Source organism: Bacillus sp. JHAA, assembly GCF_036961585.1.
In the GTDB taxonomy this organism is placed as follows: domain Bacteria; phylum Bacillota; class Bacilli; order Bacillales; family Bacillaceae; genus Bacillus; species Bacillus velezensis.
In genome coordinates, this window is record NZ_JBAMDE010000003.1 from 461,372 (window position 1) to 576,714 (window position 115,343).

Here is a 115,343-nt window from a genome sequence, read left to right on the forward strand (position 1 = left end):
TCTGAATTTTGCGCCCGCCGTGTTTAATGTATTTCTGGAAACGGTAAAGCGGCATACGGCATTTACAGAAGACGGCCCTGTGAAATATGTGATGGTGGCCGGAGAGGCGTTTCCGAAAGATTTAGTTAAAAAGTCAGTTTCCATCTTCAAACATGCGAGAATTGAAAACATATACGGCCCGACGGAAACATCCATTTATGCCGCTTACTACAGCTGCGGCCAAAAGGAAATCACAAGCAGGAATACGCCGATCGGGAAACCGATTCACAATACGCGGCTTTATATCGTTGATGAAAAGCTCAGCCCCGTCCCTGACGGTGTGGCCGGGGAGCTTTGCGTGGCCGGCGCCGGTCTGGCCAGAGGCTATTACAATCAGCCTGAGCTGACGGCGGCATCATTTATTGATAATCCGTTTAGTGAAGGAGAAAAACTTTACAAGACAGGTGATTTGGCCAGATGGCTGCCTGACGGAAATATAGAATATGCCGGCCGGATTGACAGTCAGGTGAAAATTCGCGGCTTCCGCATCGAATTGGGAGCGATTGAAACGAAATTGAGCGAACATCCGGACATTCTTGATCAGGCGGTTGTGGTTCAGGAAAAGAACGGACATAAAAAGCTGATTGCTTATTATACGGCCCGCTCCGGTCATACGGCAGACGAAAAAGCGCTCCGCAACCATCTTTTATCGAGTCTGCCGGATTATATGGCGCCTGCCCATTTTATCCGCCTGGATGCACTGCCGTTAACACCGAGCGGAAAAGTGAACCGCAAAGACCTAAAACAGCGCAAGGTAATCGTTCACCGGTCTGAAAAGACGGGCAGACTGCCGTTATCAGAAGCGGAAGCGAAAGTGACCGCAATATGGGAAGACCTGCTGAATACGGCGGGCATCAAAATCGAAGACGGCTTTTTCGATGTGGGAGGCGACTCGCTTCTGGCTGTTGCGGCGGCAGAACGCATTAAACAGGAGCTGGAATGCGATTTTACCGTCACGGATTTATTCGAACACTCTACCATTCAGGCGATCAGCCGATTTATTGTTGAAACAAAACAGGCGGCTGAATCAGTGGCGCCCGGCCAAGATGAGAGAGAAAGAGAACAAACACCGCAAAACGGGGTGCCGTCTTACTTTGATGACAGTGTGGCAATAGTGGGGATTTCCTGCCAGTTCCCCGGCGCGAAAAATCATCATGAGTTTTGGAAGCAGTTAAGAGAAGGAAAGGAAAGCGTCCGGTTCTACTCGGAAGAAGAACTTCGGGAAGCCGGCGTGCCTGAAGATTTGATCGAAAATCCCGACTATGTGCCGGCATTATCGACGATAGAAGGAAAAGATCTCTTTGACCCTGAGTTCTTTCACATTTCTCCGAAAGACGCAGAATTTATGGATCCTCAGCTTCGGCTTCTGCTGCTTCATTCTTGGAAAGCCGTCGAGGACGCGGGATATGTATCGAAAGAGATTCCGAAGACAAGCGTTTATATGTCGGCAAGCAATAATTCGTATCGGTCGCTTTTGCCGGAAAAAACGACAGAAAGCCATGAATCTCCCGACGGCTATGTGTCATGGGTGTTAGCGCAGAGCGGCACGATTCCGACGATGGTTTCCCATAAGCTCGGATTAAAAGGACCAAGCTATTTCGTTCATTCCAATTGCTCATCATCATTAGTCGGTCTTTATTCAGCCTACAAAAGCATAACGAGCGGAGAATCGGAATACGCGCTCGTCGGCGGAGCAACTCTGCATGCAGCGACCGGCATCGGCTATGTGCACCAAAACGGATTGAATTTTTCAAGCGACGGGCATGTCAAAGCATTTGACGCTTCAGCCGACGGTATGGCGGGCGGAGAAGGAGCTGCCGTCATTCTGCTGAAAAAGGCGTCACAAGCCGTTCAGGACGGAGATCACATATACGCCATGCTCAGAGGCATCGGTCTGAACAATGACGGAGCGGATAAAGTCGGTTTTTACGCACCGAGTGTAAAAGGTCAGACTGACGTCATCCAGCATGTTTTAGACAGCACGAATATTCACCCGGAGACGATTTCCTATATCGAAGCGCACGGCACTGGAACGACATTGGGTGATCCGATTGAAATGTCCGCGTTGCAGCAAGTGTATAAACGTTACACGGACCGGGAGCAGTATTGCGGGATCGGCTCCGTAAAAACGAATATCGGACATTTGGATACAGCAGCAGGTCTGGCCGGGTGCATCAAAGTCGCCATGAGTTTATATCATCGGGAGCTGGCGCCTACCATTAATTACACGTCACCGAATCCGAATATCAAATTCAGCGGTTCGCCGTTTTATGTGGCGGATAAGAGAAAACCGCTGCCGGAGAGAGAGACGCCGCACCGCGCAGCGTTAAGCTCATTCGGACTCGGAGGAACAAACGCACACGCCATTTTTGAACAGTATGAAAACAAAACGATCAGCGGATCAAATGACGGACAGCCGCCTTATATCGTTCCGCTGTCAGCGAGAAATAAGCAGCGTCTTACTGCCTATGCATCTTGTTTATCCGGCTTTCTGGATGAAGCCGAAAACGATGTTTCCTTGCATGATCTGGCATTTACGTATCAGACCGGACGTGAAGCGATGGAAGAGAGAGCCGTTTTTATCAGTCATGATCGTCACGATTTGAAGCGTCAGCTGCAGGATTTCATCAACGGCAATGACCAAAACATCTTACGGGGCGAAAAAGTGAGAAGCAGAGAAGTGTCAGCTCAGGAGATGGAAGAGCTTGCAGCATGTCAGACACGGGATGAAAAGCTGAAAGCACTCGCGGCGCTCTGGGTTGAAGGAGCGCGTGTCGATTGGGGCTTATTGTATCCGGATTCCGCGCCGCAAAGAATCAGTGCGCCGACCTACCCGTTCGCAGAAGAGCGCTTCTGGCCGGAAGAAACGGTGAAGCAAACGGATACCAAACTTTTGCATCCGCTGGTACATCAGAATACATCCGTCTTGCAGGAGCAGCGGTTCAGTTCGGAATTCACGGGAAAAGAGTATTTTATTGCCGAGCATATCATTAAAGGAATGGCGATCGTGCCGGCTGCCGTTACCCTTGAGATGGCACGGGCCGCGGCGGAGAAAAGCATCGGCGGGGCAACAGAGGAATCTCTGGGCCTGCGCTTAAAGAATATTGTATGGGTCCGTCCGGTGATAGCCGATCAGGAGGCTGTCCGTGTCCATATCGGACTTTATGAAGAAGAGGACGGACAGATTCAATACAGAATGTACGGGGGTAACGATTCTATCGGTGAAGAAGCTCCTCTTTATAATCAGGGCATCGCTGAAATCATCCGGAAGGAACCGGAGGAAGCGGCGGATATTGAGCAGCTGAAGCGCCGATGCACGCAGGGAACAATCGAATCTCAAGCGTTTTACAAAGGAATGATTGGTGCTGATTACGGGCCGGGTTACAAAGGGGTGCAGCTTGTATACAAAGGCGAAGACCGGCTGCTTGCTAAATTGAAGCTTCCTGAATCCGTCTCTCATACAAAAGCTGATTATATCCTTCATCCGAGTATGATGGACGGTGCGCTTCAGGCCGCCGAATATTTGCAAAACGTGACGAGAGCGCTGCTTGCAGAAAGCGGGGAACCATTCAAAGCCGCATTGCCGTTTGCTTTAGAGGAGCTGGACGTTCTGAATCCGTGCGCTGATGATATGTGGGTGCACGTCACATTCAGTGCGAACAATAAAGCCGGCGATCCTATCCAAAAAGCCGATATTGATTTATATGACAATAACGGCGGGCTTTGTGTGCGGATGAGAGGTTTCTCAACACGGATCATGGAAGAAAACGCGGGTGCCGGCGTTTCGGTCAGCCGTACGGACACATTGCTCGCTGAACCGATCTGGAAAGAGCAGCCGGAACCGGCGGACCACGAGCCAACGTATGAAGAGCATATTATTTTCCTTTGTGAGTACGATGAAGCCGTAAAACAGGCCGTGGAAGCAAAGCTTGAACATGCAAGCGTCATTATCTTGGACGATCGTCCCGCATCTATTGCAGAGCGGTATCATTCTTATGCGGGCCAGCTGTTTGACCATATCAAAACCATAATGAAAAGCAAGCCGAAGGGCCGCGTTCTTTTTCAGGCTGTTACGCAGTCAGCAGGCTTACAGCAGGTGTTCTCAGGCATTACCGGCCTCTTCAAAACCGCATGCCTTGAACATTCCAAGCTGATCTGTCAAATGATCGAAGCCGAGGAGAAAGAAAGTGCTGAAGGCATAGCGGAAAAAGCGTCCGAAAACCGTATGCATGCCGAAAGCGTCCATGTGAAATATGAAAACGGCAAGCGCTTTGCCGCTGATTGGGAAGAGATGGATATTTCTCAAGCGGAGCCGGATATTCCGTGGAAAGACGAAGGCGTTTATCTCATTACAGGAGGTGCGGGAGGTTTAGGTCTGATCTTTGCAAAAGAGATCGCAAACTGTACAAAAGATGCCGTCATCATACTAACCGGCCGGTCCGCTCTCAGAGAAAAGCAGAAAGACATGCTGGAAACAGTACGTGCTGCCGGCGCTTCTGTTTTCTACGAGCAGACCGATGTCACGGACGAAGCAGAAGTATACCGATTGATCCGCAATATCCGCAAACGGCATGGCAGGCTGGACGGGATTGTTCACAGTGCCGGCATTATAAAAGACAACTACATGGTGAAGAAGACGGCAGAGGAATTCCAACACGTTCTCGCTCCGAAAGTGAAGGGTCTTGTGTATCTTGATGAAGCGTCACAACATGAGAAATTAGATGTCTTTATTGTCTTTTCATCCTTATCAGGTGTGCTTGGAAGCGTCGGCCAGGCTGATTATGCGTCTGCAAATGTCTTTATGGAGATGTATGCCGAGTACCGCCGTTCTTTACAAGCCGCAGGACAAAGATACGGAAAGACGCTTTCTGTCAGCTGGCCGTTATGGAAAGAAGGCGGAATGCAGGCAGGAAAGCAGACGGAAGATATGCTGATGCAGGAGGCGGGAATCGCACCGCTCGGCACAGATGCCGGCATCAAGGCTTTATATCAAGGCTTGATGAGCGGGACAGCCCGGATGACGGTTCTTGAAGGAGATGTGAAACACATGAAAGCAAAACTGTTCCGCAAAGAGAATGATCATCCGGAAGCAGAGACCGGCGTACGTCATGACATTGATGCTGACAGCCTGCTTGAAAAAGTGAAGCATCTGTTAAAACAGCAGACGGCCTCACTGTTAAAAGTAAACATTGACAAAATTGATCCTCATGAAGAAATGACAAAATACGGGCTGGATTCCATCTCGATGACTGAGTTTACGAACCAGTTAAACAAAACGTACCGGCTTACGTTAACGCCGACGATTTTCTTTGATCATCCGACAATCCATGAATTTGCCGTTCATTTAATCAGTGAATACGAAGAGGAATTTGCCGGACGGTTTGCGGTAAATACAAAAACGGTTCAATCGGCAAGACCGGTAAAAGAGACTCAAATCACGCGCCCGGCCGTTAAGCGACGACGCACTCTGCCTGAGACACTTCCGCAGACAGTGCAGCGGGGCCAAGGGCCGGAACCGATCGCAATCGTAGGCATCAGCGGGATTTTCCCGATGGCAGAAGACATTGAAGCTTTCTGGCAGAACCTGAAAGAAGGCAAAGACTGCATGACCGAGATTCCGAAAGACCGCTGGGACTGGCGGGACTATTACGGGGATCCCGCAAAAGAAGCCAATAAAACAAACGTCAACCAAGGCGGGTTTATTGACGGAATTGCTGAATTTGATCCGTTATTTTTCGGGATTTCACCCCGGGAAGCGGAGCAAATGGACCCTCAGCAGCGCCTCTTGCTGACGTACGCGTGGAAAGCGATCGAAGATGCCGGGTATGCGTCAAAGAGTCTCTCAGGCACAAAAACAGGTGTGTTTATCGGGACCGGAAATACCGGCTACGGTTCTCTTTTAGCCAATACCGATGCGGCGATTGAAGGGTCATCCGCGGCGAATACAAGTCCGTCTGTCGGACCGAATCGTGTCAGCTATACGCTCAATCTGCACGGGCCGAGCGAACCGATTGATACCGCCTGCTCAAGCTCGCTCGTTGCCATACACCATGCCGTTTCTTCAATTGAAGAAGGAACGTGCGACATGGCTTTGGCGGGAGGAATCAATACGATTGTTCTTCCGGATGTGTATATCAGTTTTGACAAAGCGGGCGCGCTGAGTAAAGAAGGAAGATGCAAAACGTTCTCTGATCGGGCTGACGGTTTTGCCCATGGTGAAGGAGCCGGTCTCTTTTTCCTCAAAAAGCTGAAAGCCGCTGAGGCGGATGGGGACCATATTTACGGCGTTATTAAAGGAAGCGCGGTGAATCACGGCGGCCGCGCGGCATCTTTAACAACGCCTAACCCGAAACAACAGGCGGAAGTCATTAAAGCCGCATACAAAAAAGCGGGCATTGATCCGAAAACAGTCTCTTATATCGAAGCGCACGGCACCGGAACAGAACTGGGAGATCCTGTTGAAATTAACGGCCTGAAACAAGCGTTCAGCTCGTTTGCAGACGGAAAAGAGAAAGCGGCCGGCTATTGCGGTTTAGGGTCGGTTAAAACGAATATCGGCCATTTATCCCTTGCCGCAGGAGCAGCGGGCATTATTAAAATTTTGCTGCAGATGAAGCATCGGACATTAGTAAAAAGTCTCCACTGTGAGACGGTAAATCCGTACATTCAGCTTGAAGACAGCCCGTTTTATCTGGTGCGGGAGACGATGGAATGGAAGACGCGGACGGACGAACGCGGAAACGAACAGCCTCGCCGCGCGGGCATCAGCTCATTCGGCATCGGAGGCGTAAATGCCCACGTCGTCATCGAAGAATACATCCCAGAAGACAGAGAGGAAGCAGATGATTTTCATATCGACCCATGTCTTTTCGTTCTGTCCGCCAAAAATGAAAAACGCCTGAAAGAGCAGGCAAAACAGCTGAAACGTGCGCTTACTGAAAAACGGTACGATCAATCCTCCCTCGTTTCTATGGCATATACCCTCCAAATCGGAAGGGACGCCATGGAAGAACGTCTGGCGGTTATTGCCGGATCTGCAGAAGAACTGCAGGAAAAACTGTCACAGTTTATCACTGGAGATAAGCATGCTGATTTGTACAGAGGAAGAATAGACAAAGGCACGCTGCAAATGCTGACGGAAGATGAAGAAATTCAAGAAGCCGTTGAAAAATGGATGGCACGCGGCAAATACGCGAAGCTGCTTGAATTATGGGTCAAAGGGCTGAACGTCGATTGGGCGAAGCTGTATGGAGACCGGCCGCCTAAACGCATGAGCCTGCCGTCGTATCCTTTTGCAAAAGACCGCTATTGGGCGGCAAAAAGCACCGGAAAACACGAAAAAACAAGCACTGTATCTGCCGGAAAACAAGACGCGCTTCATCCGCTTCTGCACAGAAATACTTCAAACCTTGCAGAACAGCGGTTCAGTTCAATCTATACAGGAAAAGAATTTTACCTTGCGGACCATGTTGTAAAAGGCGTGCCGATTTTACCGGGAGTGGCACATCTTGAAATGGCGCGCGCAGCAATGGAACAGGCATCTGAAGTTCCGGCCGGACAAGGAAGCGTCAAGCTTAAGAATACGGTTTGGGTGCGGCCGATCACCATTGAAGACGAGCCGGTTCATGTCAACATCCGTCTCATTCCTGAAACGGCAAATGACGTTCAATTCGACATTTACAGCGGCCGGGAAACAGATCAGCCGTCCGTTTACAGCCAAGGGGCAGTATCAGTCCGCCCTGACGCCGAGGCACCGGTCATTGATCTCCAAAAGCTGAGATCACAATCCGCCGAGACACCGTTTTCTGCAGATGAAGTGTACGATATGTACCGCAAAATCGGTTTTGATTACGGCCCGGCTTTCCGGGGTGTCAAAGCGATTTATACAGGTGATGATTTCGTATTGGGCAGACTGTCACTTGATGCGGCTTGTGCGGACACGGTACAGGAGTATGTCATGCATCCGGGCTTAATGGACTCTGCATTGCAGGCATCAAGCATATTAACCGGAACAAATGATGAAAAACTGATGCTTCCGTTTGCGGTTCAGGAGCTTGAAGTATTCAGCGCATGCGCTGCCGAGATGTGGGTTTACGCCAGACTTTCTGAAGACCACAAAGCCGGCCAGATTGAAAAACGCGATCTTGATATTTGTGATGAAAACGGCAAGGTGTGCGTAAGGCTGAAAGGTTTGTCATTCAGAATGGCTGAAAAAGAACCTGAGAAAAAAGAAAAAGCTCCGGGAACGCTCATGCTTGAGCCGGTATGGACCCGAAGCGATGAAACTGCTACTCAAACGGAACCGGTTTTTGCCCGGCATATCGTGTTGCTTTGTGACACAGACGCCGGATTGAAACAAGCCGTTGAAGCCGCGGGAGCTGAATGTATTGAAATGACCTCCCGGCACGGGAAAGCGGCGGCGCGCTTCCGTGATTATACAGGACGGATATTGGAGACGCTGCAAAAACTGCTGAAGGAAGAGACGGATGGAGACGTCCTCATCCAGACGGTTCTCTCTAAAACAGATAAGCATCAGCTGCTCTCAGGCATTTCAGCTTTGTTAAAAACAGCCGGCCTGGAACATAAAAAACTGAAAACCCAGCTGATTGAAATAGAACCGGCGGAAAACGGCAGAATCACAGACATCATCAGAGAAAATAAAACACGGGCTGATGACAGCCATATCAAATATGAAAACGGCATCCGGTACAGCGCAGATGTCAAAGAAACGGCCGTGTCCGGCGGCAAAATACGCATTCCGTGGAACGACGGAGGCATTTATCTCATTACCGGAGGAGCCGGGGGCTTAGGCTTTATTTTCGCGAAAGAAATCGCCCGCAAAGTCAAAGAGCCGACACTGGTTTTGACAGGCCGTTCCGCATTAAGCGAGAATCAGCGGATGCAGCTGCAATCGCTTGAATCACTCGGAGCAAAAGCGGAATACAAGCAGGCTGACGTAACAAACGCTCAAACTGCGGCAGACCTGGTCAAAACAATTGAGACGGAATATGGCGGCCTTCACGGCATCATTCATAGCGCGGGTGTGATGAAAGATCAATATATCGCAAAGAAAACAACCGAAGAGTTTTACAGTGTATTGGCTCCTAAAACGGACGGATTTGTCAACCTTGATGAAGCAACCGAGCATTTAGCGCTGGACTTTTTCATCGTTTTCTCATCCATTTCCGGCGTCACCGGGAATGCGGGACAGGCGGATTATGCGGCGGCAAACGCATTTATGGACAGCTATGCGGCATACCGCAACGCACTGGTTACCGCAATGTACCGCCACGGTCACACATTGTCGGTCAATTGGCCGCTTTGGAAAAACGGCGGAATGCAAGTCAATGAAGAAATGGCGAAGCTCACCGAAAAAAGAACCGGCGTAACGCCGATGCGCACTGAGACCGGAATAGAAGCTCTTTACAAAGCATGGAGCATGGGGAAAACAAGCGTGCTCGTCATGGAAGGAAACGGCGCCGTAATGCGGGAAAAGCTGCTTCAAAAGACTCCTGCAGCAGCTTTTGCACCGGTTAAGAAAACAGATGAAACGCCTGCGCCGAAAGACCTGACGGCAAAACTTCAGGAATTGCTGGCAAAAGAGGTTTCCGGGCTTCTGAAAATAAACATTGAAGAAATCGATATCGAATTGGAGTTCAATCAATACGGATTTGATTCCATTACGCTGACGGAATTCGCCAACAAGCTGAATGACACTTATCAGCTTGATCTGACACCGACCGTATTTTTTGAATATGCGACGATTCAAGCCTTGGCGCATCATTTAGCAGAAGACTATCAAACACAATTTGCCGGCAGCACACAGCCGAAAGAAGAAAAACAAAGCAGCGTAACTGATGATGGCGGCATCAGACTGGCAGGGAACAAACGATTTGCAAAAACTGCCGTACAGCCTGTTCAGACTGCGGCTGAACATAAACCGGAACCGATCGCTATTGTCGGCATGAGCGGAGTGTTTCCGAAGGCCGCAAATATTGATGAGTATTGGCGCAACTTAGAAGAAGGAAAAGACTGTATAACAGAGGTGCCGGCGAATCGCTGGGACTGGCGTGAGTATTACGGTGACCCGCTTAATGAAGCCAACAAAACAAATGTAAAGTGGGGCGGATTTATTGACGGAGTTGCGGATTTTGATCCGCTGTTCTTCGGAATTTCACCGCTGGAAGCCGAACAGATGGATCCCCAGCAGCGCTTGTTAATGATGTATGCGTGGAAGGCGATAGAAGATGCGGGATATTCCGCTAAAAGCCTTTCCGGCACGAAAACAGGCCTGTATATCGGCACGGGGAATACCGGATACGGCTCACTGTTTTCCGACCTGGATATCGGCGGTGCGTCAGCCGCGAATATGAGTCCGTCAGCGGGGCCGAACCGCGTCAGCTATATGCTTAATCTGCACGGGCCGAGTGAACCGATCGACACGGCTTGTTCCAGCTCGCTGGTCGCGATTCATCACGCCGTATGCGCCATTGAAAACGGGAACTGCGATATGGCGATCGCCGGCGGCGTGAATACCGTCGTCACACCGCAAGGCCACATCGCTTATGACAAAGCCGGCGCTCTGAGCAAAGAAGGGAAATGTAAAACATTCTCCGACAGGGCGGACGGATTTGCCGTCAGTGAAGGTGCCGGAATTCTGTTTTTGAAAAAGCTGTCAGAAGCGGAAAAAGCGGGCGATCATATCTACGGCGTCATTAAAGGCAGCGCGGTCAATCACGGCGGACGTGCGAACTCCTTGACGACGCCGAATCCGAAAGCCCAGGCGGAAGTCGTCAGAACGGCTTATGACAAAGCAGGCATTGATCCGAGAACCGTCACTTATATAGAAGCGCACGGAACCGGAACGGAGCTTGGCGATCCGGTCGAAATCAACGGCCTGAAATCCGCCTTTCAAAAGCTGTACGAAAAAACAGGCGATCCCGCCGTTTACGCGAGTCACTGCGGTCTGGGATCGGCTAAAACCAATATCGGCCACCTGTCACTGGCAGCAGGTGTCGCGGGTGTGATCAAAGTGCTGATGCAGATGAAGCATAAAACACTTGCAAAAAGCCTCCACAGCGAGGTCATCAACCCGTATATCAAGCTGAAAGACAGTCCGTTTTACATCGTACAGGAAAAAAGAGAATGGACGGCATTGAAAGACGAAAACGGCAATCTTCTGCCGCGCCGTGCGGGAATCAGTTCTTTCGGCATCGGCGGCGTAAACGCCCATGTCGTCATTGAAGAATATATCCCGAAGGAAGAAAGAAAAACAGCTGTTTTCACACACCCTCAAATCTTTGTGCTGTCGGCCAAAGAAGAAGAACGTCTGCAGGAACAGGCGCAGCAGCTGGCGCAAGCTTCTTTTACGGATGCGGATCTTGCCGATGTTGCTTACACGCTTCAGCAGGGGCGTGATGCCATGGAAGAAAGAGCGGCCATTATCGCTTCCTCGGCTGAAGAACTGCGGGACAAGCTAAAGAGCTGTGCGAAAGGACGTTATGATATAGCGGGCATTTATAAAGGAAAAGCGGGTAAAACCTCCCTGAAATCCATTCTGGCAGGCGCAAACGGGGAAGCGGATATCGAAGAGCTGATAAGCCGCCGAGAGAATGACAAGCTTGCGGAATTATGGGTGCAGGGCGCGGATATCAAATGGGACGGCCTATATTCTGATATCAAGCCTCAACGGATGAGTCTTCCTGCTTACCCGTTTGCGAAAGAGCGGTACTGGATCACGGACAATCGGCCGAAAGCAGAGAAACCGCAAGCTGTGCCGACGTCGCAGGTGCTGCACCCGCTGCTTCACGAAAATGTATCAGATTTAACAGAGCAGCGGTACCGATCCGAATTTACGGGACAAGAGACGATTTTCACCGATCATCTTATTAAAGGCAAGCCGGTTATGCCGGGCGTTGCCTACTTGGAAATGGCTAGGGCGGCGGTTGCTCAGGCAGTCAAAGGGCAAAAGGAACGTCCTTCTGTCACCCGCCTGAAAAACATCGTTTGGGTTCGGCCGATCGAAGCGGGAAACCGCCCGATTGAAGCGGAAATCAGCCTGAACCCGAGGGAAAACGGTGAAATCGTGTATGACGTTTACACGGATTCACAAACAGAAGCAAGCGGCAGGCAGATACACTGTCAGGGGGCTGCCGGCATTCTCAGCGCCGGGGAGGCTCCGCACCGTGATATAGGCGCACTGAAAGCTCAATTCGGCCTCAGTATACTGACTTCTGAACAGTGTTACGGCTTATTCAGCAAAATCGGCATTGACTACGGTCCCGGACAACAAGGAATTCAGCAGATTCATATCGGAAGCAATCAAGCGTTAGCTGAGCTCCGGCTGCCTTCCTTCCTCGAAGAAACGGCAGATCAATACGTTCTTCACCCGTGTATGCTTGATTCAGCTTTGCAAGCGACAATCGGACTGAAGCTGCACGCAGATGATAACCAGCTGTCACTGCCGTTCGCCCTTGAAGAACTGGACATTTTCAGCCCGTGCACGACAAGCATGTGGGCGTATGTCAGCTCCCGGGGAACGGATGAAAAAATACAGCGTATGGACATTGACTTATGTGATGAGACAGGCCGGGTCTGTGTCAGAATTAAAGGGATTTCTTCCAGAATGATGGAAGGCCCGGCGCCGGAAACATCATTAAATGGAGCAAACCTTCTGGCTCCGGTGTGGGATCTCGCGGAATTCCGTGATCAAAGCCCGGCATATAAGACGGAAGAGGTTGTCTTTATCGCGGGGGATGAGGAAAGCGCGGCTTTTCAATTGCATCATCCTTCTGCGAAACGGCTTCATATCAACCAGGAGGATGAAATAGAGGCTGTTGCGGCTGAACTGAAAGCAACAGGGTCTTTCGGGCATATCGTATGGATCGCTCCTTTTCACAGCGCTGATGACATGGTAAAAGCTCAGGATGCGGGCGTCATTCAGATGTACAGAGTGATTAAGGCCATGCTTGCTTTAGGATATGGAGGCAAGCGAATCAGCTTGACTGCAGTCACAATAAAAACACAGTCCGTACAGCCGGCGGACATTATTGATCCGGCTCATGCAGGCATTCACGGTTTGGTCGGCTCGCTCGCAAAAGAGTATCCGAACTGGCAAACAAGGCTGATTGATGCCGGATGTCCGGAAGATGTTTCAAAGGCGGAGCTGTTCTCAGCGCCGTTTGATGAGCAAGGCAATACATGGGCGTACCGGAACAATCACTGGTACAAACAGCGCCTTATTCCTGTACAGCAGCCGGTGTCAAGCCGGCCCGCCTACCAAAAAGGCGGCGTTTATGTCGTCATCGGCGGCGCGGGGGGCATCGGCGAGGCATGGAGCGAATATGCCGTGAAAACGTATCAGGCGCGAGTCGTTTGGATCGGCAGACGAAAACATAACAGCGCCATCCAGGAAAAAATCGACAGACTCAGCCAATTCGGCCCGGCTCCGATTTATATTGAAGCTGACGCGGCAAATCCGAATGAGCTCACACGGGCGTATGAAACGATCAAACGCACGCACCCGCAAATTAACGGAATCATCCATTCCGCAATTGTTTTAGAGGATCAGAGCCTGGCAAATATGCCGGAAAGCCGTTTGAAAAGCGTGCTCGCTGCGAAAGTCAATGTCAGCGTGAATATGGCCCGCGTGTTCCGAAATGAGCCGCTGGACTTTGCTTTGTTCTTCTCATCTGTTCAATCATTTGCACGAGCGGCCGGACAAAGCAATTATGCTGCCGGATGCAGTTTCAAAGATGCCTTTGCCGCTCATTTGGCTCAAGTTCGGCCGTATTCGGCGGCAGTGATGAATTGGAGCTACTGGGGCAGTGTCGGAATCGTATCATCTGCCGACTATCAAGAACGGATGAAACAGGCGGGAGTCGGATCAATTGAAGCGCCGGAAGCAATGGCGGCGCTTGAACGATTGCTCGGCGGCCCGTTGAATCAGTTCGTCATGATGAAACAGGCGGAAGAGCCGGAGGAAAAACCGGAAGAAATGATAGAAGTATACCCTGAACATCACGGCTCGGCGATGCAAAAACTGCGAAGCTATCAGCCTAAAGTAACAAGACATGTACAACAATTGAGTTAAGGAGGGGACGGCTTTGCAAAACACTGAAGATCTTCTTTACAAACTATTGGCAGGCCAGCTGAAATCTGTCGGATTTTTTACGGAAAACGAAACGCAGCCTGTCATGCAGGGGTTTTACGGCAGGTGGCTGGAAGAAAGCATCTCCATCTTGGTGCAAAAAGGCTTTTTGAAACAGTCAGGCAGTACGTATGTGTTAACGGGTCCGATAGAGCGTGCGGACGTTCTGTGGCAAGAATGGGATGAAAAGAAAGCTCCTTTACTCAAGGACAGCAGCAAACAGGCGATGATCACCTTAGTGGAGACCGCTCTCAGAGCTTTGCCGGATATTTTATCCGGCAGAGTTTCTGCCACTGATGTCCTGTTTCCTGATTCCTCAATGGAATTGGTGGAAGGAATCTATAAAAACAATGAAACGGCAGACTACTTTAATGAGGTGCTCGCTGACACATTGACGGCTTTCATTGAAGAACGCCTGAAAGAAGACCCGAACGCGGAAATCCGGATATTAGAGATCGGAGCGGGGACGGGCGGGACGAGCGCGGCCGTTTTCAAAAGATTAAAAGAGTACAAACATCATGTGAAAGAATATTGCTACACCGATCTGTCAAAGGCCTTTTTCATGCATGCTGAAAAAGAATACGGTCCCGACAATCCGTATTTGACTTATAAGCGGTTTAATGTGGAAGAGCCCCCGGCTTTGCAGGGTATAGAGGCGGGCGCATATGACGCGGTAATTGCGGCAAATGTGCTTCACGCGACAAAAAATATTCGGCGGACACTTCGCAATGCCAAAGCGGTGCTTAAGAAGAATGGGATTTTGCTATTAAATGAGATCAGCAGCCATTCGGTTTATTCTCATCTGACATTCGGCCTTTTGGAAGGCTGGTGGCTGTATGAAGACGCCAAACTGCGCATTCCCGGATGCCCGGGGCTGTATCCTGAAGCGTGGCAGTCTGCGCTGGAAAGCGAGGGATATCGGTACGTTACATTTATGGCGGAATCGTCACATCACCTCGGCCAGCAGATCGTGGCGGCAGAAAGCGACGGTGTCATCAGGCAAAAGCAGCCGGACGCGCAGGCGGTTGAAGAAACTGCGGCTTCCAAAGAGCCGGCTGATTTCACAGAACCGTCTTTCTCAGTCACAGACCGGACTGTGCAATTCATAAAAGAAACGTTAGCCAAGTCCATAAAGCTTGCTCCCGAGCGCATTCAGCCGGAAACCAGCTTTGAAAAATACGGCATCGACTCCATTTTGCAGGTGAATTTTATCCGCGAACTGGAAACATTGACGGGCGAGCTGCCGAAAACGATCTTATTTGAACACACGAATACGAAAGAACTTGCCGGGTATTTGCTGGAAACTTACCCGGATAAGCTGCAACAGGCATTCGGAGCCGAACAAGCGCCTCCTGAAACAAAGCATCCGGAACCTGCAATGAATGAACCGGTGCCGCTTGTCACGGAAACGCGGCGATTTATCAATGAACAAAAAGAGCCAAAAGCGCCAAAGCCGGAAACAGAAACCGTCACCGTTAATCGTTCTGATCGTGACGACATTGCCATTATCGGCATCAGCGGCCGCTATCCCGAGTCTGAAACCCTCGATGAGCTGTGGGAGCATTTAAAAGCCGGAGACAGCTGTATTACGGAAGCTCCGGAAAACAGATGGAAATCCGGTCTTCTGAAAACAATGGCAAAAGAAACACGAAAAGAAGAACGCAAAACACGGTACGGCGGATTTCTGCAGCATATTGACGATTTTGACCATCACTTGTTTGACATCCGGGAAGACCATGTGATGGAGATGACGCCTGAGCTCCGTCTAAGCTTAGAAACCGTATGGGAAACATTTGAAAATGGCGGTTACTCGTTAGAAAGAGTAAACGAATGGCAGGAATCAGACAGCGGCATCGGTGTATTTATGGGCAGTATGTACAATCAATATTTCTGGAATATCCCGTCATTGGAAAAAGCTGCGCTCAGCTCTAACGGAGGGGATTGGCATATCGCCAACCGCATTTCCCACTTTTTCAATTTAACGGGCCCGAGCATGGGCGTTACGACCGCATGCTCCAGCTCACTGAGCGCCATTCATCTCGCCTGTGAAAGTCTGAAGCTTAACAGCTGTTCCATGGCGATTGCCGGAGGGGTCAATCTCACGCTTGAACCGTCTAAATATGATGCGCTCGAACGGGCGAATTTGCTTGAACAGGGAAGTGAAAGCAAAAGCTTCGGAACCGGCACGGGCCTGATGCCGGGAGAAGGAGTCGGGGCGGTGCTCTTGAAGCCGCTCTCCAAAGCGCTTGCCGACAAAGACCATATTTACGGGGTCATTAAAAGCAGCGCGTTGTGCCATAGCGGCGGAAGGCAGATGTACACGGCTCCGGATCCGAAACAGCAGACGAAGCTCATGGCGGCTTCCATCGAAAAGGCCGGAATCAATCCGGAAACAATCAGTTATGTTGAATCAGCGGCAAACGGCTCTGTATTGGGAGACCCGATTGAGGTCATTGCCCTGACAAATGCGTTCGCGCAATATACTGATAAAAAACGTTTTTGCGCGCTTGGATCCGTCAAGTCAAATCTCGGTCATTTAGAGGCGGCTTCCGGCATGTCCCAGCTCGCGAAAGTGCTGCTGCAAATGGAGCGGGAAACATTAGTCCCGACGATTAATGCAAAACCGCAAAATCCGAATATCAACCTTGAACAAACGGCTTTTCACCTGCAGGAAAAAACCGAGTATTGGGAGCGTATGAGGGATGCCGAAACGGGGGACATCATCCCGCGGAGAAGCATGATTAATTCCTTCGGGGCAGGCGGAGCATATGCAAATCTCATCGTAGAAGAATATATCAGCCCGAATTCCGATCAGGCCCGTCACGGCGATGAGGAATATATTTTCCCTGTGTCAGCGAAAACAAAATGGAGTTTTGAAGCCTATCTTGACAGACTGGCGGCCTTTTTAGAAAAGACGCCATCTCTTCATCCGGCCGCCATCGCATCCGCGCTGCAAAAAAGAACGCATCATTCGGAGTATCGGGCGGCATTTACGGCTGCTTCCGTTCAGGAACTGCTGGAAAAGCTGGCCGCTTACCGCATGGATCAGCGGAATCTCAATTTCTCTGAATCTGATATTGGCCGGCGTGCGCGGCAATGGGAAAAAGGAGAGAATATCGCGTTTGATCAGTTGCAGCAAGAGCACGCCGTTCATCTGCCGGCCTACGCTTTTGACCACGGGACTTCTTTTCAATTCGGTGAATCAGAAAACGCTGCCGGCGTTCAGGCGGTATACAGTGATGACGACCCATACGTGAAAGGGCATCAATTCAGCGGAGAAACGGTACTCGTCGGCGCTACATATAACAGTCTGGCAGTCGATCATTTTTGTGATCTTTTTCCTGAAGCGGAAGGAGGACAAATTAAAAAACTGAATTACGTCAGCCCCATTACCGTAAAAAAAGGATATCGCATCGAGCTGAAAACAGAATCGAAACAAAACGGGGATGGATTTGAACTGAGCATAATGCACCGCAGCCGCACGTCTCCTGATTGGAGCATAGCGGCGTATGCCGAGTGCAGCCCCTATCCGTTTCAAAAGCAGCACGCGGATCTGGCGGCCATTCAGCAATCTTACCGGGAAGTGGGCCGGATAGATGAGTTATACGGAGACGGAACGGGAACCGTCGTGTGGGGAGAAGAATTTAAAACGATCACCCGCCTGTACAAAGGCTCTGATGCCGTTTTAGCGAAAGTGAACCTGAACAATAGCGACTCACAACAAGCGCATCATTATGCCGTAAATCCGTTAATCGCCAACAGTGCTTACTTGGCCTCACTTTCTTTATTGGATCAAACGGAGGCGGAAAGCTATCTGCCGTTCGGCATTAATTCCGTCACCTTCAGCAGCCCTGAAGATCTTACCGATTGCTGGCTGCACATCAAGCTGACCAAACAAACGGGGGAAATGATTCTGATTAACGCAGATGTCATCAGCAGCCGATCGGAAGTGGTGATGCGTTTTGAAGGCTATGCCCTGAAACGGTTCCGCCCGAAAACCGAACAGATGAATCAGCCGGCCCGAACGGCTGTTAAGAATACGGGGGCACCGATTTCTGCCGGCAGTCTGACAGATGATATCCGCAGCTACGTCCTTGGCAAGCTCGCCAAGATGATGGGTGAACCCGGGCCATCTCTTCGTTCTGACGCGAATATCATGGAATTGGGACTTGATTCAGCGAGCCTGATCGGGCTGACAAAAGAGATCGGCCAAGAGGCGGACATCGATGTGAATCCAACATTGTTTTTCGAGTATCCGACCGCGGAGGAGCTGACCCGCCACTTCGCGTCAGCATATGAGAGCAAGTTTTCTCAATTTCTTGCCGATCATAAGCATTCAGAAGAGGCCAGGGTCACGGAAACAGAAGAGCGCACTTTACCGAAGAAACAGCATACGCCTTGTGATAACGCCGATATCAAGCAAGGAATCGCGATTATCGGTATGTCAGCTCAGTTTCCGCAATCCCCGGATATCCAGTCTTTTTGGGAGCACATCGTAAACGGGGATCACTGTATTACCGAAATTCCGGCGGACCGCTGGGACTGGCGCCGTTACGCCGATGATGAGAATGACACGAGTCTCAGATGGGGCGGTTTTATTGACGGTGTCGGCGAATTTGACCCGCTCTTTTTCGGAATTTCCCCTAAAGAGGCATCACAAATGGGGCCGGAGCAATTTCTGCTTTTGATGCATACATGGAAGGCAATGGAGGATGCGGGCCTGACAAATAAGGCGTTATCAAGCAGACCGACAGGCGTTTTCGTTGCCGCGGGCAACAGCGATCCGAACAATGGAACAGCCATCCCGTCCATCATTCCGAACAGAATATCATATGCCTTGAATTTACAAGGACCGAGTGAATATTACGAGGCTGCCTGCACGTCAACGCTGGTGGCATTGCACAGGGCGGTTCAATCAATCCGTCATAACGAATGTGAGCAGGCTGTCGTGGGCGCCGCCAATATTCTGCAGTCGCCGAAGGGTTTTATCGGTTTTGATTCAATGGGGTATTTAAGCAAAAACGGCCGGGCGAAATCGTTCCAAAAAGATGCCGATGGCTTTGTCAGAAGCGAAGGGGCGGGCGTTATCATCATCAAACCGCTTGAGGCGGCAATTGAAGACGGCGATCATATTCACATGGTCATTAAAGGAACAGGATTGTCTCACGGCGGTAAAGGCATGTCGCTTCACGCACCGAATCCGGCGGGAATGAAGGCCGCGATGAAAAAAGCGTACGAAGACACCGATGTTGATCCGCAAACCGTCACTTATATTGAAGCGCACGGCATTGCCTCCGAAATGGCAGATGCGCTGGAGTTTAATGCAATCAAAGCGGGTTACGGCGAGTCTGCAAATCAAGAGGAAAGCGCGCCTTGTTATATCAGCACCGTGAAACCTTGCATCGGGCACGGCGAACTCGCTTCCGGACTGGCCGCCCTTATAAAAGTGGCGATGGCCATGAAGCATCATACCATCCCGGGCATTCCCGGATTTACAGCTGCAAATGAGCAAATGGCCATTCAGAAAAGCCGCTTCCGTTTCACCGAAGACAATCAGGAATGGACACAGCTCACCGACCATACGGGCAGACCGATCCCGCGCCGGGCCGCAATTAACAGCTATGGCTTCGGCGGCATGAATGCGCATGTCGTCTTGGAACAGTACAGCCCGAGCCATAAAGACAAAGAATCTGTGCATGAACCGCAGCTTATCGTGCTTTCTGCTAAGAGCGAAGGGCGTCTTAAGGCGGCCGCAAGTCAGCTGGCTGATTTTGTGCAAACTGGAGATACTCCGTCATTGCGGGATATTGCTTATACGCTTCAGACCGGCCGTGAGGCGATGAACTGCCGCCTGGCACTCGTTGCCCGCAATCAAGATGAATTGCTGGAAAAACTGAAAGAGTACAGAGCATTTTCCGAAGAAAGCAATGGAATGAAAAGCTTCTTTACAGGCAGTCAGCAGACTGGATCAGGAGATATCGGCATTTTACTGGAAGGGACTCTCGGTACAGTCGTCACGGAGACGCTGTTGGCTGAAAACAATCTCGAAAAACTTGCATTTTGCTGGGTGAAAGGTGCGGATATACCGTGGGACAGACTCCACCAAGGCAAATCTGTTCAAAGAGTGCCGCTTCCGACATATCCTTTTGAAAACCATAAGTATTGGAAAGGCGGTCAGCCAGAAGACATCAGCCTTGCACCGGTTTCACAGGACCCTCAGCTCTGCCGCGAGAGCGCAGCTGACATTGTGGCTGACATTCTGGGGATGAAGGCAGCGGAAATTGATCAAAATAAGCCGCTGACTGAATACGGCTTCGATTCAATCTCCTCTATTCAGCTGTTGAAAAAATTTGAGGACGGAGACAGCCGCATCAGTCTGGAGGCTCTTCAGAAATGCAGCACTCTTCAGGAGATCGGCATGCTGTTAAAAACGGACCAACCACAGGAGACGGGCCGGAATTTTCCCGAACTCGTCAAGCTGAATGAAAGAGAAAAAGGCCGTCCTGTTTTTTGGTTTCACGGCGGAACAGGAGGCGTGGAAGCATACCAGCCATTCGCCAAAAAGAGTCAGCGACCTTTTTACGGCATCCAGGCAAGAGGTTTGACAGGGAAAGAGCCGCTGCAAGGAATCGAAGAGACGGCCGCTTCTTATAAGAGAATCATCCAAGCGGTACAGCCGAAAGGCCCTTATGATCTCGGCGGATATTCCTTGGGCGGAATGCTTGCATATGAAACCGCGCGCCTCTTGCAGGAGGAAGGTCATACGGTAAAAAGCGCCGTCATGATCGACACTCCGTACAGTGAAAAATGGAAAGAAAGAAAACCATCTGTTAAGTCAGTCATGCTGCAAACGATCAATACGATGCTTACAGCATATCTTAAGCCTGAAAACCTTGAAGAGGCATTAATCAGCAGAGAAGACATTACCGCCCAGGCTGAGGAAGAAGAAGTATTGAAAGAATTGATCGGCCTTGCCAAAAAGCGCGGTCTGCCAAAATCCGAAGAAGCGATCCGGATGCAGCTGGAGCAAATGATGAAGACGCAGCTCGCTTACGGAATGGAAGAGTATGACATGAAGCCGCTGCCTCATCCGGAAGCGCTGCAATGCTATTACTTCCGTAATAAAAGCGGTTTGTTCCTCGGAGATCTTGAACGTTATCTGACGGCAGAGGAAGAACAAATTCCGTTAGACCATGATGCGTATTGGAAAGAATGGGAACACCAGATGAAACAGTTTCACCTGCTGGACGTTCACTCTTCCAATCATGTCACAATGCTGTCGGAACCGAAGCCGCAAAACGCCATTAAGGCATTCTGCGAAAAACTGTACGCAAACAAAGGAACGATAAGCGCAAATTTCCTTAAATCTTTCAGAAAAAAGCTGGACGAAACAAATGAGTTGGTAAAACGGTAATAGAGAACGGCCGGAGCAATCCGGCCGCTTTTTTTATCTATATAGAACTAAATTTACTATGTACTAAATTTTCATTGTTGTATTGATTTCTGTTTATAAGACATTAAAAAAACCCCCGATAAACAGGGGGCGCTATTAAAATCTGACAGGCAATGTTTCAAGCCCTCTCAAAAACACATTTTTTCTCCATGTTACATCCTCGGCCGCGCCTTTCAGCTCTATATTCGGAAACCGTTTTAAAAGCGCAGTAAAGGCAATGGATGCTTCCATCCGGGCGAGCGGAGCCCCGAGACAAAAATGAATGCCGAATCCAAAAGAGATATGACGGTTCGGTGTTCTCGCTGTATTTAATGTATCAGGATCATCAAAATATTCCGGGTCCCGATTGGCTGAACCGATGCCGATAAATATCATATCGCCTTTTTTAATAGAAACATCTTTAAAAGTGAAATCTTCAATCGCCCATCGATTTGCCATCATGATGACGGGAGAGGTATAACGCAAAAGCTCTTCGACCGCCGTCTGGATATTTTCCGGCTGCCGCTTTATCTTCTCCATCTGGTCTTTATGCAGAAGAAGCGCCAGGGTGCCGGAGCCGAGAAGGTTAACCGTTGTTTCAAGCCCGGCAACGACTAACAAAAACAGCATGGAATACAGCTCTGATTCACTCAGCTTTTGGCCGTCCTCTTCAGCGTAAATAAGCTTGCTCGTCAAGTCTTCACCCGGATGTTTTCTTTTTTCTTCGATCAGTGTTTTCATATATTGTTTAAATTCTTTGAGAGCCTGGTTGGTCGCATCTTGTCCGCTTTCTGACGTGTCGACCATTGCGTTTGTCCACACTTGAAATTTGGCGCGGTCCTCTTTCGGAATTCCGAGCAGCTCGGAAATGACGATAAACGGAAGCGGTGCGGCGAAATCTCTCATGATATCAGGGTCTGCTTTTGTTTCCATTTCATCCAGCAGCTCTTCTGTGATCTGCTCTATCCCGGTGCGAAGCTGCTCAATCATCCGGGGAGTAAACCCCTGATGCACCAAAGATCGAAGTCGTGAATGATCCGGGGGGTCTTTTGCCAGCATATGCTCTGAGACAAAATCGATATCTTCACTGACATTCAGCTTCGCGATCAGCTCCTTCGGCATGACTCGTTTTACATCTCTCGTAATTCTGCCGTCTTTCAAAAACGCCATACAATCATCATAACGCGTGATGAGCCAAGCCGGAAAGGTGCCTCCAAAACGCTGCAGTTCGAATTTATGTATGGGGTCCTGCTCTCTGAATCTGCTTAAAACCGCAAAAGGGTTTTCGTGAAACTCGGGTGAGTGTGGGTGAAACATTGTTTTTTCCATCTGGATTTCCCCGCCTTCATGTTTTTGAAACGACATAACAAACAGCCGGTGCCTGCCGACCGGACGGCATTCCTCCTTTTATCTGCCGAAGACACTGATCACAACGGCTCATAAGTATGTCTAAAATATATAAGGAAACAGTAGCCGGTTCAATAGACAAATCGTAAAGCCGCCATTTTCGTTGATTATCAACAAAACAGCAAACTTTTTTTGCCATTTCATCATGTGTGTTAAATCCGGCTAATATACATATTTACGCTTCATATCAACTTCTAAGGAGGATGTGAATGAATGCGTTTATGAAATGGGCGGCAAGTCTGCTTTTGGTGATCTCTCTTCAGTTCGGCTTTACGGGCGCCGGCATCCATTCGGACAGTGCTGCTCGTGCCGCATCCCGATACGATCAGGTGCTGTATTTCCCGCTGTCAAAATATCCGGAGACGGGAAATCATATAAAAGACGCCATTTCGGCAGGTCATTCTGAGATTTGTACAATTGATCGGGGCGGAGCGGAAAATAGAAGGAAAGAATCATTGAAAGGAATTCCGACAAAGCCCGGGTTTGACCGTGATGAATGGCCCATGGCAGTCTGCACAGAAGGCGGGGCGGGGGCTGATATCAGATATGTAACCCCGTCGGATAACCGCGGGGCCGGTTCATGGGTTGGAAATCAAATGAGCGGATATTCCGACGGCACGAGAGTATTATTTATCGTTCAGTAGCTTCTCCGGTTCGCCGGAGTTTTTTTATGCTCTGAAAAAGCGGCACGCCGGCTGGACATATGAAATGGCAAAGAGTAAACTTATTATTTGGAATCAGCATGAGAAAGGATTGGATCACATTGACAGTGACTACATACCGAAATATTGCACTTTTACTTCTTTGTTTAACAGCGGGAATTGTGGATGTGATCGGTTATTTAAGCCTGGGACATATCTTTACCGCCAATATGACGGGGAACATCGTTCTGTTCGGCCTGGCGGTCGGCAACTCATGGCACCTTGCCGTACTCAAATCGTTAACCTCGTTAATCGGATTTATTGCGGGCGTTATTGCCGCGGCCCTGCTTGTAGGCAATAAAAAGAAATCATTCTGGCCCCCTGCGGTAACTGCCGCTTTAGCTATTGAAGGAGCTGTTTTGCTGCTGTTTGCTTTGTTCTCCTGCTTTTTTGCAGATGCCATTTCTGTTTATGTGCTGATTATGCTGCTCAGCTTCGCAATGGGAATGCAGACGACAGCCGCGAGAAAACTTGGTGTAGCGGGGATTTCCACGACCGTATTAACGGGAACGCTCGCTAATTTTTTTGAAGATCTCACCGCAAGGTTTTACAAAGCGGACAAGCGGAAGCAGTTTACGAGAGATGCTGTATTGCGCGCGCTTGCCTTGGTGCTGTATTGCTTTGGGGCGGTTATAGGCGCTTTTGCCGAACCGGATTATAAGTTTGCCGTGATCTGGCTCCCGATTATCATTATTTTAGGCATTATGCTTTGCGCATTCACGATGTTCCACGGATATTCAGAAGAAAAAAACCAATAAAAAAACGCCGCTGATTCAGGGCGTTTTTTCTTTTTATTGCTCTTTCCGGGTCCCGATTGTATAAACGGCCCGATCTGTATGTACCTTTAATCCGTCTTGCTCCTTTTGGATGGTGATGTCACCGAGCAGAGGGATTTCATACGCATCTTGGGGAAGCGGGACATTTCCTTCCTCCGTATAGGTTGTGCCGTGCCCTTTTAAGACGAGTTCTTCGTCCGCTACATAGTCATCGGGATGGTTTGTCCGGCGGACGAGAACATCATCAAGGTGAAGCATGATCTGGTCCATATCAGAAATCTCGTTTCGGCTGTCTGTCAGCTCTCCTTTTCTGATATCAAGCGTTTGTCCGATCTGTTTTTGCAGCCATTCAGACAATTCTGTGTTTGTAAGTGCCATTGTGATTCCTCCTTTTATCTACACCATACTTATTCCCTATTTTTTTAGAAATACACTGCCTTGCATTGATCTTTTTTTCTGACAGCCGATTTGTGAAGCGTTCCGAGTTTCTTCATTATAAATGTTTCATCTGTTCACCTGAAAAACGGAGTCATCTGCAGGTGCAGACGACTCCGTTCTCATGATAAAAAGGTTACTCTTTCGGCACGGCGTTTTCAGCGTTTACTGCGCCCGCTCCGTAAATGTTCGGATCTTCATTTGTCCATTTATCCGGACTTTGTTTGATCAGTGTTTTCACTTCGTCAGGCGAAAGCTGCGGGTTCTGCTGAAGGATTAAGGCGGCAATGCCCGCACAGATCGGAGTGGCCATGGACGTGCCCGACAGACTGAAATACAAGGAGCCTACACGGTTTGATTTCTGTAATTTATCAAGGTATGAACGCGGAGAACGGAGAGATACGATATCGACCCCGGGCGCAAGAATGTCAGGCTTCTCTTTTCCGTACACCGTCGGGCCGCGGCTTGAGAAAGAAGCGACCGTATCGTCCTCATTGCCGGCCGTATCATTGTCATCATAGGCGCCTACCGTGATGACCTTCTCGCTGACACCGGGGCTTGAAATCGTTTGAGCTTCCGGACCGGAGTTGCCCGCGGCGACGCAGACGACGATTCCTTCATTCCATGCCTCTTCAACGGCCTTGACGAGCGGGTCGTCCGTTTCTTTATCATATCTGAGCGCATCTCCGCCCAGTGACATGCTGATGATTCTGATCGGATTCTTTGTGTGTTCTTTATTATATTGTATGCACCATTCCACACCTTCAATGATATCAGCCAAGGTTCCTGATCCTGATTTGTTTAATACCTTGACTCCGATCAGATCGGCTTCCGGCGCCGGCCCCTGATATTTACCGGAAGATGAAGCGCCGCTGCTTGCGATATCACCGGCGCAATGGGTGCCGTGTCCGTTGTCATCATACGGTTCTGTCTTTTGGTTGACAAAGTCCGCAAATCCGATAACTCTGCCTTCTAAATCGGGATGCTGATAGATTCCGGTATCAATAACGGCGACGGTTACGCCTTTTCCTGTTAATACGGTGCCGTTACGGGTCACTTCTTTTGCATGAGACGATTCAGCTGCCGTATCAAGGAGCGCTTTTACTTCACGGTTTAAATAGATTTTACGGATATCCCGGCATTGCGAAAGAAGCATGTGAAGGGCGGACGGAGTGACTTCGGCGCTGCAGCAATTGATTGTTTGAAACTGCTTTTTTATGGTGCAGCGTTTTTCTTTTGATAAGACCTGTCCTGTGCTGTGAAAACCGGATTCATGGCAGCCCTCTTCAAATTCAATGATGACTGACATTTTCTTTCTGTTTTTCACCTTTTTTTCGAAAAACTTGTGCAAAAAGCAAGGTGTCCATTTGAAAGGTTTATATAACTGTAATACGTTTTCTCTGAGCGGCCAGTCCAGCTTATGAGCATTTGACCGCACCATTTGTACCATTGAGTAACCAAACATATATACTTTTCCTCCCATTCTGGCGATTCTCTCTATACCATATGAACAGGCCGTATGTTCGGTCAGTTTGTTTGTCCTTCAGGAGCGCTGGTTACTTGCGGCTTTTTCAGGAGAAGAAATCGAGTTGAAACAGAATGTTTGTTCGTTTATAATGAAGCCGGCGGAAGGAGGTATATACATGAACATAATATTGAGACATTCCTTGGAAAAACAGCTTCCGATTGATATTATATATATGAAAAAAGACGGTTCCATTTCAAAACGGACCATTATGATAAAAAAAGGGGATGAGCGGGCTGTAACGGCATTTTGCTGTACAAAAAGGCAGATGAGAACTTTTTTGACGGGCTCCATTCTGTCCTGCGCATTTGCTTCGGGAGGCGGATATTCATTTTTAAAAGCGTATTCTTGATGCCGTCCGTTTCCGGCCGTGAATCTCCCGCCCCTGAAAATTCGGGCGTTCCTCCCTTTTTTTTTGCCCTCTCTCAACCTTTTTTCACTGATGCCCGGCATTTGAGCGCTTGAACCGTGACAATCCATTGATTTTTCGAAACCGGGAAGTTTTTCACTGATGATAATGTTAATAGAATGTTAAGATAAGACCTATTGACAAAAATCCATATAATGAACATGTCATTTTTCAGAAAGGAGCAAAGAAGGAGAGCTGATGAAAAGAATTTTACTTAATGTCATCATTATCGTAGCAATGGTCTTACTAATAAGATGTGCTCATTATGCGTCAGACCCTGATCCCTCGAATTCTTCTGATACATACACAGATTTTAAAGATTTGGCTGAACATGAAGACCCCGATGATTATCATATATCGTACAATAAGCGAAAGGGGAGCCCCGTATTGATCATGTCGCCGCACGGAGGGAGAATTGAGGGCGGGGTGAGCGAGATCGTCCGCTCTTTCAGAGATGATTACTCAACCTATCTGTTTGAGGGATTAAAAACGCATGATAACCAGACTCTTCATATTACGAGCACCAGGTTCGATGAGCCTTCAGCAGTCGAAAGCATTAAGCAGCACCATTATGTTATCGCAGTTCACGGTTATAAAGGCGACGAGAAAAATACTCTTGTCGGAGGAAGCGACCGGAAGCGGGCGAAAAAATTGGTGAGAGCTCTCGAACGAAACGGATTTTCTGCAGAATTGGCAACCACAAAAACCGGTCTGGCCGGGGTTGACACCGAAAATATCAATAACCAGGCGCAAACCGGGCTGAGCATACAGCTTGAGATCAGCAGAGAACAGCGGGAAGCGTTTTTTGATAATTTTGATTACCGCGAAAGGGAATTCACAAAAACGGAGGAATTTTACCGGTTTGTCCGTACGATAAAAAGAGTGATCAATCAAGAGTATTCGTAAGCTTAAAAAAAGACAAACGAGTGAAAGATGAGTAAACTGAAAAAAAGGAGGTTTGTCCCTTGGCAAAACATCACTTTTATTTAAAAGCAAATTGGCCCGGAAATCGCAATGACGTCGGCGATATTAAAAGCGGCCGGCTGGAAACGGCTGTGTCCATTCCTAAGGAAATGGACGGACCCGGAGAAGGCACAAATCCTGATGAAATGCTGCTTGGAGCGGCCGCTACCTGTTATATTATAACGCTTGCGGCGATGATGGAAAGAAGCGGCCTGGATAAAGAAGATCTGCATATGGAATCTGAAGGAATTGTAGACGTCACGAACGGTGTGTTCACGTACCAGAAAATCATTCACCGTCCGTTTATATTATTAAAGCCGGATGCAGCCGAAACGGACTTTACGCTCGCCAGGAAGTTAGCGCATAAAGCAGAGTCCTCATGTATGATTTCACGAGCGGTTCAAGGAAACGTGGAGATGGAGCTTGAGGTTGAAGTAAAAGCTGCCCGCGCTTGACGAGTTCAAACGGTCAGCTCCGGGCCGTTTGATTTTTTTTAGCTTTTTGAGACTTGGAACGGTTCAGCAGGATGACGCCCGTGATGACCAAAACAAGCCCGATCATCATTTTGACTGTCATGGCCTCCTTAAAAACAAAAAAGCCGACAATTGCCGTTAAAGCGGTGCCGACACCTGACCATGTCGCGTATGCGGCGGATAAATCAAGGCTTTTCAATGAGAAGCTCAAAAACATAAAAGAGGCTCCGATTCCGGCAATGACGCCGAGAGCGGGCCACAGGTGCGTAAAACCGTCCGACAGCTTCAGCATCGTGCTCCCGAACACTTCTGATACAATGGCTAATGCCAAGCAAAGTAATCCTTTCATCAGCATGCCTCTCCTTTCTACCAATTCATCAAAATGACACCGGCCAATAAGAAAAAGAGTCCGATGACGGCCTGCTTGTCCAGTTTTTCATGAAACCATTTCGCTCCGATAATGGATGCGAGCACCGTTCCGGCTCCGCTCCATGTTGCATAGGATAAGCTGAGCGGAATGAGATTCAGTGTCAGTGAAAGCATATAAAAGGCCAATGAATAGCCTGCCACTACAAGCGCGCTCGGCAAAAACCGCGTAAATCCGCGGGAGACCTTCAGCATGGCCGCGCCGATTGACTCTGATAAAATAGCAATTGTGAGGAAGATATAACCCAGAATCATATCAAATCCCCCTCTCATCATAATCCTTATGCCTTTTGTTTAAGGCAGTAAAATAAAATAATATCCGAACTTTGCCCGCCAAGTCAAGACATTAGGCCTATACAAAAAGGCCCCCGGGGAGGAGCCTTTTTGATTCGTCAATAGTAATACGGATAACCTCCGTACGGATAGCCGTAGCCGTAACCTCCGTACAAATACGGATTGAACAAAGCGCTTCCGACAAGCCCCCCGACAAGCCCTCCGACAAACGGTCCGCCGTAAAAACCAAACGGCCGTCCGAACCCGCCAAACCAAGGGCGGCCAAACCAAGGCCGGCCAAAACCAAAACCCGGCCGTCCGAAGCCGAATCCGAATCCGGGACGCCCGAATCCGAATCCCGGCCGTCCGAACCCAAATCCGGGCCGTCCAAACTGTCTCATATCACTATCTGCTTCGTATGTGTATTCTTCATTCATAATTTAGGTACCTCCAAGAATAAATTTGAGATGATAACAGAGTATTCAGCCCACCAATTTTTGATTGGGCGTTTATCAAAAAAATAAAGGAGTGAGCTTTTGTGGGCCTGTATCAGTCCGATTGGTCAAAAAAACCTCCGCACACACACGCATACCGGGCGGTTACGGATGTAGTGCAGGGGCATTACCATTTGATTGAAGGCTTTTCGCAGCCGGAGAACGGCAGCAATACAGATAAGCATACACATTTCTATACGGGCATCACCTCGTTTGAAAACGGCCATTTTCATAGGTATTACGGCATTTCCGGCCCTGCCATCCCGAGGGTTGACGGAACACATTACCATGAGCTTTCAGAGACCACCTTTGCCGCCTACAATGAGCCGATTCAGATCCAGCACGGCGGCGTCGTTTACGATCCGCGGGAGGAAGGACGGAAAACGCACCGCCATACGCTCAAAGGAAAAACGAGAGAGGTTGTCGGAAACGAGCCGATCGGGTGGTAGCGGACGTTTAGCGCTCAGGAAAAAGGGCAAAATGGATAGGTGCCTGAAGAAATGAATGCTATAATTAGGGGGAGATTTATAAAAGAGAGTGATACATATTGAAAAATAAAAAACAGCCTGTCGTCATACTCGTCGGACCGACGGCAGTCGGAAAAACAAAACTAAGCATCGGACTCGCGAAAATGCTGAATGCGGAAATCATCAGCGGAGATTCCATGCAGGTATATAAAGGGATGGACATCGGAACGGCCAAAGTCACCGAAGAAGAGACAGAAGGCGTGCCGCATCACCTGATTGATATTTTGGAGCCGTCCGACACTTTTTCAACGGCGGATTATCAGAAAATGGTAAGGGGAAAAATCACCGAGATTGCCGATAGAGGAAAGCTGCCGATGATTGTCGGAGGGACGGGTCTGTACATTCAGTCCGTGCTGTATGACTATACGTTCACGGAAAACTCCGGCGACCCTGTATTCCGGGAGCGCATGGAGAAACTGGCGGCTGAAGAAGGGGCGGAAGCGCTTCATGCCAAGCTTGCGGCAGCCGACCCGGAAGCGGCGGCAGCCATTCATCAAAACAATACGCGAAGAGTCATCCGCGCGCTCGAAATCTTGCATGTATCGGGAAAAACAATGTCAGAGCATCTTAAAACCCAAAAACGGGAGCTGCTTTACAATGCTGTTCTTATCGGTCTTACAATGGACAGAGAAGTGCTGTACGCCCGGATTAACGAGCGCGTTGACCTGATGCTGGAAACCGGCCTTCTTGACGAAGTAAAGCGGCTGTATGATATGAATATACGGGACAGCCAATCGATTCAGGCGATCGGCTATAAAGAGCTGTATGAATATCTTGATGGAAAAGTGCCGCTCCCTCAGGCTGTGGAACAATTAAAACAAAATTCTAGGCGATATGCGAAACGCCAGCTGACCTGGTTTCGCAATAAAATGCCCGTTTCATGGACAGATATGACCCCGCCTGTTGATATTGAGCAGAAAAAAAAGGAAATTTTCAAGTGCATAGCAGGAAAACTGGAAATTTAATCGAAACAGTATTGTATTGAGAACCAAGGAGGACGAAACATGAAACCGATTAATATTCAAGATCAGTTTTTGAATCAAATCCGAAAAGACAATACGTTCGTCACGGTGTTTTTACTCAACGGCTTCCAGCTTCGCGGCCAGGTAAAAGGCTTTGACAACTTTACCGTTTTGCTCGAAACGGAGGGGAAGCAGCAGCTTATTTATAAACATGCCATCTCCACGTTCGCCCCGCAAAAAAACGTCCAGCTTGAGCTTGAATAGACTTTTTGAAAAAAGACCATGAACAATGGTCTTTTTCTATGCGCATCTGTATATTGCAGGCTGTATATCGGAAACATAAAAGGGGGTTCGGAAAATCGTGTTCGAAAGTGAAAATGAACTGAGAAGAATCAGAATTACGCTCGTTTGGATCGCTGTTTTTTTGCTGTTTGGAGCTTGCAGCAATCATGAGACGGTGGTGACGGATGATGACGGCGGTTCAACGGATACCGAACCGCAGACAGAAGGCATGGTGCAGCTGGAACATAATCGTTTCGGCATCGTTGAGGACGGTTACTTAAAAATATACCGCTATGATGAAAAAACGAATAGAATCGAACTGAAAAAAGAAACGGCGCTGGATGAGCTTGAATAAATTTCACAAGCGTTCGAATTTACAAAGCGGGCCGCACAAGCTACACTAAGTACTGACATTGATCATGCAGAGGGTGAGACGATTGAAACACAAGGTGATAATCAACCATTGGGAAGAAACTTGTGAAGATGATTCCTGCTATGAATATGGAACCAGCATCATCGTTGACGGCAAAGAACTGATCAGAGAGGCTTCCATCACAAGCGCTCTGAAAGCCGTACTGAAAGAAATCGGTGCTGATGTGGAGATTGAAGAAACCGTTGAAAGCGAAAAAAAATGTGATTCTTACAAAAAATAAGAATAAAAGTCTAGACTACTAAGCAGTTTTTTTTCATGTTATGATAGACATCGGCTTACACATGACACCTTGAGTAGGATGAGAGATGATTCTCGTTCTGCTCTCTTTTTTGGGCGTTAATCGGGCCAGAGCCAAAGTCCGCTCTTTCAAAAATATGAATTTTTTATAAATCGTTCTCAATATGTTGTGTTTTTCTGAGAGGTTAGTATACTATATATAGTGTTAAGAGATTCATTATTTTTGATAGGTCGTGATAAGGATGGTTCAAATCATATTTGATTCAAAGACAGGGAATGTTCAGCGTTTTGTGAATAAAACAGACTTTCAGCTGATCCGCAAGGTGGACGAAACGGACCACGTGGACACTCCGTTTGTTTTGGTCACCTACACGACAAACTTCGGTCAGGTACCGGCATCAACACAATCATTTCTCGAAAAATACGCCCATCTCTTATTAGGAGTCGCTGCGAGCGGCAACAAAGTATGGGGCGATAACTTTGCAAAAAGCGCCGATACCATTTCAAGACAATATCAGGTGCCGATCTTGCACAAATTTGAACTCAGCGGCACATCTAAAGACGTTGAATTGTTTACTCAGGAGGTAGAAAGAGTTGTCACAAAATCAAGTGCCAAAATGGATCCAGTTAAATAACGAAATCATGATCCAACAGGATGGAAAATTCCAGTTTGATAAAGATAAAGAGGCTGTACATAGCTATTTTGTTGACTATATCAATCAAAACACAGTTTACTTTCACGATTTAAAAGAGAAGCTGGATTATTTGATTGAAAACCAATACTACGAAGAGGAATTCTTAAGCCTTTACTCTTTTGAAGACATTAAAGAAGTGTTTAAGACAGCTTACGCAAAGAAGTTTCGTTTTCCTTCCTTCATGAGTGCGTTTAAATTTTATAATGACTATGCTTTGAAAACGAATGACAAGAAAAGAATCCTCGAGCGTTATGAGGACCGAATCTCAATCGTCGCGCTGTTCTTCGCAAACGGCGACACTGAGAAAGCAAAAGAATATGTAAACCTGATGATCAACCAGGAATATCAGCCGAGTACACCGACATTTTTGAATGCCGGCAGAAAACGCCGCGGAGAACTGGTGAGCTGCTTCTTGCTCGAAGTCAATGATTCCTTAAACGATATTTCACGGGCGATCGATATTTCCATGCAGCTGTCTAAATTAGGCGGCGGGGTTTCTCTTAATCTGTCCAAGCTTCGCGCGAAAGGCGAAGCGATTAAAGATGTTGAAAACGCCACAAAAGGTGTTGTAGGCGTCATGAAGCTTCTTGATAATGCGTTCCGTTACGCTGACCAAATGGGCCAAAGACAAGGCTCAGGTGCGGCGTATTTAAATATTTTCCACCGCGATATCAATGATTTTCTTGATACGAAAAAGATTTCTGCGGATGAAGATGTGCGCGTCAAAACGCTTTCTATCGGTGTCGTCATTCCGGATAAGTTCGTTGAGCTTGCACGTGAGGATAAAGCGGCTTATGTATTCTATCCGCATACGATTTATAAAGAATACGGCCAGCATATGGACGAAATGGACATGACGGCGATGTATGAGGAGCTTGTTGACAACCCGCGTGTCAAAAAAGAAAAAGTGAATGCGCGCAAATTGCTTGAAAAGCTTGCCGTTCTCCGTTCTGAGTCAGGTTATCCGTACATTATGTTCCAGGACAACGTAAACAAAGAGCACGCGAATAACCACGTATCAAAAGTGAAATTCTCGAACCTTTGCTCTGAAGTGCTTCAGGCGTCACAGGTTTCGGCTTACACAGATTATGATGAAGAAGACGAAATCGGCTTGGACATTTCCTGCAACCTTGGTTCATTAAATATTTTGAATGTCATGAAACATAAATCGATTGAGCGCACGGTGAAACTCGCGACGGATTCCCTGACTCATGTATCTGAGACGACGGACATCCGCAACGCGCCGGCAGTCAGACGCGCGAACAAAGCGATGAAGTCCATCGGTTTAGGCGCCATGAACCTTCACGGCTACCTGGCCCAAAACGGCATCGCGTATGAAAGCCCGGAAGCAAGAGATTTCGCGAATACGTTCTTTATGATGGTGAACTTTTATTCCATTCAGCGTTCAGCTGAGCTTGCGAAAGAAAAAGGCGAAACGTTTGAGCATTATGAAGGCTCCACTTATGCAACGGGAGAATATTTCAATAAATACATCGAAAAAGAGTTCTCACCGGCATATGAAAAAATCGCTGCGCTCTTTGAAGGCATGCACATTCCGACAATCGAAGACTGGAAAGAGCTGAAGGCGTTTGTCGCCGAAAACGGCATGTACCACAGCTACAGACTGTGCATCGCGCCGACAGGTTCCATTTCCTACGTCCAATCCAGCACGGCGTCCGTTATGCCGATCATGGAACGGATCGAAGAAAGAACATACGGAAATTCAAAAACGTATTACCCGATGCCGGGGTTAGCGTCTAATAACTGGTTCTTCTACAAAGAAGCTTATGATATGGACATGTTCAAAGTGGTGGATATGATCGCGACAATCCAGCAGCATATCGATCAGGGAATCAGCTTTACCCTGTTTTTGAAAGATACGATGACAACTCGTGATCTGAACCGTATTGATCTGTATGCCCACCATAGAGGCATCAAAACCATTTACTATGCAAGAACGAAAGATACCGGGCAGGACAGCTGTCTTTCTTGTGTCGTTTGATTAAAGGAGAGTTTACAGTGACAAAAATTTATGACGCAGCAAACTGGTCAAAGCATGAAGATGATTTCACCCAAATGTTTTACAACCAAAACGTAAAGCAGTTTTGGCTTCCGGAAGAGATCGCATTAAACGGCGATCTCCTCACTTGGAAGTATTTGGGTAAAAATGAGCAGGATACGTACATGAAGGTGCTCGCCGGCCTGACACTGCTTGATACAGAGCAGGGGAACACGGGCATGCCGATTGTGGCCGAGCACGTCGAAGGCCATCAGCGAAAAGCGGTTCTTAATTTCATGGCGATGATGGAAAACGCGGTGCACGCAAAATCATATTCAAATATTTTTATGACGCTTGCTCCGACTGAAACGATCAACGAAGTATTTGAATGGGTAAAGCAGAATAAATATTTGCAGAAAAAAGCGCAAATGATTGTCGGGCTTTACAAAGCCATTCAAAAAGATGATGAAATTTCACTGTTCAAAGCGATGGTTGCTTCCGTCTATCTGGAAAGCTTCCTTTTCTACAGCGGTTTCTATTATCCGTTATATTTCTATGGACAAGGAAAACTGATGCAAAGCGGTGAGATCATTAACCTGATCCTTCGTGACGAAGCGATTCACGGCGTGTATGTCGGTCTCCTTGCTCAGGAAATTTATAATAAACAGACAGAAGAGAAAAAAGCAGAGCTTCGTGAATTTGCGATTGACCTTCTGAATCAGTTATATGAAAATGAGCTTGAATATACAGAGGACTTGTACGATCAAGTCGGACTCTCACACGATGTAAAGAAATTCATCCGCTATAACGCCAATAAAGCTTTGATGAACTTAGGGTTCGATCCTTACTTTGAAGAAGAGGATATTAATCCGATCGTATTAAACGGATTAAACACCAAAACAAAATCACATGATTTCTTCTCCATGAAAGGGAACGGCTACAAAAAGGCGACGGTAGAACCGATTAAGGACGAAGATTTTTATTTTGGCCAAGATGAAGAGCAGATATAATATCTGCTCTTTTGGCTTGAATGGAGAGGTAAGACAGGAGGAACGGTCATGAATAAAATGGATGAAATCATCTTGGCTGCACCGCGGAGTGACGTCTTTCAAAACGAAATGCTGACATTTCAGGGAGTCAACAGCGAAGATGAACGTATCGTAAACATTATGGCTCAAATTGAGGCGCATTTTTTTGAAATCAGAAGAGGCGACGCGGAAGAGGACCCGCGATTTAAACAGCCGATTCCGTATGTCGTCATCCGCCGCGATGATGAGGTGTTTGTGTATGAACGGCTCGCGGGCGGAGGGGAATCGCGCCTCCATAATAAGCTTTCTCTCGGCTTCGGCGGACACATGAACCCTATGGAAGGGGCGGCTTCATTTTCGGAAGTGCTGAAACAGAATACCGACCGGGAGCTGGCGGAAGAACTGTACATTCGCGAGGAGGACAAACAAAACATTGTCACACTCGGCCTGATCAATGATGATGAAAACGATGTAGGGAAGGTGCATATCGGCATCCTTTCTGCGCTCCAGTTAGCGTCTGCGGCACAAGTCGAAGTGAAAGAAAAAGATCAAATCGCCGGCCGCTGGATGAAACTGAGCGAACTGAAAGAGGAAAATGTGTATCAGCGTCTTGAAGCTTGGTCTCAGTTTGTCGCCGATATACTTCAATAACAAAAAACCCCCGTTCGTCCAAAAAAAGGGAGAGCGGGGTTTTTTCATTTAGTCTTGCACAATGAAGGCATCAAATCCGGCTTTTTCGGCCCGCGCTGCCAACGCTTCAGCGTAATCTCTGGAAGAGAATGCGCCGATCTGCACTTTAAATAAGCCGCCTTTTGGAAGCACAATCGCGTCAAAACCTTTAGACTCCGCATCGGAGGCAAGCGCATCAGCATTTGCTTTCACTTTGAATGCACCGATTTGCACTTTATATAAGTCAGCTTTTTTTTTAGACCGAAAGCTTGCTCCAAGCCCTTGGCATGTCCTCTTGCAAGGCTTTCAATAAAACTGGCTGTTTTCAGTTTGTTTGCATCAGCTGACGTATCAACAAAACCATTCTCCGTCAAAATCGCCGGCATACTTGTCTCCCGCAGCACATGGAAGTTGGCTGTTTTTTTTCCTCGGTCATTAAAACCTGATGCTTGAATCACTTGCGTGTGGACGGCTGATTGGTAAGTCGAGGTCGGCGCTCCGACACCGGGGTAAATATAGCTTTCGAATCCGGTTCCGCCTCCTGAGTTAATATGAATGGATAAAAAATAATCTGCGCCCCAGCTGTTGGCGGCATCCGTTCTTTCCGTCAGGCTGACCGTCTTATCGCTTGTCCTGCTCATCGTGACAGAAACTCCTTCATACTCATTCGTCAGAATCGTGCGCAAAGCCAGCGCGATCTCCAGCGTGACCGCTTTTTCCTGAAGTCCGTTTCCGGTTGCACCTGAATCAGTTCCGCCATGACCGGGGTCTATAAAAATTTTAACCATTCTCCATCACCTCATTACAGCATATGATGATATTCAAATAGTGCTTGTACGGCTGTCATTCATAAAAAAAATGAGAAATATACCCAACATTTCCCGGAAAATAAAAATAAATGGTTTGTCCTCCCGTTTCTGCTGAATACAATAAGAAATGAAAAATATTTCTCGGGAAAGCGCAGGATTCAACATCATTCCCGAAGAGAACGGAAAAAGTGACAGATAAAGAGGAAAACGGGTCTCATGATGATAGGCGGATGTCACGGAACCGCTTCATCATGAGTAAGATAAAGAGAGAACAGAGAGGTGAGCATGTTGGAGCGCGCTGTAACCTATAAAAATAACGGACAAATTAACATCATTCTTAATGGCCAAAAGCAAGTGCTGACAAATGCGGAAGCTGAGGCGGAATATCAGGCCGCCCTGCAAAAAAATGAAGCCAAGCACAGCATTCTGAAAGAAATTGAAAAAGAAATGAACACATTAGTGGGTATGGAAGAAATGAAACGCAACATTAAAGAAATTTACGCGTGGATATTCGTCAACCAAAAACGGGCCGAACAAGGGCTTAAAGTCGGAAAACAAGCTCTTCATATGATGTTCAAAGGAAACCCCGGCACCGGGAAAACCACCGTCGCGAGACTGATCGGCAAGCTTTTCTTCGAAATGAACGTGCTTTCCAAAGGACATCTGATCGAAGCGGAACGTGCTGATCTGGTCGGTGAATACATCGGACACACAGCGCAAAAAACGAGAGATCTGATTAAAAAATCGCTCGGGGGCATTTTATTCATTGATGAAGCATACTCACTTGCAAGGGGCGGAGAAAAGGATTTCGGTAAAGAGGCGATTGATACGCTTGTCAAGCATATGGAAGACAAACAGCATGAATTTATTCTGATCCTGGCAGGGTACTCGAGAGAAATGACACATTTCCTGTCATTAAATCCCGGCCTGCAATCGCGTTTCCCTATCAGCATCGATTTTCCGGATTACTCTGTCACTCAGCTGATGGACATCGCAAAGCGCATGATAGCAGAGCGGGAGTATCAATTAAGCCAGGAAGCCGAGTGGAAGTTAAAAGATTACTTAATGACAGTGAAAAGCACGACAAGCCCCATTAAATTCAGCAACGGGCGCTTTGTCAGAAACGTGATTGAAAAATCAATCCGCGCTCAGGCCATGAGACTTTTAATGGGAGACCAATACTTAAAAAACGATTTAATGACGATCAAGAGCCAGGATTTACTTATAAAAGATGAGGCGGCAGCTCACGAATAGACCTCTCAGCCGGTCTGAGGGGTCTCTTTTTTATTTCTCTCTTTAAAACCCGCCGGATGTGTGGTATACGGCCTGCGGGTTTGGTATGATAGTACTACTGCCCAATACGACACAGAAAGGAACATCCATTTGAACGAACAGGAAGGAAAAAAAGAAACGGTCATTTTGGTCGGCTGCCAGCTTCCGCACATGACAGATGAGCACTTTGAACATTCCATGGAAGAGCTTGCTTCATTGACAAAAACGGCTGACGGAACGGTGCTGACCCGGATTACGCAAAAACGGAACAGAGCGGATGCCGCTACATATATAGGCAAGGGGAAAGTAGACGAGCTGAAGGCGCTGTGTGAAGAGCTTGAAGCGGATCTGGTCATTTTTAATGATGAACTGTCACCGAGCCAGCTTAAATCACTCGCCACTGCAATTGAAGCGAAGATCATCGACCGCACGCAGCTTATTTTGGATATTTTCGCAAAAAGGGCGAAGACGAGAGAAGGAAAGCTTCAGATCGAATTGGCCCAGCTTCAATACGCGCTGCCCCGTCTGAGCGGACAAGGAATCAATCTCTCAAGACAAGGCGGCGGAATCGGGACGAGAGGGCCCGGTGAGACAAAGCTTGAAACAGACCGGCGCCACATTAGAAACCGCATACACGAAATTAACGTGCAGCTGTCAACGGTTATCCGCCACAGAAGCCGTTATCGGGAGAGACGTAAAAAGAACGGCGTGCTTCAGGCTGCGCTCGTCGGGTATACCAATGCCGGAAAATCAACATGGTTCAATCAATTAACGAGCTCAGACAGCTATGAAGAAGATCTGCTGTTTGCAACACTTGATCCGATGACGAGAAAGATGGCGCTCCCAAGCGGCTACAGTGTCCTTTTGTCTGATACGGTCGGCTTCATTCAGGATCTGCCGACGACGCTGATTGCCGCTTTCCGCTCAACGCTTGAGGAAGTGAAGGAAGCAGACTTGATCATTCATGTCATTGATTCATCCAATGAAGATTATGCCGGGCATGAACAGACGGTCCTCGGTCTGTTAAAAGAGCTTGAGGCAGATGATATTCCGGTGCTGACCGCTTATAACAAACGTGATGAGACACTTCCTGACTTCATCCCGACAGCGGGAGAAGGCCACATCATGATCAGCGCCAGAATCGCCGGGGATGAAGCAAAACTAAAAGCGGAAATCGAAGCTTATTTGCGCCGGGAGCTGATGACGCCGTATGAAGTTCATGTGCCTGCCGCCGAAGGCAAATTGATGTCACGCATCAAATCAGAGACCATGATCGACAGCCTTTATTTTAATGAAGAAAATGAACGCTACGAAGTCTCAGGTTATGTACAGGAAGAACAAAGCATACTCGGAGAACTGAAGAAATTCATGTAAGGAAGGTATACACAACATGTTTGACACACTGACCCACGGCGCTCTTTTACAAAAAACCGCCGAAGAAACAGAAGCGGAAATCTCCGCCGTTCATAAAAGAATAGAAGAAATCAGTGAACGGAATGAATGGAGAGTCCTGCAAAGCTACAGAAAACATAAAGTAAGCGATACGCATTTTACGCCTTCAACCGGATACGGTTATGATGATATCGGACGAGATACACTGGAGAAGATCTATGCTGATGTGTTCGGAGGAGAGGCGGGACTCGTGCGGCCGCAAATCATTTCCGGAACGCATGCGATTTCAATCGCGCTCTTCGGTGTGCTGAGACCCGGGGACGAATTGCTTTATATCACAGGCAAGCCTTACGATACACTCGAGGAAATCGTCGGAGTAAGAGGCGGGGAGTATTCAGGCTCGCTTAAGGAATTTCAAATCGGATACAATGCAGTCGATTTAACATCAGAAGGCAGAGTGGACTTTGAAGCGGTCCGGGCTGCAATCCAGCCGAATACAAAAGTGATCGGCATCCAGCGTTCAAAAGGATATGCGAATCGTCCGTCTTTCAGAATAAATGAAATTGAAGAGATGATTCGTTTCGTAAAGGAAATCAAAGAAGATGTCATTGTTTTTGTGGACAATTGCTACGGAGAATTTGCAGAAGAGCGGGAACCCTGCCATGTCGGAGCGGATCTTATGGCCGGTTCCCTGATTAAAAACCCGGGCGGCGGCCTTGCTAAAACGGGCGGCTATCTTGTAGGGAAAGCCAAGTGGATTGAGGCCTGCTCTTACCGGATGACCTCCCCGGGAATCGGAAGTGAAGCCGGCGCTTCGCTTTATTCACTGCAGGAAATGTATCAAGGTTTCTTTCTCGCTCCGCATGTAGTGGCGCAAAGCTTGAAGGGAGCGGTATTTACCGCCCGTTTTCTTGAAAAGCTCGGCTTTACGTCAAACCCTGCATGGAATGCGCCGAGAACGGATCTGATTCAATCAGTTGAGTTTCAGGACCCTGATAAGATGATCGCTTTTTGCCAGGCGATACAATATGCTTCACCGATTAATGCGCATGTGACGCCTTATCCGAGCTATATGCCGGGATATGAAGACGATGTCATTATGGCAGCGGGCACTTTCGTACAGGGGGCAAGCATTGAATTATCAGCAGATGGACCTATCAGACCGCCTTATGTCGCGTATGTCCAAGGAGGATTAACCTACGCGCACGTGAAAAATGCGATTTGCAGCGCCGTAAATGCTTTAATGGAAAAAGAGCTGATTTAGGCCGTTTGCAATTTTCAAAGAATTTGATGTTAAGATTCCTTACATTGTGTTGACACAAAATATAACATCACCTATAATGAGACTAAGATAAGAAAAGGAGGAAATTGAGATGAGTGATAACATTCGCCGCTCAATGCCTTTATTTCCAATTGGGATTGTCATGCAGTTAACAGAACTTTCTGCCCGGCAAATTCGATATTATGAGGAAAATGGATTGATATTTCCAGCGAGAAGCGAAGGAAATAGACGATTATTTTCATTCCATGATGTAGATAAACTGTTAGAAATCAAAAATCTGATTGAACAAGGCGTCAATATGGCGGGGATCAAACAAATTCTGGATAAGGCATCTGCCGAACCGGAAGAAAAATCCGAAAAAACCGCCAAACCGATGAAGCACAATCTGTCTGATGACGAACTCAGAAAGCTTCTGAAAAACGAACTGATGCAGGCAGGCCGTTTCCAGCGGGGAAATACTTTCCGCCAAGGTGACATGTCCCGATTCTTTCATTAATCCGTTAGCAACTGTTTTGCTATATACATTTACCTTTTAGAGGAGGAGTTTTACGAAATGGCAAAGTACACAAGAGAAGACATCGTAAAATTAGTAAATGAGGAAAACGTAAAGTATATCCGCCTTCAATTCACAGACATTCTCGGAACGATTAAAAACGTGGAAATTCCTGTGAGCCAGCTTGAAAAAGCACTTGATAATAAATGCATGTTCGACGGTTCTTCCATCGAAGGTTTCGTCCGTATCGAAGAGTCTGATATGTACTTATATCCTGATCTGAACACATTTGTAATCTTCCCATGGACGGCTGAAAAAGGTAAAGTAGCACGCTTCATCTGTGACATTTACAATCCGGACGGCACGCCGTTCGAAGGTGACCCGCGTAACAACCTCAAACGGATTCTGAAAGAAATGAAAGAACTCGGTTTCAGCGATTTCAATCTTGGACCTGAGCCTGAATTCTTCCTGTTTAAATTAGATGAAAAAGGCGAACCGACGCTTGAATTGAACGATAAAGGCGGATACTTCGACCTGGCTCCGACTGACTTGGGAGAAAACTGCCGCCGCGATATCGTGCTTGAGCTTGAAGAAATGGGCTTTGAAATCGAAGCATCTCACCATGAAGTTGCTCCGGGCCAGCACGAAATCGATTTTAAATATGCCGGTGCCATCCGTTCTTGTGACGACATCCAAACTTTCAAATTGGTTGTCAAAACGATCGCCCGCAAACACGGTCTGCATGCGACATTCATGCCAAAACCGTTGTTCGGCGTAAACGGTTCCGGTATGCACTGCAATCTATCACTCTTTAAAGATAGCGTTAACGCATTCTTTGATAAAGACGCTGATCTTCAGCTGAGTGAAACAGCAAAACATTTCATTGCCGGTATCGTAAAACACGCGACAAGTTTTACGGCTGTCACAAACCCGACAGTGAACTCTTACAAACGCCTTGTTCCGGGCTATGAAGCACCTTGCTACGTGGCATGGAGCGCGCAAAACAGAAGCCCGCTGATCCGTATCCCGGCTTCCCGCGGCATCAGCACGCGTGTTGAAGTCCGCAGCGTAGACCCGGCGGCAAACCCGTACCTGGCGTTAAGCGTATTGCTTGCAGCAGGCCTTGACGGAATCAAAAACAAACTTGAAGCACCGGCTCCGATTGACCGCAACATCTACGTCATGAGCAAAGAAGAGCGCATGGAAAACGGCATCGTAGATCTTCCGGCGACACTGGCGGAAGCTCTCGATGAATTCAAATCAAACGAAGTCATGGTTGCGGCGCTCGGCGAGCACCTGTTCGAACACTTCATCGAAGCAAAAGAAATCGAATGGGATATGTTCCGCACACAGGTTCATCCGTGGGAGCGCGAACAATATATGTCTCAGTATTAATCTCTCAATCCCTTGGCACTATTGGTGTCAGGGGATTTTTTGATTTGTTAACAAATTTAATAATTTAATATAGATCATACACCACCCACAAAACACCCACAAAAAATCAATAAAAATTACTCCATAATTGTGGAGATATAATCCTCATTCATATGCTACACGTAAAAAAAGGTATGTCATCGCTATTGATAAACTCCATATTGTATTCTCGTTTTTTATTTGTTTTGATGATCCATTCGTTTTTCTTTTCCAGATACAGCCAATTGAACCTCTTTTTTGTGGAAAAACCACGCTTAGACTTTTCTTTAAATTTTTGAAGGAATCGGTTGATGCTGGTATCAGCCTGTTTCCTTCAATCAGAGATTCTTTCATATTAAATGAACTGAAGGTTAAGCAGATGGAAAGGCCAAAATTCCCCCTGCCTGACGGTGTTTTCAAAGTCACCAACCCATTAACCAGAGGCACAGCCGTAAAACAAATACAGACAGCGTTGGCGGCTCTTTATTTCTACCCGGATAAGGGGACAAAGAATAACGGTGTTGATGGCGTGTATGGTCCCAAAACAGCAAATGCAGTCAAGCGGTTCCAGTCAGTAAATGGTCTGACTGTTGACGGCATTTATGGGCCTAAGACAAAAGCGAAAATTGAAGAGAAATTGAAGGATAACAGGAGTTAGTAGTATCCTTTATTATCATATTGTGTCAAATTTATGAAGTTTAATTCGAATGGGAGGATTTGTTAAATGAAGGCGGGTATTATTACAGTGACTTAATTTTAAAAGGGGGAAATGTGAAATGAAAAAGTCGTTAGTATCAATGTTTTTTGTTCTGATTTTGATGTTTACTGCTATGGGAAGTGCATCGGCCTATGAATTTAAAGGTGTACTGCCTCTTAATGACAAGGTAAGTGGATCTTTTGCTGATGCCGCTGCTGCTAAAGAAGGACATGAGTGGCAATTCCATCCGGGAGCAGCTACAAAAGTAAAGTTTTATTTGTCTAAAGATAGTACAACAACTCCGTTAAAAGTTAGTATTTACAAAGAAGATATAAATACTGGAAAAGTAACTCTTGTAAATTCTTATGATTCCTCAGAATTATCGAAGTATACTATTGCAGTCAGTAAAAGCTATACTTATAGCATGAGGGTTGCCGGATATAGCACTGCAAAAACTGGCGGATCATACACATTAGAAAGTTCTGTAATTCAGTGAAAAAAAGGGAGCGATGGCTCCCTTTTAAAGTTACTATAAGTTTTTTGAGTCTTTATTAATTCCATCTCCAGTTAATTGCTCCGTCAGGGTAAACAGCAGGAACAATGATTCCTCGTTTGCTGCTGTTCTCGTCAATGATGTACCAATTTTCATCTTCTAACCATTCTTTATCGTAGCGAGTTTCATCAAGTTGTCCTTCTTCATCTATAAGATCATTAAATAGATCCCTGAAAACTTCAATTTCTTTTTCAGGTTTTAGAATTCCATACATCCACATTCCCTCACCGGAAACATCATGAATTTCTCCTAATTTCGTACCTTTAAAATATAAAATCATCTATTTTGACTCCTTTTGATGCAATTTAAAATACTCTTTTGGTATTTCGCCTCTTATTGCTTATCATTCTTAATTAGACGTTCAATTTGTTTCGGAAATAAAATAGCTACTCCTTTTACTTCTCCTGATTGAATGGCCTTTCGCAAAGCCGGCAGATTCAATTCAATAGAATTATCACCGTAATTAGTTATTACATTTTTATTCATTGTGAAATTGGTGTACGGACTATTGGACTTTTGAGCTTCTCTATATCCTCCTAAAATATGTTCTGTTACTGTGACTTGTCTGCCTTTATATATACCTTCTTTATTTATTGGCACAAGATTTCCGGTTTCCGGATCAATATGTGATTTTCCTAAGCCGTTAGCTGCTTTGGTAGAATATAAATCTTTATCCCATGATAGAGGTTTGAAGATTTGCCGGCTCCTGTGCTTGCTTTCAATACTTTTCCCGTTCCAATTGCTCCTACAGGTCCAAGAGCAGCTAGAGCGCTATTAAAACTGTTCTCACGTCTCTCCTCAGAAATCTTATTTCCAAACATATCCCGGCCAGTTATAGCCTCACTAAAACCATTTGCAGATGCAAGTCCATAAAGTCCTTTGCTGGAGTTTTGAAGGGCAGGGAATGTCTTAGGTGTTTTATAGATATCAAGCGCTTTGTCTGCCCTATAAATGGCTTTGCTCGTTGAGTAGAAAGCCTTTCCGCCTTTGGCTAATTTTCCGGCCCACCCGACAATCGGAATATACCCTGCAGCAGCCATTCCCCCGGCTGCGACCCGTTGCCCGGCAGTAAGTTTTTCACCTGTAACGGGGTCAACTCCATCAGCCGCCCTTTTATAATCATAATATCCGGTAACTTCACCTGTAAAATCACAAACAACATCCCATGTTTTTTCGTACCAAGGCCTGTTCGCAAGCTCTTCCTGTTCCTTTACAATTCTTCTTTCATCAGCCTGTTGCTTTTTGAACGAAAGATATTCGGACGACTGTTTATGTAATCCTGCTTGCATCTGGTGGATTTCACTTTCCCGGTACGCCTTGGGCATTATAGTTGAGCGGGGTGGCGTTTTTGCCTTTCCCTGTCGCATCTTGTAATGCCTGAAAATCTGCCATAATGAACGCCTCATTAGCTTCTAACAGCCCATATTTATTTGAAAGATTGTTATCCAGCTCACCAATTTTTGGGTTGTATCAGAATTATCTAATTTTTGATCCGCGTTATCGGTTGAAAAGAGATCGAGCGGCAGTATATCTGCGATTTCATCAAGGATACCTTTCATTTCGTTGCGCTGCTCTTGCATAATCGCTTTTGATTTATCAAGTGCGTTTGTCAATTCATGTTCAAGGAAAGATTCTTCCACATAAGAGTCTGAAAGGTCGGCATCTTCAATCATAGCTTCTATGTTTGTGAGAAACGCAATTTTCATATCAATCAATTCCAGCCATTCATCTGTGACGCCAGCGTGATCTTGAAATAAAGCTTTGATGTTATCGGCGCCTTTGCCCGAAAAATCGCTGTCGCCCAGGTCTGCCATGCCTTGGAACGCATTTTTCAGGTTCGTCATTTGGCTGCGCAATTCTTTGTATTCGTTTGCGCGTTGTTTGGCGGCAGAAAGCAGGGTGGTTGCTTCAATGATTTTCATGATCATATCCTTTCGTGATAAAATGTTATTCAAAATTTTACCACGATGAAACCCGGAGTAAATACATAACAAAACTTCCAAATACAAAATAGTTCTTTTGGTTTGGTTTATTTTTACTTTTAGCCTTCGATTCGAACTTTAAAAAATAGGTTGAATTGCCCTTTCATCTGATTGGAATTGCGGCATGTCGAAAATTATTTCTATATATTACATATTATGCTAAACATATGCTAGAATGTTGTTTGAGAAAATTTAGAATATTTGCAGAAAGAGGGGTTTATCGTATGAGTAAACTGGCTTCTGAAAGAGTTGCAAATATATTAAATGATTGGTATATCGCGATAAAACAACAAGACGCTGAGTCTGCTGAGAAATATTTTGAAGAGATCAAACCACTTTTAGATGAAATGGAAGAGGATCAAGAGGTTTTAATGTATTATTCTCTGCTGGAAGAAAGGCATAAAATGCTTTTGTATCAGGTTAAAGGGGAGGAACTGCCGCCTCATTCATACTTTAATGAGAACCACGCTGATGAAATCCTAAAAACAGACCATATGATTGAATATTATTTTTATTTATTTGAAGCGCTTTTCGAGTCATATAATAGAAATTTCGAGAGCGCCATAAGTTTATTTAATATCGCTGAAAAAAAACTTTCATTAATACCGGATGAAATTGAAGCTGCAGAATTTTATTCAAAGGTTGCCTCTATGTACATGATGTTGGGCCAGAACATCGTATCGTTAAATTATATAACCAATGCGATGAATATCTTTAAGAATAATGAAAATTACTTGAAGCAATTTGCGACGTCTTTAATGGTGGTTGCTCATAATTACACTGAATTGGGACAATACGAAAAATCGGAGGAACATTATTTACAAGCAATTAAAGTGGCAAAGAAATTGGATGATTCATTTTTCGTGGCTATGATTCATCACAATTTAAGCATTACATATTCAGAAGCGAAGCGGCCGCAAGATTGTCTTAATGCCATTAAGCATGCATTAAGAAATAAAGAGTGGTGTGGATCATCGTATTATATAAATTCATTATATATGATCGCAAAAGAGCTGGTGATGATGGGGGAAAACAATAAAGCATCATATTATTTGAAAAAGGGACAGGAAAATCTTAGACAGAAACAGAATAAAATATACGAAGCTAAAATAAATATTATTCATGAGCTTTCACAAAGTCCTTTAAATGAGCGTGTTGATCGGATTCACAGTCATATGAACAGATTAGCAGAACAAAATGACTTTGACAGCATTCGCGATCTAGCTCTAATCACTTCAAAAAAATTTGAAGAAAGGGGACTTTATAAAGAGGCTCTAAAGTTTTCTAATAAAGCTATTTTAGCTGAAAAGAAAATGAAGCAGTTGGAGGGAATTTGATGAAAAAGAGAATTCTTTTTGCGGCATTATCTGTTGCTTGTTTGAGCGGGTTAGCTGTTGCGGGCTTTATGGGGTTTTCTAATAAACATGTAGCTGAAAAGCCAGTCGGTACTTATATATTAGCTGAAAAGCCAGTCGGCACATAATAAAAAACAAGTCTCAATTAAAAGATGGGGGTCATAATATGACAAAAGGCGTTAAAATAACATTATGGAGCATCTTAGGGATAGTCATCGTGTTAATGATAATTGGAGTTGTCTCTTTTTATCAGACCCCATCTTCATAAAGCGAAAACATGTAATTAATCTCTTTATACGTATACCTTTAGATTACAATAAAAATCTAAAAAGAAATAGATGTGGGGCGCCCACAAAGACACCCACAAAACACCCACAAATATAATATTCTTGATGATTTCCTATTCGAAGAGAAATAACAAAACCTTTTTAATTCAACGTTTATCATGCATTTTGACATTGAAATATTGCCTAGGTTATAATCCGCACACAGGTTCATCCGTGGGAGCGCGAACAATATATGTCTCAGTATTAATCTCTCAATCCCTTGGCACTATTGGTGTCAGGGGATTTTTTGGTTTTGGTCATAAGATTAAAAGAACAACATTTTTGGTCCTTGACCAAAATATGACCAAAAAAATTGAAGTTATGAATCTAACTACATAATTGAGGACACGTATTTATTGTAATCCCTTATTCGGTTTAGGATGAAGGCTAAATGAAGCCAATTATGTTCTAAAATTGAACCGGCCATTTTTATTTTTAAAAAGCAGGAGCAGGAAATTCATCAATTTTGATACGAAGTAAACTATAAGGTTTCTGTCGTAAGTCCTTTCCATAATGAAATCTAGCCTGCCGATGTAATTGGTTCACGATGACATATAAGTATTCATCCGGACCAATCGAAAAAGTATCCGGCCATAAAATTCTCGGATCATGTGCGATGGTTTCCATTGTGCCATTCGGCAGCATCTTTCGAATACTATTGTTCTCATAATCTCCGGCATAAATGGCTCCTTTTGCATCTGTAATCATTCCATCAGACGCGCCTTTTTCTCCCCAATACGCCACATGATAAAGTAAATCCATGTCCGGTATATTTCTATCTCTCAGGGCTTCTGTTGAGATCGAGAACAGATGACGGCTGGTCAGTGGACAAAAAAATAATACCTTTCCGTCAGGAGAAATCGCAATACCGTCGGATGCCAGCCTAAATGGGGAAGTTGAACCATCCCTGTTACGATCCATCAAAATTTTGCCTTCTACTTTCGGTATAAAATAGGAATCCGGTGAAGTTGGATTTGCTCCATTTAACCGTCTAAATGCGTTTCCGGTTTCTAAATCCACGACGATAATAGCTCCTGGTCCTTTGGCAGAAGAATCCGTTATATAGGCATAACCTGCAGTTCCAACACGAAAATCAAATCGGACATCATTCAGGTAAGTTGTTGGAAGGACAACATCTTCTGTAAAGGTATAAACTCTTCTGATTGTATTGGTTTTTAAATCAACAGCGACTAATTTTGCCCCGCCTTTAATTGGTTCAGAAAAATTGGGTGCCGCCGTATCTAGTACCCAAAGCGTTCCTCTTCCATCAGTAACTACACTTTGGACACTGATGAAAGTCATTTTGATATTCTCAGGGTTAACCAAATTGGTTTGTAAATCAGGATAAGGCTGCAATTTATCCCCAACTATCTCCGCCACCGTAAATTTAACATCGTCTCCCCATTTCGGAAAACAAATGAAAATACGACCAGTTTCTGAAACAGTAACACCGGTAGGCATAGCTCCATAAAATGCATAAACCAGTTCTAAATCCCCAAAATATTTTTCAAAAGGCAGCATAGGTTTCATAATATCCTCCTCAACCAATTAAACGGGATATCACTTATATATGATTCGCATTTTTTCTAGTGCATGTTTCTTATTAAGTTTTTCTAAACAAAAGATGATGGAAGTGCTTATCATTTAATAAATCAGTCAGGTGACACAGGGGGGTTTACTTAACGTCTGTCGAAGCAGTCGGCAATTACAACATGGTATGTCCTTTGGTCGGTTTTAAATTCTCTGAAAAAAGAGTTGAAAAAGCAGAAAAGATTTTATAATATGAAATCAAGTTAGTTTGTTCGGGCAACAAACTAATAAAACCACTTTAATTGTCCATCATGTAAAGGTCTTAAATGGGAGGGGGATAAGAGGCTCGATTTAATTGGAGGTATATAAAAAGCGAAAGCCAAGCTTTTATCCTGTTCACTGCTATCTGATCACCATTTGGATGTTGAAAATGCTCTGTGAAAGTAAACCGCTATCATTTTTTTGAAAGCGCTTTTATATACCGCTCACTGGCCGATAATTTTAAAAAAATGTTATACCATTTCATCATGTTCCTTATGTAAAGGATCGAAAAGGGGAGAAATCATGCTCAGTGAAAATGTAAAGAAGATCAGCATGGTTGAAAAAGTTGGATATGCGTCTGGAGATTTTGCATGTAATTTAATTTATGCAACAGTGTCTACGTATCTTTTGTTCTTCTATACAGATGTTTTTGGTTTATCGGCAGCAGCAGCCGGTACGATGTTTTTAGTGGTTAGAATCATCGACGCTCTCGCTGATCCTTTTATTGGAACAATAGTTGACAGAACAAATAGCAGGTTTGGCCGCTTCAGACCGTATCTTTTATTCGGAGCTTTTCCCTTTGTCATATTGGCAATACTCTGTTTTACAACCCCGGATTTTTCGGATAAGGGGAAATTAATATATGCCTATATCACCTATGTCGGCTTATCGCTTACATACACCATGATAAACGTGCCATATGGCGCGTTAACATCTGCAATGACCAGAAATAATCAAGAAGTTGTTAGTATAACGTCTGTCCGTATGTTATTTGCAAATCTTGGAGGACTTGTCGTTGCATTTTTTGTTCCCTTACTGGCTGCTTATTTAAGCGATAATTCCGGCAGCGAATCTCTTGGCTGGCAGCTAACCATGGGTATTATGGGAGTTATAGGCGGGTGCCTTTTAATCTTTTGTTTTAAAAGCACAAAAGAGCGTGTCACGCTTCAAAAATCCGAAGAAAAAATTAAATTTCCGGATATATTTGAGCAATTTCGTGTTAATCGGCCTCTAGTTGTATTAAGTATTTTCTTTATTATTATTTTTGGAGTGAATTCAATCAGTAATTCGGTTGGCATCTATTACGTAACGTATAATTTAGAAAGAGCGGATTTAGTGAAGTGGTACGGTTTGTTGGGAAGTTTGCCTGCTTTGGTCATTTTACCGTTTATTCCAAAGCTTCATCAACTATTAGGGAAGAAGAAATTACTAAACTATGCATTATTACTGAATATGATCGGCCTCTTAGCTTTACTTTTCGTTCCGTCAAGTAATGTATTCCTGATACTTTCCTTTCGATTGCTGGCTGCTGCAGGAAGTCTCACTGCCGGGGGATATATGTGGGCGCTTATTCCTGAAACAATAGAATATGGAGAGTATAAGACCGGGAAAAGAATGGGCGGTCTTATATACGCTATTATCGGATTTTTCTTTAAATTCGGCATGGCCTTGGGAGGGGTTGTACCGGGTTTGGTTCTAGATCAGTTTGGATATGTGGCAAATCAGGTGCAAACGCCGGAGGCATTGACGGGAATTTTAATTACAACAACCATTATTCCCGTGGTCTTACTGGTTCTGGCCATGATTGATATTAATTTCTATAACTTAGATGAGAAAAAATATAAAAGCATGGTTCGAGAATTAGAGAATAGAGACAAAGTTTATTTGGATCATATTGACGATTTCAAAGCTTAAAACATGATGAGTCAACAGAAAATAGCTGAGGAGGAGTTCAAAATGAAGATTATCAATCCAGTACTTAAAGGATTCAACCCCGATCCGAGTATTTGCAGGGTTGGAGAGGATTATTATATCGCTGTATCTACATTTGAGTGGTTTCCGGGAGTCCAGATACACCACTCAAAAGATTTAGTCAATTGGCACTTAGTTGCACATCCATTACAGAGAGTTTCGCAATTAGACATGAAAGGAAATCCTAATTCAGGCGGGGTCTGGGCGCCATGTTTAAGTTACAGCGACGGAAAGTTTTGGCTGATCTATACGGATGTTAAGGTTGTAGATGGCGCCTGGAAAGATTGCCACAATTATTTAGTGACTTGTGACACGATTAATGGTGATTGGGGGGAGCCGATCACATTAAACAGCTCGGGTTTTGATGCTTCTTTGTTCCATGATACGGATGGGAAAAAATATTTATTAAATATGTTATGGGATCAGCGTATTGATCGGCACTCCTTTGGAGGCATTGTCATGCAGGAATATTCTGATAAGGAGCAAAAACTAATCGGTAAACCGAAAGTGATTTTTAAAGGAACTGAAAGAAAGCTGACAGAAGCGCCGCACCTTTACCGTATCGGGAACTATTATTATTTATTAACCGCAGAAGGAGGAACACGGTTCGAACATGCTGCTACAATTGCCCGTTCTGCAAATATTGAGGGTCCATATGAAGTTCATCCCGATAATCCTATCTTAACGTCATGGCATGCGCCGGAAAATCCGCTGCAAAAATGCGGACATGCATCCATTGTACAAACACATACAGGTGAGTGGTATTTAGCTCATTTAACGGGACGTCCCATTCATCCGGACGATGATTCAATTTTTCAGCAGAGAGGATATTGTCCTCTGGGCAGAGAAACAGCTATTCAAAAGCTCTATTGGAAAGATGGCTGGCCTTATGTAGCAGGCGGAAAAGAAGGGAGCTTGGAGGTGGATGCGCCTTCTATACCTGAAACAATGTTTGAAGACACGTATCCGGAAGTTGATGAATTTGAGGATGCAACATTAAATATTAATTTTCAAACGTTAAGAATTCCGTTTACGGAGAAATTAGGTTCATTAACTCAAGCGCCAAATCATTTACGATTATATGGCCATGAATCCTTAACTTCGACATTTACTCAGGCATTTGTAGCCAGACGCTGGCAAAGCCTCCATTTTGAAGCGGAAACGGCTGTTGCGTTTTATCCGGAAAATTTTCAGCAAGCTGCTGGTTTGGTGAACTATTACAATACAGAGAACTGGACGGCTCTTCAAGTCACGTATGATGAAGAACTTGGCCGTATTCTTGAATTAACGATATGTGATAACTTTTCTTTTTCACAACCGTTAAAAAATAAAATTGTGATTCCTCGTGAAGTCAAGTATGTCTATTTAAAAGTGAATATTGAAAACGAAAAATATTATTATTTGTATTCATTTAACAAAGAAGATTGGCACAAAATCGACATTGCATTAGAATCGAAAAAATTATCAGATGATTACATCCGCGGCGGGGGATTCTTTACAGGAGCTTTTGTAGGGATGCAATGCCAAGATACGAGCGGTCATCATATTTCGGCCGACTTCAGATATTTTCGTTATAAAGAAAAATAATGTGCACATGAAAAAGGAGATTTCTATTTTAGAACTCCTTTTTCATATTAGAAGGTGCCTATGTCAGTATTGATTAAGAAATACTCCTAGAATAAAAAAACCCATCTTTAAAGATGAGCGTAAAACATAGAAGTATGTACATTCAGTTATGAACCATGTCGAGAAAATGATCAATAACAATAGAGGACATTCCTAGAGCAGGGGCATTTTTTCCTAAGATAGATGGTAATAATTCATAGCTATTGTCTAGTTGGGAATAAACCCTGGATGACACTTCGCTTTTAATTGAATGTAAAACCATAGGATGCGATTCAATGATGCTGTTTCTTAAAATGATGGCTTGCGGATTAAATGTATTTAAAATATTGGTCAGGCCTATTCCTAAATAGAAACCAAAATTCTGTAATGCCTGTAAAGTTCCAACATCATTCAGATGGGCAAGGTCTATGATATCTTGGCTGGACACTTTTTTCTCTTTCGTCTGAAGAGATGTTAATAAAGCCTTCTCTGAAGCATACAATTCCCAGCAGCCTCGGTTTCCGCAGCTGCATTTAGGACCCTTAAAGTCTATTGTCATATGTCCCATTTCTCCAGAGAATCCGCCAACCCCTCTATATAAATGATTGTTGATCATAACGCCGATCCCTATTCCTGTACCGATACTTGCATAAATAATGTTATCGTGATTTTTTGCAGCACCAAATACTTTTTCTCCATATGCGCCGGCATTTGCCTCATTTTCAATAAAAACGGGCACATTGAACTTCTTTTGGATGAAAGATTTTAAGTCAATATCTCTCCAGTTGGCGTTCGGAGCGAAAACAATTTTTTGATTTTTGTCAATCAGCCCGGGCGCGCATATCCCTATACCAATAAGACCGTATGGAGATTGCGGCATTTTTGCAATAAAGTGATGAATCATCTCAATTAAAATATCTTTAGTGATTTCTGGAGAATTGCATTCCAAATGGTGGTGTTGATCAAGGACGATCGTCCCTTCAAGATCTGTTAAAATGCCATTAACATAATCCACGCCAACATCTATTCCTACGGAGTATCCTGCTTTTTTATTAAAAACAAGCATAACAGGTCTTCTGCCGCCGCTTGATTGTCCCTGACCGATTTCAAATACGAGGTTTTCTTTCATTAATGTGTTTACCTGTGACGAAACAGTTGATTTATTTAATCCGGTCATTTCAGATAATTTTGCTCTTGAAATAGGTGAATTTTTAAGTATTTCGTTTAGTAATAACTTTTGGTTAACTTTTTTGACAAAGGCTTGATCAGCGATATCCACTTCATCCACTCCATTTGTATAATCTTTAAATTAAGTTGAACGTTCTGTGTTATCGTGCGAAACGCAGTACATAGCGAATCCAACCTTTATTATATCTAATGTGTTCGTAAAAAACTAAAAAAAATATTGAAAATACTGATGAGGTTATATAAGATGAAAATAAGTTAGTTTGTTTGGGCAACAAACTAATGTGCAACATGATAAAAGCATCTGTATTTGAATGATCATGTTTAGAATTTATTTTTAAGGGGGAAATCACACATGGCTCACTCTCATTCCGGTTCGGTCAACTATTTTGAAAGCGCAAACAAAGTGATTTACGAAGGGAAAGAATCCACGAATCCTTTAGCATTTAAATACTATAATTCTCAAGAAGTAATTGGCGGAAAAACGATGAAAGAGCATTTGCGATTTTCTATTGCCTATTGGCATACATTTACCGCTGACGGCACAGACATTTTTGGCGCAGCTACGATGCAGAGACCGTGGGATCACTATAAAGGCATGGATCTGGCGAGAGCGAGGGTAGATGCAGCGTTTGAGCTGTTTGAAAAACTAGATGCGCCATTTTTTGCTTTTCATGACCGGGATATCGCACCGGAAGGAAGTACGTTAAAAGAGACAAATCAAAATCTGGATATAATCGTGGACATGATAAAAGACTACATGAGAACCAGCGGCGTTAAGCTATTATGGAATACTGCAAATATGTTTACGAATCCCCGTTTCGTCCATGGTGCGGCGACTTCTTGTAATGCAGATGTATTTGCGTATGCCGCAGCCCAAGTAAAAAAAGGATTAGAAACAGCAAAAGAGCTTGGCGCCGAGAACTATGTATTTTGGGGCGGACGTGAAGGGTACGAAACTTTGTTAAATACCGATTTAAAATTTGAGCTTGATAATATGGCCAGATTTATGCATATGGCAGTGGATTATGCGAAGGAAATCGGGTATACAGGGCAGTTTTTGATTGAACCAAAACCAAAAGAGCCGACTACCCATCAATATGATACGGACGCAGCAACAACCATTGCCTTTTTAAAGCAATATGGCTTAGACAATCATTTTAAATTAAATCTCGAAGCCAATCATGCCACATTAGCCGGGCATACATTCGAACATGAATTACGCATGGCGAGAGTGCATGGCCTTCTTGGCTCTGTTGACGCGAATCAGGGTGATCCGCTTTTAGGCTGGGACACAGATGAATTTCCGACAGATTTATATTCTGCGACATTAGCAATGTACGAAATTCTGCAAAATGGCGGTCTTGGAAGCGGAGGATTAAACTTTGACGCAAAGGTCAGGAGATCTTCTTTTGAGCCTGATGATTTACTATATGCCCATGTTGCAGGGATGGATACATTTGCAAGAGGGTTGAAAGCCGCCCACAAATTAATCGAAGATCGTGTGTTTGAAGATGTGATTCAACACCGTTACCGCAGCTTTACTGAAGGGATTGGGCTTGAAATTGCAGAAGGAAGAGCTGATTTTAAGACACTTGAGCAATATGCGCTGAACAATCAGCCAATTAAAAACGAATCAGGGAGACAGGAGCGGTTAAAAGCGATATTAAATCAATACATTTTACAGGTATAATGAAAAAAGAAGCTCCAGATCCCGCTGTAAAAAGATGCAGGCAGCCAAGTTCCCGGAATTGACCGTCATGAAGTTACTGTTATGGCGGGTCAATTCAATGGGGATCTATTTAGAGAGGAAGGAGTGAAAAAATGAAGTATGTCATTGGAATAGATCTTGGTACGAGTGCCGTTAAAACCATTTTAGTCAATCAAAACGGCAAGGTTTGTGCAGAAACGTCCAAAAGTTACCCGCTCATCCAAGAGAAGGCGGGATATAGTGAGCAAAATCCTGAAGACTGGGTGCAGCAAACAATTGAAGCATTGGCTGAATTGATTTCGATATCCAACGTTCAAGCCGGGGATATTGACGGGATTAGCTATTCAGGACAAATGCATGGGTTAGTACTGCTTGACCAAGATCGGCGAATGCTGCGTCATGCGATTCTTTGGAATGATACCAGAACGACGCCTCAATGTAGCAGGATAACCGAGACATTTGGCGATCGTCTGCTTGATATCACAAAAAACCGTGTCCTTGAAGGGTTTACATTACCTAAAATGTTATGGGTGAAGGAACATGAGCCTGAACTTTTTCACAAAACCGCTGTTTTTTTGCTTCCGAAAGACTATGTGAGATTCCGCATGACTGGCGCCATTCACACTGAATACTCCGACGCAGCGGGAACGTTACTTTTACATATGACCCGCAAAGAGTGGAGCGATGAGATTTGCAATCAATTTGATATTTCAGCGGAAATTTGTCCTCCGCTTGTTGAATCCCATGACTGTGTAGGATCGCTGCTTCCGAGCGTTGCGGCGAAGACTGGGCTGTTGGAAAAAACAAAAGTGTACGCCGGGGGAGCAGATAATGCTTGCGGTGCTGTCGGAGCCGGTATTCTTTCTTCCGGAAAAACATTATGCAGTATCGGGACGTCAGGAGTCATACTTTCCTGTGAAGAAGACAAAGAAAGGGACTTTAAAGGGAAAGTGCACTTTTTTAATCATGGAAAGAAGGATTCTTTTTATACGATGGGAGTCACGCTCGCTGCAGGGTACAGCTTGGACTGGTTTAAAAGAACGTTTGCGCCAAACGAATCGTTTGAACAATTATTGCGGGGAGTGGAATCTGTTCCGATAGGAGCAAATGGACTGCTGTACACTCCTTACTTAGTCGGTGAAAGAACGCCGCATGCTGATTCATCTATTCGGGGAAGCTTGATCGGAATGGACGGAGCCCATAAAAGAGAGCACTTTTTGAGGGCGATAATGGAAGGCATCACATTCTCTTTATATGAATCAATTGAACTATTCCGCGAAGCGGGAAAATCAGTTGATACGGTTGTCTCTATTGGCGGGGGAGCTAAAAATGAAACGTGGCTTCAAATGCAAGCTGATATTTTCAATACGAGGGTGGTTAAGTTAGAGAATGAACAAGGTCCCGCCATGGGGGCTGCGATGTTAGCTGCCTTCGGAAGCGGGTGGTTTGACTCTCTTGAAGAATGTGCAGAGCAGTTCATTCATGAAGCAGCTGCATTTTATCCAAAAGAACAAAATGTTCAAAAATATAAAACACTATTCGAGTTGTATAAGAACATTTACGTTCACACAAAAGATCTCAATACAGCTTTAAAGAGCTTTCGACAAAAATGAAGAAAGAACCTCGCCAAATTGGCCAGGTTCTTTTTATATTGCACAAAAACAGACACGGTGATATAATCAGAACACGTGCGCTTTTTGTGTGAAAAGTCATAGTTATCCATCTTATATTATGATTATATCATGCTGAAAAGCTCTTGTCAAATTTTTTTGAAGGGGAGATATAGAATGAGTTCTTTGGTTCTCGGCATTCACGAAATTGAAAAAACACAGCCTTTGCTCGTAGGAGGAAAAGGGTTACATTTAGGGGAATTATCAAAAATTCAAGGAATACAAGTGCCGGAAGGATTTTGTGTCACAACCGCAGGATATCAAAAAGCCATTGAACAAAACGAAACGTTACAAGCGCTGTTGGATCAACTGACCATGCTGAAAGCGGAGAATCGCGATCAAATTGGTGAAGTCAGCAAAAAAATCCGGCAAACCATTATCGAAGCAGAAATTCCTTCAGATGTAGTCAAAGCAGTTGCTTGCCATCTCTCCCGGTTCGGCGAAGAACATGCCTATGCCGTACGTTCCAGTGCGACAGCTGAGGATTTACCGCATGCCTCTTTTGCCGGTCAACAAGACACCTATTTAAATATTACCGGCGTCGATGCGATCTTGCAGCATATCAGTAAATGTTGGGCGTCCCTATTTACGGATCGCGCTGTCATTTACCGTATGAAAAATGGGTTTGATCACAGCCAAGTTTATTTATCCGTTATCATCCAAAGGATGGTGTTCCCTCAGGCTTCGGGAATTTTATTTACCGCTGATCCGATGACCGGAAACCGAAAACTGCTATCCATCGATGCCGGTTTTGGACTTGGTGAAGCACTGGTCTCCGGCTTAGTCTCTGCCGATTGTTATAAAGTACAGGACGGGCAAATCGTCGATAAGAGAATAGAAACTAAAAAATTGGCTATCTATGGACGAAAAGAAGGCGGAACAGAAACACAGGAGATCGCTCTTGATCAGCAAAAGATTCAAACACTGACTGATGAACAAATTTTACAGCTGGCACGTATCGGGAGACAGATCGAAGCTCATTTCGGCCAGCCGCAAGATATCGAATGGTGTTTGGACCGCGATACTTTTTATATTGTCCAAAGCCGTCCGATCACAACGTTATATCCCGTTCCTGAAGCGAACGATCAAGAAAATCACGTCTATATCTCTGTTGGTCATCAGCAAATGATGACGGATCCCATAAAACCCCTTGGATTGTCTTTTTTTCTGTTGACGACTGCTGCACCCATGCGTAAAGCCGGCGGAAGGCTATTCGTTGATGTCACACATCAACTGGCATCCCCTAATGTCAGAGAAGTTTTCTTAAAAGGCATGGGGCAGCACGACCCGCTCTTAAAAGACGCACTTATGACCATAATAGAGCGAGATGATTTCATTAAGCCGATACCTGATAAAACGGCACCGATTCCCGGCAAAGGCAATGCAGATATGCCGGAACAAGCTGAAAACGATCCGGCAATTGTTTCTGATTTGATTAAGAGCAGTCAAGCATCGATAGAAGAGTTAAAACAAAACATCCAGACGAAATCAGGATCTGATTTATTCCGTTTTATTTTGGAAGATATCAAGGAATTAAAGAAGATTCTATTTAACCCAAAAAGTTCGGTGTTGATTCGAACTGCAATGGATGCTTCATCATGGATTAACGAAAAAATGAACGAGTGGTTAGGTGAAAAAAACGCAGCAGATACGCTTTCTCAATCTGTACCCCATAATATTACTTCAGAAATGGGGCTTGCGCTATTGGACGTCGCCGATGTGATCCGCCCTTATCCAGAAGTAATTGCCTATTTAGAGAATGTAAAAGATGATCACTTTTTGGATGGGCTGGTGACGTTTGAAGGCGGGCGGGAAACCCGTGACGCTATCTATGCTTATCTCAACAAGTACGGAATGCGATGTGCCGGAGAAATTGATATGACAAGAACTCGATGGAGCGAAAAACCAACTGCACTTGTCCCTATGATTCTTAATAATCTCAAAAACTTTGAGCCAAATGCCAGCCAGCGGAAATTTGAGCAAGGGCGGCAGGAGGCTTTGAAGAAAGAACAAGAGTTATTAAGCCGATTGAAGCAATTACCGGATGGTGAACAAAAAGCCAAAGAAACTAAACGAATGATCCGCATCATCCGGAACTTCAGCGGGTTCAGGGAATATCCAAAATACGGCATGATCAGCCGTTACTTCGTTTATAAGCAGGCTTTACTGAAAGAAGCCGAACAACTCGCAGAAGCGGGCGTTATTCATGAAAAAGAAGACATATACTATCTCACTTTTGAAGAACTTCAGGAAGTCGTACGCACACATAAATTGGATTACCAAATCATCAGCACACGAAAAGGCGAGTATAAAGTATATGAAAAACTATCTCCGCCGCGTGTTATCACGTCTGACGGTGAAATCGTTACAGGCGAGTACAAACGAGAAAATCTCCCGGCCGGAGCGATTGCAGGGCTGCCCGTTTCCTCGGGGGTCATAGAGGGGCGGGCACGGGTTATTTTAAACATGGAAGATGCCGATTTGGAAGATGGGGATATATTAGTTACCTCCTATACTGATCCCAGCTGGACACCATTGTTTGTATCCATAAAAGGCCTGGTCACTGAAGTTGGCGGACTGATGACCCACGGAGCGGTTATCGCGCGTGAATACGGCTTACCTGCAGTTGTCGGAGTTGAAAATGCAACCCAATTGATAAAAGATGGGCAGCGAATCCGCGTTCATGGAACAGAAGGCTCTATTGAAATATTATAATAGCGGGGGTGTGCAGCACGTCACCAGATATTTCCCGCATTTTACTAAGAAAAGCCGGAACCTCTTAGAGGAGGAATCCGGTTTTTTTTATGTGAAAATGACTCAATGTGTGAACACCGCATTTTCTGGGTGAGCCCTTCAGTGACTAAATCTTTTTATGAAGGTGAGTAATATCCTTTTTAAGTTCACAACATCTGTAATCCGATGAATTAAAAACGCCTTAGTAACAATTATTTAGGGGCTATGTTCATGAACAAGTCTTTATTCAAAACAAAATGACCTATTGGGTTAATGGCGTTAAAGATGAAGATAAGTCTGGTGTCTTTGAAAAAGAAAAGTCTGCAGAAGATACAACGGGCCCATCATCAAACATGATGAGCGGTTGAACTGGATATGTATCAGATTGTTTAGGCGATAAGAATATTAGCCAATGAGCAATCACTGGTTTAGCTATTTTTATATGGAACTGCTTGCGAATTGTTGATTTTCGGAATCGTTTTTAAAGAATGGATCACAACGCCTTTTGGATTGTTCGCCTCATTCTTTATAGCGGCAATATTGGCGCAGGCAGGGGTGGAAACTCTCCCGCTTACCAGGTAAAAATAAAAAATGTTTATCTCAGATTGGTTTTTTTAAAAAGTAAAAACGCCATAAAACTTCTTATGGCGTCTGTCCGAACTAAGGGATGCAATGTTTGGGAGACGAATATAAATCGTCAATGTGCTAGAAAAGGAATGCAGCACCTACAATGATTAACAAAATGAACAGCACAACAATCAATACGAAAGAGTTTCCGCCATAATTTCCACCGTAGTTCCCCATATTATTGCCACCTCCTGTTGTTAGGATAGTACATAATATGCCGGACGATAAAATTCGACATAGATTTAAGTCTAAATAAGAAAAAATGGATGTTATGTCTAAAATGAAGAGCTACTAAAACAATAAAATAATGGGAGGTTAACTGAAAGAGAGAAATGGATGGGACGGTTTGCTGTTTAAAGAGGAGGGATATGGCTAAACATGCAATAAAACTGTGTATGAAAGTGGTGAGCCATGAAGTTACTTCATCATGCAGAACCACATACGAAGAGGTACAGGGAAATTATAGTTAACGAAAATATTCATCATTTCCCGGGCAAGCGCAGTATACGACAAATCAAAACAAATCACAAAGGGACGGAAGGTAAGATAAAAGGAGGCTGCTTGCGGGTTTGTGGTGCAGATAAAGTTTCCGTTTCATAAAGGTCATATGTTTATTCGAAACTTTACGTTTATTCCTGCAGAATGCTTGTAAAAGAAAGTCGGCAAAACTGCCGACTTTCCTAACGGAATTTAGATCTCAACAGATCTAAAGAAACCATCGACACTATCACCGGTGCCGCTATCATATTTCAGGATGTATTCTCCTTTTTGGTTAACGCTGAATTCTTGAATGAACGTTTTCCCCGCATTTAATGTCGTAGAGGATATAAGGAAGAAGCTCCCTGATTGAGTGAGGTATAACGATGACCGGGGCGGCTGCGGATCAACTGAAACGAAGTATATTCCCAGGCAAGGAGTATTTCTTTAACCTGAAACTTTTATAAAGCATTAACGTATTACTTTATAAAGGTAAATAAGGAGGCTTATGAATGGGATTAAAAAATTTCTTTAATACTGAGTTAAAATGCTCTATCTGCGGAAAAACATTAAAATCAGGGGATGAGATAACAGCTTACCTTACACTTCCGAGTGTGAAGAAGATGCCTGTGGGGAGAATGGATAAAGTGTTAAGCAAACACTCTGATAAGGTCTGCTGTAAAAAGTGCAGTGAGTAGGTTTTTAGTGTTATGAGGAACCTCTGGCGGGTTTCCTCATAACAAATATCAACCAATTAAATTAGAAAAAAGCGAAATTGTGATGATTAAAGTAGATAAAGAACTGAGGGATACCAAAGGGATCATTTTTCGTTTACTTTGCTTTTTTGAAGGTTTGTTTAGCTCGTGGATCACTGCACCCCATAAAAGCATGGATGCTAAAATGATAAGACTCATATGTAACAACACTCCTTTGTTTCTATAAATTTTACCATATATATCACAAGGATGTCGATTGAACGAACATCTCTATAAAAAGAAGATGTTTATCTAAAATTGTTGAGAGATTCAGTGAACTATTATGTAGATTAAATTAGAGAAGTTCGAAAAAGGCCTCAAATTACTCAGTGAAGATGAATATGAAGAGGTTCACAGTTCATATCCTACAGTTGCTCAAACGTTCAGTCACATCTGCGCGGTGGATGTTATGTGGCTGCAAGTGCTTAAAGGGATAGACATGCAGGAAGCATTGGAAGGTTCTATGGCTTATGCGGAAAGGACTCATTTGTATTCTGCAGATGAATTTGCGGCGTCTTATGAAGAACTGGCTTCACAGTTTGAAGAATGGATGAATAGCCAAACAGATGTAGAACAAACAATGAACTTACATAATCCTTGGTTAGGTTACAGAGAAACTGCTTACTCAGAAATTTTATTCCATGTTGCCAATCACGGAACTTATCATCGGGGCAGCATAACAACTATGTTAAGACAGCAGGGCTACGCTTCGGCAATGAATGACCTGGCATTATATTGGTATCAGGGTTAGTTCAGGCAGTACTTGCAAAATGAATAACCGCCGAATGGTCTGTAAAGTTTCTTTTCTGAACTAAATGACAAAGTCTCATTCAGTCTGGGTGGGGCGCTGAGCAAGAATAGAGATCAAAGGCTGCCGTATCATTCCCGGCAGCCTTAATGATTAGGAAGTAAAATCGATAACCATGCGGCCGGTCACTTTACCTTGCTCCATTTCTTCAAAAATATCATTCACATCTTCGATCGGGCGTTTTGTCACTTTAGGTACAACTTTACCGTCTGCAGCAAATTGAAAAGCTTCCTTCAGGTCTTCTCTGGTACCTACTAATGAACCTACTACCTGAATGCCATCTAACACGAGACGGGGAATATCTAAATCCATTTTGTCCACCGGTAAACCGACAGCGACTACGCGGGCTCCTGCTTTTACAACATCAATCGCTTGATTGAAAGGGGTTTTAGAGACAGCTGTGATGACCACAGCATCAAGCCCTAAATCGTTAGTCACTTCTTTTGCCTTAGCGACGGGGTCTTCGTTTAAACTGTTTACAACCGCATCAGCGCCTAAGCTCTTAGCAAAATTCAATTTTTCGTCGCTAATGTCGAACGCAATCACTTTAGCGTTAAAGACATTTTTTGCATATTGAACAGCCAAGTTGCCTAAACCGCCGACTCCAAATACACCGATCCATTGACCTGGCTTAATTTCACTGACTTTAACGGCTTTATAAGTTGTTACACCTGCACAAGTAATGCTGCTTGCTGCTGCAGGGTCTAAATTTTCCGGCACCTTTATTGCATAATCAACCGCTACGATTGCTTCTTCAGCCATTGCGCCGTCAACTGTATAGCCGGCATTTTTTACATCGCGGCACAAGGTTTCACGGCCAGTTAAGCAATATTCACAGCAGCCGCAGCTTTCAAACATCCAGGCAATAGAGACGCGGTCGCCCTTTTTCAGACTTGTTACACCTTCACCAATCTCAGTTACAATGCCTATTCCCTCATGACCTAAAGTGACGCCAGTAACATCCCCGAAATCAGCATTTTTAACATGTAAGTCAGTATGACATACACCACAGTATTCCATCTTAACTTTGGCTTCACCATGTCGCAAAGGACGTAATTCTTTTTGTACGATCGCTATACTTTTGTCTTTTGTTGCTACTACTGCTTTCAAATCATACACCCCTTTCGAATATTAGCAGAAAATTTTTACTTATCTTACAATTTAGCACACTGCTCTTATTTTGAAAACCCTTACATTTTTTGCGGACAAGTGTCTCTACAAAAGTTGAGGGAGCCATGCAGGGAGGAATCTATGGATATCATGTGTCATCTCCAAATGCACAGAATTTACATATATACATAAATGGATGCGTTTTCAAAAGAGGCTTTTTTTGAGCGATAAAAAGCTGACGGAAGATAAATTTGACAATCACCGGCTCACTAAGTTTTTGCCCTTTATCAGCCCTAACCCTATTACATCATGTAATCCGGTTCAAAGATACCTTAAAATCGATAAAACCTCGTTCATAAGTCCGTTTTCCAGCGTGAAAGGAGACGTGAGTTTAAGTAGCGCCAAATGCTGCTATTCGTGCGATTAGTTCAAATACAAATCTTCAAGAGGGAGTCATTTTACATGATTTGTTAACAATTTGTTTCAGTCAAAGATAAGGCATATTCCATTTATATCGGAAACAATGTAAGTGTCGGACATGATACTCTCATTTATGGCCCTTGTTATCTTGGAAATCACACGTTCATCGGTTTTAAGGCAATCGTGTACAATGCAATTATAGGAAAAGGATCATTTGTTTCATACAATGCTGTTATCACAAATGGTGTACGGATTGCACCGAATCGGTTCGTTCCTCCCGGTGCCGACATAGATACACAAGAAAAAGCTGACAGACTCAGAAGAGTGACAGAAGAGGAACGTGAATTTGCACGGGAAGTGCAGCGCGTAAATCAAGAATTTCCCGCTTCTTATAAAGCGTTATTCAGCTAACGAAAAGCAAAATGCGAATATCCTAAATTAAATTAATGCATGAGAATTGGCGCTCCACGATGCAAGGCCAGATAAGTTTTGGGAAGAGTCAGATTTCGCTCAGGGATCCACAAAGGGAAGAGATGAAAGCTGTTCATCGGATATTTGTGGGGAAGCTGCAAGAAGGGTCGAAGGTGAGCAGAGCGGCGGATTAAAACTGACCTTCCCGCAAATTTATCCCAATAGGACTGACAGGAGGATACAATCATAAAAATAAAATGATGCTTCGCGAATGAGCCTAAAAGCGGCTCTTTTATGATGCTTCTTTGACGCTTTAATGGGAAACGCAGCACTCATGGTTCTGCTGGATAAGACAGCTTTTCTTATACAATTAGACATCTTACAAGTTACTTATTTTTACATAACTGTTGGAAATGGTCTTTCCATCTGAGATAATAAAATTCATCTTGATTGATACATGGGGGAGTAAGGATGGGCTGTTTTTATCAAGCGGCACGCAAACCATTTTACAAACAAATTCCTCAAGCGGTTTTTATAACCGAAGAAATTAGTGCTTTGGATAAACGCTGTAAGAAGGACTCTCTGTTTAAATAAACGAGGTGAAAATCAATGAATGGTATAGAATTCTTAGAATCTGTGTCGCGACTCGGACAACTCATTTTGGTGTTTTCCAGCTACGCCGTTTATTGGAAATTAGGGAAAACAAAAAGGGAACGAAGACTTACAAAATTCGAAGCTTTGCTTAGGTTCTTTGTAATGTTTGGTCTATGTGCATGGGGGCTGTCGTTTCTTGCTTTGAATTTGTGGTCGTAATCGTTCTGCCGATATTTGACTTAATGGGCTGTTACACCACTTTACACTTTCGGGAAACTCACTAGACATCATCTTCTGATACTGTCTTTAGTGATTCAATAAACGATGTAATATTGTATTTAAAATATTATGTGCGAACATTCATCATGAGAATCGGACGTATTCCGAGCGTATTTATGGGGAAATTGACTGTTTTATGATGATGTGTTAATATTATGCAGTAAAAATATTGAACTATTATGTGAGTATTAGATTACGGAGGTACATATGAATAGAAAAAGTAGTATGTTAATGAAAATAGTTTCCTCAGTTTCTATCTTGGGCGGTGTAGGTTTTGTAACTGAGTCAGGTTCACAAACTTCTTTTATGAATAACGTAGCTTCTGCTGCGGAAGCAGGCATTCTTCCTAGTGAAAATGCTTCATTATTATCTGAGTCGGGAGATATAAGTCATTATCATTTTGTTAATTCTAGTTCTGTTTTTAATTATGCTGATAACAAATGGGTTTATAAATCATCTACAACACCAATTAAAGATGTTAAATCATTTGATGGCAAAAACCTATATGCTACTGCGGACGATGGTTATTATGCAAAAATACTGAAATGGAATAATAGTTTAAAAGTATGGGATCAACTTGCGAGTTTTAGAGGCGGGCCAATTTTTGATTTAATCAAAACAAGTGATAATAAATTTGCTGCCGGTGGAGGAGAATCACGCAGATATGGGATCAGTTCAACAATTTTCACATCAATTGGCGGTGATGCGAACTGGTCACAGAAAGTCAGTGGTTATAAATCCAAAGAGTCAAGTTACACCACGGGTGGCTACTTAGGTGTCGTGTACACTGGAGTTGCAATTGATGATAAGATTCTTATGTTCGGTAACTCATATGCTACAAACTATATAAGTGAGTCTTCAGATGGTATTAAATTTACCAGAAAAGGAAGTTTTGATGGTGAATATTTTGATGCTATTTACAATGGAGATAAGGTGGTGGCCGTAGGACAACAAGCAGGAGGGACATTTAGCGATTATGGTTTAGTTGCTGTTTCATTTGATAAAGGCGAAAGTTTTCAAACGACGGTACTGGGGTATAATGCTCCTCTGAATTCTGTTACTTATAAAGATGGAGTATACATTACTGTAGGAGATCTTGGATCAATTTATTATTCTGAGGATGCGCACAATTGGACTAAAGCATCTTCCCCTACAGCCAACAAACTAAATGATGTTGAATGGGATTACGTAAATAAACGTTTTGTTGCAGTAGGGGATTCCGGCACTGTTTTATTCTCCTTAGACGGAAAACGATGGATTTCAGTAAACAGCGGAATAAAAAATAATATTACCAATGTTGTTATGATGGAAAACTCATAATGACAAATGAAAAAAGCAATACCTTTTTAGGTATTGCTTTTATTATATTAATTCGACTAATTCTACCACTTAAATCAGCTGTTTAATTCGTGAGGAGAGTTATATATTGAGGTATATTAAGTTACTTAGCTATACTTTTTTGCAGAACTATGTGCCAAACATAGTATCCTCCTCCTATAACCAAGCTGAATATGTTCCTTAATTAATAATTAGTGGCGTGTTGATAGGCTATTTTAGTTTTGTAATTAGTCTATAAATGCTCTTTAATATTTTGTTAAATAATGTATGATAAGGAAGTGGGGGGGGATGAATATGAAAAAGATAGGGTTGGGTATCGCAGGAGTTTTTTTAACATGGTGCTTGGGGATCGGAACTGTTTCGGCCAAAATGACAAAAGATGAACATAAGGTCAGCTTTAAAATGACAGAGAATGAAACAGGTTTCTTTATGGCTGACGACAAAAACCTTCATTATTGGCCGACTAAGCTGGGATACAGGTTCACCATCTACAATGCTGACGGGTGTACATTGAATATCAAACTGCAGAGAATTACACTGGCAGGAGATGATTTTACCCTTAGTGAAAAGAATTTCACGGGTAATCATTTGAACTTGAGCGCGGCTGATAAGGTGAATGGTGATGCAAACAGAAATCATTACTTATTGATCACAAAAGGAGCCGGCTGCGGAGATGTGTGGATTAAAGGCTTTTACGGATTCGAACACGATGAGCCGGATGCAGATTGGTGAGCGATACACAGTCAAGGTATTTCCTTGACCTTTTTTAATGGCAAAAAATTTCTGGATATTAAGATAGTGAATTGATGATCTGCCAAAAAAACATAGATCTTTTAAAGTGATGGATATATACTGATTTTAAACAATAGGAAAAAAATGAAAAATATATTTTTATAAAAAGCAGGTGAAATATATGGGAGCGGCGACTTGGAGCAAAAGGCAAAGCTATACCTAAACATTGGTTTTTTCAAGTTTGTCGTATGGTTTGATCTTCGGGCTATATATGTTTGTATACTCGGGTTTTGTGCCATTTGCATTGGTTACTGTGGTTATCATTGCTTTTTACGCATTTATTACTTACTTTTTGTTTGCTGTTCCTGTGCAACTATGGCTAAGAAAGAAGCCTAAAAAGTTTAGCTTGGTTCATCTTTTCATTTATACAGCAGTCGCTTTTTTAGCTGTGTTCTTGTTCTGGCACATAGATAATCCGTCAATTGATTTCACAGTTTTCAGAAGTTTCATTTATTACATAATGAGCATTGTTGCTGCGTTCATATATTGGTTCTGGGACTCTATATTTCTGAGAAATTACAATGTTCACTGCAAGTAAAGCTGGTGTTCCAAAAGAAAGCGGGTGAGGAAAAATGAAATACATTGAGTTGACTAGAGGCAATATTGATGACAATCATATTTGCTGTGCATTAGGTACGAAACAATATGAGGATGCGGTAAATGAAAAGAAGAGCTGGCTCAAGGATCGGATGATTGATGGCTTGGTGTTCTATCGCCTAAACGAACGGGCAAAAGTTTTTATTGAATATTTACCTGCAGAAGAAGCGTGGGTTCCGGTAAGCGCACCTCATTTTATGTTTATTAATTGTCTTTGGGTCTCAGGTAAATATAAGAATAACGGACATGCGAAACACTTGTTAGAAAAATGTGTGTCAGATGCAAAATCCCGCGGTATGGATGGGATAGTTCATATAGTGGGGAAGAAAAAACTCCCTTATTTAAGTGATAAGCATTTCTTTGAACATATGGGATTTGCTGTGCAAGATGAAGCAGAACCCTATTTTCAGTTGATGTCACTGACGTGGAATGAACATGCATATCCTCCTGTATTTAAAAAACAGGTGAAAAGTAATTCCGTTAATGATGAGGGAATCACAATATTTTATACAGCTCAATGCCCATTTGCAGTCGGATTGTTAAAGGATTTAAAGGAACTGACTGAAAAGAAAGGACTTCATTTTCAGGCCCGGCGAATAACGTCAAAAGATATGGCGCAAAAATCCCCGGCAGTTTGGACGACTTTCAGCGTGTTTTATAATGGGACATTTCTCACTCATGAGATGATGAGCGTGAATAAGTTTGAAAAAATACTCAATAAGCTTTTAATGGCTTAACTTTGTTTTAATTACTATTCCTCGTTTCTATATTCGATACTGAGGGTTTTTCACGAAAATTGTTCAGTACTTTACATCGCGGGCGGCAAATGAATGATTATTGTTTTTGACAAAGATGATAACGTCCATCATTATAGTAAAAATAGATTGAGATAAGTTCTTCAACAAACGAATAAGATCTGTTGAAGAAGTTCTTTTCAAAGATCGATAACAATGAAACAGGAGACTGCAAATGCAAAAAATTGAAACCCTTCGCTTAATTTTAAGAAATTTTACCGAGAGAGATGCGCAAGGTCTGTTGGAATATTCTGCACATCCGAGAGTGAATTGCTTTCTTGATGACAGAATGTCTACGTTAGAAGAAGCTGCCGTAAACGTTCAAAAAAGAAGCCGAGATGACTCTTATATTGCAGTTTGTTTAAAAGACAGTAATGATCTGGTCGGAGAACTATTTTATTTAAAAGAAGAGCCAGATACCTATTCTGTTTGTTGGAATTTCAATGCCCGTTTTGAAGGGAAGGGATACGCAAGTGAAAGTGCGAAGGCTTTCTTTGAGTATCTCTTTATGCAAAAAGAAGCAAGAAGGCTTTATGCATATGTTGAAGATGATAACTGCAGGTCACAAAAATTATGTGAAAGATTAGGAATGCGTAAAGAAGGTTATTTTCTTGAATTTATTTCATTTACTGCACACGAGGATGGAACACCTAAATATGAAAACACTTACCAATACGCATTGCTAAAGAAAGAATGGTTAAAACAAAAACATAGTTAATAGAATTTGTGGGGAAATAATCTCCCCTTTGTCGAAAAAACCTTGCTGAAAGCAGGTTTTTTTGTATTTAAGTTAAATACTTCATTAGGTTACCGATCATACCAATGGATTATGGAATTGAAAAAAGTACTTAGATTAGTAACGATCAAAAAGATTAAGCTTGAAGGTTGGGAAAATCATGAAATTCATTAAAGCAACGTTGTAAAATTGGAGAGAGGATGAATGTGATGGACATTTTGCAGTTTAGCGACAGAAGGAGCGGGAAGTAATCGAATCAGCAATGTTCAATTCATTTTGATGAATTTAAAGATGCGCTCGAGAATGGAAAAATGGTTGCGAAAGATAATATGCTTTTGAGAAATCAAGCAATTAACGCTTATAAAACATCTATTTAATTTTAAATCGGCGTTTCAGGTGAACTTTATATGATTTCTTTTTTCGTAAACATATTTAAAAACGAAATAAGAATTAAAATATGCAGACAAAGCAGCGAAGCATATCGCATAAAAGGTGTTATCAGAAGTATGACCGTTCCTAAAAATAAAACTTATGAAGAAAGGAACTCTAACGTGAAATCAAATTTAGTTTCGTTTCTATTAGCATTGTCAGGATTTATATTCAGTATTTATATGCAGTCAATGGCTTACTGGAGCAATGACTCTATGCTGTGGTATTGGGTCGGTGCGGTTTTGTCGTATCTATTTGCTGCAGGATCAATGGTTACTCTGATTCTTAACAAAAACAAAGACTCAATTCTAACAATAAGTTGTCTCATTTTAATGATTGTAACCGTTATGCTTATTTTAGTCACAACTTTTTGGACGACTTTTATCATTATTGCATGGCAATCTGGGATGTGAAGCTAAGGGGAATATGATCTTCTTAGTATTTTTTTATTCCTGGGATTAGAATCCCTTTTTATTATTCTTTCAAATTAAATGTAACAATTCTAATATTCATACGTTCTAAATGATAAAGGCGGGATGTCATGAAAAAACGTAAAGTCATTAAAAAATTGCTGGTTATTATCACTGTTCTCATAATAGCAGCCGGATTTGCACTGTTTTCTTTAATTTCAGGAGAAAAAGTTAAATATATCGGCTATAGCCAAAGCAAGACTGGGAAGCGTCAATCGAAAAATCAGGCAAGACATCTATCGGCCCTAACTATTTCTTGAATTTGTATTACAGAGGTAATAAAGTGAATGAAAAGAACACGGTGATTAAGAGATTAACATTATTTGTTGACGGCCGGAAATATGGTGAAGATAAAGACTATCATCTTTCAGAATACACCGGAGAGAAATTAGAAGGCGGCGGAACGGGAGAAGACCATATTCAAACGTTTGAATATATGCCGGAAAATGAAGTGATCGGTCATGAAATCACTGTTGAAGCAGCATGGAAAACCGATCATGAGTCCTATTCAGAAAAATTCAACCTGAAAAGAACGCATTGGTATGACTGAAAGAATAAAAAGAGGGCGGTATAACCCTCTTTTTGACCAGAGCCTTTATTTTTGACTGTTTTTCCTCGATGTGCTGAAGTCGATAAAAGAGGCATTGGAGCCGATAAAATTACTTACTAAGACATACATAAAGAAACCATTAAAAGCTCCCTGCCGGCATCCGTAAAAAAGAATGGATAATGAGATAAGCAATACAGCCGTAAGCAAGTCTGCAGCCAGACCTATTTTACGGTGAGACTGAAAATATGCTCTTAATCTTCTGGTGTTGTTCAAAGCGGACACCTCTTGATGCTCATGTATAAGAAAATAATACCATTGAAATATATGTAATATCAATGAATAGGGTTGGAACGGAGGGGTTCAAAGTTGGGGCGATCTTGTGTAAAAGAAAGGATCAGGATGAATGTGACCAGCATCCACCCTGATCAATGGGGTTCACAGTGTTCTATTTCATTGTATTCCAATCGGAATAATATTACAAGGGTGAAAAAGAAATAAGCGGAATGTTTTCGGCTTCTTCTGCTTCTAGAGCGGGAAAAGGAAAGTGAGATGTTTGAATGAAAATAAATGATTATCTGAAGGAAAGGTTTCCGACTTTAAAATTAGTGCCCGGCATTTATCATCAATGGGACGTGGGAATTCATTTTTCTCTCGGCGGCAATATGTATCAATTTAATGAAAGCGGTGCTTTGAATCTTGAGTATTTTCAGCTTGTCCATCATCAAACCGCAGCACTTTTCAATGAGCTGTTTGAACATAGCGATGACTTGTTTCTTGTTGCCAACGTGTATAAGCACAAAACTCAAGGTAATCACGCGAGAAAATTAAAGGTTTATAAGCCGTTTCTGAAGTGTAAGGATGATTTATATCGGATTCAAGTGAAGACCTGTCCATGCCCGGTCGAAGAAGAATATGAAATGCAGCAGTTTTCTCTATTATGTAAACGGAAAGATCTGCGTGTTCCCCAATTACTTAAGGCAGCCGTCCACGAAGATTTTCCGCTGAAGCCAAGGTTCGGGGGCTGTTCCGTTGGGTATCCTGATGTTTTCTTTGTGAATATGACAAAAGATATTATTTTCTTTCTGTATGATGACAGAGGGTGTGAAGTCATTGCTCTTGATGCCGGAAGAATACGAAAGCTTTATGATCAATATCACGATTGGATTGAATTGGACTGAAAATGAACACATGAATTCGAATCCGCTTGTGCCGGCTTTGTTCTTGCCTAGTCCGGCTGCATGAGTATAATGGGCAGAATTGAAGGACGCCAGAAACTTTTTTTTCTCTCATACCGACCTTCTGCATGTTAAGCTTCTGTATTTATTTTGAACGAATTCCTATTTGTAAAACGGCTGAATAGAATAACATAAAAGCTTTTTTTACACAGTGCAGGAGGAGAGAAATGTGAGGGCTGAACACCGTGATTGTATGGAAATTGGAATTTATTCATTTGCAGAATTATATCCCGATCCTCTGACAGGGAAAACAGTCAGCGCAAAGCAGCGGATAGATGAATTGATGAAGCTGGCGAAACTGGCTGACGACGCAGGGCTTGATGTATTCGGTGTAGGCGAGCATCATCGTCTTGATTATGCGGTATCTTCGCCGCCGGCCATCTTATCAGCGATTTCACAGATCACTGAAAATATTAAGCTGACCAGTGCCACGACTGTATTATCCACCGCAGATCCCGTCCGTTTATTTGAGGATTTTGCAACGCTTGATCTGATTTCAGACGGCCGGGCGGAAATCATTGCGGGACGGGGCGCATTTTTAGACTCGTTTCCTCTTTTCGGTTATGACGTAGGCCATTATAAAGAACTGTTTGAAGAACACATTGACCTTTTTTTAAAATTAAATTCCGGGGAAGAATCGGTTACCTGGAAAGGACGTTACCGGCCGCCGCTGCGCGAGGCAGAAATTTCTCCTCGGCCTTTTCGCGGAAGCATTCCGCTATGGTTAGGTGTTTCGGGGACTCCGGAAAGCGCAGAACGGGCCGGGCGTGCAGGTGCGGGGTTGGCATTAGCTGTACTGAGCGGTGATCCGATGTTATCTAAGCCGCTTGTTGACAAATACCGGGAAGCGGCTTCTAAAGCCGGTCATCCTCCGGAAAATGTGAAGGTTGCCGTAACCGGACATATGTTCATTTCAAAAACGAATGAACAGGCAATACAAGAATTTTATCCGTATCATTCAAATTACTGGTCTCACGTTCATTCATATCACGGGATCGATGAGCCTTTAACGAAGGAAGACTTTGAGCGGGCGTCCGGAAAAGAAACAGCTTTATTTGTGGGAAGCTCACAGCAGATCATTGAAAAAATCATGCATCAATACGAGTTATTCGGACATCAGCGATTTCTCGCGCAAATCGATATAGGAGGTATGCCATTTAAAAAAGCCGCGGAAAACATCGAACGATTAGCAGCGGAAGTAGCACCGGTTATCCGAAAAGAAACCGGCAAATCCAGCGAATGAAGTTCTGAGCAAAAGGGGCGGGCCGGTCAATCGCGGATTCGACAACAGAATCGGCCCGGCTTTTTCTTTATGATTATAAAAAACAAAGGGAAAAGCGCCAACCTCATTGCTTTTTCCTATCAAGAAAAGGAAGGTCATTTCAACCTCTATCGTGAAGTGTATACACCGAAAGGTTTTTATTAACAAAAGAGGGAGGATGATGCAGTAATGAAGGGTTTAGTCAAAGCTGCAGTTTTAACTGTTACTCTTGGTATTGGAGGCGCTTTCTATTCAAGTGGTGCATCTGCGCACGGGTATATAAAAGAGCCCGTCAGCAGAGCGTACATGGGAGCATTAGAGAAACAAACATTGGGCTGGACGGCCGCTGCGCAGAAATATGGCTCCGTCATTGATAATCCTCAGTCTGTAGAAGGGCCGAAAGGATTTCCGGCTGCTGGTCCGCCGGATGGAAGAATTGCGTCTGCAAATGGGGGATCGGGACAAATTGACTTCGGTTTAGACAAGCAGACTGCAGATTATTGGGTAAAACAAAACATCCGCGGCGGTTTTAACACCTTTACTTGGTACTACACGGCCCCTCATGCGACATCAAAGTGGCACTATTATATCACCAAGAAAAACTGGAATCCGAATAAACCTTTGTCAAGAGATGAATTCGAATTAATCGGAACGGTAAACCACGACGGTTCCAAGGCAGATACGAATCTGACTCATAAGATTTTTGTGCCGACTGATCGAAGCGGGTATCATGTCATTTTAGGGGTATGGGACGTTGCGGATACTTCCAATGCCTTCTATAACGTCATCGATGTAAACCTTACACAATAATCTATGAATTACTGATCGGCTGCATGTTGATACATCGGCCGATCTTTTTAGTTTTAATGTGTGAAAGAAAAGGGGAAAAACAGCAGAGCGCCATAAACATTTCATTTATGGCGCCGTACGATCATGGAGGTGCTGCTGACATGGATGCGGAGGTAAGAGGATTCTTAATAACCGCCGAGGAAAGAAGCCCCAACGATGATTAATAAAATGAATAGCACCACGATTAACGCAAAGGAGCTACCATAACCACCTGAGAATCCCATATAATCTCACCTCCTAAAGAGGATTAATACATATTATGCCGAAATGAAAAGTTTGATAGGGATGCTAGTTTACTTTTTGAAAAAAGTTTTTTTAGTCTATATTTCCTTTACATGACCATCCGTTAAAATGAGTAAAAGGAGGCATCGTACTGCTTCCTGTAATAGAAACGGGTAGGCTCATACATTGAGAAGTTGCGAAGAGGATGCGCAGCTGGCTTGTTTTTTAAAAAATGAAAATGTAACACGCTATTAGGATTGGAACCTTTTGATTCAACGGAACAGGCTGAAGAAATGATTGGTTGGTTTCAAGAGCAGTATCATGAAAAAAGGGAATGTGATGGGGAATCGAGAAAAAAGATGCGAAGGGCATAATCGGAACCATGTATCAAAACGGATTGCCTGATGATACACGCGTATACTCCATTCCGAATGGGAACGTTAACGATCTAAATAGAAGAACTTCAAGTGTTCTGCGGTAAATAAAAAAAGCCGATGAAGGCTTAACATGGATTAGACGCTGTAAAGCATTTTTTTGCTGTGCTTTCTGCAGACGGAGTTTGATTGTAAGAAACGATTCCGATAATCACTAACAAGATGATGAACACCAATATGCTCCACAACACTATTTTTAAAGACTTTGACATGGTATACCCTCACTTTGAAAGACTTTACCGGGGCTGCGATCGGAGCCCGCACTTCAAGTATAGTCGTTATAACGGTGAAAAATGTGCAGTCCAGTTAAAAAAAAACTTGCGGGCGCTGCCGCAAGTTTTCTCCGTATTAAGGTCTGTGGAATTCAATATGCTGATTATCACGATCGAACCACCCTCTGAATGCCCAATTGATCCAGCCCCCGTCTCCTTTGTTATCGAAGGACCCGTCTTCGAAGACCCAGATTCCGTAAGTAATACCGTCATAAACGGCTGATCCGTAAAACTGAACGCCGTTAAAGCGGTCTTCATATTCTTGATTTAAATTGAACACCATGACGTTGTACTTCTGTCCTGATGCGTAAAATGTTGTTTCCATGACATTTTTTACCCAGCCGGTTCGGTTTTGATCTGACTTAACCGCTTCAGCAATGCGATCTGAAATTCCGAGAACATCTACGTTTACGTTCAGCCCGGCATCAACACCTGCTGCTTTTACGTTTTGGTCTGCTGTTTGGGATAATTTACTTTCTAACGGATTTGCAACGGGTGAAACGTGAGGCGCGTTTGCGTGTTCAGACTGACTGGCTGCTGAGGCACTGGCTGTGAAAGGAATTGTTAGAGATAAAGCTAAGCATGATCCGACTATCGTTCTGGCGATTTTCATGGCTATGACCTCCTGAGGAAATTTTTAAAAATTGTTGCAAATTCATGGTATCGCAGAAAAATTGACCAAGCAAAGAGTAGATTATCTCAAAAATCATGTCATTCTATTTGTGTTGTTTTCTGTAAATGAAATACTTTTCATTAGGCGAAAAGGGAAGAAAATAATAGAGTCTTTTTATGTATTGTGATAGGATGACCGGATTTTGGGTGAAAATAGCCCGGAGAAACGCCATAATAAGAAAAACACCCGGAGTTTACCGGGTGTAAAAAGTGTTGATATGTCAAGTTAGCAGCATTTTTTACATTTTTTGCATTTTCTTTTATAAACAACGATGTAATCATAATCAAGATGCTTTTTATCTTGTTTCTTCTTTTTTTGTTTAGGCTGCTTTGGGTGGTGATCATAATGTCCGTTCATATCCATATCCATATCCATATCCATATCCATATCCATATCCATATCCATGTCCATATCCATATCCATATCCATACTCATATTCCTCCTTTTTTCATCTGACGGTAGTATTCTATGACAGAAAGCATGAATGGCTTGGACAAATGAAACGGTATGCTGAAAAAGAGGCATCTCATTCGGTATAAAAAACAGGATCATACCCGCCCGATAGAAAAGAGAGGAGATGATCCTGATATTGAGATCCTATTTGATAACCGCAATTGCAATGCCGTACCCTTTTTCAGAACTGTATAAGGCTGTCAGTTTCAATACCTTCCAGCCTTCCGCGGCTTTAGTCCCGATTCCGTTATGAGCCGTGATATAATCTCCCGGGCTGACCGTACTGTCGACCCGTACGTAATGCCGGCCGTTGAGTCCGACAATGTGCCATTCGTCTCTGGCCGCTCGTGCTTCATAGTCAGCTTCAAGAGCCGGACTGCAGTCTGGGTTTTGTTTCGGCACGCGTACCGTTTCTCCTGTTTCCTCGTCAGTCACATTTTCGTATATGAAACCGCCGAACTCGTTTGTCAAAAAGCGGCTTTGCCATCCGAAGCTTGCGGCTCCTGAGATAAAAGCGGCTGTTTCTGAAATGACGCCGAGCATGTAATCTCCGACGTGAGCCGATTCAATTTTTTCGCCTTTCACTGTGACGATTGTCCCGGCGGGAATTGTCTGGCCGGTTACACTTTCAAAATATTCTCCGTACCCTGACAGGGAAGAGGTGACAGCTCCGGCGAACGTACCGTGGCCGCCCGCTGAATCCAATTTCCATTTGATGGACTGATGCCCTCCGGCAACCGTGTATGGTTCTTCCAATGTAATGCTTTCTGATGACAGAATCGTTCTGGAGACTTTGCTGCCCGTAATATGGACATTGTTTGAAGCGGCGATAAATGCCCTTGAACCTTCAGAACTTGAACCTCCGGAAGAGCTGATGATCGCATTTCTGTCACCTCTGGCTGTAATATCGCCTGTTCCCGCAATAACGGCGCTTGTCGGGTTGAATGCAAAACCGGAGCTGGTCGCGAGCTGTGCGCCTCCCTTTAAATTGACGGGGATCTGCTCATAAGTCTGTCCTTTTATAGATGCGGCCGCGCTGTAACCTTCCGCTTGCACCCCGAGAATGACGGCCTGACTGTTAGGGGACGTAATTCCGACGGAACCGCCGTCTCCGATCATCGTACCGTTCATAATATTTACGTTATATTGGCCTCCGCCGATTGAGATGCCTTTAGGAGATGACTTGTATATATCAAAATTTAAAATTTTAACATAATCGGTTTTATTTGATCCGCCGGATATATTGATGTCAACACCTGCTTGTGTAAAGCCGCGTATTTTAATGCCGTTGATCGTGATATTTTGACTGCGGTATTGAAGAGCCACTACTGGATTCCCGCCATAGTCGTATGAGGGATCACCAATAGCTGTGAATCCGTTTACATTAACGTTTTTATAGGCAGAGATGACCAGCGCCCTCGGGGTCACACCGTCATAGAGAGCATTGAATACCGGTTCAATCGCGGTGCAATCGGTTAAAGTAACATCATAAGCCGTCGTGCTTTCGGGGTCTGAGGCCTGATGATGGCCGATATGACGAATATCAAATGAACGTACATCACGATACGAAACATGACCGATAATATGAACATTTTGAGAAGCCGGCCACAGGCTGTGCGCCTTTACCTCAATCCCGCGGATATTTCCGCTCGTATAGTTATTTAAAAGCCATACATGTTTAGAGCCGTCGTCAATTTCAATGCCGTTCGAGTTTGCGCTGCCCTCAGCATGCTCTGTGCCGCGGGGGTTTCCGGAATGGCAGTTGGAGATGAAAATATACTCGCTGTAATGGGTGGTAATGCCGTCGTCTCCGGCGCCGTATGCCACACAGTTATCAATCCATATATATCGGCAGCCGTCTTTCGTCCATTCTGTTTCAGGCAAATGATCGTAAGTCGGAGATGTAATATCAATACCATGGAGACCCGCGTTAACCGTTTCAACATTCTTAATCCAGCCGTATTGCACATTAGCAAACGTTAAACAGCTGGAAAACTGTCCTCCGGGGTTCCTGACCCCGCATTGACGATCAGGATTCCAGTCTAAAGTCATGTTTTCCACAAAAATATTACGGTTTCCATTTTCGTAATCATCGTTAGTAATGACCCATTCGAATGCGGGAGTGTCCTCATGAAGCTTAAGCACGGTAATCCCTTGTCCCTCACCGGAAATGGTAGTCCATGAGGGGAGTTTTATCCCTTGAACCAAAAATTCTCCTGCGGGAACATTTACTTTGACCCGGCCGTTCCCGATCGCTCTCCGAAAAGCTTCTGTATTGTCCCGGCCGTCAGGGACCGCTCCGTAGTCCTCCACATTCACTTCCCGGGTGATTTTATTCATAAGCATTTCGTATTCTGTATCAAGCCGTTCTTTTAAAAGTGAGGTGACCATTCCTTCCGCCGTCACCCGGGCATCTGCGATCTCAAGATTATCATCCGTTGCGGAATGCTTAATAAAATTCTGCATCCTTGCTTTGAGATGCTCCAATTCAGAGGGCTGTGCAGGGCGAGACTGCAATGGGGCGTTTAAAGACGGATCAGGAAAGTTTTTAAATTGAACCATTCTAAAGACACCTCTTTCTTTTGATATAAGCGCCTGAGGCAGGGGACAGAAAAGAGTCGTGCGTCCTTTAAGCGCTTATTCTTCAAATTCTTTATTCAGAACGAAATTCCTTTTGAAACCAAGGTGAAATTTTAAAAAAGCTCTGTTGAAAGAACGGATATAAAGCTTTGTATTATTGTAATTGAAGCTGTCATGTGAAAATGGAGGAAAAACTGATAGGAGGGGCCCTCATTTTAGGTTTATTCTCATTGGCTTCGCAGTGCTTCCTCTTCGGCTGTATATACACCAAAATCAACATTCTTATCAGTTAAATGGTATAATGGGGCACGGATTGGTCATCAATACGACTGAAATAGGGAAGCAAAAGGAGCAGCGAACATGACTTTACAAATCAAAATTAAATATTCAGATGATACGCAAACGAGAATCAATAAAATTGAACAGGGCGATTGGATTGATTTGCGGGCAGCTGAAGATATAACAATCAAAAAAGGTGAATTCAAACTTATCCCGCTTGGAGTTGCGATGGAACTGCCGGAAGGATATGAGGCCCATGTCGTTCCGCGTTCAAGTACATATAAGCATTTCGGTATCATTCAGACAAATTCAATGGGAGTCATTGATGAATCTTATAAAGGCGACAATGACTTCTGGTTTTTTCCTGCATTCGCGCTTCGGGATACCGACATTTCCAAGGGGGAGCGGATCTGCCAATTCAGAATCATGAAGAAAATGCCTGAAGTGGAGCTGATCGAAGTAGACAAGCTCGGGAACAATGACCGCGGCGGACTGGGATCAACAGGCACGAAATAAAACGAAAAAAGACTGCTTAACAGCAGTCTTTTTTTTATGGAAACAGCAGTTACATTCAATTTGTTTCGGGGATTCTTGAATTGGGAAATCATACGTCACGTTCGAATTTGACTTCGAAATAAGCGGCCGCTCCGTAACCGTCTATGCCGGAGCAAATATTTGAGCCGGACGCCAGCCCAGCTCAGCATATTGATAAAATGATTTCCCTGCAGTCCTCACTCTCCTCCAAAACTGGAGAAGGGTTTCATTTTTATCATTTAAGCCTTCCGTCTCTTTGAACAGAAAGACTTTTTTAGGTTAAAGGATAGAAGTTGTTTTGATGTTTTTATTCTTCAAGATGAACGGAGGTTTTGTCCAACGTATATAATATTGTGACAAAAGTGTAAACAAAAGAAAGGATGATGTTATGGCAAAAAGGGTTAGGAGAGTAGACCGTAAAGCAGCTGGCAAAGAGGCAGAGCAGAAGAAACCGTCCAAAGTCACCCTGTTCTGCCGTTCGCTTCAAAGGCTGAAGCATTTGTATTGTAACATAAACATACAAATGCCATCAATAACCAAAAAAGGAATTTTAGTTTTAATTTTACCGTTTTTGCTTCTGCCGTTCTTTCGGGCTGATGCCGCTTCAGATATTTACGGCAGTTTCGAGGAATTAAAGCTGAATGAAAATCCTTCCGATTTTTCCATTTCAACGCGAGAGCATGACCCCTCTGTCCTCATATTAGCTATACACGGCGGAGGCATAGAGCCGGGGACCAGTGAGTTAGCCAGAGAAATTGCTGAAAACCGGAGTTTATATTTATTTGAAGGGTTAAAATCAGCCGGTAATGCGGCTCTGCATTTGACAAGTTCGCATTTCGATGAACCTAAGGCCGTGCAAATGGTGAAAGAGCACTCTCATGTCATTTCATTGCACGGTTACGGCAGTGACGATAAAAAGATAAAAATCGGCGGTACGGACAGAGAACGGGCCGAACTTTTGACCGATGTGCTGAAACGGCACGGGTATCCTGCCGTTCTTCTTGGCATAAATGATAAATATGCAGGCGTCAGTCCGAACAACCTTGCCAATCAATCTTCATCCGGATTGAGTATTCAAATCGAAATGAGCACCGGCTTCAGAAAATCACTATTTGACACTTTTACGCTGAAAAGCAGAGCATCCACACAAAATGGGACCTTTTATCAATTCACAAAAACGATTTCTGATTTTATCAGTGACAATTATTAATAAGCACGCCTATTTTGTCGGCGGGGCTTTTTCTTTTGAAATTTATGAAACTTTAAGTTCTTAAGATCGTATACATAATTGACAGGATGAAAGAAAAGAGGTGGGCAAATGAAAGTGATGATCGGGTCTATCATTCTTCTTGTCATCATCGGATTCGGTTTATGGCTGATGCTTAGTCCAATCTTTAAACAAGTGGGAAGCGGAGCCAAAAAATTCAAAAAGTCATGGGAGGAAGAAGATCAGCATGAGCGAAAATAAGCGCGGAAACACAAAAAAAATTATCGGCGGTGTGATTATAGGTGCAGCCCTTTTAATTGCGGGCGTTACAGCGTCACTATTCATTGAAAAAATACCGAATGGTTATGTCGGGGTTGTATACTCACCGAATGGCGGGGTAAAATCCGACACATTGGACCAAGGCTGGCACTTAGTCGGATTATTTAATAAAGTAACGGAATATCCGGTGCGTATGCAGACAGTGAATAATGAAAATATAAAAGTGGCAACCTCAGACGGTAAAAATATAGAAATGGATATCGCTTACAACTATGTCGTGCAGCCTGATAAAGTAGTCGATCTGTTTAACAAATTCGGAGCGGTAGACGTTGAAACGATTGAAAATACATATTTAAAAACAAGGCTGTGGGATGCGGCGCGAAAATCAATCAGCAAATACTCGGTTATTGACACATACGGGCAAAAATCTGCAGAAGCCGCTGCCGATGTGCAAAAGAGATTTGCTGATGATATGAAGAGTCTTGGATTTTTAATTGATGATCTGACGCTTGGCGTACCGAAGCCGGATAAAGCCACACAGGAAGCCATCGATGCAAGGGTGAAGTCTTCACAGGAACTTGAACGGACACAAACTGAAATTAAAATAGCCGAAGCCGAAGCGAAAAAGAAAAAAATTGAAGCGGAAGGGATCGCTGATTACAACCAAATCATAAAGAAATCAATGTCAGATGAAATGATCAAATATAAATGGATTGAAAAATGGGACGGAAAAACGCCGAAAGCGACAGGCACAGACTCACTGCTGCAGCTGCCCCTGGACGATCAGAAGCAAAAATAAAAAGAGAAGGAGGCGATTGCCTCCTTTTTATGTTTTTTCCTGTGGGTCTTTTTCCGGCACTAATTCTTCAGACGCCTCGGTTTGATAGCTCCATAGCGTGCTATCCGTCTCTGTTGTGTCCTGATAATCTTCGGGAAGTACATATTGCTGCAAATACCGGTGAAAAAATGCCTCAAAAACAGAAATGCAAAGTGCAGAGATAACTGATGCCGCGGCAGGAGAGACATTAAATCCGCCAATGTTCATAAGGAATATCCATAATATAATGAAAGAAATTCCGAAATCAGCTGCAACGGCTGTGAAATTGCTTGTTCTCGGCAGAATCATGCAATCACCCGCAAAATAAGTGATTAAACTTAAGATCACTGTAATAAACAGAACGTTTAAAAAGGTTACTTGGTACATAAGATCCAAAACAATGTACAGTAAAGCAAGTGTGAGCGCCGTTTTAGAAGCGAAAGCAATTACGTGTTTCATTTGAACCACCTTCGTTATTTCGTTTAGTCTTCATTGTAAGCAATCCGCAAATTTTTAAACTGGTATATAGTGGTTATAAAGTATACGTTTTAATAAAATGTGTATAGACATCACAGGATTCGCAAGTTAAAATATGTAAAAAGGGGGATGCAAATGAAAAAATACTGGATATGTATTGCTGTTTTTTTATTATGTTTTAGCGGAATACACTCAGCTGAAGCGGCTACCACTGAATTCGGATCAAAAACAAGCTTCACTTTGGAGGGAAATGCAAAAGAGTTTCATATTGAAAATCCGGGGGCTGTAGCTGCCGACGATTACTATTTAGGATATAAGTTCACCATAATGAACAACTCTTCGTGCGGTTTAAGCATGAAACTCCAGCGGATGGCGCTGAACGGGAATTTTTATACATTAAGTTCTAAAACCTACAGCGGCAGCTGGTTAAACCTCAGTGCCCAGGATAAAAAATCAATTGATCCGTATCACAAATACAGAATTCTGGTTGAAAGTTCTTCAAACGTCTGTGGCCCCGTCTATATTAAAGGGTTTTACGGTGTAGAATATTATCATTTTGATTGAAAATAGATACTCGCTAAAGGCAGCGGGTTTTTTTATATTTAAATATAACTTATTGTACTATGTACTAAATATTCATACATAAATTTTAATGCACCCGTCCAAAGAAAACATAAACAAAAGTAAATTCATCACGCACAAATATACAAAGTTGAAAAACGAATGAAAAGTTTCCTGAGGGAAACATTATTAGTTGACTTCAAAAGTGTGATGTCGGATAATAAGGATGTAAGTTTTTCCTCCTTAGCAGATTCGTTTCTTAAGCCAGGGCGAATCTGCTTTTTTTATGCAAAAAAACCCCTTACAGAGGGGTTTTTTACGATAAATGAAGTTTAATAGAATTAATGTACGGCTCTGAATACGCCGATAACTTTCCCCAAAATGCTTACGTTTTGCAGGATAATCGGCTCCATCGTCGGATTTTCCGGCTGCAGCCGCACATAATTGTCTTCTTTATAGAAGCGCTTGACCGTCGCTTCATCATCTTCGGTCATAGCTACGACGATTTCTCCGTTATTGGCCGTGTTCTGCTGTTTGACAATGACGTAATCTTTGTCAAAAATGCCGGCGTCGATCATACTTTCTCCCATGATTTCTAACATAAAGACATGTTCGCCCGGAGGAACCATCCGGTCAGGAAGCGGAAAATACTCGTCGATATTTTCAACAGCCGTAATCGGAATACCCGCCGTCACTTTCCCGATGACCGGAACGTTTACGACCTGGCTTTTCGGAATGTGGACTTCTTCTTCATCCAATATCTCAATCGCCCTCGGTTTAGTTGGGTCCCGTCTGATCAGGCCTTTTGTCTCCAGCCGCGCCAAATGGCCGTGCACGGTTGAACTGGAAGCCAGTCCTACTGCTTCTCCTATCTCTCTTACAGAAGGCGGATATCCTTTCGTTTTTACCTCTTCTTTAATAAAACGCAGGATATCAAGCTGCCTTTTTGATAGCTTCGTCATATTTCGCACCTCAAAACGTCGATTTTAAGTAGATTATAGCATGATTTTCCTGACAGTACAAACATAGGTTCGAAAAAAACGATTGACAGAAACGTTTGTTCGTATATACTGAAAGGTATAAAAAGCGAACAAACATTCTTATCGGAGGTTGTTTACATGGCGAAAGAATCTATTATATTTGTCGGGCTGTTTACTGCGATTTTAAGTGCCGCTATTTTACTTGTCTCATGTGCGGGAAATGATCAGTCCCTAAGCCAATATGTTAAAATAAAGGTTCAGGACGGCGATACACTCTGGTCACTTGCGGATCATGTAGCAGAAAAGAAACACATTAATAAAGAAGATTTCATTGAGTGGGTGACGGAGAATAATCATCTCCAAACTGCTGATATAAAGCCCGGAGACGAACTTATTCTTCCGGTTAAGAAAAAGCATCCGGCCGTATATCAGCTGGCCATTGTCAATTAGAGAGGAAAGAGAGAAATGAAGGCGCTCATTTATGCCCGCGTAAGCACAAACAAAGAACAGCAGCAAACGTCATTAAAAAGACAGAAAGAGGAGCTCAGTGAGATCGCTGCTGCAAACGGCATGGAAGTCGTGAAAGTCATTTCTGAGAAAGCCAGCGGTTACGAAATGGACCGCGACGGAGTATTTGAAATGCTTGATGAAATTAAAAAATCACATATTGACGCGATATTGGTGCAGGACGAAACGAGATTGGGAAGAGGAAACGCCAAGATTGCGCTTTTGCATTGCATTTACAGGGAGAACGTAAAAATATATACGACGGCTCATAAAGGTGAACTGGAGCTTTCCGAAGCTGATTCGATGGTACTCGAAATCGTCAGTATAGTTGAGGAATATCAAAGGAAAATTCACAATATGAAAATCCGGCGGGGAATGAAAAGAGCCGTGAAAAACGGCTACAAACCTGAACGGAATCTGAAAAACAGACATGAAAACAGCGGAAAAGAAAAAAAAGAGGTTCCGGTTTCGGAAATTATCAGGCTGAGAGCCAACAAGCTTACCTTTGCAGAAATCGCAGCGACCTTAAGGGGATTCGGCTACGATGTGTCCAAAGCCACGGTTCACCGGCGGTTTCAGGAATATACCGCAGACACAGAAGGCAGCTGACGCGCATCAGTTGTAAAAAAGACTGCGTTTTAGTAGTATATAATCAACACGCACCAAAGGAGCTTATTATGATTTCTAAAGAAAAAATCGCAAGAATTAACGAATTGGCTCAAAAAGCTAAATCAAACACGATAACGGATGAGGAAAAAGCTGAACAGCAAAAGCTTCGCCAGGAGTATTTGAAAGGATTCCGCTCCTCAATGAAAAATACGTTAAAGAGCGTAAAAGTGATTGATCCGGAAGGCAACGATGTCACCCCTGAAAAACTAAAAAGAGAACAACAGAAAAATAATCTTCATTAAACAGAAAGAATACGGCAATACGTATTCTTTTTTCGTATATACTAATATCAGGATGTGCTTTACGACAATTTTCAACAAGTTTATCTCAAATTTAAGCTGAAAGAGTTGAGAAAAAGTCAGCATCGCTTTATGATGAAAAGGTACAACAATAAGGAAGGGGATTATAATGGATACAATTGAAAAGAAATCAGTTGCCACCATTCGTACACTATCTATAGACGCAATTGAAAAAGCGAATTCCGGACATCCGGGCATGCCGATGGGAGCCGCTCCGATGGCATATACGCTGTGGACGAAATTTATGAATGTAAACCCGCAGAATCCGGGCTGGTTTAACCGCGACCGCTTTGTTTTATCAGCAGGCCACGGTTCAATGCTTTTATACAGCATGCTGCATTTAAGCGGATATGACCTCAGCATTGAAGACTTGAAACAGTTCCGTCAATGGGGAAGCAAAACACCGGGACATCCGGAGTTCGGGCATACAGCCGGAGTAGACGCTACGACCGGGCCGCTTGGACAGGGTATTGCAATGGCAGTGGGAATGGCAATTGCAGAACGCCATCTGGCTGAGACATATAACCGTGATTCATTCAACGTAGTTGATCATTATACATACAGTATTTGCGGAGACGGCGATTTAATGGAAGGCATTTCTTCCGAAGCCGCTTCTCTTGCAGGCCATCTTGAATTAGGCCGCCTGATCGTATTATACGATTCTAATGACATTTCCTTAGACGGCGATTTAGACCGTTCTTTCTCTGAAAATGTAAAGCAGCGTTTTGAAGCAATGAACTGGGAAGTTCTTTATGTTGAGGACGGAAACAACATTGCTGAATTGACGGCTGCAATTGAAAAAGCGCGCCAGAATGATAAAAAACCGACATTGATCGAAGTGAAAACGACAATCGGTTTCGGTTCTCCAAACCGCGCGGGCACATCCGGCGTTCACGGCGCTCCGTTAGGACAAGAAGAGAGCAAGCTGACAAAAGAAGCGTATGCTTGGACGTTTGAAGAAGATTTTTATGTTCCGGAAGAAGTATACGGGCATTTCAATAAAGCGGTAAAAGAAGCCGGCTCGAAAAAAGAACAGGAATGGAATGACCTGTTCGCGGCTTATAAAGAAAAATATCCTGAGCTTGCTGAACAGCTGTCACTCGGTATGAAAGGCGAGCTTCCTAAAGACTGGGATCAGGAAGTTCCCGTTTATGAAAAAGGCAGCAGCCTTGCTTCCCGCGCATCTTCAGGTGAGGTGCTGAACGGAATCGCTAAGAAAATTCCTTTCTTTGTCGGGGGATCTGCTGACCTTGCGGGTTCAAATAAAACGACAATCAAAAATGGAGGAGACTTCACGGCCAAAGACTACGCCGGGAAAAACTTCTGGTTCGGTGTCCGTGAATTTGCGATGGGCGCTGCATTAAACGGAATGGCGCTTCACGGCGGCCTCCGCGTATTCGGCGGCACATTCTTTGTGTTCTCTGATTATTTAAGACCTGCCATTCGCCTGGCGTCATTGATGGGTCTTCCCGTCACTTATGTATTCACGCATGACAGTATTGCCGTAGGAGAGGACGGGCCGACTCACGAACCGATTGAGCAGCTTGCTTCTTTACGCGCACTTCCTAACCTTTCTGTGATCAGACCTGCTGACGGAAATGAAACCGCAGCTGCATGGAAGGTTGCCGTTCAAAGCCAAGATCATCCGACAGCTCTTGTATTGACACGCCAAAACCTGCCGACGATTGATCAGCAGGCTGAAGAAGCGTATGCGGGCGTGGAAAAAGGGGCTTATATCGTTTCCAAAGCCCAAACGGAATCACCGGCCGCTCTTCTTTTAGCGACAGGTTCTGAAGTCGGACTTGCGATCGAAGCTCAAGCGAAACTGGCTGAAGAAAACATTCACGTATCTGTAGTCAGCATGCCGAGCTGGGACCGCTTTGAAAAACAATCGGCTGAGTACAAAAACAGCGTGCTTCCTCCGAATGTGACGAAACGTCTTGCGATCGAAATGGGTTCAAGCTTCGGATGGGGTAAATTTACCGGTCTTGAAGGAGACGTTCTCGCAATTGACCGTTTCGGTGCTTCAGCTCCGGGAGAAACAATTATGAAAGAATACGGATTTACTGCAGGAAACGTGGTTGACCGCGTGAAAAAACTTTTAAACAAATAACGAGACAAAAGAGGATGAGTCAAATCATCCTCTTTTTCCTGTTTATGCGACAAAAATAGAAGGAGCGGCGTAACAGTAATAGACAATTCTTTCTTTTCTCCTTTTGTATAATAGAAAGCAATAACGAAGCGCTGTAAAAGGGGATGAGGAAATGGAACGTCATTACTATACGCACCTGATAAAGGATGAGTTTGCCAACCACTACTTCGGGCGGGAAACGGCTATGTTTGAGTTGTTTCGAGACTATCATTGGACAGATCTGACGCCCCAGGAATATCAAATGACAGAAAAGCAAGTTCAATATATAACGGAACCGATTCCGGTGATACATATGCATCAGCGTCTCCAGCTGCATTTAAACCGAATGAGTTACAGCCGTTTGGATTCCATTTACCGGCTTACACTGCCTGGAGAAAAGGGCCGCGCCACCTTCATGATGAAAGACAGTTTAATTGAGATTGCGGCTTCGGGAGATTATGAGGCGGAAACGATTTTCTTTGAGATTCTGCGTAAAATCAGCCCCTGTTTTCTTGCAATGGATTTCAAGACACGGCGCTACGGGTGGTTAAATCCGGTCAGAGAAAGAAATTTTGTTTAAAAACGAGGAAAAAGAGATGTAAATGTTGTATAATAGCCTTTGGTTTAGTACACTTTAAACTAGACAACATGAAGGAGGAAATAAAATGACTTTATGGGTTGGCATCCTAGTGGGCGTTGTCGCATTGCTCATAGGTGTTGCACTCGGGTTTTTTATTGCTCGTAAATATATGATGAGCTATTTGAAAAAGAATCCGCCTATTAATGAACAAATGTTACGCATGATGATGATGCAAATGGGAATGAAACCTTCTCAAAAGAAAATTAATCAAATGATGAAAGCCATGAATAATCAAGCGAAATAATACGTACAGATTATGATATAGAGATACATGGTTATAAAAATAAAAAACCCGGAGAGGGTTTTTTATTTTGGCGTCATGTTTCACCCCAACTGCCGGTGTGCAGTTCTTTTTGGTATTGTATGAGAAGGTGGTCAAGCTCCTGGCTGAGTTCTATCGTAATGTTTGATGTCATTCCGTTTGTCATGACGATTTTAAGCAGCTCTGCCCGTTTTTTTTCAATTTCATTTAATAGATGCTCTCTAATCACAGGGATATATCCTTTCATACATAAATCTTTCACCTGAGTCGCTATTATTATATCCACATTTATACTGTTTTTCAAATAAGAAGGAGTATAATATCTCGATGTCAAATTAAATTATATAAGCTTTTTCTATAAAAAGTAATCCTTCTCGGAAAAGTGTTAAAAAAATGAAATGATTTTGTCATAACTCGAAGGGAGTGTGTCATCGTGAGTTTTAATTACTTTCTGACGTTTGGGGCCGGATTTCTGTCTTTCATTTCTCCATGCTGTCTGCCGTTGTACCCCGCCTTTTTATCTTACATAACTGGTGTCAGTATGGACGAGGTGAAAACAGAAAAGGTGATGCTGCAAAAGCGTGGCCTCGTGCATACACTTTGTTTTTTGCTTGGTTTCTCCGTGATTTTTATCGCATTGGGATATGGAACTTCGTTTATCGGCAGTTTTTTTACCCAATATCATGAAGCGATCCGCCAGTTTGGCGCTATCATGCTGATCCTTTTCGGGCTGATTACTGCCGGTGTGTTTCAGCCGAAATTCATGATGAAAGAGCGGCGCATTCACTTTAAGCGCCGTCCGGAGGGGTTTATCGGTTCGGTTCTGATCGGTCTTGCGTTTGCAGCCGGCTGGTCGCCGTGCAGCGGGCCCATTTTAGGGGCCGTGTTTTCGCTGGCCAATACAAATCCTTCTTCAGCAGTGCCGTATATGTTTTTATATGTTCTCGGATTTGCGATTCCTTTTCTTGTTCTTTCATTTTTTATTACCAGAATGAATTGGATTCGCAAGCATCAGCTGCTTATCATGAAAATCGGCGGCATTCTTATGATTCTGATCGGAGTTATGCTGTTTTTTAACTGGATGAGCTACATTCTGATCGTTCTGTCAAATCTTTTCGGAGGATTTACGGGTCTGTAACGGATTAATAACTTTTGAACTATTATATACCCTTTTGTTTTTGGTACAATAAGACTAGTTAATGTTAAATATGTGGAGGGGAATATGACACGAGTTTTAGTTGTAGATGACGCCAAGTTCATGAGGGTGAAAATCAGAGAGATTCTGGAATCGGCGAATTATACAGTTGCCGGGGAAGCGGCTGACGGTGAGGAAGCCCTGGCAGTATATCAAAAAATCCGTCCCGACCTGGTGACAATGGATATTACCATGCCGGTCAAAAACGGTATACAGGCCCTGCAGGATATTTTAGCTTTTGACCCGAAAGCCCGGATCATCATGTGCACCGCCATGCGGCAGCAGCGGATCGTTCTGGAAGCGATTGAATTAGGCGCTAAAGACTTTATCGTTAAACCGTTTGAAGCATCTAAAGTGCTGGAGGCCGTAGGCCGGGTAACGGGAACGTAAACGTGTTCTCTTTTCAAATTGGTTTTTTTTATGTTTTTGGAGTATAGTATATAGTATCAAACTCCGTGCAAGCAAAGGAATGATAAAGATGATGATTATAATTTCATCCGTTATTGCAGCGGCCATGGCAATTTCCGTGATGATCGTCAGGATTAAATCCTCCGACAAGCCCGCTTCACCTAAAAAAATAATTCTCCCGCCGATTTTCATGAGTACGGGAGCGCTTATGTTCCTTTTTCCGATTTTCAGAGTGACGGGCGAAGAATTTTTGGAGGCCATTACGCTGGGCGTGATCTTCTCTATTTTTCTGATTAAAACATCTAAATTTGAGATTAAAAATAATGAAATCTATTTAAAACGGTCAAAAGCGTTTGTGTTTATCCTGATTGGTCTCTTGGTTATCAGAATCGCTATGAAATCCATTTTGAGCACGACGATTGATTACGGAGCTTTAAGCGGAATGTTTTGGATTCTGGCTTTCGGAATGATTGTCCCGTGGCGCATCGCGATGTTTTTGTCTTACCGCAAACTTTCGAATGAACTGAAGACCGCTGATATTCAGATGAATTAAAACCTTTCCGTACGCCGGAAAGGTTTTTTATTTGAGCAGGGCTTGATAAGGAGTAAGATCAATCTGTTTTTCACGGAGATGCTTTTTTAAAAATTGATGATCACGCTTAGGAGTGGCCAGTATGTAACCCCTGATGATTAAATCACGATTTATTTGTTCAGCTTCCTCCGCTAAGGAAAGTTCACCGATTTTTCCGGCGATTTTCGCTTTGGCTACATCCCGAAAGAGCTCCGGCACGGGGGCGACCAATTCATCCAAAAACGCCTTGTCACCCTCATTCCATAAGTGCCTGCTTTTTTCAATATAATAGTCCTGCCAATCCAGTTCTGACCGGCCGTCTTCTTTCGGTAAGCGTTTTAAAAATTTTCGAAACATAAAAAACCCGCCGATAGACAGCAATCCGATCATCACGATGACCCAAAATAAAATAAACCACATAAACCAGCCTTCCAGCATTGTTCTATCTCCTCCTTACTTTAACCATATTGTAAACGAAGACAGAATAGAAGAACACATGAAAAAAAGAATAGAAAAAATGATAGATGTCCAGTCATTCCGGTTGGTAGAACATATTCTATCGTATAGTGATTCTGCTATTTGGCCATGGGAGATTCACTTTGAGGGTATATGACTGATATGACCGGACAAAAAAGCCGCTTCCATTGAGGGATGAAAGCGGCTTTTTTATGTTATAGAGGAAATTGAAAGGAAAATGAGGCAGGAGTCTCATTTGGCTCCTTGTTCATGGAGACGGTCAGAATATGGTTGGTGAAATCAGTGAAAATATGTTTGTCATTCAGATAAAAAGGAAGCACCATTTGTTTGTTTAACGTCCGTTCAAGCGTTTTAACAGAGAGCATAAATTCATTCCCCGAAAGAGTGACGGTTATCGCTTGCACCTGCTTCAGCGCCGTCAGGTCGGCTTCAATGATATATTGACGGCTTGTTTCATATAGATCGATCGGCAGCGTCTCGTCATACCAAGCATACGGGTCCTCGTAAAACTGCCGCAGCCATTCTTCCGTATCATCAAATTCTTCAGCGTTTTTTGAGTGATTCATGGAAGCATCCCTCCATATTAAAAAGCCTTGCTATAACGTATGCAGAAGCTTTGAATGGGTGAATGGCACAAAAAAACAGACACGGGGTCTGTTTTACATATCGTGGCTTGTATTATGTTTTTGTCTTGTATGGTTGCGGTTTTTTACTTTTTTGCTTCCGCTCAGCGGTTCCGGCTGGCCGGGGTTATGGCCCTTCGGAGCATTTTTATGCATATCTTTACTCGTATTTTTATTTGTCATGTTAATGCCTCCTTTTTAAGGTGTTCCGGCTATTGGTTTGTTTTTCTTTTTTTATTGTTCTGCCGTTCTTCTTCCGTCAGGACGAGCTGGTCATTTTCTATATAACCCGCGCCTTTGCCTTGGCTTTTCGCATCATTCATGCCGTTAATGACATGATTGGCTTTCCGTTTTACCATGATCATCACCTCAACATTAATATGGCTCTTTACAGCCCGTTGTATGAGGCGGAAAATCGGACAAAATTTACCGAAAATCATGCTGATAAGACGATCTTATTGTATTTAATAAAAACATTGATATTTACTTATGTATGATTTTATACTAAGATGAAATTGTGAGAAAATTGTGATGGAATGTGAACATTCATCTAAAGAACGATCTTGATCATTGAAGGGGGATTTTGGAGAATGACAAATCAGCAAAAAGTCGCAACACAAGACGTTTTCCAAGCAAGAAAAACATTTTCTTCAAATGGGAAAACATACAACTACTATTCATTAAAAGCATTGGAAGACGCAGGGGTCGGCAATGTTTCAAAACTTCCTTATTCTATTAAGGTTCTTTTGGAATCCGTTTTGCGTCAGGTAGACGGACGCGTCATTACAAAAGAGCATGTTGAAAATTTAGCAAGATGGGGTACTGCTGAATTAAAAGATATCGATGTGCCGTTTAAACCGTCACGGGTTATTCTACAGGACTTTACCGGCGTTCCGGCCGTAGTTGACCTGGCATCTTTAAGAAAAGCCATGGCTTCTGTCGGCGGAGACCCTGATAAAATCAATCCTGAAATTCCGGTTGACCTGGTCATTGACCACTCCGTACAAGTCGACAAAGCCGGTACGGAAGACGCGTTAGCCATTAATATGGACTTAGAATTCGAAAGAAATGCAGAACGTTATAAATTTTTAAGCTGGGCAAAGAAAGCGTTTAACAATTATCAGGCCGTTCCGCCTGCAACAGGTATCGTTCACCAGGTAAACCTTGAGTTTTTGGCAAGTGTCGTTCATACGAAAGAGGAAGACGGAGAACTTGTGACATATCCTGATACTTTGGTGGGAACAGATTCCCATACAACAATGATTAACGGAATCGGCGTCCTCGGCTGGGGTGTCGGCGGTATTGAGGCGGAAGCGGGAATGCTCGGCCAGCCTTCATATTTCCCTGTTCCTGAGGTCATCGGCGCGAAACTTGTCGGAAAATTGCCTAACGGAACGACGGCGACTGACTTGGCGCTGAAAGTCACTCAAGTGCTGCGCGAAAAAGGCGTAGTCAATAAATTTGTTGAATTCTTCGGTCCTGGTGTTGCTGAGCTTCCGCTTGCGGATCGGGCGACTATTGCCAATATGGCGCCGGAATACGGAGCGACTTGCGGATTCTTCCCGGTTGACGAGGAAGCACTTTCTTACCTGCGTCTGACCGGCCGTGAAGAAGAGCAGATCGATATTGTGGAAGCATACTGCCGCAACAACGGTTTATTCTATACGCCTGACGCGGAAGAGCCGATTTTTACAGACGTTGTGGAAATTGATCTGTCAAAAATTGAAGCGAACCTATCAGGACCGAAACGTCCGCAGGATTTAATCCCGCTTTCCGTTATGCAGGAAACGTTTAAAAAACATCTAGTCAGCCCGGCCGGCAACCAAGGATTCGGAGCGGATGCTGATGAAGAGAACAAAGAAATTTCATTTAAACTTAACAGCGGCGAAGATGCGGTTATGAAAACAGGGGCGATTGCAATCGCCGCTATTACAAGCTGTACGAATACATCAAACCCTTATGTATTAATCGGTGCCGGATTGGTAGCCAAAAAAGCGGTAGAATTAGGCTTGAAAGTGCCGAATTATGTTAAAACATCACTTGCACCGGGGTCTAAGGTTGTTACTGGATACTTAGTCAACTCCGGCCTGCTTCCTTACATGAAGGAGCTCGGATTTAACCTCGTAGGGTATGGCTGTACGACATGTATCGGGAACTCCGGCCCGCTTTCTCCAGAGATTGAAGAAGCGGTTGCTAAAAATGATCTCTTGATCACTTCTGTCTTGTCAGGTAACAGAAACTTTGAAGGCCGGATCCATCCGCTTGTCAAAGGAAACTACCTTGCGTCACCTCCGCTTGTTGTCGCATACGCATTAGCAGGCACTGTGAATATCAACCTGAAAACGGATCCGATCGGTGTCGGAAATGACGGACAAAATGTTTATTTCGATGACATCTGGCCGTCCATGGATGAAATCAATTCTCTCGTCAAACAGACTGTTACGCCGGAATTATTCCGCAAAGAGTATGAAACGGTATTTGACGACAACCAGCGCTGGAACGAAATCGAAACGACGGATGAAGCGCTGTACAAGTGGGATCAGGATTCCACTTACATTCAAAACCCGCCGTTCTTTGAGGAAATGTCTGTAGAGCCGGGAAAAGTTGAGCCTTTAAGAGGACTTCGCGTTGTCGGCAAATTCGGCGATTCTGTGACGACTGACCACATTTCTCCGGCCGGAGCGATCGGAAAAGACACACCGGCGGGCAAATACCTGCAGGAAAAAGGCGTTTCTCCTCGTGACTTTAACTCTTACGGCTCACGCCGCGGAAACCATGAAGTCATGATGAGAGGAACATTCGCCAATATCCGCATTAAAAACCAAATCGCACCGGGTACAGAAGGCGGATACACAACACATTGGCCTACCGGGGAAGTGACATCTATTTATGATGCCTGCATGCGGTATAAAGATGATAAAACGGGTCTTGTCGTCCTGGCCGGAAAAGATTACGGAATGGGCTCTTCACGTGACTGGGCTGCAAAAGGAACAAACCTGCTCGGCATCAGAACAGTCATTGCCGAAAGCTTTGAAAGAATTCACAGAAGCAACCTCGTCTTCATGGGTGTGCTGCCGCTTCAGTTCAAACAGGGTGAAAACGCGGATACACTCGGCTTAACCGGTAAGGAAGTCATCGAGGTGGATGTTGATGAATCTGTACGTCCGCGCGACTTGCTGACTGTCAGAGCAATCAGTGAAGACGGTAAGGTAAAAACATTTGAAGTTGTTGTCCGTTTTGACAGTGAAGTGGAAATTGATTACTATCGCCACGGCGGCATTTTACAAATGGTGCTTCGCGATAAAATGAAACAGTAGCAGTATGAACAAAGGAGAGAAAGCAGTCTGCTTTCTCTCTTTTTATGCGGGAGGCCTTGAGATGCTTGCGAAATGGCTGGGCGGAATGTTACTTATCGGGTTGTTAGTGTATGCGGGCTGGAACATTTATTCTGTACAAAAAAGTCCGAAAGAAGGGACGGAAGAAGGGATGAAAGCCCCTGACTTTACACTTTATACATTGTCAGGAAAAAGTATCTCCCTTTCTGATTATAAAGGAAAAAAAGTGCTCCTCAATTTCTGGGCGACGTGGTGCAAGCCGTGCCGAATGGAAATGCCCGATATGCAGGAGCTGCAGAAAGAATATCCTGATATTGCGGTAGCAGCCGTTAATTTTACATCCTCTGAAAAAAATATACAGGATGTGAAATCATTTGCTGATCATTATCAGCTGACCTTTCCTATTCTGATTGACAAAAGCGGAATTAACGGAGATTTCAACGTGCTTTCTTATCCGACAACATACATATTAGACGAAAAAGGAACCATTCAGCATATTCGCGTAGGCACGATGACAAAAAAAGAAATGAAAGAAAAACTGGATCTCAAATAGAGGTTCAGTTTTTTTATTGTGAAGGGCTTAGGTTTTGAAAAATTGGAAAAAATGAATGAAAACACGGAGGTGAGAAGATTGAAAAAAATGCGAAAACGTTCTTTTCATGAATTGGTTATGGAAAATAAACGTGAGCTGATGACCAATACGGAATATTTGAATCAGCTTGAAGAAAAGCTGGAGCAGCGGTTCAAACAAAAATAACCTTTAATTTGCAGTCATGTTTGCACCTCCTTTTGCAAAATATACTCTTAAGGAGGGATGAACATGGGCATAAACAAGAAAGACGGCCAGCCGCAATACGCTCCGAGCCACTTAGGGACAAAACCCGTTAAATATAAACGCAACAAAGGGGAAAAGTTTCATGACAAGTCAAACGGACATCCGATTGTCATGCAGACGAAAGGCGAATAACATCATATCAAAGGAGAGCAGACATTATGACAAACAATTATCAAAAACCGAATCCGGATGACCGTTCCGATAACGTTGAAAAGCTGCAGGATATGGTGCAGAATACCATTGAAAATATAGAAGAAGCCAAAGAATCAATGGAATTTGCGACAGATGAGGAAAAACAGCGCATTCAAGAGAAGAATGCCAGACGCAATGAAAGCATTGAATCGTTCCGCAGTGAAATCCAGGATGAATCGGCTGCAAGAGAAAACGGCTATCAATCATAATAAAAACCAGGGAAACCTGGTTTTTTTCTCTTTCCGGCTCGTTGTGATAAAATGGGGCTAATCTGATAATAAGGGAGCAGAGAACGTTGCATGTGTCAAAAAAAGAAATAGAAGTGCGTTATGCGGAAACAGATCAAATGGGTATCGTCTATCATGCCAATTACTTAGTCTGGATGGAGGTCGGCAGAACGGCGCTGATTAAGGAACTCGGATTCCTTTACAAGGATATGGAAGATAGAGGAGTGCTGTCCCCTGTATTGGATATCAGCATTTCTTATAAAAAGCCGCTCCGCTACGGAGAAACGGCTGTCGTACATACTTGGATTGAAGAATATAACGGATTTAAAACCGTTTACGGCTACCACATCTATAATCCGGATCAAGAACTTGCCATCACAGCGACATCCTCTCATATATGCGTTGATAAAGAGAGCTTCAAACCGATTCAGTTTCGCAAGGCTTTTCCTGATTGGCATGCCGCTTACGAAAAGGCAAAAAAATAAGGAGCGGCTGCAGTTATGGCATTTGGAATTACGCGTAAGGAACTGGAAAGATGGAAGCGGGATGTATCGGAAGGGAAAATCGCTTTTTTAACGCATTACTGGCTGGACGACCGCTTTCCGGAGGCTAAGACCGTGACGAAGGCCGGTTCAAGCGATCTCAATAAACTGATCAGATGGGGAGCGGAATACGGGCTGAAGCCGGAGTGGATTCACCATAAAAATGAATTTCCCCACTTTGACCTGCTCGGTGATACGCAAAGAAGCATATTAGAAAAAGAACATCTGACTGATCATCTCAAAAGGTTCAGGCTGTAAAAAAAAGAACGCATCCGCTGCGTTCTTTTTTTCTTACACGTAATCAAATACCGGCTCTTCTGCCTGATCTGAATATGTGACTGACAAATCGTGATTATCAAAGTACCATAAGTCGCTTTCTTCAATAAAAAAGGTAATGCCTTCAACTTCCGTGCTGGTGCCGATGTTCATCGGCCGGTCTTTTAAAATGCCGAGAGAAAAGCCTTTCTGAACGTTGCTGCATCCCCCGTAACGGACAAAGAAACGGACATGGTCGCCTGTTTCCAGATCGAGCTCTTCTTTGTACCAATCCAGCGCGCCTTTCGTTACTTTCATGTTCATCCGGAACACTCCCTTTTTGTTTCTCATATAAAGAAATTATCTCTATTATAAACGCATATGGCATTTTGATGTCAAAATTGAAGTTTCATCAAAACCATTTGATCTTCGGTTCTGTTTTGTTTATAATCCGTTTGATGTTTGCCCTGTGTCTGTAGATAACAAACGCGGTCAAGAGCGTCACTACGACTAATAAATAAGGGTCTTTTACAAACAGACAGTAAATAATCGTATAAATCCCTGTTAACATTGAAGACAGAGAAACAAATTTCGTAAGGAATAAAAATACGAAAAATACTGCAACCATCGTAACGAATAACAGCGGAGCATAAAACAGCAGGACGCCCCCTGATGTGGCTACGGCTTTGCCTCCCTTAAACTTTGCGAACACGGGGAATACATGGCCGATTACTGCTGCCACCCCTGCGAGAAGAGGATGAATGGGGACGTGCAGTAAATATGGGAGCGCCGCGGCCAAGGTGCCTTTTAAAATATCGGCTGCGATGACAACAGATCCCGCTTTAACGCCAAGCGTGCGAAAAGCATTTGTAGCGCCCAAATTGCCGCTTCCGTGTTCTCTAATATCGATCCCTTTCGCAAGTTTGCCTACGATTAAACCTGACGGGATGCTGCCTATTACATAGGCCAAAATAATCAATAAAGCAATCAACATCTACATTTCTCCTTTTCAATGTCCCTTCACTCTATTTTAACACGAGTTGTTACCGTCTGATGACAAGTTTTTTGAGAATTAAGCTGACAAAGCGCTTTTTTTGATTCCGGCGAAGCGGTCATGTACAATATATCAAAAGGAGATGGTAAAGATGCAAAATCCTTCAAAATCAGAGATTAAAGAAATCCTGGACCGGAGCAAACGGATCGCAGTCGTCGGGCTGTCAGACCGTCCCGACCGGACTTCTTACATGGTTTCCAAAGCGATGCAGGATGAAGGGTATGAAATTATTCCCGTCAATCCAACGATTGATGAGGCGCTTGGCGTTAAAGCCGTCGCTTCATTAAAAGACGTGGAGGGACCGATTGATATCGTGAATGTGTTCAGACGCTCTGAGCAGCTTCCCGGCGTCGCTGAAGAATTTTTACAGACGGACGCTCCCGTTTTTTGGGCGCAGCAGGGCCTTGCAAATGAAGAAGCGTATCGCATGATTACAGACAAAGGACGGACGGCTGTTATGGATTTATGTATAAAAGTCGCCCGCGCTGTTATAAAATAGGAACAAAAAAGGCAAAAATCCTTGGCAAATCAGGGGTTTTTGCTTTTTTATTGAAAGAATACTCTTTGCGTATGATGATGAAACAGATACAATAAAGCATGAACAGCTTTTTTAGAAACCCCTTTATACAGGGGTTTACAGTCTGTTTGCGATGGCCGGCATAAAGCTATATAATAGAAAGCGAACTCATGTTCTTATTCGCTGAAAAGGGCACCAGAAAGATGAAAAGCCGTTCGAATGTATGTCTTGCGGCCTAAAAAACGAGCCATTCGCTTAAATATGTTGCGAAATCAAGCATATTGGTTATAATTGTGAGTCCGAGGAGAATTGGACCGAAGCTTGCGCATACTGAAAAACAAAGACATGAAAACATTTAAAAAAGAGAATGATTAAGAGCAGGTTTTTTGAAAGGGGTTTGTACGTTTGGCTAGAAAACAGCAATTTGATTACAACGAAGATGCCATACAGGTGCTTGAAGGCCTGGAAGCCGTCAGAAAACGACCGGGAATGTACATCGGTTCGACGGACGCACGCGGCCTGCACCATCTGGTATATGAGATCGTCGACAATTCCGTCGATGAAGTTCTTGCCGGCTACGGAGATCATATTATCGTAACGATACATAAGGACAACAGCATCTCCGTACAGGACAGAGGACGCGGAATGCCGACCGGGATGCATAAGCTCGGAAAGCCGACGCCGGAAGTTATTTTCACCGTGCTGCATGCCGGGGGGAAATTCGGACAGGGCGGCTATAAAACAAGCGGCGGTCTGCATGGTGTCGGTGCATCTGTCGTAAACGCATTATCGGAGTGGCTGACGGTTACTATTGAGCGTGACGGATATGTGTATAAACAGCGGTTTGAAAACGGCGGCAAGCCCGTGACTTCACTTGAAAAAATCGGAACGACCAAAAAAACAGGAACGCTTACCCATTTTAAACCTGATCCGTCAATGTTCAGCGCAACGGTTTATAATTTTGACACGCTGTCAGAACGTCTGCGCGAATCGGCTTTCTTGTTAAAAGGTTTGAAAATAGAATTAATTGATGAACGGAACGGCGTAAAAGAAGTATTTTATTATGAGAACGGAATTGAAGCGTTTGTCGCTTATCTAAACGAGGAAAAAGACGCTTTATGCGAAGTGGTTTCCTTTGAAGGCGAGCATCATGACATTGAAGTCGATTTCGCGTTTCAGTTTAATGACGGGTATTCAGAAAATATGCTGTCATTCGTTAATAACGTCAGAACAAAGGACGGCGGCACCCACGAATCAGGAGCCAAAACGGCAATGACAAGAGCGTTTAACGAGTATGCGCGAAAGGTCGCCCTTTTAAAAGAGAAAGACAAGAACCTTGAAGGCGCCGATATCAGGGAAGGTTTGTCCGCAATCATTTCCGTGCGTATCCCGGAGGAACTGCTGCAATTTGAAGGCCAGACGAAAGGGAAGCTTGGCACAAGTGAGGCGAGATCCGCCGCGGATGCCGTCATTTCCGAGAATCTTGCTTATTTCCTGGAAGAAAACCGCGATACAGCAACCCTGCTTGTCAAAAAAGCGATTAAAGCAAGCCAGGCCCGTGAAGCGGCCCGTAAAGCGAGAGAAGAAGCGAGAAGCGGCAAAAAGCGCAAAAAATCAGAAGCGACGCTGAGCGGAAAACTCACACCGGCCGGTTCCAGAAATCCGGCGAAGAATGAATTGTATCTGGTGGAGGGAGACTCTGCGGGAGGTTCTGCAAAACAGGGAAGAGACCGGAAATTCCAAGCCGTGCTGCCCCTTCGCGGAAAGGTCATCAACACAGAGAAAGCAAAGCTTGCAGACATCTTCAAAAATGAAGAAATCAATACGATTATTCATGCGATCGGAGGCGGTGTCGGCGCAGATTTTGAGATAGACGACATCAATTATGACAAGATCATCATCATGACGGACGCGGATACCGACGGCGCGCACATTCAAGTCTTGCTGTTAACATTTTTCTACCGCTATATGAAACCTTTAATCGAGCACGGAAAAGTCTTCATCGCCCTTCCGCCTCTTTACAAAGTGAGCAAAGGAAGCGGTAAGAAAGAGATTATTGAATATGCTTGGTCCGACGAAGAAATGGACGGCGTTTTAAAGAAAGTCGGCAAAGGGTATACCATCCAGCGCTATAAAGGTCTGGGAGAAATGAACGCAGACCAGCTCTGGGAAACGACGATGAATCCCGAATCGCGAACGCTCGTCAGAGTCAAGATCGACGATGCGGCACGGGTAGAACGCCGTGTAACGACATTAATGGGAGACAAAGTAGAACCGAGAAGAAAATGGATTGAAAAAAATGTTGCCTTCGGATTAGATGAGGAAAGCAATATTTTAGAAAATGAAAACTTGTCGGTCGCTGAGGAGGTTTAATAGTGGCACAGCCAGAATTATTTCATGATTTACCGTTAGAAGAAGTAATCGGCGACCGTTTCGGACGCTACAGTAAATACATTATTCAAGACAGGGCGCTGCCCGACGCTCGTGACGGTTTAAAGCCGGTGCAGCGGAGAATTTTATACGCCATGCACGCAGACGGAAATACATTCGATAAAAATTTCCGTAAAGCGGCAAAAACGGTCGGAAACGTTATCGGTAATTATCATCCGCACGGTGACAGCTCTGTTTATGAAGCGATGGTGCGGATGAGCCAGGATTGGAAAGTGCGGAATGTGCTGATTGAGATGCACGGCAACAATGGAAGCATTGACGGTGATCCGCCGGCTGCCATGCGTTATACGGAAGCGAGATTATCTTCTATCGCGTCCGAGCTTTTGCGTGATATAGATAAAAATACGGTTGAATTCGTTCCGAACTTTGATGACACTAGTAAAGAACCGGTTGTTTTGCCCGCCATGTTTCCTAACTTGCTTGTCAACGGATCAACCGGGATTTCAGCGGGCTATGCGACTGATATTCCCCCTCATCATCTGGGTGAGGTCATTGATGCCGTCATTAAACGGATTGAATCTCCGGATTGCACCGTCGATGACTTGATGCAGGTGATTAAAGGGCCTGACTTTCCGACAGGAGGCATTATTCAAGGAGTCGACGGCATTCGGAAGGCTTATGAAACCGGAAAAGGCAAAATTATTATCCGCGGCAAGGCTGAAGTGGAATCCGTAAGAGGCGGACGGGAGCAGATCGTCATTACAGAAATTCCGTTTGAAGTAAACAAAGCCAATCTCGTAAAGAAAATGGACGAATACCGCATAGACAAAAAAGTCGAAGGCATTTCTGAAGTCCGGGATGAAACTGACCGCACGGGGCTTCGGGTGGTCGTTGAGTTAAAGAAAGAAGCCGATGCAAAAGGCATTTTGAATTTCTTATATAAAAACACTGATCTGCAGACAACATATAACTTTAATATGGTCGCCATACATAACCGCCGGCCGATGCTGATGAGTCTTACGGCCATCCTGGATGCGTATATTTCCCATCAGAAGGAAGTGGTGACAAACCGCTCCGTCTTTGAATTGCAAAAAGCAAAAGAGCGGCACCACATCGTTGAAGGACTGATGAAGGCACTGTCTGTGTTAGATGAGGTCATAGCCGTCATCCGGGCAAGCAGCGACAAGAAAGATGCGAAACAAAACGTAATGTCTAAATTCGCATTTACGGAGCCTCAGGCCGAAGCGATCGTATCCTTGCAGCTGTATCGTCTGACAAACACGGATATTACGGCGCTAAAAGAGGAAGCGGAAGAGCTCAGCAAGAAAATTCAGGAGCTCGAAGCCATTTTAAGTCATGATAAAAAGCTGTTAAAAGTCATTACAAGCAGCCTGAAAAAATTGAAAAAGACCTATGCTGACAGCAGACGGTCTGTCATTGAAGAAAAGATTGAGGAAATTAAAATCAATCTTGAAGTCATGGTTGCCTCTGAGGACGTATATGTGACAGTCACAAAAGACGGCTATGTAAAACGAACAAGCCAGCGGTCATTTGCCGCTTCTAACGGCCAGGATTTCGGTATGAAGGATACTGACAGGCTGATTCACCAATTTGAAATGAATACAACGGATGTTCTCCTGCTCTTTACCAATAAGGGAAGCTATGTTTATTGTCCGGTTCACCAGCTTCCCGATATCAGGTGGAAAGACATGGGGCAGCACGTAACGAACATCATCACGATTGACCGAGATGAAACCATCGTGAAAGCTATACCGGTAAAAGAATTTGATCCATCTTCATATTTATTGTTTATGACGAAAAACGGCATGGTGAAAAGAACTGAAATGACGCATTACAAAGCGCAGCGTTACTCGAAAGCGCTTGTTGCCCTTAACCTTAAAGGGGACGACGAGCTGATTGATGTTCATGTCACAGACGGCGGCAGCCAGCTGTTTATCGCCACCCGCCTCGGGTACGGTTTATGGTTCGGTGAAGATGAAGTAAATGTAGTCGGTGCCCGTGCGGCCGGCGTAAAGGGCATAAATGTAAAAGACGGTGATACCGTCGTATCAGGACAAATTCTGCATGAGACAGATTCGCTTGTCCTTGTCACACAGCGGGGAGCAATCAAGCGGATGAACCTATCTGAATTCGAAAAAACATCCAGGGCGAAGCGCGGTGTCATCATGCTGCGTGAGCTTAAAAAGAACCCGCATCGCGCAGTCGGCGTATTCGCGTGCGCTTTAGCCGACATGATCGCTGCGGAAACAGAAAAAGGCGAGAGAATCGAAATCGCCGTGAAGTCCTTGCGGGCGAATGACCGATACAGCAACGGCTCCTTCTTTACCGATGAAGATGAGACAGGGCCGGTAACAGATGTATGGCGTATCCCCGCGTCTGATGTTTAAGAGTAAAAATAAAATAAAAAAACCTCCGCTCATTGAGCGGAGGTTTTACTATTTAGCTTTCATGGCTGCCGAATAAGTCAGTGATAGCGTGAACGACTTCGATTCCCTGCCATACAAATAAATTCAATGCAGTGAATGAAAACAACCCTAAAATCACCATTCGTAAGATAAACAACATGTTTAACAACCTCCTCATTTTATGTTACATAGATAGGCGATGTTGAACATGAAGCTCATCGAAATACGAGGACTGATAAAATTTAGCGATTAAAAAGCTTTTCTTTCGCTGTCTTCTCCGGGAAGCGGGGCGTCTCCTGTCTGATATCACGATCAGTGAGACAGAAGCGGCAAAAAGCGCCGTCAAGATATATGAGCCCGTCAGCGATTTTTTCTCATCATCAGCATTTTGGCCGGCCTTCATTTCGTGCATTTCCTGCTGGTCGGCTACCGCTTTAAAATGATGAGCAGTATCGAACGCATGGGGAATGGAGAGCAAATGAAAGCTTGCAATCGCTAAAAATAAAATAGAAGCTTTTAAAAACAAGATTTTTTTCAAATGTTCTCCCCCCTTCATAAGTCTGAATATTTTTATTATAATACCCTAATTTAAATGTAAAGTAAACATATTTATTAAATTTAAAAAATTATTATCCTGGTTAAGTATATACCATTCCATCCATCTTTTCATCTCTTTTTTCTTAAAGACCTATTTGTTATGATATGCACGCATTCCTTATGGCATGACAACATTTTTCGGGCTGTAAGATAAAAAACGGGGCATGACAGCAAAAGACGTGATGTAGAAACCGAAACATTTTCTTAAAAAAACTTCTCAACCACTGTTGTTGTGATATAATAATACTCGTTGTGTTAAAAGATCTAACATATGCAGCAAAAATGACAGTAAAAGATATGTAAAAGGGAGGTTAAACATGGAGGCTTTCATCAGTGAAATCATAAATGTTCCAAATGATTTTATTTGGAAGTATCTTGTTTATATTTTAGTCGGGATCGGATTGTACTTTACGTTCCGTTTTCGCTTTATTCAATTCCAATACTTTATTGAAATGTTTAGAATCGTCGGGGAGAAGCCGCAAGGAAATAAAGGAGTGTCTTCAATGCAGGCATTCTTTATCTCAGCCGCTTCTCGTGTCGGAACCGGAAACTTGACCGGCGTCGCGCTGGCGATTGCAACAGGCGGTCCAGGCGCAGTATTTTGGATGTGGATCGTAGCGATTGTCGGTATGGCTTCCAGCTTTGTGGAAAGCACCTTGGCGCAGCTGTATAAAGTGCGTTCCGGTGACGAATTCCGCGGCGGTCCGGCATATTACATGGCAAAGGGACTGGGCGCCCGCTGGCTCGGTATTTTATTCGCCGTATTGATTACCGTTTCTTTCGGACTTATCTTTAACGCCGTGCAGTCAAATACGATTTCTGTGGCGTTTGACGAAGCATTCCATGTGAATAAAACAGTTATCGCAATCATTTTAGCTGTATTAACGGCTTTCATTATATTCGGCGGGCTGAAACGTGTTGTATCCGTTTCGCAATTTATCGTTCCGGTCATGGCGGGTATGTATATTCTGATCGCGTTGTATGTTGTAATTGTGAATATTACCGCGGTACCTGAATTGCTTATGACGATTGTGAAAAATGCGTTTGGTCTTGAGCAGATCGTCGGCGGAAGCTTAGGAAGCATCATTATTATCGGTGCGCAGCGCGGCCTGTTTTCAAACGAAGCGGGTATGGGAAGCGCGCCGAATGCCGCAGCGGCTGCACATGTGTCGCATCCGGCTAAGCAGGGATTAATTCAGACGCTCGGCGTGTTTTTTGATACATTTATCGTTTGTACATCGACTGCCTTTATCATTTTATTGTACAGCTTTACGCCTAAAGGCGACGGCATCCAAGTGACGCAAGCCGCATTGCAGCACCACCTCGGCGGCTGGGCCCCGACATTTATTGCGATTGCGATGTTTTTATTCGCATTCAGCTCTGTCGTCGGCAACTATTACTATGGTGAAACCAATATTGAATTTATTAAAACAAGCAAAACATGGCTTAATATTTACCGCGTATTCGTCGTAGTGATGGTGGTATACGGATGTTTGGCTGACTTCCAGATCGTCTGGGACATGGCAAACTTGTTTATGGGACTCTTGGCTCTCATTAACTTAGTGGCAATCTTACTGCTGAGTAATGTAGCCTACAAGATCTATAAGGATTATGCCGCTCAGCGCAAAAAAGGTCTTGATCCTGTATTCAAAGCCGAGAATACCCCGGAGCTCAAGCATATTGAAACATGGGCGGAAGAAGAAGGTACAAGCCCCGAACGTAAGACTGCTAACTGAGGAAACATGCATACAATTTTCAAAAAACCCCTTACATTTTGTTGTGAGGGGTTTTTTTATGTGAAAAACCGGGTTATTTTTACTGAAAACAGATTTTTTTGAATTTATTGTATTTTTCTCTTGCGTGTGTAAGGGTTTTCATATAAAGTTTTACTAAACCGGTTTACCAAACCGATTTAGTCTTAAAAGAAAGGAGTATTGATGTGGCTTCTGATTATGGTATTTTTACGATCGGTGATGCGATGATCACCTTAAATCCCGCAAGCACAGGACCTTTGCGTTTTGTTACCCATTTTGAACGAAAAGCAGGAGGAGCTGAACTGAATTTTGCGATTGCATGCGCCAGATTGAATCTGCACTCAAAGTGGGTCAGCAGACTGGGGAAGGATGAGTTCGGCAGAGTGATTTATCAGTTTGCCAAAGGAGAAGGAATTGATGTGACTGACGTCTCCTATGTTGAAGGCTTTCCTACATCTTTAAATGTCAAAGAGATCAGAAATGACGGTTCAGGCAAGACGTTTTATTATCGTTTCAATTCACCAATTCTGACTCTTGCACCGGAAGATATAACAGAGAATATGTTTGCCGGCATTCACATCGTTCATCTTACCGGTGTGTTCCTCGCGCTTGATAAGAAAAATCTTGAAATTGCTGAAAGGGTGCTTTCCATCGCCAAAGCAAGAGGGATTCCCGTATCTTTTGATCCGAATATCAGGCTGAAGCTGTGGACGATTGAGGAGGCGCGTGCGGCATTTCATCAAATCTTTCCGCATACTGATATTCTTCTGGCGGGCCGGGACGAAATGAAACAGCTGACAGGTATAGGGGAAAATGAAGCATTAGCCCGGTTTGCAGAGACCTATTCAATCAGCCAGCTCGTCATAAAAGACGGTGAAGCAGGTTCTGCGCTGTATCATGATCATAAGTGGGTTCACAAAGAGGCTTTCCCGGTTGCGCCTGTTGACACGGTAGGAGCGGGTGACGGCTTTAATGCCGGCTACCTGTACAGTTATCTGCATGGTTTTGAACCGGAAAAACGTCTGGAGTTTGCCAATGCGGTCGGTGCGCTCGTCACCACAGTTTCCGGTGATAATGAAGGGCTTCCCTATCTAGAAGAGGTTCTGTCATTTGTAAACAAAGAGACTGTGATTGAACGGTAGCAAGCACAACTTAAAAAGCGGGTGAGAAAATGAAAGCGGTTCAAGTACGGAAAGCATTTGATCTGATGGTGACGGAATGTGAGAAACCGTCTGTTGTCCACGCGGATGATGTTCTTGTCAAGGTGAAGCGGGTCGGAATTTGCGGATCAGATTTGCATATTTATCATGGGACAAATCCGTTAGCGTCCCTGCCGAGAGTAATCGGACATGAAGTCACAGGGGAAGTCGCAAAGACCGGTTCTCATGTCCGGCGTTTCAAGCCGGGTGACCGCGTAGTGGTTGAACCGATATCTTATTGCGGAACATGCTATGCCTGCCGGAAAGGACGTCCGAACGTCTGCAAAGCGCTTTCGGTGTTCGGCGTTCATGAAGATGGCGGGATGCGGGAATATATCGTGGTTCCGGAAAAGCAGCTGCATGCCGTTTCCCGCGATCTGCCCTGGGAGGAAGCGGTCATGGCAGAACCATATACGATCGGCGCCCAGGCCGTTTGGAGAGGCCGTGTCGAGAAGGAAGATACCGTTTTGATTCAGGGAGCGGGACCGATCGGAATCTGCATATTAAAAATGGCAAAGTTCAAAGGCGCTTCCGTCATGATAACCGACTTGAATGATGAACGCTTGGCATTCGCTGAAAAAAACGGTGCGGACGTTACCGTCAACGCGCAAAAAGAAGATCCCGTTTTGCGGGTGAACGAATGGACAAAAAAAGAAGGCGCCAATGTCGTCATTGATGCCGTCTGTCTCCCCTCAACGTTTGAAACGTCCATTGACGCGGTGTCTCCGGCCGGTCATGTGGTTGTGCTTGGTTTTGATGAGAGGACTGCCGGCATTTCTCAGCTTCCGATCACAAAAAAGGAAGTCACGATAACCGGTTCAAGATTGCAGACGAATCAGTTTCCGTACATTACAGACTTACTGAATAAAGGCCTGTTAACGCACGGCGGTCTTATTACACATACATTTTCAGCAGATGACGTCCATCAAGCATTTCAGTTGATCGAACAGCACCCGGGCAAGGTGGGAAAAGCAATCATTACGTTTGATTAAAGGAGGAGCGAGAATGCTGCCTAAGTACGCCATTTACGAAAAACTTCTGCATGCACAAGTGGTGGCTGTCATAAGGGGACAAAACAGCCAAGAGGCGCTTGAAGTTTCAAAAGCGGCCATTTCAGGAGGTATCAGCGCCATTGAGCTTACATACACAACTCCTGAAGTGGAAGATGTCTTTAAGGAACTCCGGCATCAAGATATTCTTCTTGGAGCCGGTTCTGTAATGGATACAGAAACGGCGAGACACGCCATTTTATCAGGCGCCTCATTTATCGTCAGCTCTCATTTTGTAAAAGAGATAGCGTCTCTATGCAACCAGTACAGCGTACCGTATCTTCCGGGATGCATGAGCGTGTCTGATATGGCTTTGGCGCTTGAAGCCGGATGTGATGTGGTAAAGCTGTTTCCCGCTAATTCGTTTGACCCTTCATTTATCAAGTCGGTCAACGGTCCTCTGCCGAATGTCCGCATTATGCCGACCGGGGGTATCTCATTAAACAGCATGAATGACTGGCTCTCTGCCGGAGCGGTCGCGGTCGGTGTGGGAAGCGACTTGACAAAAGCTTATCAAAAGGGCGGCTATGAAGCTGCTGTATCCCTCAGCAAAGAATACGTCTGCCGAAAAAACGAATATACGGGGGTGTAACATGAATATCACGTTTCGCTGGTACGGCCAAGGTAATGATACGGTGACTCTTGAACATGTCAGACAAATTCCCGGGGTCAAAGGCATCGTCTGGGCTCTTCACCAGAAGCCCGCGGGCGATGTATGGGAAAAGGAGGACATTGAAGCGGAAGTCAGATACATTCAATCCTATGGGTTTCATGCAGAGGTCGTGGAAAGCGTGAATGTTCATGAAGCCATTAAACTCGGTCATGAAGAACGCGGACAATATATTGAGCACTATAAACAGACCATTCGCAATCTGTCCGAATTCGGCGTGAAAGTCATCTGTTACAATTTCATGCCGATATTTGACTGGACGCGTACCGATATGTTCCGCGCGCTGGAGGATGGGTCAACCGCTTTGTTTTTTGAAAAAGCGAAAGTGGAAAGTCTCCCTCCGGAGGAACTCATCCGCACGGTTGAAGAATCTTCTGATTTGACGCTTCCCGGGTGGGAGCCGGAGAAAATGGCCCGGATCAAGGAACTGTTTGAGGCCTATCAAACGGTTGATGAAAAACAGCTTTGGGCCAATCTAGAATTCTTTTTACATGAAATCCTTCCTGTAGCGGAGGAACACGGCATTCAAATGGCCATTCATCCGGATGATCCGCCCTGGTCAATTTTTGGCCTGCCCCGTATTATCACCGGTGAGAAAAGTTATGAAAAGCTGCAAGAGATTTCAGATTCACCCGCCAACTGTATTACGTTGTGCACGGGTTCGATGGGAGCGGATCCCGCCAATGATATGGTGAAGATCACCAAACACTATGCGGGAGCTGCGCCGTTTGCCCATATACGAAATGTGAAAATCTGCGATAACGGTGATTTTACGGAAACTTCGCATCTTACCAGTGATGGGTCCATTGATATTACCGGTGTGGTAAAAGAATTGCACGGCCAAGACTATAAAGGATATGTACGGCCTGATCACGGCCGTCATATCTGGGGCGAACAATGCCGGCCGGGTTATGGTTTATATGATCGTGCTTTAGGAATTATGTACTTGAACGGGCTGTGGGATGCGTTCTCGTCTCATGAGAAAGGGGTGAAGAGATGAGACCGATTCATGAACGTTTATCAGGAAGAACCGCTGTCATAACAGGCGGGAGCGGTGTTCTCTGTTCAGCAATGGCAAAGGAGCTTTCACGGCAGGGGATGAAAATTGCGATCGTCAGCCGGAATGCTGATAAAGCAGAGCGTGCGGCGGGCGAGATTGCTGACGCTGGAGGAACCGCGGTTTCTGTACCGGCTGATGTTTCAGCCCGTGATTCGCTCGAAAAGGCAAAAGACGAGATTATCAGCCGGTTTGGTTCTGTCAATCTTTTAATTAACGGAGCCGGGGGAAACCACCCTGATGCGATCACTGCCAGTGAGACGTATGAAGAGGATGAGCAGGGCACATCATTTTTTGATATGGACGAAACGGGGTTTTCCAGCGTATTTTCAACCAACTTTACCGGTGCATTTCTGGCATCGCAAGTGTTTGGAAAAGACCTACTGAAGGCGGAATGTCCCGCGATTATTAATATTTCTTCTATGAGTGCGTATACACCGATGACAAAGGTGCCCGCCTACAGCGCGGCCAAGGCGGCGATTCAGAATTTTACGATGTGGATGGCTGTTCATTTCGCAAAAAAAGGGCTGCGGGTGAATGCCATCGCTCCGGGTTTCTTTTTGACAGCGCAAAACCGTGAGTTGTTATTACAGGAAGATGAAAGTCTGACAGACCGATCCAATAAGATTATGGCACATACACCGATGAAACGTTTCGGGAAACCGGAAGACCTTCTGGGAACGCTCCTGTGGCTTTCGGATGATTCATGCTCAGGCTTCGTCACCGGGGTCACCGTTCCCGTCGACGGAGGTTTTATGGCTTATTCCGGAGTGTGACAGAATCCATGTCCCTGTCAGATTGTAAACCATTTACTTCTGACTTATACTAGTGAAAAATGAAGACAGACGGGGATGAGTCCATGAAAACCATTACAATTTCTGATGTGGCGAAATTTGCAAACGTATCTAAAAGCACTGTATCTCAATTTTTAAATCAGCGCTATGACTATATGAGCGAGAAAACGAAACAAAAAATAGAAGCGGCCATTCAAGAGCTGAACTATCAGCCGAATTTCGTCGCCCGCAGCTTAAAACAGAAATCAACATTTACAGTAGGTGTGGTGGTGGCTAATATTCTTCACACTTTTTCCACTCAGGTCATCAGGGCGGTGGAAGACTATTTTCATGAACAAGGATTTCATATTATTGTCTGCAATGCGGATGATGAACCGGAAAAAGAAAAGAAATATATTGAAATGCTGCGGGCTAAGCAGGTGGACGGAATTATTATTTTTCCGACGGGCGAAAATCTCTCTTTATATGAAAAGATGAAACGCGATACGTTTCCGGTCGTGTTTATGGACAGAACCATTGAAGAACTCGGGATTCCGACAGTGATGCTTGATAACCATCATGCAGCCGGTCTTGCCGTTGACCGGTTTATCGAAAGCGGCATTAAGAGAATTGCGATTATTACGACGTCCATTATTCGGGAAATCAGTCCGAGGGTAGAAAGGATTGAAGGGTATAAAAAGGCGCTTGACCGCCACGGAATGATGGTGCGGGACGAATATATCAAAACAGCCGATGCGGCTGATATTTCCAATGTTTTGTCAGAGCTGTTCTCACTTGAGGAGCCTCCGAAAGCGATATTGGCGGCAAACGATATCGTTCTTGTTGAGGTGCTGAAGTATATGAAGGAGCATGATATGACAATTCCGGATAAGGCAGCCGTCATCGGAATTGATGAAGTTCCTTTTGCGGGTTTTTTTACTCCTCCGATTACGACGATCGTCCAGCCTGCGGCAGAAATGGCGCGAAAAGCGGGAAGCCTTCTTCTTCGCCAGATACAAGAAAAAGATGGCGGTGAAAAACGGATTCACCGCTATAAACCGGCGCTGCTCGCAAGGCAATCCGGATAACCGGTTTCATTGCATAAACCGGTTTACTCCGGCAATTTAAATGTCTGAATATTATGAAATGAGAGGGGGATTTTATGTTCTCAAAAGATAGATTCCCTATTATTCTTCTTTTATTTTCAGCCGGGGTGATTAACTATTTAGACCGCTCAGCGCTGTCTATTGCAGCGCCGTTCATACAGCAGGATCTCACATTGTCTGCAACCCAAATGGGGCTGATTTTCAGCAGTTTTTCTGTCGGATACGCTGTGTTTAACTTTCTCGGCGGTGTTGCATCTGACCGGTATGGGGCTAAATTGACATTGTGTACGGCGATGATCGTTTGGTCTCTTTTCAGCGGAGCGGTTGCGCTTGCTTTCGGATTTGTAAGTCTTTTGATTATCCGTGTTTTATTCGGTATGGGAGAGGGGCCGCTGTCGGCTGCCATAAGCAAAATGGTCAACAATTGGTTTCCTCCGTCTCAGCGCGCCACGGTCATTGGTCTGACAAACAGCGGCACGCCGCTCGGCGGGGCGATCTCCGGCCCGATTGTCGGGATGATTGCTGTGGCGTTCAGCTGGAAAGTTTCCTTTGTCCTGATCATGATCATCGGTTTAGTCTGGGCGGTCATCTGGTTTAAATTTGTCAAAGAATGGCCGGCGCCGACGGAAGACGCCCCGGCAATGAAAGCGGCGATTCAGTCGCATGAGCAGCATATCCCGATGACCTTTTATTTGAAACAAAAAACGGTTCTCTTCACGGCTTTTGCCTTTTTCGCCTACAATTACATCTTATTTTTCTTCTTAACATGGTTTCCGAGCTATCTGGTGAAAGAACGCGGTTTAAGTGTTGAATTTATGAGCGTGGTGACTGTTATTCCCTGGATTCTTGGATTTATCGGTTTGGCGGCAGGCGGAATGATTTCTGATTATGTATTCAAAAAAACCGCCGGAAAAGGGGTTTTGTTCTCACGGAAAGTCATTCTTGTCACTTGTCTGTTCGCTTCCGCTGTACTGATCGGATTTGCCGGACTTGTTACCACTACCGTAAGTGCCGTTATTCTCGTTGCTTTATCAGTCTTCTTTTTATATATAACGGGCTCTATCTATTGGGCGGTGATTCATGATGTGGTTGATCAAAGGAATGTCGGATCAGTCGGCGGCTTTATGCATTTTCTTGCAAACACGGCCGGTATTATCGGGCCTGCTTTAACCGGCTTTATCGCGGACAAAAGCGGATCATTCTCCGGGGCGTTTTTGCTTGCAGGCGGATTAGCCGTTTTGGCCTCGGCTGCGGTAATCCGTTTCGTGCGCCCGATTATCATTCAAACCGCTTCTGAAGATAAAAAAGACACGATACCTTATTCATAAGTTATCAAAGCCACTGAGGCTGTCCTGCAGATAACGGGATGGCCTTTTTGTTCTGCCGCTTGATCTGTTCCTATGATAATATAGGAATTGTTTACAAAAGAAGGGAAGAGGAGGGGGCATGAAACAGAAGCCGATATATGTCGAAATCAATATTGCATCTGATATAGAAACGCTTTGGGAATATACGCAAAACCCGCATCTTCATAAGGAATGGGATCTGCGGTTTTCTGACATTACATATCTTCATAGGCTGCCAGATGAACCGCAGAGATTTCTATATGAAACACGAATCGGTTTTGGGCTGAAGGTATCCGGCACGGGCGAATCAATAGGTGACATAAGGCCTCGCTCGTCAGAAAGAGTGTCTTCGCTCGCTTTTGCCTCTGATCATCCGCTGTCACTTATAAAAGAAGGCAGGGGCTACTGGAAGTATATAGAGCGGGATAACGGACAAACCGCATTTTTGACTCAATATCAATATGAAACGGCCCGCGGTCTGCCGGGAAGTTGGATAGACCGTTTTTTATTTCGTCCTCTGCTAAGCTGGGCTACCGCATGGAGCTTTGATGTGTTGCGGCTTTGGATAGAACAAAACAGACATCCGAAGATATCAGTCCGTTTCGGATTTGTCTATGTCTGTATGTGTCTCGTATTCAGTCTGTATTGGTTTTTTCAAGGCTTTCATGATGGCTGTGCCGATGCAGAGATCGTGAGGGGAGCGCTGGAGACAGGGTTAGGGGTATTATGGCTGCTTCCCATGCGGAGAAAGTGGCTGATTCACACCGGGCAGTCAGTCTTCTTTTGTGTAACGGCACTGCTATATTCCGGCGGCGGATTCGTGATCTCATTAGGGGTGCTTACGATAGCCGCAATGATTCTTAAGCCCAAGCTGCCGAGCGCCTGGCATACAAAACGAAAGAGAGAAGTGAAATGACGGATTCAATGTATGAAAAAGCGATTACTCATTATCAATCACTGCACCCGATGCTGCAGAAACGGTACAGATTTGACGGATCACGCACGTTTTGCGGAGAAGGAATTATGTCAGAAATAAAGGGAGGTTCTTTTCTTGTCAGAATGCTTTTAAAGACAGGTGTTTTTTTCAGATGTTTTTTCTCAGAGAGGGGAAACGATATCCCTTTCACTATCGAAAACAAAAACAGGCAAAATGGCGTGGAATGGAATCGTACCTTTTTCTTTAAAAGCAAAACGCGTTTTTTTGATGCCGTCATGGAATATGATGAGCGGGAAAACAGAATTCTTGATTACTTCGGCAAACCCCGCATCCTACTGTCTGAACTGCATTTAGAAGCGTCTTCAGACGGAGGGCTTGTTATTACATCCGGAAGGCAGTGGCTCCTGATAGTCGGAAAGAAAATCCCGCTTCCGGCATGGCTGTGCGGCAGTTCAACCGTTTATGAGGCTTATGATGAGGAAATGAATTGCTTCAGCATAAAGGTTCATGTGAAAAACCGGATACTCGGCACGCTTTTCTCTTACCGGGGGACTTTCCGTGAAACAGAGGGGGAAACATGCTGAAGCGTTATCTCATGGTAAGCGTGATTTGCTTTTTGGGATTTGCGGCGGCTGAAGCTCCGC

At 44.2% G+C, this 115,343-nt stretch carries 104 protein-coding genes and 6 pseudogenes (2 of these 110 running past the window's edge); 80 read left to right on the forward strand and 30 right to left on the reverse strand.

Annotated features, from left to right (window positions below; genetic code table 11):
- Positions 1-14,131, forward strand: the 3' portion of a protein-coding gene (locus V7728_RS09475; protein WP_099566753.1) for a non-ribosomal peptide synthetase. 2,171 nt of this gene lie to the left of the window's left edge; only the last 14,131 of its 16,302 coding nucleotides appear in the window; its start codon lies beyond the left edge, outside the window; its stop codon occupies positions 14,129-14,131.
- Between the two features lie 13 nt (positions 14,132-14,144).
- Positions 14,145-21,602: a beta-ketoacyl synthase N-terminal-like domain-containing protein gene (locus V7728_RS09480; protein WP_099566754.1), complete on the forward strand. Its 7,458-nt coding sequence runs from the start codon at positions 14,145-14,147 to the stop codon at positions 21,600-21,602.
- Between the two features lie 135 nt (positions 21,603-21,737).
- Here the strand turns inward: V7728_RS09480 and V7728_RS09485 are convergent, their stop codons facing one another.
- Positions 21,738-22,949: a cytochrome P450 family protein gene (locus V7728_RS09485; protein WP_099567274.1), complete on the reverse strand. Its 1,212-nt coding sequence runs from the start codon at positions 22,947-22,949 to the stop codon at positions 21,738-21,740.
- Between the two features lie 287 nt (positions 22,950-23,236).
- On the opposite strand from V7728_RS09485, the gene V7728_RS09490 reads away from it, so the two are divergent.
- Both V7728_RS09490 and V7728_RS09495 read left to right on the forward strand, forming a co-directional pair.
- On the forward strand, positions 23,237-23,671 hold the full coding sequence (locus V7728_RS09490; RefSeq protein ID WP_012117601.1) for a NucA/NucB deoxyribonuclease domain-containing protein: 435 nt from the start codon (positions 23,237-23,239) through the stop codon (positions 23,669-23,671).
- A 59-nt stretch (positions 23,672-23,730) separates the two neighbouring features.
- The gene (locus V7728_RS09495; protein ID WP_052827449.1) at positions 23,731-24,486 is read left to right on the forward strand and encodes a YoaK family protein; all 756 of its coding nucleotides are present in this window, start codon (positions 23,731-23,733) and stop codon (positions 24,484-24,486) included.
- Between the two features lie 33 nt (positions 24,487-24,519).
- Here V7728_RS09495 and V7728_RS09500 read toward each other — a convergent pair whose 3' ends face one another.
- Both V7728_RS09500 and V7728_RS09505 read right to left on the reverse strand, forming a co-directional pair.
- Complete coding sequence (locus V7728_RS09500) at positions 24,520-24,882, reverse strand: hypothetical protein (protein WP_007410383.1); 363 nt, start codon at positions 24,880-24,882, stop codon at positions 24,520-24,522.
- A gap of 193 nt (positions 24,883-25,075) precedes the next feature.
- Positions 25,076-26,404 (reverse strand): S8 family peptidase, encoded by a 1,329-nt coding sequence (locus V7728_RS09505; RefSeq protein WP_047935736.1) that lies wholly within the window; start codon positions 26,402-26,404, stop codon positions 25,076-25,078.
- A 178-nt stretch (positions 26,405-26,582) separates the two neighbouring features.
- Here V7728_RS09505 and V7728_RS09510 point away from each other — a divergent pair, with 178 nt between their 5' ends.
- From V7728_RS09510 to V7728_RS09520, 3 genes are all read left to right on the forward strand, one after another.
- A complete protein-coding gene (locus V7728_RS09510; RefSeq protein ID WP_015239897.1) occupies positions 26,583-26,816 on the forward strand; it encodes a hypothetical protein in 234 nt (77 codons plus the stop codon).
- A gap of 255 nt (positions 26,817-27,071) precedes the next feature.
- Complete coding sequence (locus V7728_RS09515) at positions 27,072-27,779, forward strand: poly-gamma-glutamate hydrolase family protein (protein WP_012117604.1); 708 nt, start codon at positions 27,072-27,074, stop codon at positions 27,777-27,779.
- 59 nt (positions 27,780-27,838) lie between these two features.
- Positions 27,839-28,291: an OsmC family protein gene (locus V7728_RS09520; RefSeq protein ID WP_012117605.1), complete on the forward strand. Its 453-nt coding sequence runs from the start codon at positions 27,839-27,841 to the stop codon at positions 28,289-28,291.
- 13 nt (positions 28,292-28,304) lie between these two features.
- On the opposite strand, the gene erbB is transcribed toward V7728_RS09520, so the two are convergent.
- The 3 genes from erbB to V7728_RS09535 all read right to left on the reverse strand — a co-directional run bounded on the left by erbB (position 28,305) and on the right by V7728_RS09535 (position 29,445).
- Positions 28,305-28,658: an SMR family multidrug efflux transporter EbrB gene (gene erbB, locus V7728_RS09525; protein WP_007410379.1), complete on the reverse strand. Its 354-nt coding sequence runs from the start codon at positions 28,656-28,658 to the stop codon at positions 28,305-28,307.
- 17 nt (positions 28,659-28,675) lie between these two features.
- On the reverse strand, positions 28,676-28,990 hold the full coding sequence (erbA, locus tag V7728_RS09530; RefSeq protein ID WP_007410378.1) for an SMR family multidrug efflux transporter EbrA: 315 nt from the start codon (positions 28,988-28,990) through the stop codon (positions 28,676-28,678).
- Between the two features lie 137 nt (positions 28,991-29,127).
- On the reverse strand, positions 29,128-29,445 hold the full coding sequence (locus tag V7728_RS09535) for a hypothetical protein (RefSeq protein ID WP_032866021.1): 318 nt from the start codon (positions 29,443-29,445) through the stop codon (positions 29,128-29,130).
- 101 nt (positions 29,446-29,546) lie between these two features.
- Here V7728_RS09535 and V7728_RS09540 point away from each other — a divergent pair, with 101 nt between their 5' ends.
- From V7728_RS09540 to V7728_RS09580, 9 genes are all read left to right on the forward strand, one after another.
- Entirely contained in the window at positions 29,547-29,951 is a 405-nt protein-coding gene (locus V7728_RS09540) for a YmaF family protein (protein WP_015239899.1), read from the forward strand.
- Positions 29,952-30,049: 98 nt separating this feature from the next.
- Positions 30,050-30,994, forward strand: a complete 945-nt coding sequence (gene miaA / locus V7728_RS09545) for a tRNA (adenosine(37)-N6)-dimethylallyltransferase MiaA (protein ID WP_099566755.1) — start codon at positions 30,050-30,052, stop codon at positions 30,992-30,994.
- A gap of 39 nt (positions 30,995-31,033) precedes the next feature.
- Positions 31,034-31,255, forward strand: coding sequence for an RNA chaperone Hfq (gene hfq, locus V7728_RS09550; protein WP_003154064.1), 222 nt, complete (start codon positions 31,034-31,036; stop codon positions 31,253-31,255).
- A gap of 97 nt (positions 31,256-31,352) precedes the next feature.
- The gene (locus V7728_RS09555) at positions 31,353-31,628 is read left to right on the forward strand and encodes a YmzC family protein (protein ID WP_025284768.1); all 276 of its coding nucleotides are present in this window, start codon (positions 31,353-31,355) and stop codon (positions 31,626-31,628) included.
- A gap of 82 nt (positions 31,629-31,710) precedes the next feature.
- Positions 31,711-31,926 carry a hypothetical protein gene (locus V7728_RS09560; protein WP_003154062.1) on the forward strand — a complete coding sequence of 72 codons (216 nt, stop codon included), beginning with the start codon at positions 31,711-31,713 and terminating at the stop codon, positions 31,924-31,926.
- Positions 31,927-32,185: 259 nt separating this feature from the next.
- Complete coding sequence (gene nrdI / locus V7728_RS09565; protein WP_003154061.1) at positions 32,186-32,578, forward strand: class Ib ribonucleoside-diphosphate reductase assembly flavoprotein NrdI; 393 nt, start codon at positions 32,186-32,188, stop codon at positions 32,576-32,578.
- Entirely contained in the window at positions 32,538-34,640 is a 2,103-nt protein-coding gene (gene nrdE, locus V7728_RS09570) for a class 1b ribonucleoside-diphosphate reductase subunit alpha (protein WP_007611605.1), read from the forward strand. The genes nrdI and nrdE overlap by 41 nt, the downstream gene beginning before the upstream one ends.
- A gap of 17 nt (positions 34,641-34,657) precedes the next feature.
- Entirely contained in the window at positions 34,658-35,647 is a 990-nt protein-coding gene (gene nrdF, locus V7728_RS09575; protein WP_012117608.1) for a class 1b ribonucleoside-diphosphate reductase subunit beta, read from the forward strand.
- Positions 35,648-35,695: 48 nt separating this feature from the next.
- Entirely contained in the window at positions 35,696-36,316 is a 621-nt protein-coding gene (locus tag V7728_RS09580) for a hypothetical protein (RefSeq protein WP_012117609.1), read from the forward strand.
- A gap of 48 nt (positions 36,317-36,364) precedes the next feature.
- Here V7728_RS09580 and V7728_RS09585 read toward each other — a convergent pair.
- Positions 36,365-37,122: pseudogene (locus tag V7728_RS09585) on the reverse strand (N-acetylmuramoyl-L-alanine amidase).
- 306 nt (positions 37,123-37,428) lie between these two features.
- On the opposite strand from V7728_RS09585, the gene spoVK reads away from it, so the two are divergent.
- From spoVK to V7728_RS09620, 7 genes and pseudogenes are all read left to right on the forward strand, one after another.
- Positions 37,429-38,397, forward strand: a complete 969-nt coding sequence (spoVK, locus tag V7728_RS09590) for a stage V sporulation protein K (RefSeq protein WP_015417523.1) — start codon at positions 37,429-37,431, stop codon at positions 38,395-38,397.
- Between the two features lie 129 nt (positions 38,398-38,526).
- Complete coding sequence (gene hflX / locus V7728_RS09595; RefSeq protein ID WP_015239904.1) at positions 38,527-39,789, forward strand: GTPase HflX; 1,263 nt, start codon at positions 38,527-38,529, stop codon at positions 39,787-39,789.
- Between the two features lie 16 nt (positions 39,790-39,805).
- Positions 39,806-41,071: a methionine gamma-lyase family protein gene (locus tag V7728_RS09600; RefSeq protein ID WP_012117612.1), complete on the forward strand. Its 1,266-nt coding sequence runs from the start codon at positions 39,806-39,808 to the stop codon at positions 41,069-41,071.
- A 109-nt stretch (positions 41,072-41,180) separates the two neighbouring features.
- Positions 41,181-41,585 carry a MerR family transcriptional regulator gene (locus V7728_RS09605; RefSeq protein ID WP_007410366.1) on the forward strand — a complete coding sequence of 135 codons (405 nt, stop codon included), beginning with the start codon at positions 41,181-41,183 and terminating at the stop codon, positions 41,583-41,585.
- A gap of 57 nt (positions 41,586-41,642) precedes the next feature.
- Positions 41,643-42,977 (forward strand): type I glutamate--ammonia ligase, encoded by a 1,335-nt coding sequence (gene glnA / locus V7728_RS09610; RefSeq protein ID WP_007410365.1) that lies wholly within the window; start codon positions 41,643-41,645, stop codon positions 42,975-42,977.
- A gap of 412 nt (positions 42,978-43,389) precedes the next feature.
- Positions 43,390-43,653: pseudogene (locus V7728_RS09615) on the forward strand (peptidoglycan-binding domain-containing protein); the annotation flags it as partial.
- 118 nt (positions 43,654-43,771) lie between these two features.
- Positions 43,772-44,188 carry a hypothetical protein gene (locus V7728_RS09620; protein ID WP_059366952.1) on the forward strand — a complete coding sequence of 139 codons (417 nt, stop codon included), beginning with the start codon at positions 43,772-43,774 and terminating at the stop codon, positions 44,186-44,188.
- A 55-nt stretch (positions 44,189-44,243) separates the two neighbouring features.
- Here V7728_RS09620 and V7728_RS09625 read toward each other — a convergent pair whose 3' ends face one another.
- From V7728_RS09625 to V7728_RS09635, 3 genes and pseudogenes are all read right to left on the reverse strand, one after another.
- The gene (locus V7728_RS09625; RefSeq protein WP_059366950.1) at positions 44,244-44,525 is read right to left on the reverse strand and encodes a hypothetical protein; all 282 of its coding nucleotides are present in this window, start codon (positions 44,523-44,525) and stop codon (positions 44,244-44,246) included.
- A 53-nt stretch (positions 44,526-44,578) separates the two neighbouring features.
- On the reverse strand, positions 44,579-44,845 hold the full coding sequence (locus V7728_RS09630; protein ID WP_083673798.1) for a hypothetical protein: 267 nt from the start codon (positions 44,843-44,845) through the stop codon (positions 44,579-44,581).
- A 119-nt stretch (positions 44,846-44,964) separates the two neighbouring features.
- Positions 44,965-46,167: pseudogene (locus tag V7728_RS09635) on the reverse strand (ribonuclease YeeF family protein); the annotation flags it as partial.
- Between the two features lie 284 nt (positions 46,168-46,451).
- Between V7728_RS09635 and V7728_RS09640 the strand changes: the two are divergent.
- Together V7728_RS09640 and V7728_RS09645 are read left to right on the forward strand one after the other, a co-directional pair.
- Positions 46,452-47,564, forward strand: coding sequence for a Rap family tetratricopeptide repeat protein (locus V7728_RS09640; RefSeq protein WP_076424184.1), 1,113 nt, complete (start codon positions 46,452-46,454; stop codon positions 47,562-47,564).
- Positions 47,564-47,710, forward strand: a complete 147-nt coding sequence (locus V7728_RS09645; RefSeq protein ID WP_164906834.1) for a hypothetical protein — start codon at positions 47,564-47,566, stop codon at positions 47,708-47,710. Before V7728_RS09640 ends, V7728_RS09645 begins: the two co-directional genes overlap by 1 nt.
- Positions 47,711-48,343: 633 nt before the next feature.
- Here the strand turns inward: V7728_RS09645 and V7728_RS09650 are convergent.
- Complete coding sequence (locus tag V7728_RS09650) at positions 48,344-49,438, reverse strand: L-dopachrome tautomerase-related protein (protein ID WP_099566756.1); 1,095 nt, start codon at positions 49,436-49,438, stop codon at positions 48,344-48,346.
- A 564-nt stretch (positions 49,439-50,002) separates the two neighbouring features.
- On the opposite strand from V7728_RS09650, the gene V7728_RS09655 reads away from it, so the two are divergent.
- On the forward strand, positions 50,003-51,394 hold the full coding sequence (locus tag V7728_RS09655; protein WP_099566757.1) for an MFS transporter: 1,392 nt from the start codon (positions 50,003-50,005) through the stop codon (positions 51,392-51,394).
- A gap of 42 nt (positions 51,395-51,436) precedes the next feature.
- Positions 51,437-53,038, forward strand: a complete 1,602-nt coding sequence (xynB, locus tag V7728_RS09660) for a xylan 1,4-beta-xylosidase (protein WP_099566758.1) — start codon at positions 51,437-51,439, stop codon at positions 53,036-53,038.
- A 142-nt stretch (positions 53,039-53,180) separates the two neighbouring features.
- Here xynB and xylR read toward each other — a convergent pair whose 3' ends face one another.
- Complete coding sequence (xylR, locus tag V7728_RS09665; RefSeq protein WP_007410360.1) at positions 53,181-54,335, reverse strand: transcriptional repressor XylR; 1,155 nt, start codon at positions 54,333-54,335, stop codon at positions 53,181-53,183.
- A 261-nt stretch (positions 54,336-54,596) separates the two neighbouring features.
- On the opposite strand from xylR, the gene xylA reads away from it, so the two are divergent.
- The 3 genes from xylA to ppsA all read left to right on the forward strand — a co-directional run bounded on the left by xylA (position 54,597) and on the right by ppsA (position 60,337).
- A complete protein-coding gene (gene xylA / locus V7728_RS09670) occupies positions 54,597-55,934 on the forward strand; it encodes a xylose isomerase (protein ID WP_021493439.1) in 1,338 nt (445 codons plus the stop codon).
- Positions 55,935-56,065: 131 nt separating this feature from the next.
- On the forward strand, positions 56,066-57,565 hold the full coding sequence (gene xylB, locus V7728_RS09675) for a xylulokinase (RefSeq protein ID WP_099566759.1): 1,500 nt from the start codon (positions 56,066-56,068) through the stop codon (positions 57,563-57,565).
- A gap of 174 nt (positions 57,566-57,739) precedes the next feature.
- Complete coding sequence (ppsA, locus tag V7728_RS09680) at positions 57,740-60,337, forward strand: phosphoenolpyruvate synthase (RefSeq protein ID WP_099566760.1); 2,598 nt, start codon at positions 57,740-57,742, stop codon at positions 60,335-60,337.
- A 723-nt stretch (positions 60,338-61,060) separates the two neighbouring features.
- Here ppsA and V7728_RS09685 read toward each other — a convergent pair.
- A complete protein-coding gene (locus tag V7728_RS09685; RefSeq protein ID WP_072589120.1) occupies positions 61,061-61,159 on the reverse strand; it encodes a YjcZ family sporulation protein in 99 nt (32 codons plus the stop codon).
- 812 nt (positions 61,160-61,971) lie between these two features.
- Here V7728_RS09685 and V7728_RS09690 point away from each other — a divergent pair.
- Complete coding sequence (locus V7728_RS09690; RefSeq protein ID WP_012117627.1) at positions 61,972-62,157, forward strand: hypothetical protein; 186 nt, start codon at positions 61,972-61,974, stop codon at positions 62,155-62,157.
- 346 nt (positions 62,158-62,503) lie between these two features.
- Positions 62,504-62,965, forward strand: a complete 462-nt coding sequence (locus V7728_RS09695; RefSeq protein ID WP_223252801.1) for a DinB family protein — start codon at positions 62,504-62,506, stop codon at positions 62,963-62,965.
- Positions 62,966-63,115: 150 nt separating this feature from the next.
- On the opposite strand, the gene adhP is transcribed toward V7728_RS09695, so the two are convergent.
- Entirely contained in the window at positions 63,116-64,132 is a 1,017-nt protein-coding gene (gene adhP, locus V7728_RS09700; protein ID WP_020955863.1) for an alcohol dehydrogenase AdhP, read from the reverse strand.
- A 603-nt stretch (positions 64,133-64,735) separates the two neighbouring features.
- On the opposite strand from adhP, the gene V7728_RS09705 reads away from it, so the two are divergent.
- From V7728_RS09705 to V7728_RS09760, 13 genes and pseudogenes are all read left to right on the forward strand, one after another.
- The gene (locus V7728_RS09705; protein WP_258958020.1) at positions 64,736-64,963 is read left to right on the forward strand and encodes a hypothetical protein; all 228 of its coding nucleotides are present in this window, start codon (positions 64,736-64,738) and stop codon (positions 64,961-64,963) included.
- 609 nt (positions 64,964-65,572) lie between these two features.
- Complete coding sequence (locus V7728_RS09710) at positions 65,573-65,776, forward strand: hypothetical protein (RefSeq protein WP_076424196.1); 204 nt, start codon at positions 65,573-65,575, stop codon at positions 65,774-65,776.
- Positions 65,777-66,043: 267 nt separating this feature from the next.
- A complete protein-coding gene (locus tag V7728_RS09715; RefSeq protein ID WP_076424198.1) occupies positions 66,044-67,156 on the forward strand; it encodes a WD40/YVTN/BNR-like repeat-containing protein in 1,113 nt (370 codons plus the stop codon).
- 306 nt (positions 67,157-67,462) lie between these two features.
- Positions 67,463-67,906: a hypothetical protein gene (locus V7728_RS09720; protein WP_007410348.1), complete on the forward strand. Its 444-nt coding sequence runs from the start codon at positions 67,463-67,465 to the stop codon at positions 67,904-67,906.
- A 226-nt stretch (positions 67,907-68,132) separates the two neighbouring features.
- Positions 68,133-68,504 (forward strand): UPF0715 family protein, encoded by a 372-nt coding sequence (locus V7728_RS09725; protein ID WP_223252790.1) that lies wholly within the window; start codon positions 68,133-68,135, stop codon positions 68,502-68,504.
- Between the two features lie 34 nt (positions 68,505-68,538).
- Positions 68,539-69,300 carry an N-acetyltransferase gene (locus V7728_RS09730; protein ID WP_076424199.1) on the forward strand — a complete coding sequence of 254 codons (762 nt, stop codon included), beginning with the start codon at positions 68,539-68,541 and terminating at the stop codon, positions 69,298-69,300.
- A 232-nt stretch (positions 69,301-69,532) separates the two neighbouring features.
- Positions 69,533-70,075 carry a GNAT family N-acetyltransferase gene (locus V7728_RS09735; protein ID WP_046702324.1) on the forward strand — a complete coding sequence of 181 codons (543 nt, stop codon included), beginning with the start codon at positions 69,533-69,535 and terminating at the stop codon, positions 70,073-70,075.
- A 234-nt stretch (positions 70,076-70,309) separates the two neighbouring features.
- Positions 70,310-70,470, forward strand: a pseudogene (locus tag V7728_RS20485) (hypothetical protein); the annotation flags it as partial.
- 129 nt (positions 70,471-70,599) lie between these two features.
- Positions 70,600-70,935 (forward strand): DUF3902 family protein, encoded by a 336-nt coding sequence (locus V7728_RS09740; protein ID WP_174243300.1) that lies wholly within the window; start codon positions 70,600-70,602, stop codon positions 70,933-70,935.
- A 128-nt stretch (positions 70,936-71,063) separates the two neighbouring features.
- Positions 71,064-71,542 (forward strand): annotated as a pseudogene (locus V7728_RS09745) (DUF4944 domain-containing protein).
- Between the two features lie 557 nt (positions 71,543-72,099).
- Complete coding sequence (locus V7728_RS09750) at positions 72,100-72,720, forward strand: DUF3885 domain-containing protein (RefSeq protein WP_099566761.1); 621 nt, start codon at positions 72,100-72,102, stop codon at positions 72,718-72,720.
- Between the two features lie 226 nt (positions 72,721-72,946).
- Entirely contained in the window at positions 72,947-74,020 is a 1,074-nt protein-coding gene (locus tag V7728_RS09755; protein ID WP_076424204.1) for an LLM class flavin-dependent oxidoreductase, read from the forward strand.
- A 207-nt stretch (positions 74,021-74,227) separates the two neighbouring features.
- A complete protein-coding gene (locus V7728_RS09760) occupies positions 74,228-74,848 on the forward strand; it encodes a lytic polysaccharide monooxygenase auxiliary activity family 9 protein (protein WP_015239922.1) in 621 nt (206 codons plus the stop codon).
- A gap of 164 nt (positions 74,849-75,012) precedes the next feature.
- Here V7728_RS09760 and V7728_RS09765 read toward each other — a convergent pair whose 3' ends face one another.
- From V7728_RS09765 to V7728_RS09780, 4 genes are all read right to left on the reverse strand, one after another.
- Positions 75,013-75,111 (reverse strand): YjcZ family sporulation protein, encoded by a 99-nt coding sequence (locus V7728_RS09765; RefSeq protein ID WP_003154022.1) that lies wholly within the window; start codon positions 75,109-75,111, stop codon positions 75,013-75,015.
- A gap of 780 nt (positions 75,112-75,891) precedes the next feature.
- On the reverse strand, positions 75,892-76,428 hold the full coding sequence (locus V7728_RS09770; RefSeq protein WP_007410338.1) for a hypothetical protein: 537 nt from the start codon (positions 76,426-76,428) through the stop codon (positions 75,892-75,894).
- Between the two features lie 285 nt (positions 76,429-76,713).
- Complete coding sequence (locus V7728_RS20490; protein ID WP_099566762.1) at positions 76,714-76,917, reverse strand: hypothetical protein; 204 nt, start codon at positions 76,915-76,917, stop codon at positions 76,714-76,716.
- A 168-nt stretch (positions 76,918-77,085) separates the two neighbouring features.
- Entirely contained in the window at positions 77,086-79,503 is a 2,418-nt protein-coding gene (locus V7728_RS09780) for a peptidase G2 autoproteolytic cleavage domain-containing protein (protein ID WP_007410336.1), read from the reverse strand.
- Positions 79,504-79,881: 378 nt separating this feature from the next.
- Here V7728_RS09780 and V7728_RS09785 point away from each other — a divergent pair, with 378 nt between their 5' ends.
- Positions 79,882-80,316, forward strand: a complete 435-nt coding sequence (locus tag V7728_RS09785) for a dUTP diphosphatase (protein WP_025284785.1) — start codon at positions 79,882-79,884, stop codon at positions 80,314-80,316.
- A gap of 88 nt (positions 80,317-80,404) precedes the next feature.
- Here V7728_RS09785 and V7728_RS09790 read toward each other — a convergent pair.
- Positions 80,405-80,511: pseudogene (locus V7728_RS09790) on the reverse strand (DUF4177 domain-containing protein); the annotation flags it as partial.
- 211 nt (positions 80,512-80,722) lie between these two features.
- Between V7728_RS09790 and V7728_RS09795 the strand changes: the two are divergent.
- The 3 genes from V7728_RS09795 (at position 80,723) to V7728_RS09805 (ending at position 82,619) form a co-directional block, all read left to right on the forward strand.
- Entirely contained in the window at positions 80,723-81,544 is an 822-nt protein-coding gene (locus V7728_RS09795; RefSeq protein ID WP_076424209.1) for a poly-gamma-glutamate hydrolase family protein, read from the forward strand.
- Positions 81,545-81,652: 108 nt separating this feature from the next.
- Positions 81,653-81,802, forward strand: coding sequence for a hypothetical protein (locus tag V7728_RS09800; protein ID WP_007410334.1), 150 nt, complete (start codon positions 81,653-81,655; stop codon positions 81,800-81,802).
- A complete protein-coding gene (locus V7728_RS09805; RefSeq protein ID WP_069007440.1) occupies positions 81,789-82,619 on the forward strand; it encodes a prohibitin family protein in 831 nt (276 codons plus the stop codon). Before V7728_RS09800 ends, V7728_RS09805 begins: the two co-directional genes overlap by 14 nt.
- Positions 82,620-82,646: 27 nt before the next feature.
- Here V7728_RS09805 and V7728_RS09810 read toward each other — a convergent pair whose 3' ends face one another.
- Positions 82,647-83,096: a YndM family protein gene (locus tag V7728_RS09810; protein WP_003154009.1), complete on the reverse strand. Its 450-nt coding sequence runs from the start codon at positions 83,094-83,096 to the stop codon at positions 82,647-82,649.
- Positions 83,097-83,249: 153 nt separating this feature from the next.
- Here V7728_RS09810 and V7728_RS09815 point away from each other — a divergent pair, with 153 nt between their 5' ends.
- A complete protein-coding gene (locus V7728_RS09815; RefSeq protein ID WP_076424211.1) occupies positions 83,250-83,678 on the forward strand; it encodes a hypothetical protein in 429 nt (142 codons plus the stop codon).
- 338 nt (positions 83,679-84,016) lie between these two features.
- Here V7728_RS09815 and lexA read toward each other — a convergent pair whose 3' ends face one another.
- On the reverse strand, positions 84,017-84,637 hold the full coding sequence (gene lexA, locus V7728_RS09820; protein WP_076424212.1) for a transcriptional repressor LexA: 621 nt from the start codon (positions 84,635-84,637) through the stop codon (positions 84,017-84,019).
- Positions 84,638-84,793: 156 nt separating this feature from the next.
- On the opposite strand from lexA, the gene yneA reads away from it, so the two are divergent.
- The 6 genes from yneA to V7728_RS09850 all read left to right on the forward strand — a co-directional run bounded on the left by yneA (position 84,794) and on the right by V7728_RS09850 (position 89,145).
- Complete coding sequence (gene yneA / locus V7728_RS09825) at positions 84,794-85,105, forward strand: cell division suppressor protein YneA (RefSeq protein ID WP_003154001.1); 312 nt, start codon at positions 84,794-84,796, stop codon at positions 85,103-85,105.
- Positions 85,106-85,120: 15 nt separating this feature from the next.
- Positions 85,121-85,771 (forward strand): YneB family resolvase-like protein, encoded by a 651-nt coding sequence (locus V7728_RS09830; RefSeq protein WP_076424214.1) that lies wholly within the window; start codon positions 85,121-85,123, stop codon positions 85,769-85,771.
- A gap of 68 nt (positions 85,772-85,839) precedes the next feature.
- Positions 85,840-86,073: a DUF896 domain-containing protein gene (locus tag V7728_RS09835; RefSeq protein WP_003153997.1), complete on the forward strand. Its 234-nt coding sequence runs from the start codon at positions 85,840-85,842 to the stop codon at positions 86,071-86,073.
- A gap of 166 nt (positions 86,074-86,239) precedes the next feature.
- Complete coding sequence (gene tkt / locus V7728_RS09840; protein WP_015239927.1) at positions 86,240-88,243, forward strand: transketolase; 2,004 nt, start codon at positions 86,240-86,242, stop codon at positions 88,241-88,243.
- 151 nt (positions 88,244-88,394) lie between these two features.
- The gene (gene sirA, locus V7728_RS09845; protein WP_003153995.1) at positions 88,395-88,841 is read left to right on the forward strand and encodes a sporulation inhibitor of replication protein SirA; all 447 of its coding nucleotides are present in this window, start codon (positions 88,395-88,397) and stop codon (positions 88,839-88,841) included.
- 85 nt (positions 88,842-88,926) lie between these two features.
- Positions 88,927-89,145, forward strand: coding sequence for a YneF family protein (locus V7728_RS09850; protein WP_003153994.1), 219 nt, complete (start codon positions 88,927-88,929; stop codon positions 89,143-89,145).
- A gap of 73 nt (positions 89,146-89,218) precedes the next feature.
- Here the strand turns inward: V7728_RS09850 and V7728_RS09855 are convergent, their stop codons facing one another.
- Complete coding sequence (locus tag V7728_RS09855) at positions 89,219-89,392, reverse strand: aspartyl-phosphate phosphatase Spo0E family protein (protein WP_012117647.1); 174 nt, start codon at positions 89,390-89,392, stop codon at positions 89,219-89,221.
- A 201-nt stretch (positions 89,393-89,593) separates the two neighbouring features.
- Here V7728_RS09855 and V7728_RS09860 point away from each other — a divergent pair, with 201 nt between their 5' ends.
- The 3 genes from V7728_RS09860 (at position 89,594) to V7728_RS09870 (ending at position 91,319) form a co-directional block, all read left to right on the forward strand.
- Positions 89,594-90,301, forward strand: a complete 708-nt coding sequence (locus V7728_RS09860) for a cytochrome c biogenesis protein CcdA (protein ID WP_088056486.1) — start codon at positions 89,594-89,596, stop codon at positions 90,299-90,301.
- 84 nt (positions 90,302-90,385) lie between these two features.
- Positions 90,386-90,748 (forward strand): response regulator, encoded by a 363-nt coding sequence (locus tag V7728_RS09865; protein WP_007410327.1) that lies wholly within the window; start codon positions 90,386-90,388, stop codon positions 90,746-90,748.
- 79 nt (positions 90,749-90,827) lie between these two features.
- Complete coding sequence (locus V7728_RS09870; protein ID WP_007611735.1) at positions 90,828-91,319, forward strand: CcdC family protein; 492 nt, start codon at positions 90,828-90,830, stop codon at positions 91,317-91,319.
- Positions 91,320-91,346: 27 nt separating this feature from the next.
- Here V7728_RS09870 and V7728_RS09875 read toward each other — a convergent pair whose 3' ends face one another.
- From V7728_RS09875 to sspO, 4 genes are all read right to left on the reverse strand, one after another.
- Positions 91,347-91,775, reverse strand: a complete 429-nt coding sequence (locus V7728_RS09875) for a DUF2621 domain-containing protein (protein WP_007410325.1) — start codon at positions 91,773-91,775, stop codon at positions 91,347-91,349.
- 233 nt (positions 91,776-92,008) lie between these two features.
- Positions 92,009-92,380 (reverse strand): Hsp20/alpha crystallin family protein, encoded by a 372-nt coding sequence (locus V7728_RS09880; protein WP_003153985.1) that lies wholly within the window; start codon positions 92,378-92,380, stop codon positions 92,009-92,011.
- Between the two features lie 93 nt (positions 92,381-92,473).
- Positions 92,474-92,620 (reverse strand): small acid-soluble spore protein P, encoded by a 147-nt coding sequence (locus tag V7728_RS09885; protein ID WP_003153984.1) that lies wholly within the window; start codon positions 92,618-92,620, stop codon positions 92,474-92,476.
- Between the two features lie 29 nt (positions 92,621-92,649).
- Positions 92,650-92,796 (reverse strand): acid-soluble spore protein SspO, encoded by a 147-nt coding sequence (sspO, locus tag V7728_RS09890; protein ID WP_003153982.1) that lies wholly within the window; start codon positions 92,794-92,796, stop codon positions 92,650-92,652.
- A gap of 231 nt (positions 92,797-93,027) precedes the next feature.
- On the opposite strand from sspO, the gene acnA reads away from it, so the two are divergent.
- The 7 genes from acnA to V7728_RS09925 all read left to right on the forward strand — a co-directional run bounded on the left by acnA (position 93,028) and on the right by V7728_RS09925 (position 97,826).
- A complete protein-coding gene (acnA, locus tag V7728_RS09895) occupies positions 93,028-95,754 on the forward strand; it encodes an aconitate hydratase AcnA (protein ID WP_094031739.1) in 2,727 nt (908 codons plus the stop codon).
- Positions 95,755-95,815: 61 nt separating this feature from the next.
- Positions 95,816-96,325 (forward strand): TlpA family protein disulfide reductase, encoded by a 510-nt coding sequence (locus tag V7728_RS09900; RefSeq protein WP_015239931.1) that lies wholly within the window; start codon positions 95,816-95,818, stop codon positions 96,323-96,325.
- A gap of 78 nt (positions 96,326-96,403) precedes the next feature.
- Positions 96,404-96,529 carry an FbpB family small basic protein gene (locus tag V7728_RS09905; RefSeq protein ID WP_012117651.1) on the forward strand — a complete coding sequence of 42 codons (126 nt, stop codon included), beginning with the start codon at positions 96,404-96,406 and terminating at the stop codon, positions 96,527-96,529.
- Positions 96,530-96,592: 63 nt separating this feature from the next.
- The gene (locus V7728_RS09910; protein ID WP_003153977.1) at positions 96,593-96,739 is read left to right on the forward strand and encodes an acid-soluble spore protein N; all 147 of its coding nucleotides are present in this window, start codon (positions 96,593-96,595) and stop codon (positions 96,737-96,739) included.
- Between the two features lie 26 nt (positions 96,740-96,765).
- Complete coding sequence (gene tlp / locus V7728_RS09915; protein WP_007410320.1) at positions 96,766-97,008, forward strand: small acid-soluble spore protein Tlp; 243 nt, start codon at positions 96,766-96,768, stop codon at positions 97,006-97,008.
- Positions 97,009-97,094: 86 nt separating this feature from the next.
- Entirely contained in the window at positions 97,095-97,511 is a 417-nt protein-coding gene (locus V7728_RS09920; RefSeq protein WP_015239932.1) for a YbgC/FadM family acyl-CoA thioesterase, read from the forward strand.
- A gap of 15 nt (positions 97,512-97,526) precedes the next feature.
- Complete coding sequence (locus V7728_RS09925) at positions 97,527-97,826, forward strand: hypothetical protein (protein ID WP_007410319.1); 300 nt, start codon at positions 97,527-97,529, stop codon at positions 97,824-97,826.
- A 33-nt stretch (positions 97,827-97,859) separates the two neighbouring features.
- On the opposite strand, the gene V7728_RS09930 is transcribed toward V7728_RS09925, so the two are convergent.
- Together V7728_RS09930 and plsY are read right to left on the reverse strand one after the other, a co-directional pair.
- Complete coding sequence (locus tag V7728_RS09930; RefSeq protein ID WP_007410318.1) at positions 97,860-98,147, reverse strand: HesB/YadR/YfhF family protein; 288 nt, start codon at positions 98,145-98,147, stop codon at positions 97,860-97,862.
- Positions 98,148-98,235: 88 nt separating this feature from the next.
- The gene (gene plsY / locus V7728_RS09935; protein WP_007410317.1) at positions 98,236-98,817 is read right to left on the reverse strand and encodes a glycerol-3-phosphate 1-O-acyltransferase PlsY; all 582 of its coding nucleotides are present in this window, start codon (positions 98,815-98,817) and stop codon (positions 98,236-98,238) included.
- A 151-nt stretch (positions 98,818-98,968) separates the two neighbouring features.
- On the opposite strand from plsY, the gene V7728_RS09940 reads away from it, so the two are divergent.
- From V7728_RS09940 to parC, 3 genes are all read left to right on the forward strand, one after another.
- A complete protein-coding gene (locus V7728_RS09940) occupies positions 98,969-99,376 on the forward strand; it encodes a CoA-binding protein (protein ID WP_007410316.1) in 408 nt (135 codons plus the stop codon).
- A gap of 423 nt (positions 99,377-99,799) precedes the next feature.
- Positions 99,800-101,767: a DNA topoisomerase IV subunit B gene (parE, locus tag V7728_RS09945; protein WP_007611767.1), complete on the forward strand. Its 1,968-nt coding sequence runs from the start codon at positions 99,800-99,802 to the stop codon at positions 101,765-101,767.
- Positions 101,768-101,769: 2 nt separating this feature from the next.
- A complete protein-coding gene (parC, locus tag V7728_RS09950) occupies positions 101,770-104,193 on the forward strand; it encodes a DNA topoisomerase IV subunit A (protein WP_007410314.1) in 2,424 nt (807 codons plus the stop codon).
- A 52-nt stretch (positions 104,194-104,245) separates the two neighbouring features.
- On the opposite strand, the gene V7728_RS09955 is transcribed toward parC, so the two are convergent.
- Together V7728_RS09955 and V7728_RS09960 are read right to left on the reverse strand one after the other, a co-directional pair.
- A complete protein-coding gene (locus V7728_RS09955; RefSeq protein WP_013352436.1) occupies positions 104,246-104,371 on the reverse strand; it encodes a hypothetical protein in 126 nt (41 codons plus the stop codon).
- A gap of 24 nt (positions 104,372-104,395) precedes the next feature.
- On the reverse strand, positions 104,396-104,749 hold the full coding sequence (locus tag V7728_RS09960) for a hypothetical protein (protein WP_003153956.1): 354 nt from the start codon (positions 104,747-104,749) through the stop codon (positions 104,396-104,398).
- Positions 104,750-105,125: 376 nt separating this feature from the next.
- Here V7728_RS09960 and V7728_RS09965 point away from each other — a divergent pair, with 376 nt between their 5' ends.
- The 11 genes from V7728_RS09965 to V7728_RS10015 form a co-directional block, all read left to right on the forward strand.
- Positions 105,126-106,544: an alanine/glycine:cation symporter family protein gene (locus V7728_RS09965; RefSeq protein ID WP_012117655.1), complete on the forward strand. Its 1,419-nt coding sequence runs from the start codon at positions 105,126-105,128 to the stop codon at positions 106,542-106,544.
- A 203-nt stretch (positions 106,545-106,747) separates the two neighbouring features.
- Entirely contained in the window at positions 106,748-107,704 is a 957-nt protein-coding gene (locus tag V7728_RS09970) for a sugar kinase (protein WP_099566764.1), read from the forward strand.
- 29 nt (positions 107,705-107,733) lie between these two features.
- On the forward strand, positions 107,734-108,753 hold the full coding sequence (locus V7728_RS09975) for a zinc-binding alcohol dehydrogenase family protein (protein ID WP_099566765.1): 1,020 nt from the start codon (positions 107,734-107,736) through the stop codon (positions 108,751-108,753).
- 13 nt (positions 108,754-108,766) lie between these two features.
- On the forward strand, positions 108,767-109,402 hold the full coding sequence (locus tag V7728_RS09980) for a bifunctional 2-keto-4-hydroxyglutarate aldolase/2-keto-3-deoxy-6-phosphogluconate aldolase (RefSeq protein ID WP_012117658.1): 636 nt from the start codon (positions 108,767-108,769) through the stop codon (positions 109,400-109,402).
- A 1-nt stretch (position 109,403) separates the two neighbouring features.
- Positions 109,404-110,480: a mannonate dehydratase gene (gene uxuA, locus V7728_RS09985; protein ID WP_025284793.1), complete on the forward strand. Its 1,077-nt coding sequence runs from the start codon at positions 109,404-109,406 to the stop codon at positions 110,478-110,480.
- Positions 110,477-111,313 carry an SDR family oxidoreductase gene (locus V7728_RS09990; protein ID WP_069007444.1) on the forward strand — a complete coding sequence of 279 codons (837 nt, stop codon included), beginning with the start codon at positions 110,477-110,479 and terminating at the stop codon, positions 111,311-111,313. The genes uxuA and V7728_RS09990 overlap by 4 nt, the downstream gene beginning before the upstream one ends.
- Before the next feature lie 83 nt (positions 111,314-111,396).
- A complete protein-coding gene (locus V7728_RS09995; protein WP_099566766.1) occupies positions 111,397-112,398 on the forward strand; it encodes a substrate-binding domain-containing protein in 1,002 nt (333 codons plus the stop codon).
- A gap of 74 nt (positions 112,399-112,472) precedes the next feature.
- Positions 112,473-113,744, forward strand: coding sequence for an MFS transporter (locus tag V7728_RS10000; RefSeq protein ID WP_099566767.1), 1,272 nt, complete (start codon positions 112,473-112,475; stop codon positions 113,742-113,744).
- A gap of 118 nt (positions 113,745-113,862) precedes the next feature.
- Positions 113,863-114,678, forward strand: coding sequence for a hypothetical protein (locus V7728_RS10005; RefSeq protein WP_025284796.1), 816 nt, complete (start codon positions 113,863-113,865; stop codon positions 114,676-114,678).
- A complete protein-coding gene (locus V7728_RS10010; RefSeq protein WP_015239941.1) occupies positions 114,675-115,283 on the forward strand; it encodes a DUF4166 domain-containing protein in 609 nt (202 codons plus the stop codon). The genes V7728_RS10005 and V7728_RS10010 overlap by 4 nt, the downstream gene beginning before the upstream one ends.
- Positions 115,277-115,343, forward strand: the beginning of a protein-coding gene (locus V7728_RS10015) for a YndJ family protein (RefSeq protein WP_015239942.1). Its footprint extends 1,562 nt past the window's final position; the window shows 67 of its 1,629 coding nt (coding positions 1-67); it begins with the start codon at positions 115,277-115,279; its stop codon lies off the right edge, out of view. The genes V7728_RS10010 and V7728_RS10015 overlap by 7 nt, the downstream gene beginning before the upstream one ends.

Bases quoted from the DNA above. Each gene is read 5' to 3' on its own strand.
- V7728_RS09485 (WP_099567274.1), bottom strand. From the start codon at position 22,949: ATGGAAAAAACAATGTTTCACCCACACTCACCCGAGTTTCACGAAAAC.
- V7728_RS09490 (WP_012117601.1), top strand. From the start codon at position 23,237: ATGAATGCGTTTATGAAATGGGCGGCAAGTCTGCTTTTGGTGATCTCT.
- V7728_RS09495 (WP_052827449.1), top strand. From the start codon at position 23,731: ATGAAATGGCAAAGAGTAAACTTATTATTTGGAATCAGCATGAGAAAG.
- V7728_RS09500 (WP_007410383.1), bottom strand. From the start codon at position 24,882: ATGGCACTTACAAACACAGAATTGTCTGAATGGCTGCAAAAACAGATC.
- V7728_RS09505 (WP_047935736.1), bottom strand. From the start codon at position 26,404: ATGTTTGGTTACTCAATGGTACAAATGGTGCGGTCAAATGCTCATAAG.
- V7728_RS09510 (WP_015239897.1), top strand. From the start codon at position 26,583: ATGAACATAATATTGAGACATTCCTTGGAAAAACAGCTTCCGATTGAT.
- V7728_RS09515 (WP_012117604.1), top strand. From the start codon at position 27,072: ATGAAAAGAATTTTACTTAATGTCATCATTATCGTAGCAATGGTCTTA.
- erbB (WP_007410379.1), bottom strand. From the start codon at position 28,658: ATGAAAGGATTACTTTGCTTGGCATTAGCCATTGTATCAGAAGTGTTC.
- erbA (WP_007410378.1), bottom strand. From the start codon at position 28,990: ATGATTCTGGGTTATATCTTCCTCACAATTGCTATTTTATCAGAGTCA.
- V7728_RS09535 (WP_032866021.1), bottom strand. From the start codon at position 29,445: ATGAATGAAGAATACACATACGAAGCAGATAGTGATATGAGACAGTTT.
- hfq (WP_003154064.1), top strand. From the start codon at position 31,034: ATGAAACCGATTAATATTCAAGATCAGTTTTTGAATCAAATCCGAAAA.
- nrdI (WP_003154061.1), top strand. From the start codon at position 32,186: ATGGTTCAAATCATATTTGATTCAAAGACAGGGAATGTTCAGCGTTTT.
- V7728_RS09580 (WP_012117609.1), top strand. From the start codon at position 35,696: ATGAATAAAATGGATGAAATCATCTTGGCTGCACCGCGGAGTGACGTC.
- spoVK (WP_015417523.1), top strand. From the start codon at position 37,429: ATGTTGGAGCGCGCTGTAACCTATAAAAATAACGGACAAATTAACATC.
- V7728_RS09600 (WP_012117612.1), top strand. From the start codon at position 39,806: ATGTTTGACACACTGACCCACGGCGCTCTTTTACAAAAAACCGCCGAA.
- V7728_RS09605 (WP_007410366.1), top strand. From the start codon at position 41,181: ATGAGTGATAACATTCGCCGCTCAATGCCTTTATTTCCAATTGGGATT.
- glnA (WP_007410365.1), top strand. From the start codon at position 41,643: ATGGCAAAGTACACAAGAGAAGACATCGTAAAATTAGTAAATGAGGAA.
- V7728_RS09620 (WP_059366952.1), top strand. From the start codon at position 43,772: ATGAAAAAGTCGTTAGTATCAATGTTTTTTGTTCTGATTTTGATGTTT.
- V7728_RS09625 (WP_059366950.1), bottom strand. From the start codon at position 44,525: ATGATTTTATATTTTAAAGGTACGAAATTAGGAGAAATTCATGATGTT.
- V7728_RS09640 (WP_076424184.1), top strand. From the start codon at position 46,452: ATGAGTAAACTGGCTTCTGAAAGAGTTGCAAATATATTAAATGATTGG.
- V7728_RS09645 (WP_164906834.1), top strand. From the start codon at position 47,564: ATGAAAAAGAGAATTCTTTTTGCGGCATTATCTGTTGCTTGTTTGAGC.
- V7728_RS09650 (WP_099566756.1), bottom strand. From the start codon at position 49,438: ATGAAACCTATGCTGCCTTTTGAAAAATATTTTGGGGATTTAGAACTG.
- V7728_RS09655 (WP_099566757.1), top strand. From the start codon at position 50,003: ATGCTCAGTGAAAATGTAAAGAAGATCAGCATGGTTGAAAAAGTTGGA.
- xynB (WP_099566758.1), top strand. From the start codon at position 51,437: ATGAAGATTATCAATCCAGTACTTAAAGGATTCAACCCCGATCCGAGT.
- xylA (WP_021493439.1), top strand. From the start codon at position 54,597: ATGGCTCACTCTCATTCCGGTTCGGTCAACTATTTTGAAAGCGCAAAC.
- xylB (WP_099566759.1), top strand. From the start codon at position 56,066: ATGAAGTATGTCATTGGAATAGATCTTGGTACGAGTGCCGTTAAAACC.
- ppsA (WP_099566760.1), top strand. From the start codon at position 57,740: ATGAGTTCTTTGGTTCTCGGCATTCACGAAATTGAAAAAACACAGCCT.
- V7728_RS09685 (WP_072589120.1), bottom strand. From the start codon at position 61,159: ATGGGGAACTACGGTGGAAATTATGGCGGAAACTCTTTCGTATTGATT.
- V7728_RS09690 (WP_012117627.1), top strand. From the start codon at position 61,972: ATGGGATTAAAAAATTTCTTTAATACTGAGTTAAAATGCTCTATCTGC.
- V7728_RS09710 (WP_076424196.1), top strand. From the start codon at position 65,573: ATGAATGGTATAGAATTCTTAGAATCTGTGTCGCGACTCGGACAACTC.
- V7728_RS09715 (WP_076424198.1), top strand. From the start codon at position 66,044: ATGAATAGAAAAAGTAGTATGTTAATGAAAATAGTTTCCTCAGTTTCT.
- V7728_RS09720 (WP_007410348.1), top strand. From the start codon at position 67,463: ATGAATATGAAAAAGATAGGGTTGGGTATCGCAGGAGTTTTTTTAACA.
- V7728_RS09730 (WP_076424199.1), top strand. From the start codon at position 68,539: ATGAAATACATTGAGTTGACTAGAGGCAATATTGATGACAATCATATT.
- V7728_RS09735 (WP_046702324.1), top strand. From the start codon at position 69,533: ATGCAAAAAATTGAAACCCTTCGCTTAATTTTAAGAAATTTTACCGAG.
- V7728_RS09740 (WP_174243300.1), top strand. From the start codon at position 70,600: ATGACCGTTCCTAAAAATAAAACTTATGAAGAAAGGAACTCTAACGTG.
- V7728_RS09750 (WP_099566761.1), top strand. From the start codon at position 72,100: ATGAAAATAAATGATTATCTGAAGGAAAGGTTTCCGACTTTAAAATTA.
- V7728_RS09760 (WP_015239922.1), top strand. From the start codon at position 74,228: ATGAAGGGTTTAGTCAAAGCTGCAGTTTTAACTGTTACTCTTGGTATT.
- V7728_RS09765 (WP_003154022.1), bottom strand. From the start codon at position 75,111: ATGGGATTCTCAGGTGGTTATGGTAGCTCCTTTGCGTTAATCGTGGTG.
- V7728_RS09770 (WP_007410338.1), bottom strand. From the start codon at position 76,428: ATGAAAATCGCCAGAACGATAGTCGGATCATGCTTAGCTTTATCTCTA.
- V7728_RS20490 (WP_099566762.1), bottom strand. From the start codon at position 76,917: ATGGATATGGATATGGATATGGACATGGATATGGATATGGATATGGAT.
- V7728_RS09780 (WP_007410336.1), bottom strand. From the start codon at position 79,503: ATGGTTCAATTTAAAAACTTTCCTGATCCGTCTTTAAACGCCCCATTG.
- V7728_RS09785 (WP_025284785.1), top strand. From the start codon at position 79,882: ATGACTTTACAAATCAAAATTAAATATTCAGATGATACGCAAACGAGA.
- V7728_RS09795 (WP_076424209.1), top strand. From the start codon at position 80,723: ATGGCAAAAAGGGTTAGGAGAGTAGACCGTAAAGCAGCTGGCAAAGAG.
- V7728_RS09800 (WP_007410334.1), top strand. From the start codon at position 81,653: ATGAAAGTGATGATCGGGTCTATCATTCTTCTTGTCATCATCGGATTC.
- V7728_RS09805 (WP_069007440.1), top strand. From the start codon at position 81,789: ATGAGCGAAAATAAGCGCGGAAACACAAAAAAAATTATCGGCGGTGTG.
- V7728_RS09810 (WP_003154009.1), bottom strand. From the start codon at position 83,096: ATGAAACACGTAATTGCTTTCGCTTCTAAAACGGCGCTCACACTTGCT.
- V7728_RS09815 (WP_076424211.1), top strand. From the start codon at position 83,250: ATGAAAAAATACTGGATATGTATTGCTGTTTTTTTATTATGTTTTAGC.
- lexA (WP_076424212.1), bottom strand. From the start codon at position 84,637: ATGACGAAGCTATCAAAAAGGCAGCTTGATATCCTGCGTTTTATTAAA.
- yneA (WP_003154001.1), top strand. From the start codon at position 84,794: ATGGCGAAAGAATCTATTATATTTGTCGGGCTGTTTACTGCGATTTTA.
- V7728_RS09830 (WP_076424214.1), top strand. From the start codon at position 85,121: ATGAAGGCGCTCATTTATGCCCGCGTAAGCACAAACAAAGAACAGCAG.
- V7728_RS09835 (WP_003153997.1), top strand. From the start codon at position 85,840: ATGATTTCTAAAGAAAAAATCGCAAGAATTAACGAATTGGCTCAAAAA.
- tkt (WP_015239927.1), top strand. From the start codon at position 86,240: ATGGATACAATTGAAAAGAAATCAGTTGCCACCATTCGTACACTATCT.
- sirA (WP_003153995.1), top strand. From the start codon at position 88,395: ATGGAACGTCATTACTATACGCACCTGATAAAGGATGAGTTTGCCAAC.
- V7728_RS09850 (WP_003153994.1), top strand. From the start codon at position 88,927: ATGACTTTATGGGTTGGCATCCTAGTGGGCGTTGTCGCATTGCTCATA.
- V7728_RS09865 (WP_007410327.1), top strand. From the start codon at position 90,386: ATGACACGAGTTTTAGTTGTAGATGACGCCAAGTTCATGAGGGTGAAA.
- V7728_RS09870 (WP_007611735.1), top strand. From the start codon at position 90,828: ATGATAAAGATGATGATTATAATTTCATCCGTTATTGCAGCGGCCATG.
- V7728_RS09875 (WP_007410325.1), bottom strand. From the start codon at position 91,775: ATGCTGGAAGGCTGGTTTATGTGGTTTATTTTATTTTGGGTCATCGTG.
- V7728_RS09880 (WP_003153985.1), bottom strand. From the start codon at position 92,380: ATGAATCACTCAAAAAACGCTGAAGAATTTGATGATACGGAAGAATGG.
- V7728_RS09885 (WP_003153984.1), bottom strand. From the start codon at position 92,620: ATGACAAATAAAAATACGAGTAAAGATATGCATAAAAATGCTCCGAAG.
- sspO (WP_003153982.1), bottom strand. From the start codon at position 92,796: ATGGTAAAACGGAAAGCCAATCATGTCATTAACGGCATGAATGATGCG.
- acnA (WP_094031739.1), top strand. From the start codon at position 93,028: ATGACAAATCAGCAAAAAGTCGCAACACAAGACGTTTTCCAAGCAAGA.
- V7728_RS09900 (WP_015239931.1), top strand. From the start codon at position 95,816: ATGCTTGCGAAATGGCTGGGCGGAATGTTACTTATCGGGTTGTTAGTG.
- V7728_RS09910 (WP_003153977.1), top strand. From the start codon at position 96,593: ATGGGCATAAACAAGAAAGACGGCCAGCCGCAATACGCTCCGAGCCAC.
- tlp (WP_007410320.1), top strand. From the start codon at position 96,766: ATGACAAACAATTATCAAAAACCGAATCCGGATGACCGTTCCGATAAC.
- V7728_RS09925 (WP_007410319.1), top strand. From the start codon at position 97,527: ATGGCATTTGGAATTACGCGTAAGGAACTGGAAAGATGGAAGCGGGAT.
- V7728_RS09930 (WP_007410318.1), bottom strand. From the start codon at position 98,147: ATGAACATGAAAGTAACGAAAGGCGCGCTGGATTGGTACAAAGAAGAG.
- plsY (WP_007410317.1), bottom strand. From the start codon at position 98,817: ATGTTGATTGCTTTATTGATTATTTTGGCCTATGTAATAGGCAGCATC.
- V7728_RS09940 (WP_007410316.1), top strand. From the start codon at position 98,969: ATGCAAAATCCTTCAAAATCAGAGATTAAAGAAATCCTGGACCGGAGC.
- V7728_RS09955 (WP_013352436.1), bottom strand. From the start codon at position 104,371: ATGTTGTTTATCTTACGAATGGTGATTTTAGGGTTGTTTTCATTCACT.
- V7728_RS09965 (WP_012117655.1), top strand. From the start codon at position 105,126: ATGGAGGCTTTCATCAGTGAAATCATAAATGTTCCAAATGATTTTATT.
- V7728_RS09975 (WP_099566765.1), top strand. From the start codon at position 107,734: ATGAAAGCGGTTCAAGTACGGAAAGCATTTGATCTGATGGTGACGGAA.
- V7728_RS09980 (WP_012117658.1), top strand. From the start codon at position 108,767: ATGCTGCCTAAGTACGCCATTTACGAAAAACTTCTGCATGCACAAGTG.
- uxuA (WP_025284793.1), top strand. From the start codon at position 109,404: ATGAATATCACGTTTCGCTGGTACGGCCAAGGTAATGATACGGTGACT.
- V7728_RS09990 (WP_069007444.1), top strand. From the start codon at position 110,477: ATGAGACCGATTCATGAACGTTTATCAGGAAGAACCGCTGTCATAACA.
- V7728_RS09995 (WP_099566766.1), top strand. From the start codon at position 111,397: ATGAAAACCATTACAATTTCTGATGTGGCGAAATTTGCAAACGTATCT.
- V7728_RS10000 (WP_099566767.1), top strand. From the start codon at position 112,473: ATGTTCTCAAAAGATAGATTCCCTATTATTCTTCTTTTATTTTCAGCC.
- V7728_RS10005 (WP_025284796.1), top strand. From the start codon at position 113,863: ATGAAACAGAAGCCGATATATGTCGAAATCAATATTGCATCTGATATA.
- V7728_RS10010 (WP_015239941.1), top strand. From the start codon at position 114,675: ATGACGGATTCAATGTATGAAAAAGCGATTACTCATTATCAATCACTG.